General features: G+C 46.0%; 97 protein-coding genes (1 of these 97 only partly in view). 64 read left to right on the forward strand and 33 right to left on the reverse strand.

What is annotated here, in order from left to right; genetic code table 11:
* Nucleotides 1-570: 570 nt before the first annotated feature.
* The 5 genes from FSB84_RS08280 to FSB84_RS31665 form a co-directional block, all read right to left on the reverse strand.
* A complete protein-coding gene (locus FSB84_RS08280) occupies nt 571-1,536 on the reverse strand; it encodes a hypothetical protein (protein ID WP_130542009.1) in 966 nt (321 codons plus the stop codon).
* Nucleotides 1,537-2,165: 629 nt separating this feature from the next.
* Nucleotides 2,166-3,158, reverse strand: a complete 993-nt coding sequence (gene rhuM / locus FSB84_RS08285; RefSeq protein WP_130542008.1) for a RhuM family protein — start codon at nt 3,156-3,158, stop codon at nt 2,166-2,168.
* 444 nt (nt 3,159-3,602) lie between these two features.
* A complete protein-coding gene (locus FSB84_RS08290; protein ID WP_130542007.1) occupies nt 3,603-4,040 on the reverse strand; it encodes a hypothetical protein in 438 nt (145 codons plus the stop codon).
* Between the two features lie 89 nt (nt 4,041-4,129).
* Nucleotides 4,130-4,648, reverse strand: coding sequence for a recombinase family protein (locus FSB84_RS08295; protein ID WP_225980012.1), 519 nt, complete (start codon nt 4,646-4,648; stop codon nt 4,130-4,132).
* The gene (locus FSB84_RS31665; RefSeq protein ID WP_130542005.1) at nt 4,545-4,901 is read right to left on the reverse strand and encodes a recombinase family protein; all 357 of its coding nucleotides are present in this window, start codon (nt 4,899-4,901) and stop codon (nt 4,545-4,547) included. Before FSB84_RS31665 ends, FSB84_RS08295 begins: the two co-directional genes overlap by 104 nt.
* A gap of 563 nt (nt 4,902-5,464) precedes the next feature.
* Between FSB84_RS31665 and FSB84_RS08305 the strand changes: the two genes are divergently transcribed.
* Together FSB84_RS08305 and FSB84_RS08310 are read left to right on the forward strand one after the other, a co-directional pair.
* On the forward strand, nt 5,465-6,415 hold the full coding sequence (locus FSB84_RS08305; RefSeq protein ID WP_225980013.1) for an ABC transporter ATP-binding protein: 951 nt from the start codon (nt 5,465-5,467) through the stop codon (nt 6,413-6,415).
* Nucleotides 6,416-6,417: 2 nt separating this feature from the next.
* Nucleotides 6,418-9,591 (forward strand): M1 family aminopeptidase, encoded by a 3,174-nt coding sequence (locus tag FSB84_RS08310; RefSeq protein ID WP_147122099.1) that lies wholly within the window; start codon nt 6,418-6,420, stop codon nt 9,589-9,591.
* A gap of 245 nt (nt 9,592-9,836) precedes the next feature.
* Here the strand turns inward: FSB84_RS08310 and FSB84_RS08315 are convergent, their stop codons facing one another.
* Nucleotides 9,837-11,465, reverse strand: coding sequence for a hypothetical protein (locus tag FSB84_RS08315; RefSeq protein WP_130542003.1), 1,629 nt, complete (start codon nt 11,463-11,465; stop codon nt 9,837-9,839).
* Between the two features lie 286 nt (nt 11,466-11,751).
* Nucleotides 11,752-12,432: a hypothetical protein gene (locus FSB84_RS08320; RefSeq protein ID WP_130542002.1), complete on the reverse strand. Its 681-nt coding sequence runs from the start codon at nt 12,430-12,432 to the stop codon at nt 11,752-11,754.
* A 544-nt stretch (nt 12,433-12,976) separates the two neighbouring features.
* On the opposite strand from FSB84_RS08320, the gene FSB84_RS08325 reads away from it, so the two are divergent.
* From FSB84_RS08325 to FSB84_RS08335, 3 genes are all read left to right on the forward strand, one after another.
* A complete protein-coding gene (locus tag FSB84_RS08325; RefSeq protein WP_130542001.1) occupies nt 12,977-14,464 on the forward strand; it encodes a S41 family peptidase in 1,488 nt (495 codons plus the stop codon).
* A 514-nt stretch (nt 14,465-14,978) separates the two neighbouring features.
* Complete coding sequence (locus FSB84_RS08330) at nt 14,979-15,374, forward strand: GreA/GreB family elongation factor (RefSeq protein WP_130542000.1); 396 nt, start codon at nt 14,979-14,981, stop codon at nt 15,372-15,374.
* Between the two features lie 584 nt (nt 15,375-15,958).
* Entirely contained in the window at nt 15,959-17,659 is a 1,701-nt protein-coding gene (locus FSB84_RS08335; protein WP_158643817.1) for a trypsin-like peptidase domain-containing protein, read from the forward strand.
* A gap of 177 nt (nt 17,660-17,836) precedes the next feature.
* Here FSB84_RS08335 and FSB84_RS08340 read toward each other — a convergent pair whose 3' ends face one another.
* On the reverse strand, nt 17,837-18,055 hold the full coding sequence (locus tag FSB84_RS08340; RefSeq protein WP_130541998.1) for a hypothetical protein: 219 nt from the start codon (nt 18,053-18,055) through the stop codon (nt 17,837-17,839).
* A gap of 237 nt (nt 18,056-18,292) precedes the next feature.
* On the opposite strand from FSB84_RS08340, the gene FSB84_RS08345 reads away from it, so the two are divergent.
* From FSB84_RS08345 to FSB84_RS08395, 11 genes are all read left to right on the forward strand, one after another.
* Nucleotides 18,293-18,853, forward strand: coding sequence for an RNA polymerase sigma factor (locus tag FSB84_RS08345; RefSeq protein WP_130541997.1), 561 nt, complete (start codon nt 18,293-18,295; stop codon nt 18,851-18,853).
* A 107-nt stretch (nt 18,854-18,960) separates the two neighbouring features.
* Entirely contained in the window at nt 18,961-20,172 is a 1,212-nt protein-coding gene (locus FSB84_RS08350; protein ID WP_130541996.1) for a FecR family protein, read from the forward strand.
* Between the two features lie 154 nt (nt 20,173-20,326).
* On the forward strand, nt 20,327-23,827 hold the full coding sequence (locus FSB84_RS08355) for a TonB-dependent receptor (RefSeq protein ID WP_130541995.1): 3,501 nt from the start codon (nt 20,327-20,329) through the stop codon (nt 23,825-23,827).
* A gap of 23 nt (nt 23,828-23,850) precedes the next feature.
* Entirely contained in the window at nt 23,851-25,593 is a 1,743-nt protein-coding gene (locus tag FSB84_RS08360) for a RagB/SusD family nutrient uptake outer membrane protein (protein ID WP_130541994.1), read from the forward strand.
* 32 nt (nt 25,594-25,625) lie between these two features.
* Nucleotides 25,626-27,647, forward strand: a complete 2,022-nt coding sequence (locus FSB84_RS08365) for a phosphodiester glycosidase family protein (RefSeq protein ID WP_130541993.1) — start codon at nt 25,626-25,628, stop codon at nt 27,645-27,647.
* 8 nt (nt 27,648-27,655) lie between these two features.
* On the forward strand, nt 27,656-28,525 hold the full coding sequence (locus FSB84_RS08370) for an endonuclease/exonuclease/phosphatase family protein (RefSeq protein ID WP_130541992.1): 870 nt from the start codon (nt 27,656-27,658) through the stop codon (nt 28,523-28,525).
* 2 nt (nt 28,526-28,527) lie between these two features.
* Nucleotides 28,528-29,745, forward strand: a complete 1,218-nt coding sequence (locus FSB84_RS08375; RefSeq protein ID WP_130541991.1) for a YdcF family protein — start codon at nt 28,528-28,530, stop codon at nt 29,743-29,745.
* Nucleotides 29,746-29,748: 3 nt separating this feature from the next.
* Complete coding sequence (locus FSB84_RS08380; protein WP_130541990.1) at nt 29,749-30,828, forward strand: SGNH/GDSL hydrolase family protein; 1,080 nt, start codon at nt 29,749-29,751, stop codon at nt 30,826-30,828.
* 125 nt (nt 30,829-30,953) lie between these two features.
* The gene (locus tag FSB84_RS08385) at nt 30,954-33,323 is read left to right on the forward strand and encodes a family 10 glycosylhydrolase (RefSeq protein ID WP_130541989.1); all 2,370 of its coding nucleotides are present in this window, start codon (nt 30,954-30,956) and stop codon (nt 33,321-33,323) included.
* A gap of 179 nt (nt 33,324-33,502) precedes the next feature.
* A complete protein-coding gene (locus tag FSB84_RS08390) occupies nt 33,503-34,633 on the forward strand; it encodes an RtcB family protein (protein WP_130541988.1) in 1,131 nt (376 codons plus the stop codon).
* Between the two features lie 25 nt (nt 34,634-34,658).
* Complete coding sequence (locus FSB84_RS08395) at nt 34,659-35,045, forward strand: hypothetical protein (RefSeq protein ID WP_130541987.1); 387 nt, start codon at nt 34,659-34,661, stop codon at nt 35,043-35,045.
* Nucleotides 35,046-35,371: 326 nt separating this feature from the next.
* Here FSB84_RS08395 and FSB84_RS08400 read toward each other — a convergent pair whose 3' ends face one another.
* From FSB84_RS08400 to FSB84_RS08415, 4 genes are read right to left on the reverse strand one after another with little or no spacing between them, the layout of a single operon-like run.
* On the reverse strand, nt 35,372-36,124 hold the full coding sequence (locus tag FSB84_RS08400; protein ID WP_130541986.1) for a LytR/AlgR family response regulator transcription factor: 753 nt from the start codon (nt 36,122-36,124) through the stop codon (nt 35,372-35,374).
* On the reverse strand, nt 36,105-37,226 hold the full coding sequence (locus tag FSB84_RS08405) for a sensor histidine kinase (protein ID WP_130541985.1): 1,122 nt from the start codon (nt 37,224-37,226) through the stop codon (nt 36,105-36,107). Before FSB84_RS08405 ends, FSB84_RS08400 begins: the two co-directional genes overlap by 20 nt.
* Complete coding sequence (locus FSB84_RS08410; RefSeq protein ID WP_130541984.1) at nt 37,226-38,218, reverse strand: NAD-dependent epimerase/dehydratase family protein; 993 nt, start codon at nt 38,216-38,218, stop codon at nt 37,226-37,228. Before FSB84_RS08410 ends, FSB84_RS08405 begins: the two co-directional genes overlap by 1 nt.
* Before the next feature lie 4 nt (nt 38,219-38,222).
* Nucleotides 38,223-39,014: an SDR family NAD(P)-dependent oxidoreductase gene (locus tag FSB84_RS08415; protein WP_130541983.1), complete on the reverse strand. Its 792-nt coding sequence runs from the start codon at nt 39,012-39,014 to the stop codon at nt 38,223-38,225.
* A 198-nt stretch (nt 39,015-39,212) separates the two neighbouring features.
* Between FSB84_RS08415 and lpdA the strand changes: the two genes are divergently transcribed.
* A complete protein-coding gene (gene lpdA, locus FSB84_RS08420) occupies nt 39,213-40,616 on the forward strand; it encodes a dihydrolipoyl dehydrogenase (RefSeq protein ID WP_130541982.1) in 1,404 nt (467 codons plus the stop codon).
* 64 nt (nt 40,617-40,680) lie between these two features.
* On the opposite strand, the gene FSB84_RS08425 is transcribed toward lpdA, so the two are convergent.
* Nucleotides 40,681-41,256 carry a hypothetical protein gene (locus tag FSB84_RS08425; RefSeq protein ID WP_130541981.1) on the reverse strand — a complete coding sequence of 192 codons (576 nt, stop codon included), beginning with the start codon at nt 41,254-41,256 and terminating at the stop codon, nt 40,681-40,683.
* Between the two features lie 74 nt (nt 41,257-41,330).
* Nucleotides 41,331-42,923 carry a class I SAM-dependent methyltransferase gene (locus FSB84_RS08430; protein ID WP_130541980.1) on the reverse strand — a complete coding sequence of 531 codons (1,593 nt, stop codon included), beginning with the start codon at nt 42,921-42,923 and terminating at the stop codon, nt 41,331-41,333.
* 48 nt (nt 42,924-42,971) lie between these two features.
* Between FSB84_RS08430 and FSB84_RS08435 the strand changes: the two genes are divergently transcribed.
* From FSB84_RS08435 to FSB84_RS08490, 12 genes are all read left to right on the forward strand, one after another.
* A complete protein-coding gene (locus FSB84_RS08435) occupies nt 42,972-43,664 on the forward strand; it encodes an NUDIX hydrolase (RefSeq protein WP_130541979.1) in 693 nt (230 codons plus the stop codon).
* A gap of 286 nt (nt 43,665-43,950) precedes the next feature.
* Entirely contained in the window at nt 43,951-44,838 is an 888-nt protein-coding gene (locus FSB84_RS08440; protein WP_130541978.1) for an NUDIX domain-containing protein, read from the forward strand.
* 17 nt (nt 44,839-44,855) lie between these two features.
* Nucleotides 44,856-46,277, forward strand: coding sequence for a nicotinate phosphoribosyltransferase (locus tag FSB84_RS08445; protein ID WP_130541977.1), 1,422 nt, complete (start codon nt 44,856-44,858; stop codon nt 46,275-46,277).
* 21 nt (nt 46,278-46,298) lie between these two features.
* Nucleotides 46,299-47,135: a TIGR02452 family protein gene (locus tag FSB84_RS08450; RefSeq protein ID WP_130541976.1), complete on the forward strand. Its 837-nt coding sequence runs from the start codon at nt 46,299-46,301 to the stop codon at nt 47,133-47,135.
* Nucleotides 47,132-47,581 carry an ADP-ribosylglycohydrolase family protein gene (locus tag FSB84_RS08455; protein ID WP_130541975.1) on the forward strand — a complete coding sequence of 150 codons (450 nt, stop codon included), beginning with the start codon at nt 47,132-47,134 and terminating at the stop codon, nt 47,579-47,581. Before FSB84_RS08450 ends, FSB84_RS08455 begins: the two co-directional genes overlap by 4 nt.
* A 5-nt stretch (nt 47,582-47,586) precedes the next feature.
* Nucleotides 47,587-48,135, forward strand: a complete 549-nt coding sequence (locus FSB84_RS08460) for an RNA 2'-phosphotransferase (RefSeq protein ID WP_130541974.1) — start codon at nt 47,587-47,589, stop codon at nt 48,133-48,135.
* A gap of 174 nt (nt 48,136-48,309) precedes the next feature.
* Nucleotides 48,310-49,617, forward strand: coding sequence for an SWIM zinc finger family protein (locus tag FSB84_RS08465; RefSeq protein ID WP_130541973.1), 1,308 nt, complete (start codon nt 48,310-48,312; stop codon nt 49,615-49,617).
* A gap of 8 nt (nt 49,618-49,625) precedes the next feature.
* A complete protein-coding gene (locus FSB84_RS08470) occupies nt 49,626-51,113 on the forward strand; it encodes a DUF5691 domain-containing protein (RefSeq protein WP_130541972.1) in 1,488 nt (495 codons plus the stop codon).
* A gap of 10 nt (nt 51,114-51,123) precedes the next feature.
* On the forward strand, nt 51,124-52,206 hold the full coding sequence (locus FSB84_RS08475; protein WP_130541971.1) for an ATP-binding protein: 1,083 nt from the start codon (nt 51,124-51,126) through the stop codon (nt 52,204-52,206).
* Nucleotides 52,207-52,233: 27 nt separating this feature from the next.
* Entirely contained in the window at nt 52,234-54,543 is a 2,310-nt protein-coding gene (locus FSB84_RS08480) for a DUF5682 family protein (RefSeq protein ID WP_130541970.1), read from the forward strand.
* 1 nt (nt 54,544) lies between these two features.
* The gene (locus FSB84_RS08485; protein ID WP_130541969.1) at nt 54,545-55,681 is read left to right on the forward strand and encodes a VWA domain-containing protein; all 1,137 of its coding nucleotides are present in this window, start codon (nt 54,545-54,547) and stop codon (nt 55,679-55,681) included.
* A gap of 105 nt (nt 55,682-55,786) precedes the next feature.
* Nucleotides 55,787-56,221, forward strand: a complete 435-nt coding sequence (locus FSB84_RS08490; protein WP_130541968.1) for a VOC family protein — start codon at nt 55,787-55,789, stop codon at nt 56,219-56,221.
* 91 nt (nt 56,222-56,312) lie between these two features.
* On the opposite strand, the gene FSB84_RS08495 is transcribed toward FSB84_RS08490, so the two are convergent.
* Entirely contained in the window at nt 56,313-57,299 is a 987-nt protein-coding gene (locus FSB84_RS08495; protein WP_130541967.1) for a GlxA family transcriptional regulator, read from the reverse strand.
* 177 nt (nt 57,300-57,476) lie between these two features.
* Between FSB84_RS08495 and FSB84_RS08500 the strand changes: the two genes are divergently transcribed.
* A complete protein-coding gene (locus tag FSB84_RS08500; RefSeq protein WP_130541966.1) occupies nt 57,477-57,902 on the forward strand; it encodes an SRPBCC family protein in 426 nt (141 codons plus the stop codon).
* A 72-nt stretch (nt 57,903-57,974) separates the two neighbouring features.
* Here FSB84_RS08500 and FSB84_RS08505 read toward each other — a convergent pair whose 3' ends face one another.
* Nucleotides 57,975-60,053 carry a family 10 glycosylhydrolase gene (locus FSB84_RS08505; RefSeq protein ID WP_147122102.1) on the reverse strand — a complete coding sequence of 693 codons (2,079 nt, stop codon included), beginning with the start codon at nt 60,051-60,053 and terminating at the stop codon, nt 57,975-57,977.
* Nucleotides 60,054-60,268: 215 nt separating this feature from the next.
* Between FSB84_RS08505 and FSB84_RS08510 the strand changes: the two genes are divergently transcribed.
* From FSB84_RS08510 to FSB84_RS08550, 9 genes are all read left to right on the forward strand, one after another.
* Entirely contained in the window at nt 60,269-61,003 is a 735-nt protein-coding gene (locus FSB84_RS08510; RefSeq protein ID WP_225980014.1) for a FadR/GntR family transcriptional regulator, read from the forward strand.
* A gap of 48 nt (nt 61,004-61,051) precedes the next feature.
* Nucleotides 61,052-62,293 carry an MFS transporter gene (locus FSB84_RS08515; protein WP_130541965.1) on the forward strand — a complete coding sequence of 414 codons (1,242 nt, stop codon included), beginning with the start codon at nt 61,052-61,054 and terminating at the stop codon, nt 62,291-62,293.
* A 29-nt stretch (nt 62,294-62,322) separates the two neighbouring features.
* The gene (locus FSB84_RS08520) at nt 62,323-62,934 is read left to right on the forward strand and encodes a Crp/Fnr family transcriptional regulator (RefSeq protein WP_130541964.1); all 612 of its coding nucleotides are present in this window, start codon (nt 62,323-62,325) and stop codon (nt 62,932-62,934) included.
* Between the two features lie 84 nt (nt 62,935-63,018).
* The gene (locus FSB84_RS08525) at nt 63,019-63,891 is read left to right on the forward strand and encodes a pirin family protein (protein ID WP_130541963.1); all 873 of its coding nucleotides are present in this window, start codon (nt 63,019-63,021) and stop codon (nt 63,889-63,891) included.
* Between the two features lie 27 nt (nt 63,892-63,918).
* On the forward strand, nt 63,919-64,779 hold the full coding sequence (locus tag FSB84_RS08530) for a pirin family protein (RefSeq protein ID WP_130541962.1): 861 nt from the start codon (nt 63,919-63,921) through the stop codon (nt 64,777-64,779).
* Nucleotides 64,780-64,804: 25 nt separating this feature from the next.
* The gene (locus FSB84_RS08535) at nt 64,805-65,113 is read left to right on the forward strand and encodes a GNAT family N-acetyltransferase (protein ID WP_130541961.1); all 309 of its coding nucleotides are present in this window, start codon (nt 64,805-64,807) and stop codon (nt 65,111-65,113) included.
* 39 nt (nt 65,114-65,152) lie between these two features.
* Nucleotides 65,153-65,722 (forward strand): YceI family protein, encoded by a 570-nt coding sequence (locus FSB84_RS08540; protein WP_130541960.1) that lies wholly within the window; start codon nt 65,153-65,155, stop codon nt 65,720-65,722.
* A 9-nt stretch (nt 65,723-65,731) separates the two neighbouring features.
* The gene (locus FSB84_RS08545; RefSeq protein ID WP_130541959.1) at nt 65,732-66,388 is read left to right on the forward strand and encodes a (4Fe-4S)-binding protein; all 657 of its coding nucleotides are present in this window, start codon (nt 65,732-65,734) and stop codon (nt 66,386-66,388) included.
* 268 nt (nt 66,389-66,656) lie between these two features.
* Nucleotides 66,657-67,559 carry a DNA-3-methyladenine glycosylase family protein gene (locus FSB84_RS08550; protein WP_207234273.1) on the forward strand — a complete coding sequence of 301 codons (903 nt, stop codon included), beginning with the start codon at nt 66,657-66,659 and terminating at the stop codon, nt 67,557-67,559.
* Here FSB84_RS08550 and FSB84_RS08555 read toward each other — a convergent pair.
* Nucleotides 67,514-67,792 (reverse strand): Ada metal-binding domain-containing protein, encoded by a 279-nt coding sequence (locus FSB84_RS08555; protein ID WP_130541957.1) that lies wholly within the window; start codon nt 67,790-67,792, stop codon nt 67,514-67,516. The two genes, FSB84_RS08550 and FSB84_RS08555, sit on opposite strands and share 46 nt — an antisense overlap.
* A gap of 387 nt (nt 67,793-68,179) precedes the next feature.
* On the opposite strand from FSB84_RS08555, the gene FSB84_RS08560 reads away from it, so the two are divergent.
* From FSB84_RS08560 to FSB84_RS08630, 15 genes are all read left to right on the forward strand, one after another.
* Nucleotides 68,180-68,875, forward strand: coding sequence for a hypothetical protein (locus FSB84_RS08560; protein WP_130541956.1), 696 nt, complete (start codon nt 68,180-68,182; stop codon nt 68,873-68,875).
* Nucleotides 68,876-68,894: 19 nt separating this feature from the next.
* Entirely contained in the window at nt 68,895-70,007 is a 1,113-nt protein-coding gene (locus tag FSB84_RS08565; RefSeq protein ID WP_130541955.1) for a hypothetical protein, read from the forward strand.
* Nucleotides 70,008-70,032: 25 nt separating this feature from the next.
* Nucleotides 70,033-71,829 carry an OmpA family protein gene (locus tag FSB84_RS08570; RefSeq protein ID WP_130541954.1) on the forward strand — a complete coding sequence of 599 codons (1,797 nt, stop codon included), beginning with the start codon at nt 70,033-70,035 and terminating at the stop codon, nt 71,827-71,829.
* A 133-nt stretch (nt 71,830-71,962) separates the two neighbouring features.
* A complete protein-coding gene (locus FSB84_RS08575) occupies nt 71,963-72,739 on the forward strand; it encodes an ABC transporter permease (protein WP_130541953.1) in 777 nt (258 codons plus the stop codon).
* 9 nt (nt 72,740-72,748) lie between these two features.
* A complete protein-coding gene (locus tag FSB84_RS08580) occupies nt 72,749-73,600 on the forward strand; it encodes an ATP-binding cassette domain-containing protein (protein WP_130541952.1) in 852 nt (283 codons plus the stop codon).
* A 72-nt stretch (nt 73,601-73,672) separates the two neighbouring features.
* A complete protein-coding gene (locus FSB84_RS08585; RefSeq protein ID WP_130541951.1) occupies nt 73,673-74,110 on the forward strand; it encodes a GNAT family N-acetyltransferase in 438 nt (145 codons plus the stop codon).
* 384 nt (nt 74,111-74,494) lie between these two features.
* Nucleotides 74,495-74,821: a HesB/IscA family protein gene (locus tag FSB84_RS08590; protein WP_127128975.1), complete on the forward strand. Its 327-nt coding sequence runs from the start codon at nt 74,495-74,497 to the stop codon at nt 74,819-74,821.
* Nucleotides 74,822-74,858: 37 nt separating this feature from the next.
* Entirely contained in the window at nt 74,859-76,304 is a 1,446-nt protein-coding gene (gene sufB, locus FSB84_RS08595; RefSeq protein WP_130541950.1) for a Fe-S cluster assembly protein SufB, read from the forward strand.
* A gap of 53 nt (nt 76,305-76,357) precedes the next feature.
* Nucleotides 76,358-77,125 carry a Fe-S cluster assembly ATPase SufC gene (gene sufC / locus FSB84_RS08600; protein ID WP_192909905.1) on the forward strand — a complete coding sequence of 256 codons (768 nt, stop codon included), beginning with the start codon at nt 76,358-76,360 and terminating at the stop codon, nt 77,123-77,125.
* Nucleotides 77,126-77,182: 57 nt separating this feature from the next.
* Nucleotides 77,183-78,508: a Fe-S cluster assembly protein SufD gene (gene sufD / locus FSB84_RS08605; RefSeq protein WP_130541948.1), complete on the forward strand. Its 1,326-nt coding sequence runs from the start codon at nt 77,183-77,185 to the stop codon at nt 78,506-78,508.
* A 7-nt stretch (nt 78,509-78,515) separates the two neighbouring features.
* Nucleotides 78,516-79,760, forward strand: coding sequence for a cysteine desulfurase (locus FSB84_RS08610; RefSeq protein ID WP_317132486.1), 1,245 nt, complete (start codon nt 78,516-78,518; stop codon nt 79,758-79,760).
* 15 nt (nt 79,761-79,775) lie between these two features.
* Complete coding sequence (locus FSB84_RS08615; protein ID WP_130541947.1) at nt 79,776-80,198, forward strand: SufE family protein; 423 nt, start codon at nt 79,776-79,778, stop codon at nt 80,196-80,198.
* 11 nt (nt 80,199-80,209) lie between these two features.
* Nucleotides 80,210-80,524 (forward strand): iron-sulfur cluster assembly protein, encoded by a 315-nt coding sequence (locus tag FSB84_RS08620; RefSeq protein WP_130541946.1) that lies wholly within the window; start codon nt 80,210-80,212, stop codon nt 80,522-80,524.
* A 134-nt stretch (nt 80,525-80,658) separates the two neighbouring features.
* Nucleotides 80,659-80,970, forward strand: coding sequence for a helix-turn-helix domain-containing protein (locus FSB84_RS08625; RefSeq protein ID WP_130541945.1), 312 nt, complete (start codon nt 80,659-80,661; stop codon nt 80,968-80,970).
* Nucleotides 80,967-82,232 (forward strand): type II toxin-antitoxin system HipA family toxin, encoded by a 1,266-nt coding sequence (locus FSB84_RS08630; RefSeq protein WP_130541944.1) that lies wholly within the window; start codon nt 80,967-80,969, stop codon nt 82,230-82,232. Before FSB84_RS08625 ends, FSB84_RS08630 begins: the two co-directional genes overlap by 4 nt.
* A 101-nt stretch (nt 82,233-82,333) precedes the next feature.
* Here FSB84_RS08630 and FSB84_RS08635 read toward each other — a convergent pair whose 3' ends face one another.
* The 5 genes from FSB84_RS08635 to FSB84_RS08655 all read right to left on the reverse strand — a co-directional run bounded on the left by FSB84_RS08635 (nt 82,334) and on the right by FSB84_RS08655 (nt 91,797).
* Complete coding sequence (locus FSB84_RS08635; RefSeq protein WP_130541943.1) at nt 82,334-83,686, reverse strand: TolC family protein; 1,353 nt, start codon at nt 83,684-83,686, stop codon at nt 82,334-82,336.
* On the reverse strand, nt 83,683-86,826 hold the full coding sequence (locus tag FSB84_RS08640; RefSeq protein WP_130541942.1) for an efflux RND transporter permease subunit: 3,144 nt from the start codon (nt 86,824-86,826) through the stop codon (nt 83,683-83,685). Before FSB84_RS08640 ends, FSB84_RS08635 begins: the two co-directional genes overlap by 4 nt.
* Before the next feature lie 132 nt (nt 86,827-86,958).
* A complete protein-coding gene (locus FSB84_RS08645; RefSeq protein WP_225980015.1) occupies nt 86,959-88,092 on the reverse strand; it encodes an efflux RND transporter periplasmic adaptor subunit in 1,134 nt (377 codons plus the stop codon).
* 135 nt (nt 88,093-88,227) lie between these two features.
* Nucleotides 88,228-88,503: an ArsR/SmtB family transcription factor gene (locus FSB84_RS08650; protein ID WP_130541941.1), complete on the reverse strand. Its 276-nt coding sequence runs from the start codon at nt 88,501-88,503 to the stop codon at nt 88,228-88,230.
* 225 nt (nt 88,504-88,728) lie between these two features.
* Nucleotides 88,729-91,797, reverse strand: coding sequence for an integrin alpha (locus FSB84_RS08655; RefSeq protein WP_158643819.1), 3,069 nt, complete (start codon nt 91,795-91,797; stop codon nt 88,729-88,731).
* 673 nt (nt 91,798-92,470) lie between these two features.
* Between FSB84_RS08655 and FSB84_RS08660 the strand changes: the two genes are divergently transcribed.
* From FSB84_RS08660 to FSB84_RS08685, 6 genes are all read left to right on the forward strand, one after another.
* Entirely contained in the window at nt 92,471-93,484 is a 1,014-nt protein-coding gene (locus tag FSB84_RS08660) for a helix-turn-helix transcriptional regulator (RefSeq protein WP_158643820.1), read from the forward strand.
* A 634-nt stretch (nt 93,485-94,118) separates the two neighbouring features.
* Nucleotides 94,119-94,808: a response regulator transcription factor gene (locus FSB84_RS08665; protein WP_130541938.1), complete on the forward strand. Its 690-nt coding sequence runs from the start codon at nt 94,119-94,121 to the stop codon at nt 94,806-94,808.
* A 7-nt stretch (nt 94,809-94,815) separates the two neighbouring features.
* Nucleotides 94,816-96,204 carry a sensor histidine kinase gene (locus FSB84_RS08670; protein WP_130541937.1) on the forward strand — a complete coding sequence of 463 codons (1,389 nt, stop codon included), beginning with the start codon at nt 94,816-94,818 and terminating at the stop codon, nt 96,202-96,204.
* A gap of 74 nt (nt 96,205-96,278) precedes the next feature.
* The gene (locus tag FSB84_RS08675; RefSeq protein ID WP_130541936.1) at nt 96,279-96,491 is read left to right on the forward strand and encodes a hypothetical protein; all 213 of its coding nucleotides are present in this window, start codon (nt 96,279-96,281) and stop codon (nt 96,489-96,491) included.
* A gap of 103 nt (nt 96,492-96,594) precedes the next feature.
* Nucleotides 96,595-97,440 (forward strand): universal stress protein, encoded by an 846-nt coding sequence (locus tag FSB84_RS08680; RefSeq protein WP_130541935.1) that lies wholly within the window; start codon nt 96,595-96,597, stop codon nt 97,438-97,440.
* A 217-nt stretch (nt 97,441-97,657) separates the two neighbouring features.
* Nucleotides 97,658-97,957 carry a hypothetical protein gene (locus FSB84_RS08685; RefSeq protein ID WP_130541934.1) on the forward strand — a complete coding sequence of 100 codons (300 nt, stop codon included), beginning with the start codon at nt 97,658-97,660 and terminating at the stop codon, nt 97,955-97,957.
* Between the two features lie 2 nt (nt 97,958-97,959).
* On the opposite strand, the gene FSB84_RS08690 is transcribed toward FSB84_RS08685, so the two are convergent.
* The 11 genes from FSB84_RS08690 to FSB84_RS08735 all read right to left on the reverse strand — a co-directional run bounded on the left by FSB84_RS08690 (nt 97,960) and on the right by FSB84_RS08735 (nt 110,240).
* Nucleotides 97,960-98,649 (reverse strand): SDR family NAD(P)-dependent oxidoreductase, encoded by a 690-nt coding sequence (locus tag FSB84_RS08690; protein WP_130541933.1) that lies wholly within the window; start codon nt 98,647-98,649, stop codon nt 97,960-97,962.
* A gap of 126 nt (nt 98,650-98,775) precedes the next feature.
* On the reverse strand, nt 98,776-99,303 hold the full coding sequence (locus tag FSB84_RS08695; protein ID WP_130541932.1) for a GNAT family N-acetyltransferase: 528 nt from the start codon (nt 99,301-99,303) through the stop codon (nt 98,776-98,778).
* A gap of 24 nt (nt 99,304-99,327) precedes the next feature.
* Nucleotides 99,328-100,791, reverse strand: a complete 1,464-nt coding sequence (locus tag FSB84_RS08700) for a pyridoxal phosphate-dependent decarboxylase family protein (RefSeq protein WP_130541931.1) — start codon at nt 100,789-100,791, stop codon at nt 99,328-99,330.
* 133 nt (nt 100,792-100,924) lie between these two features.
* Nucleotides 100,925-101,095 (reverse strand): hypothetical protein, encoded by a 171-nt coding sequence (locus FSB84_RS30645; protein WP_158643821.1) that lies wholly within the window; start codon nt 101,093-101,095, stop codon nt 100,925-100,927.
* 252 nt (nt 101,096-101,347) lie between these two features.
* On the reverse strand, nt 101,348-103,153 hold the full coding sequence (locus FSB84_RS08705) for an AMP-dependent synthetase/ligase (RefSeq protein WP_130541930.1): 1,806 nt from the start codon (nt 103,151-103,153) through the stop codon (nt 101,348-101,350).
* 107 nt (nt 103,154-103,260) lie between these two features.
* Complete coding sequence (locus FSB84_RS08710) at nt 103,261-104,286, reverse strand: tetratricopeptide repeat protein (RefSeq protein WP_130541929.1); 1,026 nt, start codon at nt 104,284-104,286, stop codon at nt 103,261-103,263.
* Between the two features lie 108 nt (nt 104,287-104,394).
* The gene (locus FSB84_RS08715) at nt 104,395-105,624 is read right to left on the reverse strand and encodes a DUF1015 domain-containing protein (protein WP_130541928.1); all 1,230 of its coding nucleotides are present in this window, start codon (nt 105,622-105,624) and stop codon (nt 104,395-104,397) included.
* Nucleotides 105,625-105,810: 186 nt separating this feature from the next.
* The gene (locus tag FSB84_RS08720; RefSeq protein ID WP_130541927.1) at nt 105,811-107,106 is read right to left on the reverse strand and encodes a hypothetical protein; all 1,296 of its coding nucleotides are present in this window, start codon (nt 107,104-107,106) and stop codon (nt 105,811-105,813) included.
* A gap of 268 nt (nt 107,107-107,374) precedes the next feature.
* Complete coding sequence (gene serC, locus FSB84_RS08725) at nt 107,375-108,451, reverse strand: 3-phosphoserine/phosphohydroxythreonine transaminase (protein WP_130541926.1); 1,077 nt, start codon at nt 108,449-108,451, stop codon at nt 107,375-107,377.
* Between the two features lie 138 nt (nt 108,452-108,589).
* Complete coding sequence (locus FSB84_RS08730; protein ID WP_130541925.1) at nt 108,590-109,534, reverse strand: zinc dependent phospholipase C family protein; 945 nt, start codon at nt 109,532-109,534, stop codon at nt 108,590-108,592.
* 70 nt (nt 109,535-109,604) lie between these two features.
* The gene (locus FSB84_RS08735; protein WP_130541924.1) at nt 109,605-110,240 is read right to left on the reverse strand and encodes a DUF502 domain-containing protein; all 636 of its coding nucleotides are present in this window, start codon (nt 110,238-110,240) and stop codon (nt 109,605-109,607) included.
* Between the two features lie 261 nt (nt 110,241-110,501).
* Here FSB84_RS08735 and FSB84_RS08740 point away from each other — a divergent pair, with 261 nt between their 5' ends.
* The 4 genes in view from FSB84_RS08740 to FSB84_RS08755 are tightly spaced (at most 38 nt apart) and all read left to right on the forward strand, a layout consistent with a single transcriptional unit that may run on beyond the window.
* Nucleotides 110,502-111,140: a TetR/AcrR family transcriptional regulator gene (locus tag FSB84_RS08740; RefSeq protein WP_130541923.1), complete on the forward strand. Its 639-nt coding sequence runs from the start codon at nt 110,502-110,504 to the stop codon at nt 111,138-111,140.
* Nucleotides 111,137-112,552, forward strand: coding sequence for a TolC family protein (locus tag FSB84_RS08745; RefSeq protein ID WP_130541922.1), 1,416 nt, complete (start codon nt 111,137-111,139; stop codon nt 112,550-112,552). The genes FSB84_RS08740 and FSB84_RS08745 overlap by 4 nt, the downstream gene beginning before the upstream one ends.
* Before the next feature lie 38 nt (nt 112,553-112,590).
* A complete protein-coding gene (locus tag FSB84_RS08750; protein WP_225980016.1) occupies nt 112,591-113,772 on the forward strand; it encodes an efflux RND transporter periplasmic adaptor subunit in 1,182 nt (393 codons plus the stop codon).
* Nucleotides 113,773-113,798: 26 nt separating this feature from the next.
* Nucleotides 113,799-115,343, forward strand: the 5' portion of a protein-coding gene (locus tag FSB84_RS08755; RefSeq protein WP_130541920.1) for an efflux RND transporter permease subunit. The gene runs 2,034 nt beyond the window's last position; 1,545 of the gene's 3,579 nt are visible here — the first part of the coding sequence; its start codon is at nt 113,799-113,801; its stop codon lies beyond the right edge, outside the window.

Below are 115,343 nucleotides of genomic sequence, written 5' to 3' on the forward strand. Positions count from 1 at the left end.
AATAACTTCAGCAATTTTTTAGATTGACTATGTCTTAGGCGCTATACAAAAAGAAAAAATATCTTTAATCTTACCCTTAATATTAGAAAATGAAGTTTAGTATTAATCTACTTGAATAGTATGATAAATGTCCTGCCAAACTACCAAACCGAAAAGGTGATTAAAAAAATCTTTTGTCCGATTTTTTTATAGGCTGAAATGTAGGCTGGTGATGTATATGCGGGCAATGGCTTCATTGAGTCGGGAGGTTCGAGTATATGTTCCGTCAAAAGTGAGTTTTCAGGGAAAATTGAAGCAATGAAAGTTCGTTTCGTGAATGTTTTTACGGACGTAGGTTTCGTCAATAACCAAGGGTTTTTCCACTTAATAACTCCTTGATTCCTTGCTCCTGCTCTGGTAGTTCAAATAGCTTTTTCAAATGCCGCAATGATAGGAAGACATTCTGCCTCTTTCTCCTATGCGATACTTCACGTGGTTAATTCAAGTATGAGACTCCTGATCGAAAATGTCAAATAAATAATCGAATGGGTATGCGATTCCACGAATCCTTATTTATGATTTTTTGAAAACCTAATAAACGTGGGCGAGATAACGGCTCACAGTCCAAACATTATCTTCCATGTAAGTATTTTTACATGCTGCATGTATGCCTTGGTCGTCTGTGACCAATATCACCTTGGTACCATTATTTCTTTCCAGGAAAGTTTGATAGCATGCTGATGCCAAGATTTGAATATCGTTGAGAGTATTCCATTTCGGATTTGTGTAATCAGACAGCGCATCAACGCCATCTAGCATTTTCATAAATAAAGTTTGTAGGAGTACCAAAAGTGGTTCAAAGAATGTAAAAAAATCACTTAATGGCCGTTGAAATTTAGGATCAATATTTGTTATATCTAATTTAATCTGGTGAACAGAATGCGCTCTATCTAACATGGAAAGGTTGAATAACATTAGTGCTTTTCCTGACCTAATATCTTTCAAGATTTTGGGTTTTGTTTTTTTATCTTTTTTGAAATGAGTCCAATCTACAATCCCGCCAGTATAGGATTTAATAAAATCTTCGAAATTATCTCTTATTTCCTTTTTATCATGTAGAATCTGACTGCCTATTGCTAGTAAATTTTTCTTTTCTGGACTTATATTGTTGTCAGGATCTTTCGCAATTAATTCTAATGTTGCTAAAATTAGTCTATACGCCCCAAATAGAAGGGATGATTTCTGGAAATAAAATTCACTTAAAATTTCATTCAATGGAGGAATAAAAGAAATGCTGTTATTAGGCCCGCCTGGATTCGATTGTGTATGATGATATTGAAGAATAAGAGCCTTCTTGCAATCCTCAAAATGTGGATCGGTTTCGTCACTAAGATGTCGCATCAATTCCATTGAAACTGTTATACTCAAGAGGCTGGTACAATTGACACTTCTTTCTCTTATTCGCATCTCATTTGCGGTTGGGAGTATTTCTGCTTCTCTTTTTCCGGTCACCAGTTTTCTGTAAGCATTTGTATCAAGAATGAATTGAATGGCCATTTGATGAGCGATTGTTTAATAATTTAGATAAAAGGCTTGAGAGCTAAGATATCTAAAGTAAACGATCCGAAGGTGAATGACTTTGGGGGTCATAAGTAGGCTAATCGACCCATATCATTCAAAAAATGGTTCGAGAACTGTTCCGTCAGGGCTACTAAGTAAATTGAAGGCTTCAAGTGATTGTACTTGAGGCTTTTGTATTTTGAGGTGTTTTCCCTGAGTAATTATAATATTCTGATTCTCAAATTGGATCGGATTCGATTCTTTTCGGCTAGCTCTCCTAGTTATAACCATTGATCAGGTTTAGGTTAAAAACTCTTCGAAATTTTCAGGAGAAGTAATCGTGCTTGCAGTACCGGGATAATTAGTTGTAAAAGTTTCAGGAAAGAGGGGCTTTACATTTTGCCTCATTTGAATTCAAACGCCAGCGAGCTGTCATAATATTTTTGGATTTCAATCCGACTATATTATGATATTGTTGGATTTGCAAGAAAAGACGAGTACTTGATAAAGCACTTATATAACAATATAGGTGATTTTCTATTTCAATGCCCTCTTAGCATCCTCTACTCCATTTGCCACTCAATGGAACGTACATTCGAAACCTATCTTTGATTATACAAATTATATCAATTATATCCATTGATCAGATTGACCACAACCTGCGTCATAATTTCTTTCTCATCCGGCTTACTTTCTGCGATCATAAGGGTTAGCGCCACCAGTGCATTATCAGCTATGCGTTTTGTCCCATCTTGTCGGTAAAGCAATCCGTTTTTTTCAAGGAACCAAACAAAAAGGAAAGCTGCAATACGTTTGTTGCCATCGGAAAAAGAGTGATTCTTGACTACGAAATATAAAAGATTTGCTGCTTTTTCTTCAACACTGGGATAAAGATCAGCTCCGGCAAAGGATTGATAGATTGTTGCAATCGAGCTTTTGAACGATTCATCCTTTTCATTACCGAATAGACTGCTGCCTCCGAATTTATCTTTCAGGCCATGGATAGCGGTTATGGCTTCATCATATGTTGCGACAAAGGATGGTTTCTTGTGCGTCGCTTCTATAGTTAGTGTGCGGTGATCGTATTTATCTAATACGTCAAGCGCATAGGTGTAATCAGTCAACACCTTCAGTAAGCCTGTGGCTTCATCCGATGTTAGGTTTTTTGTTTCCAGCACGTTTCCCAGCAACCGGACAGTTTGCTTCAAAGCGTCGAATTGTTGCGCCTGATCAGCCAGTAGTTTTTCATTAAGGGAATAGCCTTTAACAAGATAATCTTTCAATATGTTATTGGCCCATATGCGGAACTGGGTTCCGCGCAGGGAGTTTACCCGATAGCCAACAGAAATAATCATATCGAGGTTATAGCGGGTGATATTGCGTGTAATCTTCCTTTTTCCCTCTTTTTGAACTTGTGCAATTTTTGCACTAGTTGACAATTCATTTAATTCCAGTGACTTGTAGATATTTTTGATATGCTTGGTAATAGAGGTTCGGTCTGTCTGAAAAAGTTCTGAAAGTTGCTGCTGGTCAAGCCAAACTGTGTCATGATCCAATGATACGTCAATGGATGTCTGCCCATCAGGAGATTGATAAATAATGATATTTCCGTTTTCCATGCGTTTTAATAATAGATAAAGTTAGCTGACTTGTAAACAGGACGAACCAGGAAGAAAATAAAGGCCAAGAACGCTTAAAGTGTCACTCCGGCAGATTGGCGAAATCCTGTAAATCGGGCCAGAATTGGTTAGATATAGGTGCCATCGGCGGTTACTACACGGGATTCTCAGATAAACTGGAAACCCTCATTTTTGTTTCCTTCGGCATTCCGCTCGTTGCTCGTTTCTGCCATAAATCATAAATAATATAAAAGTTTGTTTTTTACAATAGACTTTAAATACACAGTACTTGGTACTTATGGGCGAATATAAATCAATACACTCGTCTATTGGGGTACTTTGAGCAACCCTTTTTTTCAACAAATTAATTCTAAAACTATACTGATAGGAATATCAAATCTGAAAAGTCAAATTCGATTTGGTTCGACTTCCCGCTCCTTGCCTCTACCATACCGGAAAGCAGCAAATGTTGTCTGCTTTCCGGTTTTTTTGTGCGCTGAAATGCAGACTGGTGGTGTAGATCCGCCCGACGGCCTCATTTATTCTTGTGGTTCGATATTGTGTTCCGTCAAAAGTGAGTTTTTCAGGAAATATCGAAACAATGATGATGCGTTTCTCCTCAATGCTGCCACGGACGTAAGTTTTATCAATAGCCATGAGTTTTTCCACGCCTCTTTTTAACAACCCTTCGATTCCTCGCTCCTGCTCTGGTAGTTCAAATAGCTTCTTTTCTAATGCGGCAACGATAGGAAGGCATTCAGCTTTTGTTACTTTTTGGTCTTCCGGATCGAGCTTTTCTTCAGACACAATTTTGCGGGTATTGCTGATACGGTGATTGAGTTCGTCGATCTGCTTTATGATTTGTCTTCGACCTGATCCCATCTCTTTTATTTGCTCTTGATATGCTTCGTAAATGACGGCGGCAATTAAGTCAGCATATGCAGGATGAGGTTTTAACTTCTTCAGTGTTTCTACAAATAGCTCATTTGCTTCAGGAGCCTTGTACCTGGCTCCGCATTTGGAAGTACAGTGGTAATAGTAGTATACGTCTGCTCTTCCTTTCGAGCCGCTGCTGTGCGTTTATTTCTTTTTCGGCCACTGATCATATCCCGCACTTCATCAAATAAGGATTCGGAAATAATCGGCTCGTGCTGGCCTTCCACAATCAGGGGTTCTTCTTCTTTGAATTTCGGTATCAGAATTTTCCCACAATACACGGGGCTCCTGATTGCATTCCAGAAATTGCTTCGACTGCATTTCAGCCCTTTCTTGGTAGCTTCTTTGCGAATCTGATCTGCAACAAACTGACCTTTCGCTATTTCTTCAAAAGCCCAACGAATAATAGAGGCAGCAGGCTCTTTCGGTGTAATAAACTTGCGTCCATCTTCAGTTGATTTGTTGATATAACCTATGGGAGCTGACGCCATCCATCGTCCTTCTTTTCTGGCTCTGCGCATTTTCGACTTCAGGTGCAGCCAGATAAAAGGCAAGCATCATCTTGTTTTCTGGGATGGAAAGATCAAGCAGTTGCTCTTCTGCTTGTGGCTCTATACCCAATCGTCGGAGTGTACTGATCATCGGGTAAGCGTCACCGGTATTGCGGCTGAACCTGTCCCATTTGTTAAATAGGATAATATCTGTTTTTCCTTTGTGTTGGCGTTGGTCGGATAAGAGTTTGCTCCACTCAGGCCGGTTGAATGTTTTTGCCGAATGATCCTCATATACAACAGTTGATTCGAGCAACCAATGCTTTGGACTATTAGTAGTTACTTATTTTAAATATTTTTTAAAGGAGGCTTTTCAATCTGTAAAAGTATTTGGGAAAATCTCTCTTTCATGTGTAGCCTTAAGCGCAACACTCCGCCGACTTTGTAACAATTCCCGGCAATGTTTCCATGTTGCAGGTACCAAAATGAAACCAAGCAAACCCAGTCGAATTACCTTGATGATCAGCCATCTCAAAAAATGACCACTCAACAGTTTAATGAACCAAACAAGGTATTATATATTGCAAGGTATAGTGCTTAAACTATATCTTTGTTATGCATGTGAATGGGTAAAGGGCCTTTAAAGGGATAAAAAACCATACTATCAAAAACAAAATGATTTCTGTCGTGGCTCCACAAAAAAAGAAAGCCCCTGTTTGTGTCTCACGAACAGGAATCATAAGATATAATGGCTTAAGGACATGGGTGAGGATAATATTGAATACGCGCTAAAATCGTACATAAAAATTGGTGAGGTTTTTTTGTGACAAAGGCGAGATCGATGTATATGCCTTTGTGGTTATGCCCAATCATGTACACTTGATTTGGAAAACAAATGGGACACGAGCCAGTGCGACCGGAGTGCATAGAATTCTATTGCCTAAAACCTTTGCTATGAATAAATTACTGATCAAAAATCTAAACAAGACCTACTCCAATGGAGTAAAAGCCATCAACAACATTTCATTGGAAATAAGCAGTGGTTTGTTTGGATTGCTGGGGCCCAACGGTGCAGGGAAATCATCGCTCATGCGCACTATAGTTGGACTGCAACATGCCGATAGCGGCGAGATCATTTTCAACAACGTAAATGTTGTGGATGATCCTCTCTTCCTTAAAAAACAGTTGGGTTTTTTACCGCAAGACTTTGGTGTGTATCCTAAAATAGCTGCATATGACCTGCTGAACCACCTAGCTATTTTGAAAGGAGTTACCGACTCCCACGAAAGAAAGGAACAAATATTATCGCTACTGCAAAAAGTGAATCTATATGCTTATCGAAAAAAAGAAGTACATACTTTTTCAGGTGGCATGAAACAAAGATTTGGAGTTGCCCAGACATTATTGGGCAATCCGAAGATTATTATTGTAGATGAACCCACGGCAGGACTTGACCCCGAAGAGCGCAACAGGTTTAACAGTCTGCTCAGTGAACTGGGAGAAGACATCATCATCATTCTTTCCACACATCTGGTGGAAGATGTTCGCAATTTGTGCTCGCAAATGGCTATCATTAATAACGGGTCTGTTTTGAAACAAGGTAATCCTAATGATCTTATTGCAGGCCTTCAAGGGCGCATCGGACGAAAGCAAATAAAAAAGCAGGAGCTTGACGGTTATAAAAGAGATTACTGGGTAATATCCTCACAGTTCATAACAGGCAATCTAAATATTCATATCATGGCCGATATGATGCCTGCTGGGTTCCAGCCTATATACCCCACCCTGGAAGATGTGTATTTCTCTATACTTAACCAGAATTCAAATTAAATATGACAGCCTTATTCTTATTCGATATAAAGCGTTTCTTCAAAAGATGGAGCACCTATGTATTACTGACATTGATAGTTGCATTGGGCGTAGTGATAGGAAAAGATGCACATTTTACAATAAGCGAAAGTGTTTATCAAAATTCACCTTACCAAATTTCTTTTATCACCGCGCTCTTCAGTTTATCAGCTATATTATTTTCAACCATTTTGGTAGCCCAGCATGCAAACAAAGAGCTGGACCATAATTTTCAGCAGATATTTTTCAGCACACCAATCAGGAAAAATCAATTTATTGGAGCAAGATTTGCATCATTGTTAACAATCAGCTTTTTCCTCACCGTTTTATTTACAGGAAGCTTTTTGTTTGGCCATCAATTATCGGCATCCAACCTAAAGAGTGAGTCTGTTTCATGGCTCTATTACATACAACCTGTTCTTTTGTTTACTTTCATCAACACGCTTCTTATAACGGCTGTGTTAAGCTTTGTCGGATGGATCTCAAAAAACAAACTGATCATATACGTGAGCGGACTATTGCTGTACATGATATATACGGTCACTCTCATTTATTCAGGTTCACCATTAATTGCAGGGGCGCTGCCGCAATCAGAACAATCCAGGTTAATCAGTGCTGTTGTAGATCCATTTGGGATGTCCGCATACTTTTATCAAACATCATCCTGGACAGTTGAACAAAGAAACACACAACTGATTTCGATAAAGGGATTATTTGCCTTGAATAGAATGATTGTTGTACTCGTCTCTTTATTGTTTCTTTTTTTAAGTGTCAGAAAATTTAGTTTTTCAAAAAGACAATCAAGGACCCCATCCAAATCAAAAGAAAACACACACGAGAATAATTTGAGCTTCAGCTACAAACGCACGCCTACACAACATAATGCCCAGGCACAAGCAAAATCCTTGCTTTCTTTTTCTAAAATACATTTAACCTATATTGTAAAAAGCATTCCATTTATATTGGCTTTATTGTGTGTCCTTTTTACGGTAGGAATGGAAATGTATGCTGCAATTGAAAAGGGCCTCAGAATTCCACAGCAATATGTGAGCTCAGGATTAATGACCAATACCATTATTCAGCATTTTTATGAATTAGGTTTGATAATCGTATTGTATTATGCATTTGATATTTTTTGGCGAAGCAACTCTGTACGTTTTGACCTGATTGAAAACAGTACCGCCAATACTTCAACCGCTTATTTTTCAAAGTGGATATCATTAACAGCGGTAGCATTAATTTTTACCATTGCATTAATTTTTGAAGGAATTGTATTCCAATTATTATACAACTATCCGGCCATTGAATGGAAAGTGTATGGGAACCTGCTTCTCTTTATCACGTTGCCATTGATTTTAATGAGCGGGTTTCTATTATTGATTAAGAAAATAATCAACCGGAAGTATGTAGGACTGGGTGTTGCAATATTATTCGTTTTAATAATGGCAACATCCATTGGTAAAAATTTTATCACACATCCCCTGGCGAAAATACTCCACGTCGTTCAGGTGAAGTACAGTGATATGAATGGATTTGGTATATATGGTTCTGCGTATTTAAAAGGAATATTCTTTGAGCTTTGTTGTCTGGTAGCATTACTCTGCATCTACAACCTGGTAAAGAAAACCAATAGAAGCTGGCAGGTATGGATGTTGTTGATCGGAGCTGTCTCTATATCTTCTTATACCGGCATAAAATTATTGGATGGATATAAGCCAAAAAGCGAAACAGCCGGTTTAACAGCACAGGCAAATTATGAAACGCAGTATCGTAAATACAGCAACCGTCCTCAACCAACTGTTACCAGCATAATTACAACTGTAGATTTGTTTCCGGAAGAAAACGCTTACCATATAAAAGGCAGCTACACACTTGAAAACAAAACCAATTCAAACATCGACAGCATCCTGGTAAATTTTGCCAATGATTTTAAAATTGAAAGTGCAGCGCTCCAAATTGCTGATGAAATAATTAGAGTCAAAGATCAGTACCAGGTGCTTGCACTTCAGAAAGCGTTAATGCCAAATCAAAAGGCAACCTTTCATTTCAATATTTCCTACCAGTGGAAGGCGGTGAACGGCCATCAATCATTTAATGCCATTGTTGAAAATGGTTCCTTTATACGCATTAGCCGATACTATCCTCATTTTGGATATGTACTGGAAAATGAAATTGAAGATGACGCAATCAGAAAAAAATACAAACTGGGTGCCATGTCGGCTACCACAAGATTTGACGCACCAAAGACTGCTAATGATGATTTCATTACACTTGATATGACGATCTCTACATCAGGCAATCAAACGGCCCTTGGCATTGGAGAGTTAACCAAAAACTGGAAACAACAAAACAGGAATTATTTTCAGTACAAAACCAATGATCTTATTCCGTTTCGGTTTGGTATATCTTCTGCTCAATACGCGGTAAAAAAAGAAAACTATAAAGGCAAAAGTATTGAGATCTATTTTCACCCAACACATGCAGAGAATGTAGATCATCTCATGAATAATGCACGGTTAACCATGGATTATTGCGAAACAAATTTTGCAAACTATCCATTTGAAACCATCCGGTTTGCAGAAGTATCGGGCTTTACCAGTGGCTTTGCAGCTACGGCTTATCCTACTACCATCTACATGACAGAAAACATGGTTTTTCACTCCAATATTAAAGCCGATAAGCAACAGGATGTGATCAATGAATTAGCTGGGCATGAATTAGCTCATTTGTGGTGGGGCAATAATCAAATAAATCCAGACGACAGAGATGGATCGGCCATGCTTACCGAAACATTGGCCATGTACACCGAAATGATGTTGCTCAAAAAAATGCATGGCAAAGAAAAAATGTTGGATCGCATTAAAATGCACCTCGATATTTATTCCTTCAGCAAAGGTTTTTCAATAGAACAGCCATTGTATAAGGTTCAGGCAGGAGAAACTCATATATCCTATTCAAAAGGAGCCGTGGTGATGTATCTTTTAAGTGAATTAATAGGTGAGCAAAAAATAAATGAGGTGCTGAGAAGTTTTATTGAGAAACATAAATTCCCGTATCCAAAACCTGTTTCAACAGATTTCTTAACGGAGCTATACCGTTTAACGAACCCCTCAGTTCATCCTAAAATAGATACATTATTTAAAAAATTGAGCCGCTAAGTGTGGAAGTGCCTTTAATAGCGGAAAATTCTTTCAGGCAATAGTGTGTTTTGTTCGGTTTTACCGAATAGTTGCTGGGAAATTTAGAAATCGCCACACCGGTATTTGCTTTGTAAGACAGCTCTTCAACTGTCAAGAAATCCTTGATAGTAGAACCAAATCAGACCTGAAATAGTTCGAGAACTGCTCAGTCGGGGCTACATTTGATAGCAAAGCACTTATATAACAATAGAGGTGCTTTGCTATTATTTAAACAGGGCATTAAAGTCTTTCGCCTTTGCAGACGTTGTTTCAAAAAAGCAACTCTGATCGTTTTGTCCGGGGCTTCCTTCCCGCACCGTATTTTGAGTATGTTTCAGACACAGCGCATTGGCATTATTGCCCTGCCAGTATTCAAGAGAAAAAGGGTAAGTTATTTTTTCAAGTTTTCTTGTCGTCGTCTTCAATCGTTTTATCCTTGTTTCCAACACTTCCCTTACATGCTCTGCACTCATGCCGTTATTTATTTTACCTACACTCCATTCTTCATTGGTGCCTTTTAAAGGTGTAATGATAAGTTGGTTGCCATTTACAGCATAAGTACCAGTTTCGTATTGCAGTACATTTACGGGGTTGGTTGCAAGTGCGGATGCAGCAGTATAAGCAAAATGGTAAGTTCCATCTGCATTGAATTTATATTGATATAACCAGAAACCTCCGGTATGGAAACCGCTCATGCTTCCATAGGCGGCTCCATGTTTTTCCAGCGACTGAGCTTCCCATATTTTGCCGGCAAGGGGAGAATTAACTGTATTAGCAGATGCGGTGGCTGTTTTGTTTACAGCGCCTTCTTTAAATCCGGGCGGAGTAACTATTGCAGGGTTGTTATTGCTATTGCAGGGCTTAAAGGACCATCCGTTAGGATAATCGGGAATGCTGCTAAACGAACCCTCTCTTTCCGTTGATTTTACTGCTTGCAGAATTAAATTGGTTTCGTTGACGCCTGAGAAATAACGAAGCGTAAATACATAGATAACTTTCTCTAATTTTCGGTTACTTGTTTTTAGCTGTTTCCCCCATTTATCGGGATGCGTTTTATCCTTGCTCCACTCTTCATTGGCGCCGCTTAGCGGCGAAATGGTCAACTGATCACCACTCACATGATAGGTGCCGCTTTCATACTGAAACAATAAAGTATGTATAGAGGAAGAAAAGAATTTGTGGCGGTATGTATATGTTCCATCTTCTTTAAAATTGTATTGTTTGGTGGAATACCCAGGGGATAAACTACCATACTGACTTTCAGAAACAGAGTAGCTCCAGTTGCCTGCAATGGCCTTGTTTGCGACAGAGGAATTTTCGTTAGCTGTTGTGTTGGATGCAACTTTCGCTAATGCTAATGAATTTGTAAATGCCAGCAATTCATTTTGGTATTTATCTGTATTGCTCATCAATACCACGCTCGCCATTTGCCCGCCGCCGGTTGCTGTTATCAATGTAGCCAATCCTTTTTGTGCACCATTGGTATAGTGGGCAGTCCCCGAAATGATCTCCCATCCATTTTCTTTTGCGGGTTTCAGCATGATCGGTTCAGTATTTACCTGCACAGATCCTTTTATCAATTTATCCCAATTCATCTTAAAATTTTCATTCGCATCAGCATTTGATGCGATGGCGTTGGTAATAATGGCTATAGCATAAGCGTGAGTTTTATTGTCAATAACTGATAGTTGCACGCCACCTTCTTTTTGCTGTTGTTGCCAACCCTTTGGAGCAGTGTAGCTAACCATGTCAATACTTTGTTTTTGCGAATTGCCGCTTAAACTCATTAATAGAATTGAATATAAAGCCAGTAATTTTTTTATCAGTGGCATTGCTAATGGTTTATGATACATACACTTCTTTTTTGAATGACTTTTCAGCGTTACGGTAAAAGTTTGCGCCAGCATCTACGCTGCCCTTTGCTCCCCTGTCAGATACCTGCGGGCTGCCGTTGGGCGATGTGCTGATGGTGATGTATTCTTTTGAAGATGCACCCACCGCCGATTGCTAACATATTGCCTACCCAGAACGGAATCCCTGTTCATTTGCTGCATCAGCACAAAGTGATGATGCAGCAAATGACAGAAATATCATAAATAAGTATAGGACTGTTTTTTCATCCGGCTGCTTTTTGGGTAATCACTTGTTGTAATAAGTATAAGCCGTGGTGTCAGTTTGAACTAACGTATTACCTGGCTGGGTATACATATTAAGTATTCTCTTAGTTACTAATCCTATATCATCTGTCTGGTATTGGTATTCCATCGTTTGCCTGATGGCGTTATTGTTGAGTTTGTCGTAGTAAGTAGTCTTTTGCAGTAAATTCTTCGAGGGCTTTCCATAAAAAGATGCAGGCAACCCTCCTCCGTAAAAAACCGCACGATAGGGCAGATTGGCGATATACTCATACACCACAGAATCTAATGCGTAAGGAATGCCGGGGCTTATTGGTATGCGTTCAGAAATATAATATGTAGTTGCATTGTTTGTATAATAGTATTTGGCTTTATTGATATAGCCGGAAAAGTAGTTAGCTGCATTGGACAACATACCATCGGTTTGGTAATTGTATTTAGCAGATTGTGTAACCGTACCGTTGTTCGAACTCCAACTGCTATCTATATATCCTGCAGCATTCAGTTTATCGTATGTTTTTTGGTTTGATAGAGTACCGTTGGTATACAGAGCAGATGTATAAATGCCATTACTGAGCGTGTGCGTAAAGCTATGTACACTTCCCATAGAGGTACGCCGGGTATACCGATAGGTACTGCCTTCATATATGTAGCTTGTTGTATCGGAAGATAGGCTTGAAGACATACCGCTGTAGTTTCTTAATGAATGCGTGGCCGTTTTAATTTTGTATTGGCTATAGTCCGTAACAGGGGGCTGGGTATCTTCCTTTTTACAGGCAAAAAGTACTATGCTTGTGAAAGCGAAAAGAAATATTTTTTTCATGTTCAAGTCTTATAGAGTAAAAATGGGGGGTAATTTGGAGGGGGACAATCATAGAAAACCATGATTTTTCGGATACCGGCCTCGAAAAATCATTAAAAAGAATGATGGGGACCTTTTGAAATACGCACTTTGGTACCTGTTTTGAAAAGCTGCTCCTCAACTGTCAAGAAATCCTTGACAGTTGATATTAGATAGTTGAACCAGATCAGGTCTGAAAACGTTCGAGAACCGTTCATCGGGCCTACAAGTAAGACAAACCCGCTTTAAAACTTAGCGGGTTTGAGCCTTTACACACTTTGCCGGGTTATGTAACATTTATTAAACTTCTGCGTATAGATCATACGCGCTCAAGACCATTTTGAGTTGTCGTATAATCATTGATAGTTTTTTGCATATAAAATCGAATATGTTCACCAGACGCTTACTAACCTTCTGCCTTCTATTTATCGGAACAGGGTTTGCCTATGGCCAGGACTGCACCTGTAGCACAGCTTTCCAATGGATGAAAAAGACTTTTGAGGAGAATGATGCGGGATTTACATACATACTTTCAATAAAAGGACGGGCCGCATATGATTATCATAATCTAAAAATCCAGGAAAAAGTCAATGTAGCAAGAAGCAGGGAAGAATGCCGGCTTGTACTGCAGGAGTGGTTGCGTTTTTTTAGAAAAGGGCATGTTTACATAAAAGCACTTGAAACCGAAAAGGGAAACGAAACCCCGGCTCCTGCTCAACAATTAGATACGCTTTCTATCAAGAATCAATTTAAAGAATGGCCACGATTACAAATAGATCTTCCTGAATTTGAAAAATACCTGAGTAATAAGAAAACTCAGGACTTTGAGGGTATTTGGGATTTCCCTCCTTATAAAATTGCTATTAAAAAAACAGAAAATGGATATAAGGGTGTTCTAATAAATAAAGTTTCTCCTTATTGGGAATCAGGACAGATAAAACTGGAAATAATAAGAGAAGGTAATGAGTTAAAAGGGGTAGGTTACATGCGTGATCATTCCAAAGCTAAAAGCGATCAACTAGAAAGTATCGGTCAGAATTATTTACAAGTTGCCGGCTTTTGGTTGAAGCGGCTGGCGCCGGTTCTTCCTACGGAAACAGAAGTCCAGGACTATTTAACATCACTGAATACCAAAAGCCCATTTATAAAACAGTTGGACAAAAACACACTGTATTTCAGAATCCCTTCATTTGATCCGAGCCAGAAAAAGGTAATTGACAGTGTGCTGAACGCGAACGATAAAATCCTGTCAACTATGCCAAACCTTATTATCGATATTCGGGGTAATGGAGGTGGTAGCGATTTTAGCTTTAGTAATATCATACCCTATTTAAAAACGAATCCAATATCAACTGTTGGAGTTGAATACCTGAGTACATCGATGAATAATAAAAGGATGTTGGATTTTCTTAATAAACCAGAATACAAAACTTTTTTTTCTAATGAACAAAAGGAATGGATAAAGAAATCATACGATACTTTACAGAAGCATTTGGGAGAATTTGTCTATTTGAACGAACCTATAAAAGGTAAAGAAGCGGAGGAATCTTTCACAAAAAAAGTATACCCCAGGCAAGTGGGTATAATAATAGATGGCGATGTAGGCAGCACAGCTGAACAATTTGTGCTGGCGGCTAAACAAAGCAAAAAAGTAAAATTTTTTGGAACTCCTACTTTTGGGGCACTTGATATTTCAAATATGTACTCTATAAAAGATCCCTGCAACGAATATGAGTTAGGGTATTGTCTTTCTCGCAGTAAGCGAATCCCGCAATATATCTTAGATGATCGTGGTTTGCAGCCGGATTATTTTATTAGCAATGAAGTTCCGGGGTTTAAATGGGTCACATATGTGAAGCAAATTTTGGAACAGTAGCTGTACGTCCAAATGGTCAAAAAGCTGCATGAAATTGTCTCTGCTCATTGGCAGGCTGTTTTCGAATTCTTCGGCAGCTTTTTTACTAAGGTTGCTGAGAATCTGTTTGCGGCTATTTTTCTCGAATTTGTCGGGCATGATAAATACTTTATTGTTCTTGCCTTGAATCTATAATGTCAATTTACACAAGTTTTGCGGACGTCTTAATCAACTCTTGGATTGAAAATTTAGCACTTTCTTCCAAATGACCAATTTAAGTTTTCATATATTCGTGAAAATGTGTAACCACAAATTAAATAACCATTTGTTGGCTTCCGGGTTTCTTCAACTTACCGGAGTTACACCCTTTGCAGGTAAACGACTCTTCGCTTTCTCAAATCCAAAAGACTTTAATAAGTAATCCCCGGTCTCATTTGCATTCCGGGGGGTATAAATTCTGATTTCGTTGCAAAACGAAACCGATATGCTATCTGCCGTATCAATTATCTTTTATACAACTTATTAAACATCTATAATGAGCAATAACTTCATTCTCTTACAGGAAGATTTTCAACTGTTAACCTCAGCTCTCAATACTGATAAACATTATTTAGAACTTTCAGATGCAGAGAAAAATAAAATAAAAGACAAGCTGGCCAACGCCCAACAGGTAAGCGCTATAGACTTCCCGAACAATGTATCTCGCTTGTACGATGTTATTACCTTACGAAACATCAAGACCCGGCAAAATCTGCAATTCAAACTGGTTCCACCTGCTGAAAGGGATAACTGGTCCGGAAAAATATCAGCTCTTTCTCCACTTGGTATCGCTTTGCTTGGAGTTATACAAGGACAAAGCGTTTCCTGGCAGGCTGGTAATAAGACGAATTATTACACGGTAATGGAAGTTCGCAATGCTGTATTTATTTAGAGATGGTTATTTCAAAAATAATCCCCGAAACCAACGGTTTTGGGGATTATTCAATTATGAGCAGTTAGCAGTTTTATGGTTGTCCAGGTCTCATTTATTCCTTCCTGTATGATTTGGATATAGCAATTGAACCTCGTCGCTCTGTATTATTGTTGAAGTATTGATTTCCATGGCAGACAATTTACCATGAAATCCTGCACCTGTATCCATGTTAATAACATTGCATGCTTTCATTGGTATATCATAGTCATAAATTAACGTTGGCGTATGGCCTATATAGATCTCTTTGAATAATCTTAGTTTTCTTGGAAATAGCGCGTGACGAGCGGGGGGCTGGTCCAGGCAGAACTACAAGTAATTCCTTTATTACTGCGCAAGCAGCTATGAAACCTAGAATTTTTAAGAAAATGTTCTTCCTTTTTTTCGGAACTAGTTTGTACATGATAAGTAATGGTTAGTAATCTTCACATTGCTAATCAAAATTGCGAAGGATCACAAATGAGGAAAAATTTAGAAATATCCCACCCTTCCCTTCACCCTAACCCGCCCTTTCTTTGTCAGTATTGCACCACAACATGCAATCAATGAACATTTTCACCTCTCAAAAGTTCCGCGCCTGCCTGATCGGATTGGGTTTACTCCTCAATACCAGCCTGGCTTTCACCCAGCAACTCGACTACAAATCCCTTCAATCCTCCATCCAGGCCGTTGTCAAAAAAGTTTCCGGCGCCACCGTTGCCGTATCTGACTATGATACCCTTAAAAACCGCGTAAGCGGGCTAACCTTCAGCGCTGTTGTTGTCAGCAAAGATGGAATCATCCTCACAGCCGCTCATGCTGCCAAACCTCATCAGATTTACCAGGTAGCATTCCCCGATGGCAAAAAGGTATTAGCCATCGGCCTCGGAAGCAATAACGTTAACGATGCTGCTATCATCAAAATAATGTCTCCGGGTAACTGGCCATACGCCGAAATGGGATGGTCGGGAAATCTGCTTCCTTTTCAGCCCTGCATCAGCATGGGCTATCCGCAAAATATGAAGCAAAGCGGACATCCATTAGTACGATTCGGTTATATCAACGAAAGTGATATCAACCCGGGATTCCTTTGCAACACTGCCCTGATGGAACCAGGCGATTCCGGCGGACCTTTATTCGATCTGAATGGACGCGTGATCGGTATTCACAGCAGGATCGTTCAATCATTGGATGCGAATTTTGAAGTTCCCGTGGATATCTTCCGTAAGAACTGGGACAAACTGCTCGTGCAGCAAACATATATTTACCCGGACTCAAGCGATCAAAAAAAACTGGATAACCTCTCGCAAAACACAAGCAAGCCAATTCCCGCGCTGGAAAACATGCCTGAAAACTTCACGACAGTTTTATCGAAAATTGCACCAGCCGCTATAAACATTGCCAGCCAATTGAAGGGCGATGAATCCTCTGCCCTGGGGGCGCTTGTTGCCTTGCCAAACGCAGCATCCAAAAACAAATCGTACATCATCAGCAAAAGCTCTATCGTAGGCAACGATTCAATATTTGTTTCCATCAAAGAGGAATCTCTTCCCGCAACTGCCATTGCACGGGATTCCTTAAAAGACCTTGTACTCCTGGAAGTTGCTGCTGACCTTAAAAATGGAATCGATATCCTTGCGGGCTCCTACAGCAATGATATGTATAAAGATGCCGGTACATTCCTCCTGTCTCCTGGCACAAACTACGGCTCCAACAGGGTTAGTATTTTGAGCTCACCAACAATCGGTTTCATTCCCGCCGGCTGGAAATCATACCTGGGAGTGAGTTCGATAGAAAAGAACAATACACTCCTGATAAACCAGATCGATGCATTCGGTCCCGCTAAATCTGCAAAACTTAAACCCGGCGATAAGATCGAAAGCATCGATGGCGTGAAAGTAACTACCTGTTCAGATTTTGAATGGCTGGTATCAACCATCCGTCCTTCAACCACCATTCAGTTCAAAGGAAAAAGACGTTGGTTTGGCTACACGAAAAAAATAACGCTGAAACAGAAAGCATTCTCTCAACCCAGCCCTCAGCATATGGCGGAACAATTTGAAGGAGGAAAAAGCGAACGCAAAGATGGATTCAAAAAAGCGTTTAGTCATGATGCAAGATTATATCCCTCAGAATGCGGAGGTCCTGTATTCGACGGTGAAGGAAATTTTATGGGCATCAATATTGCGCGCATATCCAGAACAACTTCTCTCGCCATTCCTGCTGAAGAAGTGAGGCTGTTTTTGAAAGAGGCGCTGAAAAAATAAGCACAAACAAAAAACTATAAAGCGAGGGCTGACCATAACGGTCAGCCCTTTGTGCTTTTGGAACGTAAACACCCGCACACCCTCAGCGAGTGAAAACTCCCGACAGTTACCTTGACTTGATGTCTCAAAGAAAAATGGAATTCTGTAAAGTTATTATCCCCTAAAAACGTGATTTCTCTACCATTCGATCTCCCACTGACTGGCGTCATTCACAAAGTAATTGAGGCCATTGCTCATATGGTGCAGCTCCTTTCCATCTTTCCGGAAGGAGGTTTTGAGCTCATATACGCGAACGCCATTATTGTCGCGCGTGAGGTAGTTGATCAGTGCGGGTAATGTGGGTGGCAGGTCATGGAGCCACTGTCCATCTTCCTCTTTAACGAATGCCTGGCTCATACATAATCATTTACTATAATAGTATAAAAATGATGCCGCAAGCGGAAAAGAGCCAATTCGTCAGACTTTGTTGAATAATCCCATGCAGCATTTTATTTGAAATATTTATCTTTATTACCGCCGATGCAATGGTGCTGTCCCTTCCGTGTCCATATTAATAAATGATCAACATTGCTTCCGGCTTCCGCAATTCAATTACCAAATAACTAATTTCGGCACCTTCAATCAACTCTATCAGTGTTAAAGCCTCTGGAAAATACAGGCCTGCTCAATGCAATAGCGCAAAACGATGAACGCGCTTTCAGAGCTGTTTTTGATCAATACCATCAACAGCTGGCTGCCTTTGTTTTTTCCATTACAAGATCCAGAGAGCTTACGGAAGAGATCATCCAGGATGTGTTCCTCAAGATCTGGGAAGAAAGGAATTCACTTCCTGAACTGAAAAGTTTCACAGCCTATCTTTTTATCGTTACCCGGAACCATACCCTCAATGCAATCAGAAAGATCAGCCAGGTGAGAAAGAAACAGGAAGCCGTCAATCGGCATCTCATCCAGACTGAAGAGGAAGAAATTCCCGTCGAGAATTATTATGCCCTGCTCGACAATGCCGTTGATCAGCTCCCGATGCAACAAAAAAGAGTCTTCCTTCTCAGGCAGCAGGGACTTAAGAATGCAGATATCGCCTACCAGATGAATATCTCCGTTCATTCCGTTAAAAAGTACCAGCAGTGGGCATTACAGGCTATTGCCAGGCTGATCAAAACAGGCGCTTTCCTGCTTATTTCAATATTTTTTTGATTTTTCCTTTTTTCCATATCTCCCTTTTTACACTTTTTGTGTCTTTAATCATAGAAGACCGGGAGTGCTGTATGCTTCACCAGTAACAGTTAACCTGCTTATCTAATATGGCCATATCAAGAATAGACATACTCATAGAGCGTTTCAGGAACGGATCGATCGGCGAAGAAGAACATGCTGAGCTCCTGCATCTTCTTTCAATGGAAGAACATGCCGCTATTGCCAGGAAATTCTTCAGGGAAGTAATGGACCAGCAACCGGCAAACGCCTCTTTCTTCAACACAGGAGAAAGTAATCTGCTCTTTGGATCTGTTCAGCAAAAGATACAGGAACGTAAGCCAGTCTTACGCAGGCTTCCCTGGTTGAAATGGACTGCCGCCGCTGCAGCAGCCTGCCTACTGGTCATTGCAGGTTACCAGTATTTCAATAAAACAGGAAATGGATCCAAAGAAACTGAACTGGCTGCTCAGCAAACTGTGAAACCGGATTTCCTGCCCGGCAAAAAGAACAAGGCCGTGCTGATCCTTGCTGACAACTCACAGATCGTGCTGGACTCCACCAATGCCGGCATACTCGGAAAACAAGGCTCGTCCATGATCAGGAAAGCTGAGAATGGAGAGATCATTTACGAAACGGGAATGGACCCAAACCAATCATCCGGCCCCGTTTATAATATCCTCGAAATACCCGTTGGTGGAGAATATTCTCTCGTGCTGTCTGATGGAAGCAAGGTTTGGCTGAATGCCGCATCCAGACTGAAATTTCCAGTAAAGTTCACAGGCGATTCACGCGAAGTGGAAGTAAGTGGCGAAGCATATTTCGAGATCGCAAAGAACAAATCAAAACCTTTCCGCGTCCGCTTCAATAACTCAACAGTGGAAGTATTGGGCACACATTTCAATGTAAGCGCCTATGAAAACGATCATGTGCAGGCCGTAACACTCCTTGAAGGATCAGTGAAAGTGCTCAACCCATTGAGCCAGGTAATGATCAAGCCAGGTGAACAGGCAAGGCTTTCAACTTCCAGCACCATCAGTGTGAAGCAGGTGGATGCTGAAGAAGCAGTAGCCTGGAAGAACGGTTACTTCTCCTTTGCAGATGAAGACATCAAAAGCATCATGAAAAAACTCGCCCGCTGGTATGGCTTCTCAGCCGAATACCACGGCAATGTGGATGGTGAACGTTTTGGTGGTATGATCTCGAGATTCAAAAATATTTCTGAAGTGCTCAGTATGTTCGAGAGAACAGGAACTATACAATTCAAACTGATACAGGGTGATGCTTCCGGAAAAGGAAGAAAGATCATCATAACAAAATAAGCCTTATTCTACTCCAGGTATTTCAATAAAGTTTACTGAACAGATATTGGCATTCCCATTTAAAACCCCAAAACTAAAGAGGTATATGAGGTTTTATACAGACTCTCTATGTATAAACAATTCCGCAGGCAAAAAAAACAAGCACAACAATGCAATGCTGAAGATCTCAGCTGTTTTCGCTTTTCTATTTTTCAGCCTTGCCGGAAATGCACAGCGTGTAACGCTCAACGAACGCAATAAGCCCATCACAACAGTGTTCCGGGAAATCCGGAAGCAAACAGGTCTGGATTTCATTTACAATGTGAAAGACCTGAAGAGAACAAACAATGTAACCATTGTAGTGAACAATGAAGAACTCAGTGTTGCACTGAAGCAATTGTTTGCAGGTTCCGGTCTCAGTTTCGAGATCCGGGATAAAAGCATTGCTATCAGGGAAATTGAAAAGAAGCCCGTTGAACAGGAGCAGGTACAGGTACAAGCGCCGGTACAAATCGCCATACGCGGACGCGTACAGGACAGTAAAGCTGTGCCGCTTATCGGCGCAACAGTAAGAGCCAAAGCGGCTAACCGTTCTGTTGTTACAAACGATGAAGGCGAATTCGTGCTGCCCAATATCGATCCAAAAGATGTGATCGTAATTTCTTACACAGGCTATACTACCAGGGAATTCCCGGCCAGCTACAAATTTGCTGAGCCTATCGTACTCACAGAGCGCATGCAGAACATGAACGAGGTAGTAGTGGTGGGTTATGGCACACAAAAGAAAGTAAATCTTACCGGAGCTGTAAGCCAGGTAAGTGGCGATGATCTCAAACAACGCGCTACGCCAAATATCATCACTTCATTGCAAGGCATGCTGCCTGGTTTGAATATACAGTCGAATAATGGAAACCCTGTAGATATTCCCGAGATCAACGTGAGAGGATTCAACTCCATCAACGGAGGATCGCCATTGGTACTGGTAGACGGATTCCAGGGAAACATCAATCGTATCAACCCAGCTGATGTAGAAAGTATTACTGTGCTCAAAGACGCAGCTTCTTCTGCTATCTACGGAGCCCGCGGAGCTTTCGGCGTAATACTCATCACCACCAAAAAAGGGAAACAGGGGAAAATAGAGATCGATTACTCCAACAATTTTGGATTTACCAGACCCGCATCTCGTACAGATTATATTACTGATCCCTACACTTATGGTAAAACTGTTGATGCCGCTCTCTACGGATACAATGGCACCAACTATACAGGCTATTCTGATGAAGATTACGAAAGGATCAAACAGGTAATGAACGGAACGCTTGAGCCATTCAAAGAGAAACAAGCCAACAACACTTACAAATTCTTCTACAATACAAACTGGTATGATTTCCTGTTCAGGAAAACACAGTTCTCGCAAAACCATAATATCTCTGTCTCCGGGGGCACCGACAAACTGCAGGGATATGTTTCCGGCAGGATCTACAATACGCAAAGCATACAGAATATAGATGACGCCGAAATGAAACTGGTGAATCTGAGAGGAAGTGTGAAAGCAAAACCTGCAGAGTGGCTTGAGCTGTCGTACAATTCCATGATCAGCACCAGCAAAGACCAGGAGTTCGGTGGCGGCAGGGCTGGCTTTGGTGGATTGTGGACCAATACAACCTGGTACTACCTGTTCCCCTTCCATCCTATAACTGTTGATGGCATTCCTTTCGATTTTTCTGGAAGCGGTGCACAGGGACCACTGCTGGAGCGTTCGAACTTTTACAAGCGTCATACCGAGCAATACGTGAATATGCTCAGCACAAAGATCACGCCGCTGAAAGATCTTCAGTTCAATATCGATTACAGCAGCACCGTCAATCATGCCGCCAGTTCCACCAGGTTAAACCAATACACCTATCTGACCGGCGACAGGATCATTTCAACTGTGGGTGGTGTAAACAGGCTCACTGAAGCCAGAAGCAGAAGCTATCTCAAAGCACTCAACGTGTACGGAACTTATAATTACAGCCTGGCTAAAAAACACAATTTCAAATTGATGCTGGGATATAACCAGGAGGAATTCAATGATGATGTTGTGAATGCCGCACAGAATGGACTGCTGGCCGCCAATCTCTCCAACCTGAATCTCGGAACGGAGATGTACCTGGCGGATGGTGAAGCAGAAGTCTGGGCGATCCAGGGATATTTCGGCCGCTTCAATTATGATTTCAAGAACAAATACCTGCTGGAAGTAAATGCGCGTTACGATGGTTCTTCCAAATTCCCTGAACATAGCCGCTGGGGCTTCTTCCCATCGGTGTCGGGCGGCTGGTATGTGAGCAAGGAGAAATTCTATCAACCATTGAAAGATGTGATGAGTTCACTCAAACTAAGAGTGTCTTACGGGCAACTCGGAAACCAAAGTATCGCCAACAATACCTTTTCTCAATTGCTTTCCCCCAAACAGACTAGCTGGTTGATCAATGGTGCAAGGGCCAACTATGTTGATGCCCCATTACCATTGCCTAAAGTAGTGAGCTGGGAAAACTCACGCACTATTGATTTCGGTGCAGACCTCGGTTTCCTGAATGATCGTCTGACCGTTTCCTTCGACTGGTATGAAAAGATCGTTGAGCGTATGTATCTGCCCGGAGAGCCACTTCCTGCTGTATTTGGCGCTGCCGAGCCTAAAGAGAATATCGCCACCCTCCGCAATCGCGGTTTTGAACTGAGTCTCACCTACAACAATACTTTCAATGTAGCAGGCAGCGATCTGAGATTCCGCGCTACTGCCAGCGTTTACAATTTCGAAGGTGTGATCACAAAATATCCCAATCCCAACGGACTCATGAACACATACTGGGAAGGACAAAAGCTCGGGACCATTTACGGCTACAGGATCGGCGGCCAGTTCCAGAGCGATGAGGAAGCTCAAAAATATCAGAACAGCTTCACCAATCCTTCCACAAGTCTGGGACAGGTCTACAACTATGAATTGAACATCGTTCAGAATACCCAATGGAAAGGGCTTCGCGCAGGCGATATCAAATACCTGGATCTGAATGGCGATGGCGCTATCAACAAGGGAAAGAATACACTTGCTGATCACGGCGACCTGGATGCCATCGGCAATGCCATGCCACAATTCCCCTTCGGTTTCAATATAGCCGCCGAATGGAAAAACTTTGATCTGTTCATTGCAGGCGCCGGTATTGCACGTCAGGACTGGTACGCAACAGGAAATATCTACTGGGGATCTTATGAAAGGCCCTATCTCTCCTTCATACGGAAAGACCTTATCAGCAATGCCTGGAGCCCTGAAACTCCCGGCAATACCTACCCGCAGATCAACAGGGGATATGCTTCGCTCGGCAGCTTACGTTCACTCGGTGAAGTGAATGATTACTACCTCATCAATGTTGGCTACCTGCGGATCAAGAACCTTTCTGTGGGTTACACGCTTCCGGAAAGACTGACCAGGAAAGCGCAGATCCAAAAGCTAAGGGTTTATTTCAGCGGAGAGAATCTTTTCACCTGGCGTTTTGGTAACCTCACCAAATACATCGACCCTGAAATGGCTGGATCTGGTATCAACTATTCCGCTCCAGGGGCTGCTGTATCCCGCTCTCGCGCTGAAGATTATCCGATCGGTAAGATCTTTTCCGCCGGCATCAATATCACTCTGTAACCATCGATTCAAACGCACCTGAAATGAAGAAGCTCAATTATATACTCATTGTTTATGTGGCGCTCCTGTCTGCATCCTGTAACAAGAACATGCTGGACACAACTTCAAAGGATCAGATAGATGCCAACAACTTTTTCAATAACGCAACCGACCTCCAGGTATACACGAACGGCTTCTATGAGATCTTTCCTACTTACCTGATTTGGACGGATGATGCTACTACGGATAATATGATCCCCCTCAACGTGGCTGATCGTGTGAAAGGGGCCAGGATCGTTCCGGCTTCCAATGCCGGTACAAACTGGACCTGGGGTTCGCTTCGCTCCATCAACTACTTCCTGGAGAACTATCAGAAATGCCCGGACGAAGCAGCCAAACTCAAGTACGGCGGCATCGCGAAATTCTTCAGAGCATATTTCTATTTCGATAAAGTGAAAATGTATGGAGATGTGCCCTGGTATGGAAAAGTACTAGAAGCAAATGACCCGGAGCTGTATAAAGCCAGGGACTCCCGCAAACTGGTGATGGACTCCGTACTGGATGATATCAATTTTGCAGTAGCGAATATTCCCAAAGAGGTCCAGCTCACCAGCATTACAAAGTACACAGCGCTTATGCTGAAAGCACGCATCTGCCTGTTTGAAGGAACATTCAGGAAATATCATGCCCTCGGTGATCATGAGAAATTCCTGAACGAAGCAGCTTCAGCAGCGGAAGAGATGATCACACTCGGCGCTTATAAACTGTATACTGCAGGCGGCGCAAATAGTTGCTACCGCGATCTCTTTGCACGCAATGACCAGGACGTTACAGAAACCATTCTGGCAAGGGATTACAACCCAACCTTCGGTCGCCATGGCCTCAGCTATCTCATGACGGCTCCCACTGCCGGCGTATACGGAATCTGCAAAGATGCGATCGATAGCTACCTGATGAAAGATGGCTCCCGCTTCACTGATCAGCCAGGTTACAAAACAATGGGCTTCTACGAAGAAATGCAGAACCGCGATCCCCGTCTCACACAAACCACGCCAGGCCCCAACTGGACGGCTTATAAAGAAACAAGTCCTGAACCGGTGAACATCAATATCTCTACCACGGGATACAGACTGGTGAAAGCACTGGCCACCAAAGACCAATGGGCTTCCAACAACTCTTTCAATGATATCATCTTCTTCAGGTATGCGGAAGCGTTATTGATCTTCGCTGAAGCGAAGGCAGAACTGGGAACACTTACACAGGCCGACCTTGACAAGTCCATCAATAAACTTCGTGAGCGTGTAGGCATGCCTTTCCTCGATCTCGTTACTGCCAATGGCAATCCCGATCCTTATCTGGAAGCCATGTATCCCAACGTGGATCAAGGTTCCAACAAAGGCGTTATCCTGGAGATCAGAAGGGAAAGAAGGATCGAAATGTTCAACGAAGGACTGCGCTGGGATGATCTCATGCGCTGGAAAGAAGGAAAGAAACTGGAAAAACCAATGATCGGCATGTACTTCCCCAGCCTCGGCTCATTCGATTTCAATAACGATGGAAAAACAGATGTATACCTGCACAATGGCAATGCAGGTGGCGCGCCTCCCGGCACCAGCAGCATCGTGAATGTAAATCAGAAACGTCTGACCGACGGCACTTCTGGAAACTTCAATCCGATGTACAGCACACCCTGCAAATTCGACGAAACAAAAGACTATTACTATCCGATACCCCTTCAGGAAATCACACTCAATCCGAAATTAGATCAGAACCCGAATTGGAAATAACTCACCATATTCCTCATCCTTAATGAATCAAAATGAAAAAGATTGTTTCCCTGGGCATGCTATTAACAATAGCATGCTCAACTGCATGGGCCCAGTACACGCTCGATTCCACCAGACGGATGTCGCCGGGCGTTGTCTACAGGCATTATAAAACCACCAGCCCTGCGCAGAAGCTCTATGTAATGGAGATCGATCTGGATGAACCTACGGTTAGATTGCAAGCCGTGAAGGCAACGGATACCATCAACGGTGATCCGCAAACGGTGCCTGCCATGTATGCTGATCACGAAAGCATCAGGTATCATGAAGTAACAGCCGGCATCAATTCTGATTTTTTCACCAGCGGTGGACCGAAGTACAATCCGCGTCACATGATGATCGGCGATGGAGAGATCCTCTGGGATACCATGCTGAACAGAACTGTATTCGGTATCACAGAAGCCAATGTTCCTTTCCTGGCAAAATTGAATGAGAGCTACACACTCACGGCTGGCGGCTCTTCTATTACTATCAACAGCATCAACAGGCCGGCTACGGGAGATCAGCTGGTTTTGTACAATCGTTTTAAAGGTCCTTCTACCAAAACAACGGCTATGGGCAGAACAGAAATAAGAGTTGTTCCAGTGGGCGGCATCAATGCCTGGAAAGCCAATGCCACCGTGCCTTGTACCGTACTGGCCAAATCAAGTGCAGGGAACATGACCTACACTGCAGGACAGGCAGTACTTTCCGGAACAGGCGCTGCCAAAACTTTTCTCGACAATATCAGTGTTGGTCAAACGGTGGACCTCAACCTGCAGGTGATCACTGCCCCTTCCGGTATCACCAATATCAAACAGCTCACAGGTGGCTGGACCAGACTCGTTCTCGATGGCGCCAACTGCGTCACCACCAGTGTAGCCGATGAAGGCGGGCCTGTCCCCACCGACCTGGCTCCAAGAACGGCTATCGGTTACAATCAGACGAAAGACAAGATCTACCTGGTTGTGAACGATGGAAGGAATGCGGGAGTAAGTGAAGGCATGACCCTCACACAATTTGCAGACTTCATGCTATACATAGGCTGCTACCAGGCACTCAACCTCGATGGCGGCGGCTCTTCCATTATCATGGGAAATGATATTGTACGAAATGACCCCTCCGATGCTGCCGGCCCCAGGGCCGTAGGCAGCGCACTGCTGGCCTATCTCACAACCCTCACACTCGATATGTTTGAGAACACCCTGGGCCATTTCAATCGCGAACCAACATACAGTCCTACAACAGTGGGAGTTGCCACAACCTCCGTGGTCACAAATGCACTCACTGCACATAGCGGAACGCATTCACTTATTGTAAAGCTCTACGACAACACAACATCTTCTGCTGCCTGGAAAGTAAGGCTCTTATCCGGCACAGGCTCACCTTCCAATAATCGAAGCTTCCTGAATACCGGAACCATCAGCTTCTATCTGAAAACCAATACCGCCAACACCAACGCGAAAGTTCGGTTATGGATAGATGATAATGATGGAACAGAACTCAGTCCCACACTGGATATCATCAACGATAACCAATGGCATAAATATGTCTGGAGCCTGAGCAGTTACGCTGGAACCTCCACCGATGGCGGCAATGGCGTGATCAACAGCACAACCGCTACACTGGACGCCATCGAATTCTCACAACCCAATACCAGCACTACCTGGTTCATCTTTGTAGATGATCTGATGATGGATCCGCTTTCCACTGAAGGTACGCAAGTGAATGGCATTGCAAAACCAGTTGATCCATTGGTGACATTGACAGCGCAGGCGAATGAAGAGAAAAAAGAGAAAACAGGACTGACGGTTTATCCCAATCCGGCCAAAGGACGGTTCGAGATCAGGTTCAAAAAGAATGAAGTACAAAATTTTGAATTGCTGGTGGTGGACAATGCCGGTAGGACTGTTCACAAGAAAGCCTATACCGGTGGGTCACAATCTATCAACCTTTCATCTTTATCACCCGGGATCTACTATTGTTATGTAAGCTCCGGCCCAATCGCTGAAACATTCAAGATCCTTATCAATTGACAATAACCATGAACTGTAAGCGCTCAATAATCCTTGCCCTGATCTTCTTTTCCCATTTGCCTGCACTTTTTGCTCAGCAGCCTTCTCTTCGGGTGATCACCTATAATATTTTCGAAGGGATGAAGCTGGATACAGCCGCAGGCAAACCTTCATTTGTTGCCTGGATAAAGAAGATGGATCCCGATGTACTGGCGTTACAGGAAGTGACCAATTTTACACAGGCATCATTGGAAAAACTGGCGGAGCAATATGGACATCGCTATGCTGTATTGTTGATCGAAGGCGAGAAGTTCCCGGTTGCCATCACTTCCAAATATCCGATCCTGCATGTGCAGAAAGTCAGTGATAATATGGATCGTGGCTTTATAACAGCCAGCATTCAGGGATACAATATCGTTTCCGTTCACCTTACCCCATTCGATTATCGCAAAAGGGCACAAGAGATAGATCTGTTGATGGCGCATATCAAAGCACAGCCTGTGCAACAGAAATGGATAGTGATGGGGGACTTCAATACTTTGTCGCCGGTTGATTCTGCAAATTACAGCGATGGACGAATGATCGCTAATTACCAGGCTTATGAAAAAAAGTATGCGCCCATCTTAAAACTGGCAGATGGAAAGATCGATTACTCCGTCATTGAAAAAGTACACAAAGCAGGATTCACGGATGTGTTGCACAAAATGCATCCGGGTTTTGTAAAAACAGTACATCCGAAAAGATTTGAACCGAAAACAGGAAGCGATGTGTCTTCACGGATCGATTTTATATTTATTAGTAAGGATCTGCTGAAGAAACTGGCTACAGCCCGTGTGTTGACAGATGATTTTACGGATAACTATTCAGATCATTATCCTGTTTTGTTTGAATTGAAATAACAATGAAATACCAGCTTATCAGGATTTGTTTTTGCTGGCTCTTGCTGGCAACGGTTAGTGTACAGCTTGCTGCACAATCGAAGAAAGAAAGTCTTTTACAGAGGAAGAATTTTTTCATGCTTTACCTGTTGGAACAGGAAGGCGTTCGCCCGGTTGGTCAGACCTTTGAGATTTTGCGCAGCAGATTGCAGCAGGATGCGCAACAGGCACTGATCAACTGCCAGGATGCCGCCTGTTTCGGCAGGGCGCTTTCGATCACTGAAAGTGAAATTGAATCAGTCGGAAATGAACTGGTGCAATTGACACTCAGTAATGCAGCCTGGAAAAAACTGGTTGGACAGTTGCGGACTTCAGGAGCCTACAATCTTTTTGCAGCAGATGCGGATACAGGATTGGTACGCAAAGCCTGGCGCGCAGATGCGCAGGGAGTGAACTATGCGCTGGGCACTTATGTGGAAGGCAAAACACCTTTGTATCCAAAGATCGATAGTATCAGTTTCGATAAAAATGATCAGGAATTCAGGAATGAGATAGCAGCCAAACTGCAAAAGCAGTTATCCCAAAAGAAGACAACTTTCTATTCTCTTCCTCTTCAACTGGCATTGGATGCACTGCAATTGAATGGCCGCGATGAAGCTATCCGATACGAGCCATTGACCAAAAAGGAAAATGCTGCGGCTTACAAGAAAGCTGCAAAGATCAACTGGCAATCCTACAAATACAGCATGATCCTGGTGCCGGGCCTCGGTCCCGAACAACCGGGTGTAAAGCTGGATCCCAACGGCGCCAAACGCTGCGACAGTGCCGCTGTCCGCTATCATGCAGGACTGGCGCCATTCCTGGTGGTTTCCGGAGGCCATGTGCATCCCAACAAAACGCCTTACTGTGAAGCCATCGAAATGAAAAAATACATGGTGGAAGTGCTGAAGATCCCTGCATCTGCAATTATCATTGAGCCGCATGCAAGACATACCACTACCAATCTGCGTAACGCCAACAGGCTGGTGTTCCTGTTCAAAATGCCATCTGACAAACCGGTGTTGATCGTATCTGATGCCTCTCAGACAAAATATATTAATGGAAATATGAAATTGAGGATCCAGAAAGAACTCGGCTATCTTCCTTTTCAATCCATCAAACAATTAAGTTCCACAGAAACGGAGTACCTTCCATCTGTCAACTCATTACAGATTAATCCGATCGATCCGCTCGACCCATAGTTTATGAAAAGATTACTTCTTGTCTGCCTGATTGTAGTAACTGCTTTCGCATCCTTTGCGCAAGACAGCATCCGTTTTACCAGTGCCGCATCTCTGATGATGATCGGCAAGGCAAAACCAACTGATTCCATCTTTCAGAGAATTGATTCCGTTGAAACGAAAGACATGCCTAAAGCTGTACAGGCGCTGGCAAAGAACAGCGCTGGTATTGCCATTCTTTTCGAAACCAACTCCACTATTATCCGTGCAAAATGGAAACTGGAAAGCGAAAAGTTTTACAGTAATATGCCGCCGATCAGTCATAGCGGACTGGACCTGTACTGTCTGAAAAATGGAAAATGGCAATATGTGATGGTGGGCAAACCTGCAAAAGGAACAGCCGATCAGGACCAGGTGATCATTCAAAATATGGACAGCTCAATGAAGCAGTTCATGCTTTACCTGCCTTTGTATAACACAGTAAATGATCTGCAGATTGGTGTACAGGAAAATGCAGAGATCAGGAAACCCGCGCAGCCCGGCATCAATACAACAAAAAGAGTGGTAATGTATGGTTCCAGTATTTTGCAGGGAGCATCTGCCAGCAGACCCGGTATGGCCTATCCTGCCATCCTGCAAAGGAAGACAGGCTACGATGTGATCAATCTCGGTTTCAGCGGAAATGCAAAAATGGAAATTGAACTGGCTCAGTATCTGGCTTCAGTTCCCGCCGATCTGTACATTCTGGATTGCATCCCCAATCCTTCGCCCGAACAGATCAAAGAAAGATCTTACAACTTCATCAAATACCTGCGTCAGCAAAAACCAAATGTACCCATCATCCTCATCGAAACAGTTTTCAGGGAAAATGGAAACTGGGATCAGAAGGTGGGTAAAACAGTAAGCGGCCAGCTGGAAGAGATCAGGAAAACTTATGATCGATTGAAGAAAGAAGGCATCGACAATTTCTATTATCTCACTACTGATAAGCTGATCGGTAATGATCATGAAGCCACCATCGATGGCGTGCACCTGACAGACCTCGGGTTTTCGCGCATGGCCGATGCAGTGCTGCCACTGATCAGGAAAGCAATGAAGAAATAATTCTCTGTGATTTTCACTTGATAATAGTTTTGAATGCGTATTTCTGCCGGTTTTTTTCTTTTCCACAACCAGTAAACCCGCGCGTATTTGCAGTATTTTAGGCATAAACCTGCAAATCGACGCTTATGAGAAAAACTCTACTAAGTCTTCTATTCCTTAGTGTGAGCATCCTGGTTAACGCGCAGTCGCCCAAACGCGAGATGCGCGGTGCCTGGATCGCTACCTATTCTAACATTGACTGGCCAAACCGCACTCAAACGCCTGCACAGCAGCGGGCCGCTTTCCTCACCATTCTGGAACATCACAAAGCAACGGGCATGAACACGCTGTATATCCAGGTGCGCAGCCAATGTGATGCCATGTATCCAAGTTCAATCGAACCCTGGTCTGCCGATCTTACCGGCACACAGGGTAATGCGCCTTCAACGCCATGGGACCCCATGCAGTTCATGATCGAGGAATGCCATAAACGCGGAATTGAATTCCACGCATGGATCAATCCCTATCGCGCAGTAGGCAACAGCAACAACCTCCCGGGCTTTGCCGCCAACCATGTTGCCAAACAACATCCTGAATGGTTGCTCAGTCAGGGTACGCTTCGTGTGCTGGATCCTGGCCTGCAAGCTGTTCGTGAATACATTCTTAGTGTGATCGCGGATATTGTAGACCGTTATGATGTAGATGGTATTCACTTCGACGATTATTTTTATCCGCCAGCAGCTCCGGCCGGCACTACGCCTTACAATGATGATGCTTCTTTTGCACTCGATCCGCGGGGCTTCACTGTTCGTGGCGACTGGCGCCGTGATAATGTGAACCTGCTCATCCAAAAAGTGTACGACACCATAAAAACACTCAAACCCTGGGTGAAATTTGGTGTATCGCCTTCGGGTATCTATCGCAACAGTACCAATCCGGAGATCGGAACGCCCACCAGTGGCCTCGAACACTACACAACTCTTTTCGCCGATACCAAAAAATGGTTACAGGAAGGATGGGTTGATTATATCGCACCACAGGTATACTGGTATATCGGACAGCCAGGCGCCAACTATGCAGCCATTGTTCCCTGGTGGAATAACCAGGCGAATGGTCGTCATATCTATATCGGCATGGCGGGCTACAAAGTGAATGATCCCGCACAGGGCGTCAACTGGGCCAACCCCAGCATGATCCCCAATGAAATGCGACTGAACAGGCAGCATCCCAACGTTGCCGGTCAGGCCATCTACAATACCAGCAGCCTGAGAAGCGCCACCAAACTGAGTTTCAGGGATTCGCTGCGGCTGGATTTTTATCTGTACCCCGCATTGCTTCCCAGAATGCCGTGGAGGGATGATATTGCTCCTGCATCTCCATCATCTTTACAGGTATTGAAGTTCAGAACGGATTCGGTTGTACTTCGCTGGCAGCAATCCATCGCAACCAGTGAACTGGACAAAGCGAAAAGATTTGTAGTCTATCGTTCCACAATAGCCGAAGTGGATACCACCAATCCAGCCAATATCATCGCTATCACCAATACCGATGTTCCAGGTTATACCGATACCACGGGAGAAGAGGCAACAACCTATTATTATGCCATCACTTCCCTGGACCGTTTTCATAATGAGAGTGCCGTATCCAACAAGGCATCTAACCTGCCTCCGGCGATCTCCTGTCCGGAAGCCCAAACCATTTACACCGATGCCAATTGCAATATCGTAGTTCCGGATTACACAAGCCTTGCGTTGGTGAATGGTACGCCTGTTACTCCAGACATCACCATAACGCAGGTTCCGGCAGCGGGCACTGTGGTGAATGGAATGAATAACCTGGTGGTTTCACTAGAAGCAAAGGATGAAGCGAATAATGGAACGAGCTGCCAGTTTGATGTGTTGGTGAAAGACAGCATCGCACCTGTGATCAGCAATGCAATGGCAAGCGAAACCCAGCTCTGGCCTGCAACACAGCAAATGAGAAATGTAGCTATCGATTATGATGTTGCTGACAATTGCTCGGGCGTTACTACCTCCTTGACTGTAACCAGCAGCGAACCAGTAACCGGCGGCGCTTATGGAAATACTGCGCCTGACTGGGTAATAGTGAACAATCATATGGTTCAGTTACGTGCAGAGCGCGGTCTCTTCAGTAACGGACGCGTATATATGATCACCATTACTGCCACCGATAGTACCGGCAATACCAGCCAACGTCAGTTGCAGGTGAAAGTGCCGAAACTTCCGGATAATCCTTTCCCTGAAACACTCCTGGTGGTGAAGGCTCTTCCAAATCCGACACCTAACCAGTTCCATGTGATCACGGTAAGTACATCGTCACAACCGATCAGTTACAAAGTGACGGATATGACAGGTAAAGTGATCGAGACCAGATCTAACCTGCCTGCTAATGGAATGTTCTACATCGGCTCCAATTATGCGCCGGGTATGTACTTCCTGCAGGTGAAACAGGGTCAGCATAGCGAAGTGCTGAAATTGGTGAAGATCTCCAGATAAGCAAACAATTACCAGCCCAATAAGGCCATCCGGTTTCCGGGTGGCCTTTTCGTTTGCGTGAAATCAAACTTCCTTCTATCTTTGCAGTCCCGAATACTTTCGGCTGCTGACATCTTGTTGGGCCAGATGTTCCTACCAGAGGCCCCGAACTAATCTTTTTTATAGTAAAATTAAAGAACATGGTACCTATTGGGTTCTATTGTGATCCTGATGGCATCGAGCAAAATGCCATGGATCAATTACAGCAGTATGCGAAACGGGAACATATCACGGCTATCCGTGCTTTTACCGATATACATTATTGCGCTGAAAAAGCCCTGCCAGTGGGCGTAGCATTTAAAACAAACGATCACGTATATCCGCTGATCACCGGAAAAGACATAGGATGTGGTGTGATGTATCTCAGGATCGGAAAGGAAAACTGGATAAAGCCTTTCGATAAAAATGAACATTTCCGTGCGCTTGAATTTACGCATCAGAAAATGACGGATGATGGTCTTGGTGGCGGCAATCATTTCCTCAGTATCGAAGAGGATGATAATGCAGTGTACATTATTTGTCATACCGGCACGCGCGACAGAGGCATTGCGCTTTATCAGCAATGCCTGCAACTGACCCGGGATTATTCCAGGGAATCAGGCCGGCAGGTGGAATATGTGCACAAGGATTTCCTGCAACAGGAGTTCATCAGTTATTACAATGCCACATTGCAGTTCGGTTATGAACGAAGGAAGGATTTTTGTATTAAAACCCTGATCTTTCTTCAAAACGCGAATTATGTGACGGCGGATAAACAAGCGATCCGGAAAGATTACCTGCTTGCGCGTTACAACCAGTTACCGGATAATGGCAAGTTATATGGAACGCCTTATCGCCTGGAGGATTCCATCCACAATCATATCCGGTTCAACGGAAATGAAATTCTGCACAGGAAAGGCAGTACAGAATTGATGGCTTCAAAAACAGTGGTTGTGCCATTTTCTATGTCAAGAGGCAGCTTGCTGGTGCAGGCGGCTAATGGCCAGGAAGCGGCTGCGGCATTACATTCCTGTGCGCATGGGGCAGGCAGGCGCTTGAGCCGTTTCGATGCAATGAAATATTGGAAAACTGTACTGAAGGAAAAGCAAAGGAAACAGTACAGGGAACAGTTCAGCGAATTGTTGAACAGGTCCGGTGATTTTCCGCATGGTTATATCCAGGAATTTGATTTCGCTTATAAAGACGCTTCAGATCTTCTGGCATATCAACCCTATCTTAAAAAAGTGACGCAAACCAGACCTGTGGTAACCATCAAATTCACAGAGATCTGATACCCGATTTATAGAAACCGCCTTGTTGAAGGGCGGTTTCTTGTTCTCCGGGCGTTTTACTATTTTCAATCAACTGGCCAGAACAAAACAAGCCCGGCAATGCCGTTGTGGGTATTCCTGGCATCACCTCTATAAAGCAAATTTTCAAATCAATTCTTCGTTCAACATCATTAGAAGAGGATGTTGCATTACCGGAGAAATCCTTTCAGGCAATATTGCTATTGGGATGCGAGCTGATCTAACAGCAATCGGGCTAACTGTCAGACCGATCATTTCCGATTTTGGTTTTCTTAGAAATAGTGAATCCAAAACAGAAGATACCGGCCTTGTACTATTTGATTTGCCGGCATTTGAAGAGAGCTATCTCAAGGCGAATGCGCCTTTCCATACCCCCATCCCTATCATGTTGTAAGTACTTCAGTGTAGTAATTCCTCTATAGCTATTTCGTAGTTCGTCTATGAAAAATAATGTTCATATAAAATATATTTGAGTAACCTATGCATTACGCAATTTATGCAATTGAACAACCGATGATAAACTCAGGTCAGGGCTTTGATTATTCCATGTGTGATAGCACTCCAATCCGTACTCTTTGCCAGCGGAACAGTTGGATCGGATCCCGTCTTTCGATACAACCGGGTTTACAGGATTTGTAAAGATTGCCCATGAAGGCACCGTTACAAATTCTGTAACCAACCGTTGGATATCCAACATTGAAAAAATTATTGAAATAGTTCTCAGACCTTCCCTTCCAACCAGTTCTTGAAATCGGCTACACGCTCCCTGCTGATGATCACATCATCGGGTGCAGGCGGATTCAACTGAACCAACAGCCTGCTATTATAGTAGGCTGTCATTTTTTTTATGGCATCGATGTGAATGATGAACTGACGGTTCACGCGGAAAAAGGAATTTTTGTCGAGGAGATTTTCCACCTGGTCCAGTGAATAATCCAGTGGATATTCCTGTTTGCTTAAAGTAGTGGCCACAGTGAGCCCCCGGGCGGAGTGCAGCCAGGCAATATCTTTCGCTTTGATATAGATCAGTTGGTTATTGAGCCTGCTGATGAAACGGGTGGTATCCCTTTTGAAAAATGCCTCGGCCAGTTTATTGATATCAACCTGTTGACTGACCGGCCGGAACAGCCTGAATTTCTTCAGGGCATTGTCGAGCGCTGATAACTCTATTGGCTTTACCAGGTAATCAACACTGTTGACCTTGAATGCCTGCAAGGCAAAATTATCATAAGCGGTAGTGAAGATGATGGGCGTGCTCACATTCGGGCCGGTGAAAAGCTCGAAGCAGTTGCCGTCCGACAATTGAATGTCCATCAGCATGAGATCTATATCATGCGCACCGGCAAACCATTTGCGGCCATCAGCAACGGATTCCACCACTGCTTCCACGATAATGGTGGGATCGCATTTTCCAAGCAGCTGGGTCAGTCGTTCCGCATTATGATGTTCGTCCTCAAATATGATCACTTTCATGATTGAAAATTATGGGAATTTTCACTACGAATTTCTCTTCGCCTGCATCCACATCAATGGACCGGCCGCAGACCAGTTCATATCTTTTCTGAATATTCTCCAGCCCGATGCCGTGTGAATATTCAGGCGTTATTTTTTTGCGGATGGTATTGCTCACAAACAGGAATCCGTCTTCACTCCTGATGGTCACTTCCAGGGGTTCACTGGCTGAAAAGCGGTTGTGCTTGATGGCATTCTCCACCAGCATTTGCAGTGTGGCAGGTGGCACTTGTCCATTGATCCTTGAATGATCATCGATCTGTTCCTGGAAAATGATACTGCCCTGCCGGCGGATCCCGATCAGGAACAAATAAGACTGCAGGAAGTTGAGTTCCGTTTGTACAGGCACCAGGTTGTCGAGTTTCTTATCGAGGATATAACGAAAAGTGTTGGCGAGCTGTGTGATATAATCAGCGGCCAGGTCGGGATCTTTGTAAACGAGATTGGTGAGCACACTGAGTGAGTTGAAAAAGAAATGTGGGTCGATCTGGTTCTTCAGCGCATCGTATTTGGCCTGGATATTTTCACGCATCAGTCTTTCGGCCTTGATCTGGTATTCTTTCCAGCTCTTGTAATAAAAGATGAAACCATTGAAGGTAATGATGATCAGGTAGAACATGAAGATCCCCACGATCATATTATAGCTCAGTGAAGTGAAACTGAGCCAGGCTTCGTACCTGTTAAAAAGGAGAATATCTGCGCCGGCATAAACAAATCCGAAACCCAGTGAGATCAATCCTCCATAAAGGAGCAGTACTGCGGAGAGTGTGAGGATCCGCTTTCCTGCGGGATAGCCGTGCATTGTACGTTCCAGGCGGCTTGCCAGCCAGGAGGCGCCGCCCCAGGCCAGTAATCCGTACAGTACATACGCGAGACTGAACATGTTCGAGCGTACGGAAAAAATACCGATGTCCTCAATAAAGGAAAGATCGAAGGATTTGAAAATATTGCTGAAGAGGTACAGGATCAGTATCCTTCCTCCATATCGAAGTGCTTTACTGTTGAACATTTTTTCACTTCCGGCAAAATCTCCGGAATCATCCTTCATTACTTTCTTTCTCATCAGCAATAATTGTTTTTTCTGAACCAGTCGAGTGTATGACTAACGGCTACCACCATGGGGGTTACAGGCAACATCAATTCCCGCTGCGCTTTCCTGGACGAATAATAATTGTTCAGGCAAAGCATATAGGCATTGGCATAGTTCAGTTTTCCATTTTTGCCTGTTAGTCTTTGCCGGATGCTTCCGATGATACCGGCGGCTTTCAAAGCAAAAACAGGAATTCTGAACATCCATTTCGGTTCATCTGCCAGCTTATTCACCATCCGGAAGAATTCGCCGTAGCTGAGATTATGTCCGGCCAGCAAATAACATTCGCCGGTTCTGCCCATATCGATGGCATTGATGATGCCATTGCACACATCCTCTATATATACGAAGTTCTTGCCTCCGGGTGGATAGAACAGGATCTTTTTATTCAGCCCGTACAATAACAGTTTACCGGAACTGGGCTTCCTGTCTTCAGGCCCTATCATAAAGGTAGGATTCACAATTACAGCAGGGAGCTGCTTTTTCTGTACCTGTTCCAGCACGTATTGCTGCGCCAGGTATTTGCTGTTGATATATCCTGATCCTGCATGGAAAAGTGTAAAACCGTTCAGCTCTGTGCCTGGCTTTTCTTTTGTGCCGGGGCCCATGGTATTGGCTGTGCTTACAAAGATGAGTTTGGAAATGTTCTTTTCCAGGCATGCTTCGCAGATATATTGTGTGCCGGTGAAGTTGATGCGTTCGTAGGTTTCAAACCCGATGCCCCATTGATCTGTAATGGCAGCAGAATGGATCACAATATCGCAGCCGATCACTGCATCCAGCACATCTTTTTTATTATCGATATTCCCATACCAGATCTCGCAGGGCACATCAGTGATGCCGGTAAGATTGGCATTCATTCTCACTAAGACCCGCACATCATATTGTATGCGACAAAGTTGCCTGGCGAGGTTGGCGCCGAGAAATCCATTCGCTCCGGTTATCAGTACTTTCTTTCTTTTCATAAAATCAGGTGGCAGACCACTGCATTTCTTTTTTTACTTCTTTGGATACCAGTCTTAACCTGAATCCCAGTGGAAGGAACCACATCAGGAATTGGTTGAGTTTGTTCATCATACCGGGAATGATCACGGGATATCGTGATAATGTTTTTTTCACGGCTATGCGTGCGATATCTGAAGTGGATAGCAATCCCATCTTCCCCTTCATTCCCTGGTGAATGATGCGTCTGCTGGTATTGCTGTTGGTCATGATCGGACCGGGATAGAGCACGCTGACTGATAATCCGGTTCCTGCGAACTCTTCCCGCAATCCAAGTGAAAAAGAAGAGATGAATGCTTTGGAAGCAGGGTAGACTGTTTTATAGGCGATAGGTGTGAAAGCTGCCATGCTGCTCACGTTCAGGATATAACTGCTGGGTTGTTTGAGCAGGTGCGGTATCAACAGTCGAGTCAGTAATGAAGTGCTTCTCACGTTGAGTTGAATGATATCGTCGATCCTCTCCAGTGGTGTGTCTGTGAGAGCGGAAGTTCCGCCGATGCCGGCATTGCTGATCAGGAAATCGATATTGAATTGATCCGTAACAGTACTGGCATATAACTGCAATGCATCAGTGTCTCTCAGATCAAATTCATAGCACTGCACTTTAATGCCGTATTCGGTTTTCAGTTCAGCGGCCAGGCTTTCAAGATTGCTGCCAGGCAGGGAGAACAAAACAAGATTCTTCCTTCTCCTCGCGCACTCCACGGCAAACGCCCTGCCTAATCCCGAGCCTGCTCCTGTGATCAATGTGTAAGTCATGGTACGTGTTTGTTGACATCCCAAAATTGATGGATGAGGAGGAGTCCGCCTTCAATTTTCTCATGAGTTGTTGAATAATTCCCATCAATTGTCAGGGCCTGACCGGCTTAACTTTTACTTAACGGTTGGAAGTTTTTTACCGGGTGGCAATAATTCAGTACCTTTTTGAACATTTTTATCCAATAATCATCATTTTTTATGGCAACAGATTTTGACCTTGTGGTAATCGGATCAGGCCCCGGCGGCTATACAGCTGCTATCAGGGCCTCACAGCTTGGATTTAAAACAGCGATAGTTGAAAAATATCCCGTTCTCGGAGGTACCTGTACCAACGTGGGGTGTATCCCTTCGAAAGCGATGCTGGACAGCTCGGAAAATTTTGACATCATCAACCACAAAGTAGGTAAGCAGGGCATAGAGGTGAGCGGTGCGAAAGTCAATTTCCCCCAGCTCACAGAAAGGAACAGGAATGTGGTGAAACAGAATAACGACGGCCTGAACTTCCTGATGAGAAAAAACAAGATCCAGGTACTGACAGGCGTGGCCAGTTTTGTTGACAATACCAAAATCAATATCACCAACGGTTCAGAACAACCGAAATCGGTGACCAGCAAATACTTCATCATCGCCACCGGTTCCAAACCATCTTCCATCCCCGGCGTGAATATCGACAAAGAACGAATCATCACATCCACTGAAGCGCTTTACCTGAAGGAACAGCCGAAGGAAATGGTGATCATCGGCGGAGGAGTAATTGGTGTGGAACTGGCTTCAGCCTATCATCGTATTGGCACAAAGATCACCATCATCGAGTATGCTGACAGCCTGATCCCAACAATGGACAAGGAACTTGGCAAGGAGTTGCAGAAGCTCCTCACAAAAGGCGGCATCAATGTGCTGGTGAATTCTCCGGTGAAATCCGCAGAGAACACAGGTTCCGGCGTGAAAGTGAAATTTGCTGACGCGAACAAGAACGAACAGGAGATCAATGCCGATTATTGCCTGGTTGCAGTAGGCCGCCGCGCTTACACTACAGGACTGGGACTGGAGAACACGAAAGTGCAGGTAGAGAAAGGACTGGTGGTAGTGAACGATCAATTGCAGACAGCAGTTGAAAATATCTATGCCATTGGCGATGTGGTCCGCGGCCCCATGCTGGCGCACAAAGCAGAGGACGAAGGCGTGGCCGTAGTTGATGGCATTGCCGGAAAACCGCATAAGATCAATTACCTCCGCATTCCTGGTGTAGTGTACACCTGGCCTGAAGTTGCAGGAGTTGGTTACACCGAAGAACAACTGAAAGCTGAAGGGATCGAGTACCGTAAAGGAAAATTCCCCTTCATGGCAAGCGGCCGTGCACGCGCATCAGACGATACTGATGGATTTGTAAAAGTACTCAGCGATCCCAAATATGGCGAAGTATTGGGTGTTCATATCATTGGCGCGAGAGCTGCTGACCTGATTGCGCAGGCTGTACTGGCTATGGAGTTTGAACTTACCGATAATGAGCTCTGCAAGATCTCTTACGCTCACCCAACTTTCTCCGAAGCGTTGAAAGATGCCTACCTGATCTCATCAGGCCGCGGAGCGATCAATATTTAATTCCATTTTTCCACAATAGAAAAGAGAAGCCCCTCGAAAGGCTTCTCTTTTTTTACGGCTATCCTTATCGTAATAGAGCGCGAAACTTTTCATAAGCTGCCAGCAGCTCTTCATGAGACATCAGTTCAAGACTGTCGAAAAACAGATGTTTCTCTTTGAGTTGATAATAGTGCACTTTACGCCTGTTCACCGTATCCTTCATTACATAGAAATGATGTTGCATATTCACATATGCATAGTTTTTGTAGGTGTCTATTTTCGACTGTGTGAGTTTTTTATCTGCAATGATCTTGTGGTGGATCTTCACTTCCACGGGCATCGTACAGGTATTGCAGGTATAACTGCTTTTGATGGAATAGTATTTGCCCTGCTGCGATAATTCTCCTTTTTTACTTTTCCAGGATTGAGTGGATGGATGATACAGGAGCGTATCTGAATGGAGTTCGCGGGGGAATTTTTCCATATGGATGAAATCTGCATAAGCGCTGTCGTTGCTGATCTTCAGGAAGAGGAGATCCCATCCGTTACCGCCGCGATAAAACCCGGCCGGCAGCTTTGAGTTCCCGGGAAATTTTGTGGCTTTGAAATAACAGCCTGCCAGCATTGGAATAAAACATAAAACAAGAATGAGTCTTTTCATCGTATCTGATTGTACAGAACGCTCAGCGCTCCGGTATACCAGATGCGGGTTTCCGGATGATTACATAAAGGACTTTACGGTTTCACTCCGATCAGGAACATGGTGGTGACCGGCCAGGGCTCAGGTACCAACTGATTGTTCTTTACAGTGAAAAGGGCTGTCTTGCCAACCCACCTGTTTTCCACGATCCAGTCATTGGTGAATGCTACCGACGATGGGTGGATCTTGAAACCAGCATTTTGCATTTCATTTTTCCATTCGTCGAAATCCCAGAAGCAGAAGGTTTCGTGCATTTCACTCTGCCAGTTATCCGTATAGTCCTTGCGGCTGAGGAATTCGGCAGCATCTCCAAGAGAAAGACGGATATATCTTTTCTGTTCAAAAATTGTTTCTGCATAAGACAGCTTATAGCCTTCCTGTTTCCTGAAATCCTTTGCGAAGCGAAGGAAGCGTGCATAGGTAGACAATTGCTGCAGGTATTCCGATAAAGAGGATTTGCTTTCCAGGATGCGATGCGGATCAGCGTTGCTGCCATCTTCATCATTCAACCAGAGATATACTTCCTGGTGTTTGTTGTAAGGCGCCACCACATCGCGGTTGATCCAAACGCCGCCATGTACAAGTTCCTCAAAGCGGTTGCGAATGAACTGGAGCAGGTCCTGACGGCTGCCATAAGATTCTATTTCATGTGTGAGGCTGCTTGTATGGATCGTGTTCATGGAGCTGCGATCGAAGGCGAGTCCGGTCACGGCGTTTTTCTTGGAAAAGAAGACAAATGGATTATTGAATTCTCCATTGATCTTCCGCTGCTGACAAAGTTCATAGAGATAACGTGATACTTCGATACCATAGAAATCGGATTCCCTGAATCGTTCATCTTTACAGGCGAGTTTGATCCAGCTCCCTACTGCACAACCAATATCGCCGATACGGCCAGGCTGAATGAAATTGGCAGTGTCCTGGTATTTCATTTCTGCAATATCATCCATCTGGCGTACATACACGTTGTAGTCGCGGGTTTCAGTGAGGTCGCCATCATTGCTGATCATGGCATCGCGGAAAAGCAGCTGCACTTTTTCTGCGATCCTGTATTTCTGCCACACGTTGAATGAGGCAGGGTGCATGTATTCCTGCACGAAAGGTTCCTGTTGCCAGTTCTCGCTTGTGGAAATTTTTTCCACCACATCCCAGGGCATAGCCATATGATGATGCCATGTTTCGATATTGTCCAGCTCTGCCGGCAGAATAGTGAAACCGAGATGATGGTACATGTTCAGCACATTGGTGGAACAAACTACCACGGTGTTTTCGGGAGTACAATCGATTTGTCCTTCACTTTCATGTTTGATGCGTTTGATGGTATAGTCGGCGAAGTTGGGAAGATTGCCTACATCATCGATGCCGTATATATATGTGGGGATGCCGAGATCATTGCCAAATGCTTCGATGGAAATGGCCCTGAGATAGAATGGCAGCGGGTTCCGGCGTGTATTGGAATGGTTGGACGAAGTAACTGCAAACAGCACTGCGTCTATTTTTTCATTTTTTTCCACCGGTTTGCCAAAGACATCCGTAAAACTCTGCAGGCCTTTGCTGATGATATCCTGAAGGTATTTGAACTGAAACTTCGTCAACAATTGATGGCGTCCGGGAATGAGCAGGTACATGGGAACAATTTGCAATAAAGATAGTGGATTCGGTATATTGCAGCCGATATGACCAGGTCCGGTTCTGATATTAAAGTTGCGGTGGATGCCATCGTTTTCGGTTACTCCAAGCAGGAAGGTGTTTCTATTCTGCTGATCCAGCGGAAATATCCTCCGTTCAAAAATGCCTGGGCTATCCCGGGTGGATTCCTGTTACCGGATGAAACGCTGGAAGATGCGGTGAGAAGGGAGTTGCGTGAAGAAACAGGCATTGAAGTGAATTATCTGGAACAGCTGTATACGTTCGGAGCGCCCAATCGCGATCCGAGGCAACGGATCATTTCCATCGCTTACATGGCATTGGTGAAAAGCAGTTTGTTCCAGCAATTGAAAGCCAGTACCGATGCAGAGAATGCGCAATGGTTCAATTTCAGGGAACTGCCGCCACTGGCCTTCGATCATAAAGCTATTCTCGATACAGCTATCGAGAGGATCCGTACCAAGATCCGCTACCAGCCAATCGGCTTTGAACTGCTTGACAAAAAATTCCCCTTTGCAGATCTTGAAAAATTGTACATCGCACTTTTAGGAAGGGATATCGACAGAAGGAATTTCTCCAAAAAAATGCTGGCCCTCGGCATTTTAGATGAAACCAATGAATACGCCAAACCAGAAGGAAAGGGCCGTCCCAGCAAGATGTACCAGTTCAATAAGAAACGTTACCAGCAATTAGAAAGAGAAGGGATCCATTTCGAGATCTAATGTAAACATCTACAGGCAGGAAAAACAAGACTCACGGCGTACGTGGAGTGCTGATGGGTTCCGTTGTGTGCCGCCAGTTGCCCGCCTCCGGGAGTGACCAATACTGTTCGCCTCCGGCGAACAAGCCGGGTGCTGCACCAGACTGTGTCGCCTCCGGCGATATAACAAAAGCAACTCACCGGGAGGTGCGATCAACCTGATTTCGATCTTATTTTGCGTTCATTTAACGCAAAATAAATTTGCTCGAATCAAAATCCTTTCTAAATTTGCGTATAAATAACGCAAAATGAAAACGACAGGCGTAATCGTAGCAAGGTTCCAGACACCCTATCTCCATGAAGGACACAAATACCTCATTGATGAGATCAAATCCAAACACAACAAAGTGGTGGTAGTGCTCGGCGTTTCTCCTGTGAAGGGAAGTCGTCGCAATCCCTTCGATTTTTATACCCGCGAAAAATTACTCAAACAATATGCTCAGGAGCTGGTTGTGCTGCCACTCAGCGACAACTCTTCCGATACAGTTTGGAGCCAGCAACTGGATAAACTTCTGGTCTCAGCCTTTCCCATGGAAATGTTCATGCTCTATGGAAGCCGTGGCAGTTTCATCCCATACTACTCAGGCACATTGCCTGTTCAGGCGTTGCCAGAGTTCGGTGATCATTCCGCCACAGTGATCAGGGATGAGAATGCGGACAAAGTGCTCGACTCCGCTGATTTTCGGTTAGGCATCAACTATGCATATCATACCACCTATCCCCAAGTTTATGCTACCGTGGATATTGCTGTGATCAATGAAGCAACCAGAGAAGTGCTGTTGGGAAAGAAACCCAATGCCGCTGAATGGCGCTTCCCCGGAGGATTTTCAGATCCTGAGGACGAGAGTTTTGAAATAGCGGCCCGCCGGGAGTTATCGGAGGAATGTGGCGATATCGAAGTGCAGGGCATGCAATACATCGGATCCGCCCGCATCAACGACTGGCGCTATAAAAATGAAACAGATAAAATTATCAGTCTCTTTTTCAAAACGAAATTCATATTCGGCACCCCAAAAGCATCTGATGATCTCGCAGCGCTTTCCTGGTTCCCGCTCAGCGAGCTGCGAACCATGAAGGAACAAAACAAGATCACTCCCGAACACCATGTGCTGATCGATCTGCTGCTAAATAAATAAACCTTTAAACTGATGTTATGAAAACGAATGAAAACATTTTGCTACTCGCAGACGCTTACAAATATTCCCACCATAAACTGTATTATCCCGGTACTTCCACCATTTACTCTTATATGGAAAGCCGTGGCGGACAATTCAACGAAACTGTTTTTTACGGCCTGCAGTATTTTCTCAAGCACTATCTCGAAGGTGCAGTGATCACAAAAGAGAAGATCGATGAAGCCGCAGCCTTTTTGCCACAGGTATTCGGAAGGAATGATGTGTTCGATCGCAGCAAATTCGATCAGATCCTCAACAAATACGGAGGGCGCCTGCCGGTCCGGATCAAAGCGGTTCCCGAAGGATCAGTGATTCCTGTGAACAATGTGATGATGACTATCGAGAACACAGATCCTGATTGTTTCTGGCTCAGTAATTTCCTGGAAACATTACTCATGCAGGTTTGGTACCCCAGTACGGTAGCTACCCTGAGCAGGGAGATCAGGAAGATCGTAGACTCCTATTATAAGGATACTGCTTCTTCCGCTGCGCAAGCTGGAATTGACTTTGTTCTGAACGATTTCGGTTTCCGGGGCGTTAGCTCCGTGGAGAGCGCTGGCCTTGGCGGATCTGCACACCTGCTCAACTTTCGCGGCAGCGATACCATCATCGGAAGTGTACTCGCAAAGAATTATTATGAAGCTCAACAAGTATACGGCGTTTCCGTTCCTGCTACCGAGCACTCCGTTTGTACATTACTGGGAGAAGAAGGGGAACTGGAAGTGTTCAGGCATGTGCTAAAGTCTTTTCCCACCGGGATCGTAGCCTGTGTGTCTGATTCATTTGATATTTTCAGGGCATGCAGCGAGTACTGGGGCGAAGAGTTGAAAGAAATGATATTGAGCCGCGACGGTGTGCTGGTGATCCGTCCTGATTCCGGTGACCCTGTTTTTACGCTGCTGAAAGTATTCGCCATACTGATGAATAAATTCGGTTACACTATCAACGACAAAGGCTACAAAGTATTACCTCCCCAGGTGCGTGTGTTGCAGGGCGATGGCGTGAATATCGATATGATACGGTTCATCTATGGCGCACTCAAGGTGAATGGTATCAGTGCCGAGAACCTGGTACTCGGAATGGGAGGCGCCCTCTTGCAAAAAGTGGACAGGGATACACAGAAATTCGCTTTCAAATGCAGCTATGCAGAAGTGAGCGGAAAACCTGTAGATGTTCAGAAAAGCCCTGTGGAGCTGGATTCCCATGGACAACTGGTACAATCATTCAAAAAATCGAAAGCAGGAAAGTTGAAACTGATCCGGAAAAATGATCAATACCAAACAGTACGCCAGGAATCAGAACCTGCATTTGAAGACAAACTCCTCACTGTTTTTGAAAATGGTGAATTGACTAACACCAACAACTTTGAAGCTGTCCGTTCAAGAGCAGCATTGAAATAGATTGTTGCAAAAAATGAAAAAATGAACCAACAACAACGCGTGGCAATCGCGAACCATACACTGGAGATCCTGGAAGCTGGCTCATATCTCAATAAAGCAGGCAATAAGGTTGATCTGAGTATTCCCCTTCAATTTGCCGTGACCAACACAAGATTGTTTACCCCGGATGAACTGTCGCTCCTTGCTGAAAATATTCCGGCAGCCCGTATTGAAACGCAGTTTGAAGTGATGAATGAGACTACCTGCGATGCAGCCAGAAGATTGGTGTACGAAGGAGAAACGGATCCGCTAAGCCTCAATTTCGCTTCTGCAAAAAATCCCGGCGGTGGATTTCTTGGAGGTGCGCTGGCGCAGGAAGAATGTATTGCGCGGGCATCGGGCTTATATCCCTGTCTGCAGAAAGCCCCGGAATATTACAACTATCATCGCAATAAGAATACTACCCTGCTGTATTCAGATCATATGATCTATTCCCCGAAAGTACCCTTGATCAAGGATGAAGAAGGCGAATTACTGGAAGAGATTATTTGTACTTCTGTGATTACCTCCGCGGCAGTCAATGCCGGAGCGGTGGCGGACAATGAAAGGAGTAGTCTGAATATGATCCTGCCTGCAATGGAAACACGGATAGATAAACTACTGGCGCTTTGCGTGCATTACGAACATGAGGTTTTGATCCTCGGCGCCTGGGGATGCGGCGTGTTCCGTAATGAGCCGGAAGAGATTGCAAGGCTATTTGAAGAAGCATTAGCCGGCAAATACAAAGGGCAGTTCAGACGGGTGGTGTTTGCTGTGAAGACGAATAAGGAGGCGGTGATCGAACCGTTCAGGAAGCGGTTTGCAAAAAGAATCATATGACAATTGAACAAGTAAAAGGTGCTTTGTTTGGCGTGGCCATCGGTGATGCACTCGGCGTGCCCGCAGAATTCAAGCCCCGCTCATTCATGGAACTGAATCCGGTGGCGGATTTTGAAGGATTCAAAACGCATAATCAGCCTCCGGGAACTTTTTCCGATGATATCAATACCTGCCCTCCTGAAAAAATTATCTCATCCGGTTATGTATTGCATACCCTCTTTGCATCTGTATGGAGCTTTATGACAACGGACAATTATAAAGATGCCGTCCTGAAAGCCGTCAACCTCGGCAATGATACTGATACGACGGGCGCTATCACAGGAGGACTGGCAGGACTTTATTACGGAATCGGCAATATTCCGGAAAAATGGAAAAATGAAATCGCTGGAACAGCAGATATCGATGAATTGTCGCAAAAGCTGTTCAATATGCGAAGTAAAAATTAGAACAAGTGGAAAAGAATCTGAAACAGATCAGCAAATTCATGAGCCTGGTGCTTAGGCATAAACCGGAAACGATCGGACTGCACCTGGATGAACAGGGTTGGGCAGCAGTAGATGAACTGATCGAAAAAATGAATGAAAAGGGCGCGGGTGTTGATAAGGCAATCATCCGCCAAATAGTAGACACCAACGATAAAAAGCGATTTGCTTTCAATGAGGACCAGTCCAGGATTCGCGCCAGCCAGGGACATAGCATTGATGTAGACCTCGGACTGGAACCGGTAACGCCTCCTGATATTTTGTATCATGGTACAGCAGTGAGGTTCCTCGAAGCCATCCTCCAGGATGGGCTGTTGAAACAAAACCGCCAGCATGTGCACCTCACCGCATTGAAAGAAACCGCCATCGCTGTTGGCAGCAGGCATGGGAAACCGGTAGTACTGGAAGTGAATGCATCAGAAATGACGAAAGCCGGATATGAATTTTATCTGTCAGCCAATAATGTATGGTTGGTGGAGATAGTGCTGCCAGAATACATTTCAGTATCCGGACATTGATCAAATAAGATCAGCTTTTAAACCGGCAGTTATTAATTACTGCCGGTTTTTTAATCTGTAATCCTCTAATAAATCATTTACAAAAAGGTTTCTCAGCAGACAGCTTTGATAATTGAAAACTCCATAAATTACAGCCTGTACATTTTTCCATTAATCATTTCTCAATAGTTGACCTTGAGCCTTAACCTGACTGAAGAACAGATCCTGAACCTTGCTCCTGATGCAGGTTCCGTGAAATCGGGCAAGGAGCTTGCCAATCCCTCTAAATGGGTAAGCAAGGGCGCAAATGACAGAGCCCTCTGGGGCGAATGCCAGGGCAGCGGCAGCAAACCTTACCAAACGCAGGTAGACCTCGCCAATATCGCTTTCAAGTGCAGTTGCCCCAGCAGGAAATTTCCCTGCAAACATGGCCTCGGATTATTACTGCATTACGCACGTCAATCATCTTCCTTTACAGTAACCGATGAACCTGAATGGGTAAGCTCCTGGTTATCTAAACGGGAAGAAAAACAGGAAAAACAAACGGAGAAAAAGGATAAACCCGTTGATGAAGCAGCTCAGACCAAACGCCTCCAGGCCCGTGAACAAAAAGTGAATGATGGAATAGAGGATCTTCGCTTATGGATCAGCGATATCATCCGGAATGGAATCATCAGCATGCCTGAAAAAGGCGCAGCCTGGTTTGAGCAAATGGCTAAAAGGATGGTAGATGCCCAGGCATCCGGGCTCGCCAACCAGGTTCGTAATCTCAGTGATAGTCCTTTCTACTCCGAAGGATGGCAGTCCGGTTTTATGGACCAGCTTCTGCAACTCTACCTTCTCATTGAAGGATACAGGAACAGCGAAACTCAGGACCCCACACTGTTGCAGGATATCCGAACTGGTATCGGTTTCACGCAGAAACAGGAAGAGTTGAAAGAACAGCCAGGTATTACAGACGATTGGCTGGTACTGGCCAAACAGTCTACAGAACGTGATAATATCACCACTGAAAGATGCTGGCTCTATGGAACCAACACCAATCAATATGCGCTGATATTGCAGTTCATTGCACGCGGGCAATTAGCTCAATCAATACTCACGCCCGGCATGTTCGTAAATGCAGAACTGGTGTTCTACCCTTCAGTATTATCAATGCGGGCGCTTATCAAACAACAGAACAGCACCAGTTCCCACAAAACATACCAGGGATTGAACAACTGGAAGGAAGTAGCAATAGCGGAAACAACTGCTTTTGCCCTACTCCCTTTCCGTTCCGAGAGACCATACCTTGTACGGCAACTCAAACCAGTCCGGCATAAAGACGAGTGGTGGCTGCAAGATTCCAATGGTGAAATCATGCTGTTGAAGGAATCACATCGCTATATCTGGAAATTATTATCCATCAGCGGCGGCACACCGCTGGATGCAGCCCTGCTCGGTAAAGAAGATAAATACAAAGTAGTAGGGATCTGGAATAACGGAGAATACATCATTCTATAAATCAGTACATGGAGCATTGGAATCAAATAGTGACCGCTGCCATGATGGGCACGGATAAAAGTCCGCTCAGTGCTGCAGGACTTCCCGATGAGTTGTCCGGAGCCGCAGGCATGATCATCGAAAACAAATCCATCAGTAAGGAGGAGCAGTTCCTGCAACTGGCTGCACTGCTGATGAATTTCCGGCAGAGCGGTGTTTCCGCTCTGCCTGATCCGGGAATAGCCGCAGAAGTGGCGCCGGTGGAAACCCTGTCCTGGTGCAGTATCCAGGCTATGCAGGTGTTAAAGGATATAGTGGGCGAAGATCTGGATACACTTATTCATTACTGGCTGATCCGCTGTGCAGAAAAACAACAACTCATACATCCTTCCTTAATTCCAGCCATGCTGGAGCAGGCCCTATACAATAAAAAATGGCAACCACTGGTTGCTGCCTGCTGTGGGAAAAGAGGCGAATGGTTGAGCCGCTTCAATCCCGCCTGGAAATTTTCAGCCAATCAAACCGTGGATGATGCCTGGCAAACCGGTACGCCTGAACAAAGGAAACAGGTACTGCGTGAACAACGGGCAAGTAATCCGCAACAGGCCATCACTATGTTGCAGGCCGTATGGCCGCAGGAAGATGCAGGAACCAGGCAGGGCTTCCTGGAATTGCTGGATGAAAATATCAGCGAAACAGATTTGCCTTTTCTCGAATTACAATTCACAGAAAAAAGTAAAAAAGTAAAAGCAGAAGCAGTTCGTTTGATGTTGCTGATCCCATCCAGCAGCATCATAAAAAAATATGAGAACACGCTAAAGAAGCTCGTCATATTGCAAAAAGAAAAAACCTTGCTGGGAATGAGCAGCAGGCTCAAACTGCAATATGCGCCCACTGACTCCATAAAACAGGAAATAACCGAACTGGCGCTGGAATCAAAGTCTGGCCAACCAGGCTATTCCAATGAAGAATGGATCTACTATCAACTGATCAAAGCCGTACAGCCAGCATTCTGGGAACAATATCTTCAGCAACCGGGTGAAAAGATCATTGAGCTGTTCCAGGCAGATGAGCTTGGAAAGAAAATGATCCCTGCCCTGGTGCTCTCTGCAGTTGCGAATAAAGACAAGCGCTGGGGCGAACTGCTTTTCACGAATGCTGCAATAGTGTACACGGAAGTGTTGCCACTGATCCCGCAGCAGAAAAGAGAAGAGTACATGTTGCAGTATTTTGAAAAACTCCCGGATGAAATGACAGATATGGCATTTCAAAGTGAAAAAACCTGGAGTTTGCCATTAGCCATGAAGGTGCTGACCCAGTTTGCCACTAACCCTTACCGTTACCAAAAGAACATGCTGCTGAAACATGTAATGCTCATCCCGGATGAAGTAACCGGAATGTTGAGCAGCATTCGACCACAAGAAGATTACAAAGGGACTATGTGGCAGAACACTTCACATTTTCTCAGACGCATCCTGGAATACAAAAAAGAAATCATTCAGGCATTCAACGCATAAAACAAACCATATGTCAACCATCTTACGTCAGCATGCAGAAAATTTATTTGCACAGGAGCTGGAAGAACTGAAGAAGCAGGACGGTGATCAGAAGCCCGTCAACTGGGTATTGAGCCCCCGGGCTGTAGTCACTTATCTTGTTGGTGGAAAATTGAAAAATGGATTTGAAGTTTCTCCCAAATACATCGGCAACAAACGACTGATGGAAATTGCTGTTGCTACCCTCACTACAGACCGCGCTCTGCTTTTGTACGGATTGCCCGGAACTGCCAAGAGCTGGGTGAGTGAGCATCTTGCCGCGGCGATCTCTGGCAACTCCACGCTGATTGTTCAGGGAACGGCAGGTACTGGCGAAGAAGCGATCCGCTACGGTTGGAACTATGCAAGACTCTTATCAGAAGGCCCAACAGAAAAGGCGTTGGTGGAAACACCCATCATGCGTGCCATGAAGGATGGAAAGATCGCGCGCATCGAAGAGCTGACGAGGATCGGAGCCGATGTGCAGGATGCTTTGATCACGATCCTTTCTGAAAAAACATTGCCCGTGCCTGAGCTCAATATCGAAGTGCAGGCCGTGCAGGGATTCAATATCATCGCTACTGCCAACAACCGCGACAAAGGCGTGAACGAGCTCAGCTCGGCCCTCAAGCGGCGCTTCAATACCGTAATCCTTCCAGTGCCTGATTCCATGGAAGAGGAGATCGATATTGTGAAAAGAAGAGTGGAAAGTTTCGAGAAAGTGATGCAGTTGCCTGCGGAACCACCGGCATTGCAGGAGATCCGCCGCATCGTTACCATCTTCAGAGAACTCCGCAGTGGTCTTACGCTCGATGGAAAAACTAAAGTGAAAATGCCTTCCGGCACACTCAGCACCGCTGAAGCCATCTCTGTAGTGAACAATGGTCTCAGCATGGCTGCCTACTTCGGAGATGGTCAGCTGAAAGCCCATGATCTTGCAGCAGGCATTATCGGTGCTGTGGTGAAAGATCCCGTGCAGGACAGGATCGTATGGAACGAATACCTGGAAACAGTGCTCAAAACAAGAGACGACTGGAAAGATATTTATCGCGCCTGCCGCGATCTCGGCGCTTAATGGTTTTGATCAACTCAAGCAATTCAAATGGCCATTCATATTCTTGGAATAAGACATCATGGTCCGGGCTCGGCAAGGAATGTGAAACAATTCCTGGAGCAGATCAAACCGGATATTGTGCTGGTGGAAGGCCCGCCGGAAGCCGATGGCATTCTGCAATGGGTCACGGACAAAGAATTGGTGCTACCTGTAGCCATCCTCTGCTTTCAACCGGAGAACCCGCAGCAGGCGGTGTTCTATCCCTTCGCTGAATTCTCTCCCGAGTGGCAGGCGATTCAATATGCAAGGAAGAACAATATCCATGTTCGTTTCATTGACCTGCCCATTTCGCACAAATTTGCCTTGGATGCTGCAAAAGAAGCCACCACACCAGCGCCTGCCGATGATGCAGATAATACCAGTCAGCTGAATTCCGATCAGGATGAAGCACAACAACCATTATCCCCAACCGGAGAAGAATTCACTGAATCCATCGATCCCAAAAATCTCCGCCGTGACCCTATCCATGAGCTGGCGCTTGCAGCCGGTTATGATGACGGTGAGAAATGGTGGGAGCATATGGTGGAATACAGGAAAGATACCAGCGCGATCTTTGAAGCGGTAGAGGAAATGATGGGAGCGCTTCGCGAAGCATATCCCAATGCGGACGACAACATGGAACAACTGCGCGAAGCGCATATGCGCAAAGTGATCCGGCAGGCTGAAAAAGAGATGTTCGGAAATATCGCAGTGATCTGCGGTGCCTGGCACGCACCGGCATTGAAGGATATGCCGAAAGCAAAAGAAGACATTGACCTGCTCAAAGGATTGCCAAAAGTAAAAGTGGAATGCACCTGGATCCCCTGGACCTATAACCGTCTCAGCTTTGCTTCTGGTTATGGCGCCGGGATCCGGAGCCCGGGATGGTATGAACATATCTGGCATCATCCGCATGACGATGGCACCCGCTGGATGGCCCGTGTGGCAAAGCTTTTCAGGGAGCAACAGATGGACACATCCGTGGCGCATGTGATGGAAGCCGTGCGGCTTTCGCAATCGCTCGCTGCGCTCCGTAATCTGCCCAAAGCCGGATTGGAAGAATTGAATGAGGCCACGCTCAGCGTGCTTTGCATGGGTGAGAACATCCTGCTTTCACTCGTGAATGATCAACTCATCATTTCAGATCGCATCGGCAATGTGCCCACCGAAATTCCTAAGCCACCGCTTCAGCTCGATATCGAGCGCTTACAGAAAAAACTCAGACTGCCTGCAACTGCAGAACAGAAAGAATATACACTCGATCTCCGCAAAGAAACTGACCTGCAACGAAGCATCTTTCTTCACAGGCTCAGGTTACTAAAATTGAAATGGGGAAATCAATCCTCCGTTTCCGGAAAAGGAACCTTCAAGGAATTGTGGACGCTGCAATGGGACCCGGCATTCAGTATCGATATCATCGAAAAAGGAACCTGGGGCAATACCGTTGAAGAAGCAGCCGCAAAATTCGTGATGCAGGAAGCAGCAATGTCCGATGAATTGCGTGTTGTTTGTTCACTGCTGGAAAAATCGATCCCGGCCAATCTTCCCGCAGCTGTAGAAGCCCTGATCAATGGCATCAATAACCTGGCAGCCACCAGCGATGATGTGGTACAACTGATGGAAGTGATCCCGGCACTGGTGAATGTTAGTCGTTATGGCAACGTCCGCAATACAGACACCACACTGGTGATGGGCATTGTAGACAGCATGATCACAAGGATCTGCATCAGCCTGCCCGCTGCCTGCGTTTCCGTGGATGAAGATGCAGCAGAACATTTGCTGGAACTATTCCGGAAGATGACGGAAGCCGTGAACCTGTTGCAGGATGAAGCGCTTACGGATCAATGGCAGCAAACCCTGAAGCTCATTGCCGGCAGCAGTTCCACCGCTCCTGTGATTAGCGGTTATGCCACCCGGTTATTGTCGGACTACCGGCAATTACAGGGTGATGATCTGGTGAAAAGATTTTACCAGTCGATGTCCCCGGCCTTGCCGCCCGCCACCGCTGCTGCCTGGCTGGAAGGTTTTCTGAAAGGAATCGGCACCATCCTGTTATTGGATGAAGGCCTCTGGAGCGTTGTGAACAGTTGGCTGGACCAATTGCCGGAAGATGTATTCATGCAGGTGCTGCCCTTGCTGAGAAGGACCTTCGCTCATTTCTCGCAGCCTGAAAGACGCAAGCTCGGCGAGAAAGCAAAACATGGCGGCACTGGTATCAAATCCCGTCAAACCATTACGGAGCTTGATATAGAAAGAGCTGTTCAGGGCATTCCTGTAGTGATGAAACTTTTCAATTATCCAATTCAAATCCCGCAATGATATGAGTGAGCACAATCTTCGCAAATGGCGACTGATCCTCGGCGGTGACCAAAACGATGGCACAGGTATGAGCCTGGGGCAACAGGATCTCCGCATCGATAAAACACTCGAAGCATTGTATGACAGCGATCGTCGTGGCGGGCTCGGCGCATCCTCGCCCAATGTGAGCCGCTGGCTGGGCGATATCCGCAGCTTCTTTCCGAACACCGTGGTGCAGGTGATGCAGAAAGACGCGCTCAAACGCCTCGACCTCACCCAGATGCTCACAGAAAAAGAAATGCTGGAAAACGTGGATGCCGATGTTCATCTCGTGGCAACACTTATGACCCTCAGCAGGGTGATACCAGAAAAAACAAAAGACACGGCGCGGATGGTGGTGCGCAAAGTAGTAGATGAACTAATGAAGAAACTGGCACAGCCCATGCAGCAGGCTATAACGGGAAGCCTCAACCGATCCATCCGGAACAGGAGGCCACGCCACAACGAGATCAACTGGCCTGCAACCATTCAGAAGAATCTCAAACATTATCAACCTGAATACAAGACCATCATTCCGGAAACAAGGATTGGCTATGGAAGAAAAACATCCTCACTGAAAGATGTGGTGCTCTGCCTGGACCAGTCGGGCTCCATGGGCACTTCCGTAGTGTATTCCGGCATCTTCGGCGCGGTGATGGCAAGTATCCCTGCCATCAAAACAAAGATGGTGGTGTTCGATACGGCAGTAGCCGATCTCACGGAAGAGCTGAATGACCCGGTGGAACTGCTGTTTGGCGTTCAGCTTGGTGGTGGCACCGATATCAACCTCGCACTCACCTATTGTCAACAGATCATTACCCGGCCCTCCGATACAGTACTGGTGCTGATCACAGACCTGTACGAAGGCGGCGATCCTGCAGGCATGCGCAAACGTGCGGCCGAGCTGGTGGGGGCTGGTGTGCAGGTGATCGTACTGCTGGCGCTCAATGATGACGGAGCTCCTGGTTACGATCATGGTGAAGCGAAATTCTTCTCCGGCCTTGGCGTGCCTGTTTTTGCCTGCACACCTGATAAGTTCCCGGATATGATGGCGGCCGCCCTCACCAAGCAGGACCTTAATGCCTGGGCTGCAAAAGAAGACCTGGTGCTGAAAAAATAATGAATGAAGCACTGACGTCTTTTACCCTCTTTTTGTCGGATTCGTACAAGTTGGGAGAGTAAAAGAGAGTGTATGTTTGTGCTATCAAATTAAAAATACAGAATCATGGTACAACAAATCTTCGTGAACCTACCGGTGAAAGACCTGAACAAGACAAAGGAATTCTTTGCAAATCTTGGTTTCACCTTCAATGAACAATTCACCAATGAAGCTGCTGCCTGCATGATTCTTGGTGAGAATATCTATGCGATGCTGCTGGTGGAGCCTTTCTTCCAGAGCTTTCTCAATAAAGAAGTAGGTGATCCCGCCAAATCTGCTCAGGGCATCTATGCGTTGGCGGTAGGCAGTCGAGCTGAAGTGGATCAACTCGCGGACAAGGCCCTTGCCACCGGCGGCACTTTTACCAAAGAACCGCAGGACCATGGCTGGATGTATGGCCGCAGTTTTGCTGACATCAACGGCCACCAATGGGAAGTGCTGTACATGGACGAGTCCGCGATTCCGGAAGATGTTGCCAATTCAGAGTCTCAGAATAACTAGGAGAGATTATCAACACCCTGATACAACTTCGCAACATAAAAAGAGGATGTCTCCAAATTGAAGACATCCTCTTTGTTTATACTCAGTTGAATTAGTTCTCAGACAATGTTAGCCTGTTGTACTTCTGCCTGTACTGAACAGGCGACAGTCCCGTAATGCGCTTGAAAGTTGACCTGAATGCTTTTGAATCGGTATAGCCTACTTTATACATCACTTCATTCACGTTATCCCGGGAAGATTCGAGATTTTGTTTGGCGGCTTCCACGCGAACGCGTTGAATATATTCCACTACAGTATTGCTGGTGGCTTTCTTGAAACGGCGTTCCAGGTTGCGGCGGCTCAATGCCAGCATGGTTGCCAGTTGATCAACAGAAATTTTCTCCTGCACATTCTTCTCGATGAAATCCTGTGCGCGATGGATGGTATCGTCTTCATGCGTTTTTTGTCCTTTGAACATCATGAATGGCGATTGACTGTTCCTGTCGATATCGATCTGGAATGTTTTGGAACAAACAACTGCAATCTCCCTGCCTGCATATTTCTCGATGAGATAGAGCAGCAGATTGAGATAAGAGAAGGCGCCACCGCTGGAGTAGATACCATTCTCATCTGTAAGGATCCTGTCTTCCACCAGGTCCACTTCAGGGAAGGCTTTACGGAAAGCATCTGCTGCGATCCAGTGTGTGGATACTTTCCTGCCATTCACCAGCCCTGTTGATGCAAGCAGAAAAGCGCCAATACATAAACTGGCTACTTCTGCTCCCTGGCTGTGTTGACGAATGATCCAGGGAATGAAATCCTGGTTCTTTTCTATAGCTTTCGCCACGTCGCCTTCCAGTGCAGGAATGATAATGAGGTCTGTTTTGGGAATGTCTTTAATAAGTTGATCCGCTTTGATGGTGTACAGGCCATCATACACAGGAATATCTTTCGTGAGCCCCACCAGTTCAACTTTGAACATGGGTGGTTTGCCAAGCTGGCCCATCACCATTGTGTTGACTTCTGAAAACACCTGCCGGGGACCTTCGATGCTGCCCAGCAGCGCACCCTGTGGTACAAGGATTGATATATGTTTCATGTCTTAAAATTAACGGAAAATCTGTCGCTAAATGCCCCGCCGGGTGCAAAGAATACTGAAGTCAGATATTAAGGCGACGAGACCGGAACCCATGACCGTAAAATAAAATTTTGTGTAACCGAACGGTTTCCTATAATTTCGAAGCTCATCTGCATTCCTAACTTTTAAATACGATTTATGGCCAGTCAACCAGTAATAGTTGAAAGAGTGTACCAGGCGCCAGCCAGCCGCGTCTGGAAAGCGATCACCAATGAAGACGATATGCGTAAATGGTATTTCGATGTTTCAGGTTTCAAGCCCGAAGTGGGTTATGAATTTGAATTCACCGGAGGCACTGAAACCGAGCAGTGGCGCCATCTCTGCAAAGTGCTGGAAGTTGTGCCCGGCAAATTGCTGAAGCATTCCTGGCGATATGACGGATATCCGGGCAACAGTTTCGTTACCTGGGAATTATTTGATGAAGGCGATACCACCAGGGTGCGGCTCACACATGAGGGATTGGAAACTTTCCCATCAGAAGTGGCAGGATTCAATATCAACAACTTCAAAGAGGGTTGGAACGATATCCTGGAAAATATGCTGCGCAAGTATGTTCAGGAATAAATAAGAAAGATATCATTCAAAGAAAAGAGACCATTTCAAAGTTGAAACGGTCTCTTTTTGTTTTATCGAATTTCATTTTTCTATTTTCAGGTAAGCCAGTACTTTGGCTTTGAGTGATCCGTCCTGCAGGTGCTGATAAAGGTTCTTTCCGGGGCAATCGGTTTTGGAGGAATAATCTTTATGCGACGCGATAGTGTCCGGAGAGATATTGTATTTCCTGGCAGTGTAGGCAATCATCTTCGCAAGCGCTTCCAGTTGCCTGGCAGGAATCGGTTGTTCATTCAGGTTACCCAGGCAGGTGATGAGCAAATGGCCGGTTGGATCATACTCGGTAGCTGTTTCGCCAACGGTGTTCACATCCCTTCCTTCATAAATGGTGCCGTCGGGCGCAATGAGGAAATGATAGGGAATGTCAGCCCAGTTGCGGTCTGGTCCCATGCCCCAGGTCTGTACATTCTTGATATGCTTTGCTGCATCTTTGGTGGAGTCGAATAATGTGCCTTCGTGGTGGATAGTAATGCGAACAGGTGTATGTGTTTTGAATGGTTTGGGCGCCGCAGCATTCCAGCCGGAACGGGCTGTGATCTTCAATGCCATCAGTTTCACACTGGCCGGAATATTGGTGACGGGCACCAGCTCCAATTTACTTTCATTACCCATACGTGTAACCGAAGTAACAGCGATATTGGTGAGAATTGGTTTGCTTTTTTCATCCAGCATCAATGGGATGCGAATGGAGGTTATGCCCTGGTTCAGGATCAGGTAATCCAGTTTTCGAATGCCATATTGGAAATACACTACAGAACGGAAGATATTTTTGGCGTCGGCATGTTTCCAGCTGATCTGAAGCGAGTCGCCGATGATGCTATGTGTAACAGTGGGCGCTGCCGGAATTTTATCATCGAGCCAGGGGCTTGCCGGCGCCAGTGCATTCCTTTTGTAAGGGCCGTCGAGGATTCCCTGTGCCAGTGCCGGATTGCGGATCAGCGACGAAATATTCCAATGTATAGTGCCGGGAGCTACCGCGTCCATGCCGCGGGTGATCATGATCTGGTTCTGTATCTCGCGAGTATTGGCTGCGCTGGTATCGCGGCCTACGCTCATGCCGGGCCAGAGATGCCGCTGGTGCTGGTTTTCACGCGCCCACCATCCGAGTAAGACAGGAAAGCTCAGGCCAGGACGGGTGATAGTCCAGTAGAGTTGTGGCGAAAAATAATCCACCCAGCCTTTAGTCCACCAAAGCCTGGCATCTGCATACAATTGTTCATACTGATCAAAACCTTCTGCTGATGCCGGATAACCGGGGCGATACATTCCGAAGGGGCTCAATCCGAACTTCACATTCTTCTTTGTGGATTTGATCTCCTTGTACAGATTTTCGATGAAACTGTTCACGGCATCTCTTCGCCAGTCGCCGCGCGATAATTTCCCGCCGCCGTTCACATAAGCCTGCCAGCTTTCATTATCGGGGAAGTCTTCAAACTTATTGTAGTCGGGATATGGATAGAAGTAGTCGTCGAAATGAATGCCATCGATATCATATCTTTTCACGATGTCCATCACTACAGCAGTGCTGTGATCTTTGGTTCCTTGTTTGGCAGGATCGAACCACCAGTAATTGCCGTCTTTCAGTTTCAGCACCAGTTCCGGTTTTCTTTTTACGATGGAACTGTCTGTGACCGGTCCGCCCACTGTATGATGTGCACGATATGGATTCAGCCATACATGCAGTTCCATACCGCGTTTATGAGATTCATCGATCCAGAATTGAAGAGGATCGTAATAGGGGCTGGGCGCTTTTCCCTGTTCACCCGAGAGATAATAGCTCCAGGGTTCGAGATTGCTTTGATAAAGTGCATCAGCCTGCGGACGCGCCTGGAAAATCACTGCATTGAAATTGTGAGCCTGCAGGAAATCGAGCAGTTTGATGGCTTCCGCCTGTTGTTCGGCAGTGCTAAGGCCGCGTTTGGAAGGCCAGTCGATATTCGCAACGGTGGCCACCCAGGCGGCGCGGAATTCGCGTTGCGCAGGCTGGTAAGGTGTACGGGTTTCACTGACTGCGTTGTTCGTAGTAGATTTCTTTGTGCCGCTGCATGCTTGCAGCAATGAGATCAAAGCAATGGCGACAATGCATGTTAGCCTGTTGAACATAGGGAGAAATGTGGCGGTGATAAAATGATTAAGTTTTAAAAATAAAGAAAGAAGCAGGAAGAAAGGAGAATGATGACAGCTTTACTGCATTTTAATATGATTTCTCCGTGATGCTGCAATCGGCAGTAATTTTTGAAGCGATATTTCTAACTCCGTGTTGCACAAACCTGCAAGGTGCATCAGTCGCATCTGAAAATATTTACATCAGACTTTTTATGCAACTCAAAAAGCAGGCATTTGCAAATTCCCGATCATTCCCTACCTTTGGGTCATCAGATGATATGATGAACTCCAGTCAACCTTTAAAACGACAGTCCCTCGCCGATGAAGTGGCGGGCCGCATGGAGCAGCAGATCACCCGTGGCGCCTATAAGCCCGGCGATCAGTTGCCTACCGAGCCCGAGCTCATGCAACATTTCGGAGTTGGCAGGTCCAGCATCCGCGAAGCGGTGAAGATCCTCGTCAACAGGGGCATGGTGAAAGTGCAACAGGGAGTAGGGATGTTCATCATTACCACAGAACCGAAAGAATCACTTTCCAACAAGCTCATGGGAGCGCATTACCAGGACCTCAATGAAGTGCGTCTCCTGCTGGAAGTGAAGATTGCCGAGAAAGCCGCTATTCATCGCAACGCCAAAGATCTTTCAAAGATGAAGGCGTTTTTGAAAGATCGCGCCCGCTTTGCCAAAGAGAAGAATATGGAAGAAACCATCCAGGCGGACATCAATTTCCATACGGCCATTGCTGAAGCCTCCGGTAATCCTATTCTGATCGATCTCTATAAAACGATTGCCACACATATGAAACAATCATTCATGGACAGGTACAAGGATACCTCCAGGTTCCTTTCATCCCAGGACCTCCATGAAGGATTGCTGGAAAGCATTACTGAAAAAGACCCTGCGCGGGCGTTGATCATGGCAACAAAGATCAGTACCCACAGCAAGTAAAATTTTTTATTGATAGTCGTCAGATGATCTGATTTTTAAAAGGCAATTATGCAAACCACTACGCTCACACAGGAAGAAAAACAAACAGCCCAGAAACTGGCAGAAGGAACGGTGTTTTCTGTATTGATCGCACTCAGTATAACGCACCTGCTCAATGATACCTTGCAATCATTGATCCCTGCGATGTACCCGCTTTTGAGGGATTCATTACATCTCGATTTCTCACAGATCGGATTGATAACGCTTACCTTTCAGATGTCGGCCTCCCTGTTGCAGCCGGTGGTAGGATTTGTTACAGATAAAAAACCGCAGCCTTTTTCGCTGGCCATCGGTATGAGTTTTACATTGCTGGGACTTATTTCCCTGTCGATGGCTCACACCTTTGGAATGGTACTGGTATCGGTAGCACTGGTGGGTATCGGTTCTGCCATCTTTCATCCGGAAGCTTCCAGGCTGGCATATATGGCGGCGGGTGGCCGTCACGGTATGGCACAATCGCTTTTCCAGGTAGGCGGTAATGCGGGCAGTTCGCTCGGCCCTTTGCTGGCTGCGGCCATTATCGTACCACTCGGACAGTTCCATGTGATCTGGTTTTCCCTTGCGGCCTTGCTGGCCATATTCATCATGCTGCGGATCAGCACCTGGTATAAACAGAACACACATCGTATCAAACCAAAGAAGAGCCGGGCTAACGGCATGCCACATGTGCAATTGTCGCAGGGCAAAGTGATCTTCTCGGTGGTGATCCTGCTGGTACTGATCTTCTCGAAGTATTTTTACATGACCAGTCTCACCAGCTACTATACATTCTACCTGATCGATAAATTCCATATTTCTGTGCAGAGCGCTCAGATCCATCTTTTCATATTCCTGTTTTCCATTGCTGCCGGTACTTTCATCGGCGGACCTTTGGGCGATCGTATAGGAAGAAAATATGTGATCTGGATCTCGATCCTGGGCTGTGCGCCCTTCACTTTGCTGATGCCACATGCCAACCTTTTCTGGACCTCCATACTGAGTGTGTTCATTGGTGTTATCCTCAGCTCTGCTTTCTCCGCCATCCTGGTGTATGCGCAGGAACTGATGCCGGGTAAAGTGGGAATGATTGCCGGTCTCTTCTTCGGATTTGCTTTCGGTATGGCTGGTGTTGGATCTGCCCTGCTTGGAAAACTTGCAGATGCTACCAGTATCAGTTATGTGTATGATGTGTGTGCCTGGTTACCGCTGATCGGTATCCTCACAGCCTTCCTCCCCAATATCGAAGGCACCAGGAAACGTACAAAAGCATAAGCGATAAAGGGATTTCTTACCTTTAGCACATGTACGAGATCCTGTTGAAGAATATAACCCGGAGGATTGCGCTCACCAATGAAGAAATCGAGCTCTTCACCGGTTTGCTGACCACCAAAAAATTAAAACGCAGGCAATTCCTTGTTCAGGAAGGAGAGTTCAACAAATACTCTGCCTTTGTAACAAGTGGTTGCCTGCGATCTTATACAGTAGACAAGAATGGATTCGAGCATGTGCTGCAGTTTGCACCGCAGGACTGGTGGATTGCAGATATTGCCAGTTTCCTGCACAATCTTCCCGGCACGCTTTTCATCGATGCCATCTGGGAGAGTGAAGTGATCCTCATCCAGCGCTCAGGTATTGAAAAGCTCTATCAAACAATCCCCCAATTTGAACGTTACTTCAGGATACTGGCCGAGAATGCGCTGGTCACCTACCAGCGCAGGCTGATGGATAATCTCAGCCTCACTGCCCGCGAGCGCTATGACCATTTTTGTGGCAGTTATCCTTCACTCATCGAAACCCTTCCCCAGAAACAGGTGGCTGCCTATATCGGCGTTACCCCTGAATTCCTGAGCAAGATGCTGAATTCGGGAACAGGCCGTAAAGGAAGTTCCGGTAAAGAGCTTAATGCAGATTAAGTTTTTTTCTTAACCTGCATTATTGGATCACACCTTCACGCAGAAGTATTTTTGCTTCATCATTACAACAGTAAGGAAGCAAATATGAAAAAAGTAATAGAAAATATTTTTGCAAAACCAGAAGCAGCCGGAATGGTGGGCGATGGTTTCAGGGTATACAATTATTTTCCCGGCGCCAGGAATTTCCTGCCGCAGAAGATCAGTCCTTTCCTGATGCTCGACTTCAATGCTGAAGTAGACTTCAGTCCTTCAGAAACCGTACGTGGCGTGGGTGTTCACCCTCACAAAGGTTTTGAAACGGTTACCATCGCTTACAAGGGAGCGGTAGCGCATGCAGACAGTGCCGGCAATTCCGGCGTGATCTATCCCGGGGATGTTCAATGGATGACAGCCGGCGGCGGCATCCTGCACAAAGAATATCACGAAGAAGAGTATTCCAAAAAAGGTGGCCCATTCGAAATGGTACAGCTTTGGGTGAACCTTCCCAAAAAATTCAAACAAACGCCTGCCAAATACCAGGCCATCACCGATGCAGATACAGGAAAGGCAATACTGGCGGACGATAGCGGCTATGTGCGCGTGATCGCGGGCGACTTCAATGGAGTGAAAGGCCCGGCCTTTACTTTCACACCCATCAACATGTTGGATATTCGCCTGAATAAAAGTGGTAACTTAACAACCTCGATCCCTGCATCTCACAATACAGCGATCCTGGTGGTGAATGGACAGGTGGAAGTGAACGGATTGCAAGCCCCCGAACACAGCTTTGTGCTTTTCCGTAACGAAGGAGAAGAGATTTCCCTCAAAGCCCATGAGAACAGTGTGCTGCTGCTGCTCAGCGGTGAACCCATCAAAGAACCCGTAGCCAGTTATGGTCCTTTTGTAATGAACACACAGGAAGAATTGCTGGAAGCCATCCAGGAATTCAACACAGGAAAATTCGGAACACTCGAATAATATTTTTTAAACGATAGCATTCAGGTTATGATAAAATCCATCGGACATATCCTTTTAGGAAGGGAAAAACAGATCACCAAAGAAGAGACGGTAATACAGCCCCTTCCACATAAGGATTTCAGGTTTGCGAATCCATTCATCGTGATCCATCACATGCGCCCGGAGCAGATTGCTCCCGGCTCAGCTGCGAGGATCCATCCTCATCCGCACAGAGGATTTGCCCCCGTTACTTTCATGCTGCAGGGCGAAGGATTCCATAAAGACAATGCAGGGCACGATGGCATCATCAGTGCAGGCGGCTCCCAGTGGATGTTTGCCGGCAAAGGATTATTGCACAGTGAAGGCCCTACAGACAAAATACTGAAGAACGGCGGAACGCAGGAGCTGGTGCAGATCTGGGTGAATGTGCCTAAAGCACACAAGTGGGATGAGCCCTGGTACCAGCAGGCCACCAAAGAGGAAATGCCCGATGTATTGAAGCAGGAAGGAACAGCACTGAAGCTGGTGAGTGGTAATTACGATAATCAGAAAGGCCCGCTGGATAAAAGTTTCACACCCGTGATCAGTGTGATGGGAACCATCAAAAAAGGAACCAGTGTTCGCTTCCCGGCTAATCCCGGTTACTGGACACTGTTATATATCGCCAACGGAGCCTTAACTTTCAACGATAAAGAGAAAGTGGAGGAGCATCACCTGGTGATCTTCGAAAAAGAAAATGATGAATTTGTGGTGCATGCCGATGAAGACAGTACCATCATTTTCCTTTCCGCAGAGCCCATCGATGAGCCGGTGGCGGCCAAAGACAATTTCGTGATGAATACAGCCGAAGAAGTAGAACAGGCAATAGTCGACTATCAGAACGGCGTTTTCGGTACCTTGAGTTATTAATCCATTAATCCATTAATCAATAATCATGCAAGAGCAATACAAAGCCCTACCACTGGTAAACAACAAAGAGCAACAACGTTTTGAACTGGAGGTAGACGGATATACCGCCTTCATCGAATACAAGGAATCCGGTAAGCAGGTGATCCTGATCCATACCGAAGTGCCGGAAGAGCTGGAGGGTAAGGGCGTAGGTACAGCCATTGTGGAAAAGACCCTGGAACATATCGAGAGCAACCAGCAAACATTGGTGCCGCTCTGTCCATTCGTGATCGCTTTCCTGAAAAGGCATCCGGATTGGAACCGCCTGTTGTCCGATTCAGTGAAAAAAGATTAGTCGGTAAATACTATTTCTTCATCACTAAAATGAACAGTCATGAAAAAGCATTTCCTGTTTTGGGCCCTGCTGTTGAGTGTATGCACAGGATTCGCCCAGGTTTGGAAGAGCGATCCAGCACACTCCAAACTATCTTTCTCTACCGTTCACATGGGCATTTCCGATGTTTCCGGCAGGTTCAACAAGTTTGAAGCTACCATCAATGCTGCCAAAAAAGATTTCAGCGATGCGTCGGTTGAACTGAAAGTGGATGTGAATTCCATCAATACGGATGTGGAGCAGCGCGACAATCACCTGAAGAGCGCAGATTTCTTTGATGTGGCGCAATTTCCCGACATGAGTTTCAAAAGCAATGGCATTACCCGCATCGAAGGAAACAAATACCGGCTCACCGGCGACCTCACCTTACATGGGGTAACCAAACCCGTTAGTATGGTGATGGAGTATAGGGGAACAGTTCAGAACCCGCAATCCAAAAAGGATATAGCAGGTTTCCAGGTAACAGGTACTATCCGCAGATCTGATTTTGGCATCGGCAGCAAATTCCCTGCGGCAATGCTTAGCGACGAGGTGCAGATCAGAGCCGACGGAGAGTTCTCTCAACCTTAAATACCAACTATGCAATATAAACTCGACAAACCAATCCATGGTGCTATCGGTACAGACAAATACCAGGTGACCATCGAATGGAGAAATGGAACATTTGTTGCAGATGAACCTGTAAGTTCCGGAGGAAAGGATACAGGACCTGATCCATACACCCTCCTGCTTTCATCCCTCGCCACCTGCACGCTGGTGACCCTGCGTATGTATATCGACAGAAAAGGATGGGATGTGCCGGGCATCACTGTGAATGCAAATATGTTCCAGGCAAAGAAGGATGATGTGATCACTCATGTGTTCGACAGGGATATCCAGTTCAGCGGTGAATTGACGCCGGAACAGAAAGACAGGCTACTGGAAATTGCAGCCGCCTGCCCGGTGTCAAAGATCCTGGAAGGCAATGTGAAGGTGCGCAACTTCTTATTCCGGGATGAAGACACGGAGAAGAAATTGAATTATACGAACGGGGATGTTACTGTTGTATGGAAGCCGGAGTTCTGCAAACATTCAGGCCGTTGCGTTACACAGCTGCCGCTGGTGTTCAACCTGCAGCAGAGGCCCTGGGTGAATATGAGTGGCGCAGATTCTGAAAGGATTCTCGAGCAGGTGAAGCGATGCCCAACCGGTGCGCTGACTGCATTCCATAATAACGATGAAGAGGCGAAAGCCTGATCCGTACTCTATTGCATAAAAATCGAGCGGGCTACATCCGGGTAGCCCGCTCTTTTTTGATCGACCTGCTTAGTAGAGAACCGTGATGCAAAATCTGGTAATTAGGTCTAAGGATTAGGTAAACGGCAATTTAATGCCTCTGCCGGATTGACGAAACCGTGTTTTCCCCGGCGGGCATACCGTGTTTTAACCCTTGATCGATAGAGAAACCGCAAGAAACCGGATGAACAACTATAGTCCCTTGCGTACATTTGTTTTTATGTGTGCAATGATCCAGATTGTAAAACCCGCAATTTTCAGTTTCCGGGAATGTTTATGGTTTCTCGACAGAGGTTATGATGATTGTCTTTTCCGCATCAGTGACGGAACTGTTACCAAACTGATCCAGCTGGGAACTGAACCTGTTCTCTTCCGCATCCGGGAAGCCGGCGATCACCTGCAGGTGGAAATATTGAAGGGAAAACTTTCTGAAGAGCAGGTTCCACAGCTTCGCGACTATATCATAGAATGGTTCGATATGCATCAGGATCTTGGTCCATTTTACACACTGTTACAGAAAGACAAGATGCTGCAGTACATGCCGAAGGATTTTGAAGGACTTCGCCTGATCAGTATCGCTGATCTTTTTGAAGCACTTTGCTGGAGCATCATCGGGCAGCAGATCAATCTTACGTTCGCTTACAAATTGAAAAGAAGATTGGTGGAAGCCTATGGAACTGCTATCGAACATGATGGGCATGTTTATCATCTTTTTCCTTCTCCCCATATCCTGGCATCGCTTTCCGTGGAAGATCTGCGGCCCATGCAATATTCGCAGAGTAAAGCCAAATACCTCATCGGCATTGCCCAGGCTTTTGCCAGTAATCAATTGAATAAGGAAATGCTGTTGGCCTTGCCTGATTTCCATTCCAAACAACAGGCGCTTACTGCTCATAAAGGTATCGGGATCTGGACGGCCAATTATGCTTTGATGAAAACGCTGCGGCTTGCTGAAGCAATACCATACGGTGATGTGGGGTTGCTCAAGGCACTGGAAACGCATAATATTATTAAGGAACGAACCGAATCGGAAAAGATAAACCGCTTCTTCAAAAAATACAAAGGATGGGAAACCTACCTGGTGTTTTATCTCTGGCGGAGTTTGGCCGCGCCTGCTTTCCATAAAAAATAAGCTTCGCGCATACAATGCCCGCAGGGGCGAAAGCCAGCTTCCATGGCTGCTTTTTCTGAAACGAAGAAAACCCTGTTCTCTGTTTTCATCTTTTTACCACTGTTGCATTGCAGTGTGCCGTATATTTTCAGTTTCTTATTACCTGCCATCGTTACCAATCCCTTACCGATCAGTATTTTCAACTGCCTGCTACGCGTGAAGACGGTCTTGCCTAATAGTTGATGAGAGATCATGAAACAAAGCTCTGCAATTATATATTATGGAACCACCCGTTACTTGCTGATTCTGACCCTGATCTGCATAAAGGAAATTTACCGCTGAAATATTTTAACAATCGTGTGTAATATTTGAAATACATTCTCTACTGATGATTGTATAGAATATGAAATGTATGACACGCTTAATAACTGAAGGAATGGAAGGAACAAAGGAACTGTTGAGTTTCTTTCCTGCTGCGGCATCCGCTCTTTCAGATGGATATGCTCCACGCAATTACTGCAAACGCCTATAGCATCTTTCAAGATTCCCGCTATTTAATGTTTCCATGTATAATCAGCTTTGATTGGTATTGGCATCCGTATGCCCTCCATTGATCCTATTCACTCTAAATACCTAAGAACATGCTCAAAAACTGGAAGAGTCTGTTTGTAAAAACAGACGGGGATTCTTCTGCCCGGGAAGATCCACCGGGCTACTCATTCCCTGTAACGGATAATAACGTTATAGAACAGCCGAAAAAAGAGATCATACCCGATCCTCCATTGAGATCAGCATCCACCGATGTTGTACAGGAAGTGATTGAAACGTACGAAGCAGGCCTGGATGCCATCAACATGCCGGGATACGACTTCTATGAGTTCTATCGCGCGGTGAGCGCAGGCGGTGCTGGTTCGCCACAAACTTATCAGATGGCTTATCAAATGGCGAAAGCATTTGATAAAAGCGTGTCTGCCAGAAAACTGTTGCAGGATGCCGAATTCTACATCAGCAAGATCAATGAAGTGCACGGTCAGTATGTATCGCAGGGACAGCAAAAATTAAATGCGCTTCGCGATCAACGGCAGGCTGAGCAGCGATCGCTTCAACAGGAAGCCGATCATGCTGCACAACGGATCCAGCAGTTGAAAGCTGAATTGCAGCAACTGGAAACACTGATCCGAGAGAAACAGCAGGCACTGGCCTCCATCGATAACAACTCGCGGCCACAGGAAAATTCCATCCGCGAAAAACTACAGGCCAACGACCTGGCAAAAAAAGCAAGCATCGAAAAGCTGACTGCCATCAAAAACGGCATTCAGCAATACATCAAAGAATAACTATCAAACCAACCAAACCATGGCAATGGAATCAAACAAAGTGATGGAACTGCCCATTCTAAAACACTTTGATCAAAATCAGATCTCACTGAATCCTAAAAACTGGCGCAAGGGCGAAAAGGGCATCGCCACCATTGTTGGCCTTGTGTTACTCGCAACGGCAGCCTGGGGATTGTATGTGTACATACTTCCTATCGTGTTCACCTGGGTAGGACAAGTGCTCGGCGCAATGGCCGCGGCTGTGCTGGTGATCGCATTTTTCATCATGCTGCCGGTGATGGTGAAAGCACTGAAACGTATTTCGAGAAGCATGCATAAAGCTTTGATCAAACACGATCCTTTCAGTGAACTGGAAGAACAAAAAATGAAGATGGTGCAGAACCGTGTTCATTTCAAGGAAGCGAAAGCAAAGATCAAGGCCATCAAATCCAATATGGAAGGCGAAAGCATCAAAGCGGAAAAAGAGGCAAAAGAATACCAGGAAAAAGTACTGGTGCTCCAGACAAGGGCCGAAGGCACCAAATCAAAAATGCATGAACTGGAGCAGAAGGTCGGTGCTGATCAGGCACGCGAATCAGATGCATACGTGGAACTGCAAACCGGCCTGATGAAAACACTTAGCGAAGCGCAACGTGTAAGCCATATGCTCAACCAGAGTACCGGCCTCGTTAGAAAATATGGAAGCCGTGCTCATGTGATCGGAAAGTTGGACAGGAAGCTGAACATGGTGGACACCGCCATGGAGATAAAGATCATGGACTTTGAAGTGAGTATCGATATGCTGAAGAAAGAATATGCTTTCGCCAATGCAGCACGCGAAGCCACTGAACAAGCCAAATCTGCGATGGGCTTCACCAAGGGATGGGAACTGGATTACGCACTCGATGTTGTGACCAATACCATCGCTCTCGACCTGGCAGTAACAAAGGAAAACCTGATAGACCTTGATTCGCTCACCAGTCAGTATGCATACGACAGTGATGAACTGTACACCAAACTCGACAAGCTGGCCGATCAGATCAAAACAGACAATTACCAGGTTCCTGAATCTAAAAAATACAGCAACCCGAATTATAAGCTCGATGCAGACGACAAGCTGGAGAGTAAGGGATTCGGAGACATATTCAACTAACTAAACCACTAAAAAATTATCAATCATGAAATGGTCTAATCTCACATTTTTCTCGAAAGCCCTTATCGTTCTCGTTATTGCTGGCGCAGTGGGCAGCGCTGTGTATTTTCTCTCTCCCGGTCTGCGCGTGGACGAATCCAAAAAACTGGATAAGCTCGCGCTGAACGACCAGGATGTGAACAACATCACAACCTCTGCGGAGCTTCCGCTGCCACAACTGGACCAGGCAGGCGATGTTGCCAACAAGCCGCTGGTGCGTATCGGCGGCTATGCATGGAACGCACAATCCGGTATCATTGTAGCCAACGGTGGCGCCAAAACCAGCAAAGGATCACTCATGGAAAAGAATGGCGTAAGACTGGAGCTGGTGCGTCAGGACTGGCTCTCCGAGTTGCGCAACCTTCACATGAAATTTGTAGATGAATTCGATAAAGGCAATAACAATCCTTCCGAAGGTGTGGCCGGTATCATGATCATGGGTGATGGCGTTCCTTTCTATATCAGCTCTGCCCAACAGGCGCTCGACGATAAATACGGAAAAGGGAAATACCAGTTGCAGGCTATTGCGGCTATTGGTCTCAGTTATGGTGAAGACAAACTGATCGGGCCGCCCAGCTGGAAAATGAACCCGCAATCCATGAAAGGCGCACTGGTATCGGCCGTGATAGGTGATGGCGACTGGGTTACTACCGTGAACTATGCATTCGCGAATGGACTTAAAGTAAATCCCGATCCCAGCACCTATGATGCAGAAGCAGTGAACTTTCTTGCCTCCGCCAATGATGACTATATCGAATCCGCGAAAGAGCTGATCAAAAGCCAGCAGGAAGGCTGGACCATTCCACTCAAAGAAGTGAAAAATGGAAAGCTCACTGGTAAAACCATCAACAAGAAAGTAGATGGCTGCGCCACCTGGACACCCGGCGATAAAATGGTGTTCGATAAGCTTACAGGATTTACTGACGTGGTATCCACCAGAGAATTCAATAACCAGATGGCTACTACAGTGATCGTACTGCGCCAGTGGGCAGAGAACAATAAGGAAACGATCGGAAAGATCCTTCGCTCCGCCTACACGGCCACCAATCAGATGAAGCAGTACGATAGCTGGAGAAAGAGAGCATCAGAAGCCGCCGCCAAAACCTTCGGTATCGAAACGCCGGATTACTGGTACGCGATGTTCAAAGGACAAAAAGGAGAAAAGAATGGAATCAGCTACAATATGGGTGGTTCCCGTGTGTTCAACCTGGCGGATGCAAACCAGTACTATGGCATTTCGGATGGTACTAACCGTTATAAAGCGGTATATGACCAGGTGAGCCGTTATCTGAAAGAGCTGAACCCCGCCGGCTTCAATCAGAATGTGAAGCGTGTAGTGCCTTACGAAGAAGCGGTGAACACATCATTCCTGAAAGAAATAAAGGATATTGATGCAGGCGCTTCCTATACCACGGACTACTCGCAGAAAGCCACCAATGTGGTTGCTTCAGCAGAGTGGAGGATCAACTTCGACGTAGGCAGGGCAAGTATCCGTCCTGAAGGAGAAGATGTACTGGAGCAGATCTACAACCTGTTGATCCAGGCAGAGGATTCCAAACTGGAACTGATCGGACACACAGACAATACCGGTACAAAGGAGGGCAACTATTCATTGTCTGCCGCCCGTGCCGAATCCGTGAAGAACTACTTGGTAAAGAAAGGAATCCCGGCAGACCGCTTCCAGAAAGTGGATGGTAAAGGTCAGGACGAACCGATCGAAGACAACAGTACTGCATCCGGTAAAGCTAAAAACAGACGGGTAGTGATCACACTGCTCAAATAATAAAGATTGTTCTTAGGCTGGGTAACAGAGGGAAGTTGTTCAGGAAGCTTCAGTTTCGTAGCCATGATTGTCTGTTCTTCCTGCTGCTGAAATCTGTGCCCGGCCTAATCTTAACCAACTTAACCTGATAAAAATGAAAATAGCAAACTGGTTCAGGCCGTTTGAAAAGATAAACCCGCAACAGCAGTTGATCATCGGCGTTAGCTGGATCGCATTGGTCACCGGCTGGTGGTTCATCAGCTCATCCGGAACCAAACATCTCTTTCCCACGCCATCGCAGGTATGGGATGGATTCAAATCTTTGTACAGTGAGGGATTGATCGTCCATATCGGCAGTTCACTGGCGCTTTGCCTGAAAGCAACTTTCATATCTGTTGTCATTTCCCTGTTACTGGTTTATTTCTCGCCGTTACCGGCTTTAAGGCCGCTGGCAGTTACTTTGAGCAGGTTCCGTTACCTGCCATTGACGGGCATCACCTTTTACATGGCGATCCTGGTCAGCAATGCAAGAACGATGCAGGTGAGCGTGCTCTTCATATTCATGAGTCTTTATTTCATCACTTCACTTCTGGCAGTGGTGAAAGATATTCCACCGGAAGAGATCGATCATGCGCGCAGTCTGAAATGCAGCAGGTGGGAAGTATTGCTGGAAGTGGTGATCAAGGGACGATTCGATTATGTGATCGATGTGCTGCGCCAGAACCTGGCCATTACCTGGATGATGCTGGTAACAGTGGAATCCATTTTGGTAGCTGCCGGTGGGTTGGGTGTACTGATCAAGAACAGCGATAAGTTCATGAACCATGGCCGAATCGTGGCCCTGCAAATGGTGATCCTGCTGGTTGGCCTGTTGCTGGACTGGGTATTGCGCAGGACCCGCAAATCTGTTTTCAAATATTCCACTTTTTAATGATCAGTCATGACCTCTTTCACATACGAACAAAAACAAACGATACTCCAGGTGGAAAACCTGAGCGTTGCCTGCAATGGAAAAATTATTATTCAGGACATCAATTTCACTGAGCGAGACACGGTGCGGCCAGACAGGCAGCAGGGACAGATCATTGCTTTTCTCGGCAGGTCAGGCCGCGGCAAGTCGACGCTCTTCCGCGCCCTCACCGGGCTGGAGTCTCCCACTACCGGGCAGGTTCTTATCCCTGACCTTGCCAAAGAAGTGACTAACGGAAACCAACCGGCGAAAAAAGTGACTGAAGGGGATGTTGGCTTCGTGGATCAGAAATATACGCTGTTCCGCCACAAGACTGTTTTTCAGTCCCTGCTCTTTGCTATGCGGCGATCAACATTATCGCTCGCCGAAAAAAAAGAAAAAGTATTGCAGCATCTCAGCGACTGGGGACTTACACAGGTGAAGGACCAGTACCCTGTATTCCTCTCCGGTGGCCAGCGTCAGCGGACAGCCATCCTGGAGCAATTGCTCAGCTCGGGTTACTATATGGTGCTGGACGAACCTTTTTCGGGACTGGATGTGGGCAATATCGAAAGTGTGAAACGGGCGTTTCAATGGGTGAATGCCAGTCATGAATTGCATACCATTATTTTCAGTACGCATGATATTGAATTAGCGGTTGAGCTGGCGGATAGCATTTACGTTCTTGGATACCCGAAAGATGAAAAAGGAAAGCTTGGCACTGCCGGCACATTGCTGAAGCATTTCGATTTGAAATCGATGGGATTGGCCTGGCAGGAGGATTTCGGGAACCATCACCTGGAATGCGTGAAGATGATCAGGGAAACGATGCTGGCATCTTAGCGCACTGTGTCCAGTCGCTTGCCTTCCCGGCGAGTGACTGGCTACACCCCGCAAAATCCGTAACTTCAGTACATGGAAATCCGGCAAGCAACAGCCAAAGACGTGGAAGCCATTTACGCTTTCATCTGCGATCTCGAAGAAACCACCTTCGATTTTGAAATTTTCACTCAACTCTATCTTCAGAATATTGCCGGGGAGAATAATATTTACCTGGTAGCCGAAGAAACTACCAGATCCAAAGTCATCGGCTTCATCTCTACCCATGGCCAGATTCTACTTCACCACCTGGGAATGGTCTACGAGATCCAGGAGATGTTCGTGGACCAGGAATTCCGGAGTCATGGTATCGGTCAGCAACTGATCGAAGCGCTTGAGCTGCGCTTACGGGATCGGGAATGCCACTGTCTGGAAGTTACATCCAATGCCAAACGGACTGCCGCACATGAGTTCTATATCCGTAACGGATTCATACAATCGCATGTAAAACTCACAAAAGAAAGGCAGGTCTAAAGCATCGCTCAAAACACTATCCGGCGAAAATTCGACTGACTGCCAGGTGCTTACGATTCCTTCTATTCATTTTTCTCCCCTTATTTACCTTTTTGCGCCAGATGCCTGCGCCATATCTTTCTGATATAACGCCCACTTTCCTGCCTGAACTGCCAGAAACCTTGAATTTCCGCTCCAAAGCCCAGATTTCTGGCGTACTTTTGTGGGCTAAAATCCGCCAGGCTGCTCCGGCAGTTTCGAGATCGGAAAAATTTTAGGCGGAATGTTTGCTTGGCATTGGAAATCAGGAAGATACCGCATTATGGACAATTCCTCCCAAGGGAACCAAACCCTCCTGGTATTGTTATATATGCACACCATTCCTAAACAGACAATCAAAATAACATGATCACGATATCTGAAAACGCGAAAAAATATATCCATCAGCTGATGGAAAAAGAAGGACAGTCCACAGACAGTTTTGTGCGTGTGGGCGTGAAAGGCGGCGGTTGCTCCGGTCTGGCTTACGAAATGAAGTTCGATCAGGAGATGCGCGAGAACGACCAGGTATTTGAAGACAAAGGTGTGAAACTGGTAGTGGAAATGAAAAGCCTGCTCTACCTGTACGGCACTGAATTGGATTACTCCGGAGGCCTCAATGGAAAAGGTCTCTTCTTCAATAATCCCAACGCATCAAGGACCTGCGCCTGTGGCGAAAGCTTTGCTGTTTAATTACAGCACCCGAAAAACTTAGACCCGAACAAAAATTATGAGCACAGATTTAGATATTTTAAAAGATGTATCCACGGAAGAGTACAAATATGGCTTTACCACGGACATCGAAATGGAAATTGCACCCGCAGGGTTGAATGAGGATACCGTGCGCTTCATTTCGCAGAAGAAAAACGAACCGGAATGGATGCTGGAATATCGACTCAAAGCACTCCGTCATTTTCTGAAACTGGAGATGCCCACCTGGCAGAACTTTAAACTGCCAACGATAGACTTCCAGGCAATATCTTACTACGCTGCCCCCAAGAAAAAGGCAACACTGAACAGTCTCGATGAAGTGGACCCTGAACTGCTGGCCACTTTCGAGAAACTGGGCATTCCCCTCTCCGAGCAAAAATTATTGAGCGGTGTGGCCGTGGATGCTGTATTCGACAGCGTATCCGTTGCTACTACCTTCAAGGGTAAACTGAAAGAAATGGGAGTGATCTTCTGTTCTTTCAGTGAAGCTGTTCAGGAACATCCTGAACTGGTTCAGAAATACCTCGGCAGTGTAGTGCCCTACACCGATAATATCTTCTCTGCACTCAATGCTGCAGTGGTGTCCGACGGTTCATTCGTATACATCCCCAAAGGTGTGCGCTGCCCCATGGAACTGAGTACTTACTTCCGTATCAATGCTCAGAATACCGGACAGTTCGAGAGAACCCTCATCATTGCCGATGAAGGCAGCTACGTAAGCTATCTTGAAGGTTGTACCGCTCCCATGCGCGACGAAAACCAACTGCACGCTGCAGTAGTGGAACTGATCGCCATGGAAAATGCAGAGATCAAATACTCTACCGTCCAAAACTGGTATCCCGGCGATAAAGACGGTAAAGGTGGTATCTACAACTTCGTTACCAAACGCGGTATCTGCAAAGGTGATAATTCAAAGATCAGCTGGACGCAGGTGGAAACCGGATCCAGCATCACCTGGAAATATCCCAGCGTGATCCTCAAGGGTGATAACTCAACAGGTGAATTCTACTCTGTTGCCCTCACCAAGAATAAACAGATCGCAGACACTGGTACCAAAATGTATCATATCGGAAAGAACACCCGCAGCCGCATCATCTCCAAAGGTATCTCTGCCGGACAAGGACAGAATAGCTATCGCGGACTGGTGCAGGTGGGCAATGGCGCTGAAAACGCACGCAACTTCACACAGTGTGATTCACTGCTGATCGGAGACGAATGCGGAGCTCACACTTTCCCATACATCGAGTCTAAGAACAATACCGCGATGATCGAGCACGAAGCCACTACCTCCAAGATCGGGGAAGACCAGATCTTCTACCTGAACCAAAGAGGTATCGATACAGAAAAAGCAGTGGCGCTTATCGTGAATGGTTATGCGAAAGAAGTACTCAACCAGTTGCCGATGGAGTTTGCTGTGGAAGCACAGAAACTGCTGGCGATCTCGCTCGAAGGCAGCGTAGGATAACACACAACATTAAAAACACACCCGAGACACAATAAAACTCAATAACAGCAATCATGTTAAGTATAAAAAATCTGAAGGCTTCTGTAGATGGCAAGGAGATTTTGAAAGGACTGGACCTGGAAGTAAAAGCAGGCGAAGTGCACGCTATCATGGGACCTAACGGTTCCGGAAAAAGTACCCTGGCTTCAGTACTGGCTGGAAAAGATAACTATGAAGTTACCGGTGGTCAGGTAACCTTCGAAGGCAAAGACCTTCTGGATCTTTCACCCGAAGACCGCGCAAGGTCCGGTTTGTTCCTCGCTTTCCAATACCCCGTAGAAATTCCCGGTGTTTCCAACATCAACTTCCTGAAAACCGCTATGAACGAAATGCGGGCTTACAATAATCTTCCTCCCATCGAAGCAAAGGAATTCCTGCGCATGATGAAGGAAAAACAAAAACTGGTTGAATTTGATTCCGCTCTCGCCAACCGCTCCCTCAATGAAGGTTTCTCCGGTGGTGAAAAGAAAAGGAACGAGATCTTCCAACTGGCTATGCTGGAACCCAAACTGTCCATCCTCGATGAAACAGATTCCGGCCTGGATATCGATGCCCTCCGTATTGTTTCCCGCGGTGTGAACAAACTCCGTTCAGGAAAGAATGCATTCGTCCTGATCACCCACTATCAGCGTCTCCTCGAGTATATCGTACCTGATTATGTACACGTACTCTGGAACGGACAGATCGTGAAATCCGGTACCAAAGAACTGGCGCTGGAACTGGAAGAAAAAGGATACGATTGGTTGAAAGAAGATGCAGCTGCTGCACCCAGCTTTCACTAATCAGAGCGGTAATCAGATAAAATTGTAACGCAGCAACGCTGCCGCTAAACAATCGGAATGGAAAATACGGCCACACAAATCATCAATTCTCTATACGACCAGTGCATCGCAGACTTCGAACTGCGCAGCAGCACTACTGCTGAGCCCGCAGAACTGACTGCACTGCGTCAGAAAGCTTTTCAAAATTTCAAAAAAGCAGGATTCCCCTCCAATAAAGTGGAAGACTGGAAATATGTAAACCTTGCACCTTTTCTGAAAGAATCATTCGCTACTTCTACTGAAGAAGAATTAGTAGAAGTTTCTGATGAACTGATCAACAACTCTTCTATTCCTCATCTCGATGTTTGGAAGATCGTTCTTGTAAATGGTGTGTTCAGAAAGGATCTCTCCGATGTAGTGAATCAGGAAGGTGTGTTTGTTCTTCCCATCGCTGAGGCAATCTCCAGACCTGCGTTCCAGAAACATTTCGGTGCATACACCGATCTTTCCAAGAATCACTTCGCAGCTGTGAACACCGCACTGTTCCAGCACGGACTGTATGTTGAAGTAAAGAACAACGCTGTAGTGGACAAACCTCTGCACGTGATCCATATCAATACTGCTGATGAGCCGCTGTTTGTTCAGCCTCGTCATCTGTATATTACAGGTACTTCTGCAAACGCAAGCATCATCGAAAGCTTCGTGATCAGCGGTACCAAAGCAAATGTGTTTGTGAACAATGTTGCAGAGATCTTTGTAGGCGCCAATGCCAACCTGCATCATTATTATATCCAGGGCGGCAACGAAAAGAACCGCTACGTTCATCACACAGAAGTATACCAGCAGGCAGACAGTGTGTACAATAACTACAAGGCCAGCTTCCCCGGCACCAGCCTTCTCCGCAATAACCTCAACATTGCGCTCGATGGAGAAAACGTGGAAAGCCACCTGTACGGATTATACCTCTCAGGAGGCCGTCAACTGGTAGACAATCATACCATCGTTGACCACCGCAAGCCGCATTGTCAGAGCAATGAGCTGTACAAAGGTGTGATGAAGGATGAATCCACAGGCGTTTTCAATGGTAAGATCTTTGTTCGCAAAGACGCACAGAAAACAAATGCCTTCCAGCAGAACAACAATCTCATGCTCGGAAAGAAAGCCGTAGTGGATTCCAAACCTCAGCTGGAGATCTTTGCAGACGATGTGAAATGCTCTCACGGTTCAACCGTAGGTCAGTTCAACAATGATGCATTGTTCTACCTGAAGAGTCGTGGTATCGGTGACGAGAAAGCCCGCGCACTCCTCATTCACGCATTTGCTTTTGACGTAACAGAAAAGATCCCGCTTCCCGAAGTGCAGGATCATATCAATCACCTGATCGAAGAAGGTCTGAAAGCTTAATTGAATCATGAACGCTACTTCCTCCATATTGCTGGACGTTGAAAAGATCAGAAAAGATTTTCCGATCCTTTCACTCACAGTGAACGGTAAGCCATTGGTGTACCTGGATAATGCGGCTACATCACAGAAACCCAATTCTGTGATCAAAGCCATCGAACATTATTACACACATCAGAACAGCAATATCCATCGCGGAGTCCACTTCCTCAGCCAGCGCGCCACGGAAGCGTATGAAGTGAGCAGGAAGAAAGTAGCCAAATTCATCAATGCCGCCCATGACCACGAGTGTCTTTTTACCAAAGGCACTACCGATGGTATCAATCTGGTGGCTTTCAGCTACGGCAAACAATTCGTAAAACCTGGTGATACCATCATCATCTCGGCGATGGAGCACCATTCCAATATCGTTCCCTGGCAGATCCTTTGCGAAGACCGCGGAGCCAATCTGAAAGTGATCCCCATCAATGAGAAAGGTGAATTACTGATAGAGGAATACAAGAAGTTATTGAACGAAGACAATAACGTGAAGCTGGTTTCAGTTTGCTGGATCTCCAATTCGCTCGGAACTGTGAACCCTGTTAAGGAGATCATTGCGCTGGCACACGAAAAAGGAATTCCCGTACTGCTGGACGCTGCACAAGCGGTGCAACATGTTGCTGTAGATGTGCAGGATCTCGATGTTGACTTCCTTGCTTTCTCCGGACATAAACTGTACGGCCCTACCGGCAGCGGCATTCTCTACGGAAAAGAGAAATGGCTGAACCAGATGCCTCCCTACCAGGGCGGCGGTGACATGATCAAACATGTTACATTCGCAAAAACGACCTACAACGAACTGCCCTTCAAGTTTGAGGCAGGCACTCCCAATATTGAAGCCGGCATCTGCATCAGTGCAGGCCTCGATTATCTGAATGAGCTCGGCATCGAAGCGGTAGCGCAGTATGAGCATGAACTGCTCGAATACGTGACTGCAAAACTGCAGGAGATCCCGGGTCTTCGTGTCATCGGCACGGCTGATCAGAAAGCCAGTGTGGTTTCTTTCATCGTGGAAGGAACACACCCTTCAGACATCGGCGTACTGCTGGATAAAATGGGAATCGCTGTGAGAACAGGACATCACTGTACACAGCCTCTCATGGAATTCTTCGGGATACCCGGAACAGTAAGGGCCAGCCTTGCATTCTGCAATACTAAACAGGAAATGGACCAGCTGGTGGATGGCGTGAAACGCGCAGTTGCCATGCTGGTGTAATTCTACAGAGCCAATATGACCATCAACGAAATACAGGACGAACTGATAGAAGATTTCTCACTTTTTACAGACTGGATGGAGAAATATGAATACATCATCCAACTGGGAAAAGAGTTGCCACTCATCGATGAGCAATACAAAACGGATGATAATCTAATTCGTGGTTGCCAGAGCCGTGTGTGGCTCCATGCAGATTACAAAGATGGGAAAGTGATCTTCACTGCTGACAGTGATGCCATCATCACCAAAGGTCTGGTGAGCATGGTAGTGAAAGTGCTAAGTGATCATACTCCAGCTGAGATCGCGAATGCGGAATTGTATTTCGTGGATAAGGTAGGGCTTCGTGAACACCTCTCCGTTACCCGCAGCAACGGCCTGCTCTCCATGATCAAGCAAATGAAATTGTATGCAGTGGCCCTGCAGACACAAGCAAAGTAAAATCCTCCGCTATGCTGAACAAGGTGAAAATAGAAATGGATATTTACGAAAAGCTCAGAACGGTTTTTGACCCGGAGATACCGGTGAATATCGTGGAGCTGGGACTGATCTATTCTGTAACTATTAACGATGATGGTTACGTGAATTTGAGCATGACCCTCACCGCGCCTGCCTGTCCGGTTGCCGGCGAGATCATCCGTGAAGTGGATGAGAAGATCAGGGAAGTGGAAGGAGTGAAAGATGCGAATGTGATGCTGACTTTCGACCCACCCTGGAACAGGGATATGATGAGCGAGGAAGCGAAGCTGGAGCTTGGGTTTTTGTAAATAAATAAACGAATTCAGAAAAATGACCGATTTATCGGTCATTTTTTGTTTAAATAGCCCGATAAATCAATATTGGTTTATTGGGTGTATGATTTATCAGTCATTTTGTTATAATTTTGAATGAAATTTCGGACATGTCAAAAAAGGAGCTGAATGTGGGACCTTCAACGGAGGACCTGTTGAAGGAAGTTGGCCACAACCTGAAATTAGCCAGGTACCGAAGGGGCTTATCTGCTTCACAGGTAGCAGACAGGGCCGGGATTTCCAGGTCAACTTTGCAATTGATCGAAAGTGGAGAATCTAACATGTCGCTCGTTAGTCTTATCAGTATTTTACATGCTCTCAGATTGGATATAGTCGATTTTTTCCGGGGCGATGATCCTCTGGGAAGGAAGCTGCAGGATATCCAATTGTTGTCTGGTAAGACAAAGAAAAATAAGAAATGAAAACGCAATCAGGAAATAGGGAGATACTGGTTTACGCGGACTGGAGAGATCTGAAAAAGCCCATGCAGATGGGCAGTCTTCATGTTGACCAGTTACGGGGAAAAGAAGTATTTTCTTTTTCTTACTCAACAGATTGGTTGGAAAACAGTGTGGCTTTATTGCTCGATCCCGATCTGGGTTTTTATGATGGGCCCCAATATAACAGTAAGGGGAAGCCGAATTTTGGACTTTTTCTTGACTCCAGCCCGGACAGATGGGGACGGGTACTGATGCAGCGTAGAGAGCAGCTTAAGGCGATGAAAGAAAAACGAAAACCTGTAACACTACTCGAGAGTGATTATTTATTAGGAGTATCTGATCAATACAGAATGGGCGCATTACGATTTAAATTGTCGGAGGATGGCCCGTTTCAAAATGAAGATATTGCCCTGGCTGCGCCACCTGTAGCATCTTTAAGGACTCTGGAGGAAGCCAGTTTGCATTTAGAAGACGATAATGCCATTTCCGATCCGGCATTTGCTCAGTGGCTTAATATGCTGATCTCTCCCGGTTCTTCTTTGGGAGGAGCCAGACCCAAAGCAAGTGTGATTGATCCAAAGGGACAGTTGTGGATTGCAAAGTTTCCCAGCAAAAGAGATGACAGGAATATCGGTGGATGGGAATGGGTTGTGAATGAGCTTGCCCGGAAAGCAGGTCTCAATGTGGCGGAAGGACAAATTAAAAAGTTGACGAAAGAGCATCATACCTATCTTTCAAAACGATTCGACCGTGTGGGAGACTCAAGGACCCATTTTGCCAGCGCCATGACATTACTTGGGCGCAATGATGGAGCAGATGCTGCTGCGGGCGCATCCTACCTGGAGATAATGGATTTCCTTGCTTCAAATGGAGGGAACGCTACTGCAGATATGAGAGAGCTCTGGATGCGGATTGTTTTCAATATTTGTATCAGCAATTCCGATGACCATTTACGGAATCATGGATTCCTGCTGACTGCAAAAGGATGGATACTGTCGCCCGCCTATGATATCAACCCTGTTCCATTTTCGAATGGCCTCTCATTGAATATTGATCGCTATAGTAATTTGTTAGACCTGGAACTTGCTTTGGAAGTAGCAGAAAAATTCCGTGTAAGTCATAAGGATGCTAAATCACTTATTTCGAAAATGAAGAAAGTGGTTGCTGCATGGCAGAAAACTGCTTCTGGGATAGGGATCCCGCGCAATGAAATTGCTGCCATGCAGCCGGCATTTGCTGTTTGATCCAACAAAAAGCCTCACCCTTTCAGGTGAGGCGAAACACAACCTCTATACTGAGACACAACCATATATGAACACAAACTTTCGTTCCTAATCCTTCTCTTCTACTTTGCCAATCCCTCATTACCTCTCGTTCTCGCCAGATCGATCTCTGCACTGAGGTATTCAAATACTGCTTCCAGATAATTTAATTGTGCTGTGGTCAAAGCCAGTTCTGCATCGGTCAGTTCCAATCTTGAGGTTACTCCTTTCGCGTACCTGTACGCTACAATATCATAACTCAGCAATGCGGTCTCTTTAACTTTCAATTGTGTCTGCATCCTGTCATGTGTCTCTTTCAGGTTAGCGATCACTTGTTTTACTGTGGTCTTCAGCGACTGTTGTGCTTCTGTGATCCGGATCCCGGATTGTTGTTGTGCCAGTTCAGCCTGTTTGATCTTTGCCTGGTTACTGAATCCTGTGAACAGGGGCAGCACCACCTGCGCTCCTGCAAAGGAAGCGGATGGCCAGTAGGCATTCGCGAAATCGAATTTGCGGGCCTGGCTCTGGAGCTGGTATTGTCCAACGATACTAACAACCGGCAATCTCGCGGCTTTTGCCAGTGAGGCCTGTTGCTCACTTACCTGTTGTTGCAGGGCAAGCGCCTGCAGGTCCGGACGCTGGCGAAGCGCTTCTTCATATAAACTGTTCTCATCAGGAATAGCTTCGGTCGACCTCACAGCCAGGGAATCTGTAAGTGATATAGTGGCAAGCGAGTCCAGCCCCATCAGTGTGATGAGTTGTTGTTTTCCTACTTCTATCGCGTAATTGAGTTTAAGGATATCGGGTTGTAAATTCTGCACTGCGGTGAAGGCGCGCAGGGTGTCTACGCGAAGGCCACGGCCTTGCGCCAGTAATGATCTTGAATCGGCTAATGCCTTTTCATTACGTTGAAGGCTCTCATGCTGCAGTTTCAATCGCTCAGCCAGAACCAGTATACCGAGATAGGTCTGCTGAACATCAGCAGCTATATCAATTGATGATTGCCGGTAGTAAGCCCTGCTCATATTCTCCTGTAGCTGTGCAGCTCTGCGTGATGGCGCTGCTACCGGATTGTACACCGGATAGCTTGCGCTCAATGTTCCGGAGAACTGATCGCGGCCACCGATCCTGGAATAAGGGATCTTACTATTACTGCCATTCTCACCAAATCCGAAGAACGCGGGTAATGCAAAATAATGAGTGTAAGCTGCTCCCAGTTGGGCGGCAGGCAGCGAAAGACTTTTCGCTACCCGCACCTGCTCACCGGCGATAGAAATATCCAGGGCATTTGCTTTCAATGTTCTGTTATGTTGCGATGCCAGCAGCACTGCATCCTGCAGACTGAGACTTCTTGCCTGCTGTGCCGTGCTCACAAAGGAGCTACCGGCAATCAGCAAAGACAGGAATATATAGCGGGGAAAGGATTGTAATCTCATGATAAAACTGTGTTGTGTTGAAGAGTGGGAGCCACAGGTGAAACTGCAGTTCCATTCGTGTTGTTTTGTACGGGTTTGGTTTTGCGGCTGAAGTAACTGTAAACAGCAGGGATCACGAAGAGGGTGAGTACACCTGCGAATACGAGCCCGCCTACCACCACAATACCCAGTGATGCACGGCTACCGGATGAATTTCCTAAACTCAAGGCAATGGGCAGGGCGCCGAAGATCATTGCGAGCGTTGTCATCAGGATGGGCCTGAAGCGGGACGCGGCGGCGGATATAACGGCATCGCGCACACTCAATCCTTCCTGCTTCCGGTGATTCGCGAATTCCACAATCAGGATACCGTTCTTGGTGATCAACCCTATCAGCATGATCATCCCGATCTGGCTGAAGATATTGATGGAACTATCGCTCACCCAAAGGCTCAGCAACGCGCCGGTAACCGCCATCGGAACAGTAAGAAGGATGATGAATGGATCGATCAGGCTCTCGAACTGTGCTGCCAGTACCAGGTAGATCAGGATGATGGCGAAGATGAATGCAAATACAAGACTGGAACTGCTCTCCTTGTAATCGCGGCTCTGACCGGCGAGTGAAGTCCTGAAACCCGCAGGCAGATTGTCTTTCGCGATCTTGTCCATTTCTTCCAAAGCCTCTCCCATACTAACTCCGGGAGCAGGTGTGGCCTGGATGGTCACACTATAGCTTTGGTTGTAGCGGTAGATGGCAGGCGGGCTGATCCCTTCTTTCAAACTCACCAGGTTATCCAGCGGCACCATTTCATCGTTGGACGATTTCAGGAAAAGTGAACGGAGATTTTCAGGCGTTGATCGCTCTGATCTTTCCAGTTGTCCGATCACTTCATACTGACGGTCGTTGTAAATGAAGTAGCCATAACGTCTACCACTGAGCGCCAGTTGCAGTGTACGGCCGATCTCCTGTGTGGAGATGCCCAGTTGTGCAGCACGCTGACGATCGATGGAAATGCTGATCTCGGGTCTGTTCACTTTGAAGTCAGGATTCACGAAAGAGAGCTTCTTGCTGCCGTAAGCTGCGCCGGTAAGTTTCGGCATCACGTCTATCAGGCTCTTCAGGTCCGGCGCCTGCACTACATATTCGATCGGTTGATTGGAAGCGAATCCTCCGATAGTGGGGATCTGGATCGGGATCACGATCACATTCCTGAACCGTCCACTCGCAGCTACCAGTTTATCGTATACCTGTTGTTGCGTCATACCGCTCTTCCTTTTGTGCGGGTCTTCAAGGAATACCCATTGGAAGCCACTGTTGGGAGGTAGAACGAGGTTTCCGCTACCGGCGGCCACTGAAGCATAGGTCACATTGTTATTGAGGTCAGGAATGGAATCGGCTACATAGTTGCTGATCTCTTTCATGGATTCTTCCATGCTCTCGAAAGATGTCCCTTCCGGTGCAATCACCGCTAATCCAACCAGGGAGCGGTCTTCCAGCGGAGCGAGCTCAGAGGGAAGCTTGGGTGCCAGCAGGTAGGCGATACCGAAAGAGAACAACAGCAATGCAAATCCTAACCAACGGAATCGCATGAATCCGCGTAGCAGGTTCTCATATCCGTTGTTCAGCTTCACGAAGAAAGGTTCTGTTTTGCGATAGAGCCAGTTGTGATGTGCGCCGGCTTTCAGGAGATATGCGCTCATCATGGGCGACAAGGTCAATGCAACAAAAGCGGAGATCAGTACAGAACCTGCTACCACCACCACAAATTCTTTGAACAGTTTACCGGTGATACCACCTAAGAACATGATCGGCAGGAATACAGCGGCGAGCGTAACGGTAGTGGAGATAACGGCAAAGTAAATTTCGTTTGACCCTTTCCGTGCTGCTTCCACAGGACCCATGCCCTGCTCCACTTTCGAGTAGATATTTTCAAGTACCACGATGGCATCGTCCACTACCAACCCAATCGCTAATACAAGACCTAGCAAGGTGAGTACGTTGATGGAGTAATCCGCCAGGTACATGATGAAGAAGGCGGAGATGATTGATACAGGGATCGCTACCAGCGGGATCAGCGTACTGCGCCAGTCGCGCAGGAAGATGAAGATGATGATGGTAACAAGTCCGAATGCGAGTATCAAAGTCTCTTCCACTTCATCGAGTGAGTTCTTTACAGGAACGGTGAAATCTTTACCAAGCCTGATATTGTAATCCTTCGGAGCAGATTTGATAATGTCTTCGAAACGTTTGTTGAATTCATCCACGATGGCGAGGGAGTTGGCGCCACGTTGTGGCTGCACACCTGTGCCCACGCCATAGCGGGCTTGTTGTCCTTCCGCCACGATCATCGCTGTGCGTTCGTTCTGCGAGCTCATGATGGCTTGTCCTACATCGCGGAAGCGAACGATAGCTCCATTTTTTTCACTGATGATCATGTTATTGAAATCCTCTTCGGTCACCAGTCGCCCCAGCGTGCGGAGGGTCATTTCTGTTTGTTGTCCTTCGATCCGTCCACTTGGAAGATCTACGTTCTCACGCTGCAGCGCATTCTGAATATCTGCAGGAGAAAGGCCATAGGATGAAAGTTTAACGGGGTCCATTCTCAGGCGCATGGCGCGTCTGCGGCCGGCATAGGTATCTACCAAGCGCACACCGGGAATGGATTGCAGGCGTTCTTTGATATTGATGGTTACAAAGTCTGTAATGTCTTCAAGACTTTTGGTATCACTCTGTACGGTAAGGAAAACGAGGAAGTCCGGCGGACCAGCTTTCTCCACGATGGTAGGCTCGATATCTGTGGGCAACTGCTGACGTGATTTAGAAACCTTATCGCGCACGTCATTGGCTGCGGCTTCGAGATCGGCATTCATATTGAATTCCACGGTGATGATGCTCACCTGTTCACGGCTCACAGAAGAGAGGGCGCGGATGCCGTTGGCTTCGGCGATCGCTTCTTCCAGTGGTTTGGTCACCTGCGAGGCGATGATATCGGCGCTGGCGCCGGGATACACCGTGGTAACGGTTACGATGGGCGAATCTGTTACAGGATACTCACGTGTACCGAGGAACGTGTAGCCCACTATGCCAAATAAGATCAAAAGGACTGACATCACCCCCGCCAGTACCGGCCTGGAGATGCTCATTTGTGAAATGGCGCTCATATATTTATTTGTAAATGGTCAATAGAAGGGCAGTGCAGTGGAATACACTGCCCGTTTAGTTGTTGTGCGATAAAAAATTTATGCTGAGAAGGGACGGAGATAAAAACTAAAACCTTTGAAGCGAAGAGCGGACTATTTGATGTTCACGATGCGCACATCAGCATTGGGACTCAGGCGGAGCTGGTTACTGACTATAACGGTGTCGCCTATGTGAATTCCACTGGTGATCTGTACATTGTTGGCATCACGTTGTCCTACCACTACAGGGGTCAATGCTGCTTTTCCACTTTTCAGCAGGAAAACGGAATATCCTTGTGAAGAAGGCATCAGGCTCTGGCTGGGGATCTGCAGTGCGTCTCCGGATGTGCGCAGTGCTATGGCCAGCCTGGCGCTTTGTCCTACTACCAGTTTATTCTTCGGGTTGGGTGCAAGCGCCCTCACCATCAGGGTTCTGGTAGACTGATCAACAAAGGATTCCTTGGAGGTCACGGTTGCTTTGTATTCGGTACTGTCACCTTCCACTGTAAAGGTTTGCGCTTTTCCTGGAGTAACCAATGTGGCATATTTTTCAGGAACAGAGAATTCCACTTTCAACTGCGCATCGTCCACAATGGTAGTGAGTGGAGCGCTGGGGCTGACCAGTGCACCGGGATACGTGCGGATGATACCGATCCGTCCACTGAAAGGTGCGCGGATCCTGGTTTTGTCTATAGTGGTCTGCAAGGCACGGATCTCTGCTTTCAACACGGCCAGATTGGTGGCTGCCTGGTCATAGTCCTGTTGCGAAGCGGCATCGTGTGCAATCAGGTCTTTCATGCGACCTTCATTGAGGGCGGCAAGTTTTTCCTGTTGACGGAGCCTTTCCAGTTGTGCCTGGAGGTCTGCATCATCCAGTTGGAAGAGCAAAGTGCCTTTGGCAACAATATTTCCTTCTCTAACGGGAACGCTCACCACCTTTTTGGTCAGCTCGCTGGAGATGGCTACTTCCTGGTTGGCGGCCAGGGTGCCGGTGATCTCGAGGAGCTGTTTCACTTCTCCTGGTGTTACCACATGCGCATCTGCGGGAATGCCGGGTGCGGCAGCGATGGCTGTACTGGCGGAAGGCGCCGGTTCATTGGCACGGCTGGCACAGGCATGCAGGAAGATCATCAGGGGAAGGCTCAGTATGAGTAAAAGGCTGGTGGCAATCGGAGTTGATTTCATAGCCGGTGCGGAGGATGTCCGGAGCCGGTGATCGATAGGTCTGGTCGGTAATAAGCGGTTCATAACTCTCAGTTTAAATAGATGTATCGAAATGTTTCGATGTATTAACTTTAAAAAAAATCCCGGGGTTGGGATTGAATCGGACTGCAAACCTATCGAAACATTTCGATATGTCGATAATTTTTTTGAAAAAAATTTTTACACCTTGAGGGCTACCAGGAAGTGTACGTACTGGTCGATCACTTTATTGTTCATGGTATATTTCACATTACGGCCTTCTTTTTCCGATATGATCAGCTCTGCCTCAGTGAGTTGTTTGAGGTGATGGGAGATAGACGGCTGTGTAAGGTCTATAATTTCGTTAATATCTGAACAGTACAGACAACTTTGCTTCTTGTGGAGGGATTTCAGTATCTGAAGTCTGTTGGGATCAGCCAGCGCTTTAGAGATTTTCTCTACTTTTTTAAGTTCCATAGCAATCTGTTTACAACATGATAATTCGTTGGTTTCAAAGGGTTGTTTCAGCAGGTGGTCCCGATCTTCATACAAAGGTTATTGGCAAAATTACATTTTTATGAACAAACCAAAAAGGGTACAGATGAACTGTACCCTTTGCCTGTGTGTGAATAGAACCCTGAACGTATTCCCCCTAAACCCAACTTGAGGAACGAGGTTTGTGATTAACCGAGCGTAACAAACCTATTGGACGATAACCCTGCTTGTACCAATCTTTTGATGATTCCTGTCATAAACAGTCAACCAGTAAATGCCTGGCGCAGCATGGCCGCGTTCAAAGAATTCGATCTGGTCTGCCTGTTGGATATTGATATTTTTCATCAGGTGCAATTGTCCGGCAATATTCCTCAGCTCAGCTACATAGCTGCCTTTTGGAAGTCCGCTGAAAATTGCCCTGATATTGCCTTTCACGGGATTTGGCGCAATGCTGATACTACTGTTGGGCAGTGCACCGGTTCTTGCTGCCACGATATTGGAATATTTGAAACTGCCATCTTTGTCAACGATCCTGAGTCGATAGAAATTCATTCCATCGAATGGATGTTTATCGCTGAAACGATAGGTGTTGCTCACCTGCTGATTATCCCAGGGGAACACCATCCCGATATTATTCCAGTTAGCTCCGTCTGCACTTTTTTCAACTTCATAAAAATTCAGGTTAAGTTCTTCGCGCACTTCCCAGCTCACTTCCACGGCTGTGTTTTTTAATGCAGCTTTAATTGAAACGATGGAAACGGGGAGTGTTGTTGATTGTGGATCGAAGCTGTATGCCTTGCCAAGTCCATTGCTGCCGGCGGCGAAATTCAAAGTGGTGCCCAGCGTGCTGTTGAGGTTGAGCAGGCTGCTGCTGAAGTCCAGTGCACTGAGCGGAGAACCGATTACCAGCCTGGAAGAGCCGTTAGGCACAGAGCTCAGCGGAGCGGCTTTGCCGGCAGTGAGGGCTGCTTTGGCAGGATCGGTGATCTTCTGCACTGCAGTTACACTGTAACCGAAAAGCGCTGTGGCGTTAACGCTGAGGAATTCATCGCCATAGGTGGCAGACACTTCAAAACCGGGTTTGGTGTTGAAGGTCCCGTTCTCATTTCCGTAGTAGACATAAGTAGACCCTCCCACAAGATTGGTCTGCAACATACCGAGATTAACGCCGGATGATAATGGCTCTCCCACCACAATGTCCGCATAACCATCACCGTTCATATCATAAGCATTGTCGATAGCGGTACCGAAGAGCAGGCTGAGCTGCAATGTACCGCTGAACAAGCCCTGCAGCAGGTTGGAGGGCCTGGGCGATTCCAGTACCTGGTCCGCATTCGCCATGACTCCTTTGAAACCGGAAGCTTTTTGTTTGAAGAAGTGTACGTTACCGGTTTTGATATTGAGAGAAAGTGCGTTTGAGAGAAGTCCACCTAACGGTGCACCCACCACGATGTTTCCATTTCTTTTTCCATCTATACCGCGCATGCCTTTCACTTTCATTCCAAAGAAGTTGGCGGCATTGCTGAGCAGGCCGGTTGAGGCAGCTTCCAGTCTTGTGCCAATGCTGCTGTTGATGCCGGTCTTGTTTGTCTTACCGTAATATACATACGCAGTTCCTCCCAGGATCTGTCCATTCAGGATATTGGTAAGGCTGGAGATGTTCACGCCTGCGGGGGCGCCTACCACTACATCCGGAGCGCCATCGTTATTGAAATCGCCCACGCCGTCCACGCTGAATCCGAACATCAGTCCACTGATGCCGCTGAGCAGCGGAACGTTGAGGATGCCCAAGAGATTGAAACTTGGGGGATCCAGTTGCACGATGCTGGAAAATTTGTTACTGTTCTTATCGGTGAGGAAAACGAATGCACCGCCGGTAGTAGTGGAAAGCAGGATGAGATCTACTTTCACAAAAGCGGGAGTACCTACGATGATGTCTTGTTTTCCATCATTGTTAAGATCTTCCGTTACAGCCACTGAAAATCCGAAGAGTGCATTTGCCTTGATGCTGATGCCGGTAACATGACTGGCATTCATATTCAGTGTAAGGAAATTGGTGGGATTGGTTGCCGCCTGGTTACCGCCTGGAAAAACATATACTTTTCCAACAGTGCCATCGATATTTCCGAGCAAGCCAAGTGATAGTTCCAGGTGATCGAGAGGCGCACCAACAACAATATCGTTAATGCCATCGCCTGTTACATCTCCTGCATCGATGCTCAGACCGAAGAGTGCGCCGGCCACGGCAGTATTCGGTTGCAATGTTTTGGCAGGCGTTTCGGACAGGCCGGTGGGCGTACCATAATACACGAACACAGCGCCAACGCTGGCAAGTGAATTACCATTGAGTACACCGATCAGTCCGGGTGCAGATACGGCCACATCTCCATAGCCATCATTGTTTACATCGCCCACTCCACAAACTGCATAACCATACAATGAGCTGAGGATCTGCGGCCCCGTAAGACCGAGTCCTGCGAGAAGTCCATTTGTATTGGTTTTCCAGTCAGCTGCCTTATTGATGGGATCGATGGTAACAGGATATTGTGCGCCGCTGTCATCCACTTCCAGCGTAAGGATATTGCCTTTCAGCTTCATGGCAGCAGGAAGTGATTTGTACTGATTGTCCCACACTTTGAGATCTTCATACAACAATACAGTTTGTTGCAGACTATCTTTTGTCTGGAACTGCAGCCGGTTATTTTGCAGAACCGGTTTCAGATTACCGTCGATGGCTATGCGAATTTGTATTTTTCCTTTGCCCGATGGTTTTTGCCGGATGACAAAATTCTGACGAAGCCCTGCGTTGTTATTGGTGTATTGTACTTCTATATTATTATAGGAGTAGCGGAGCATGTCTTTGTCTGTGTGAGGTGTACAGTAAGACCCCGGGGTCCAGAAAGAATTTTTTCTGTATGCGCCGAGAATATTGAAGTGCATTTTCCAGCCAACCTCCTGGTATTGCTCCTGCACCTGTTGAACGGTGTATCCTTTTGGGGAAATATCAAATGCCAGGCGGTTGGCGGAGTTGGCAACGCGGAAATGTTTTTGTTGAGCAGATGGATAGAATTTGTTTTCAAGTTGCTGAATGTGGTCAGCTATCTGTGCATACCAGTTGGCGCTGGCGGATGCAGGAAGCTGGTGCTTTGAAGAGCTAAGCTCAGGAATGCCATTGGCATTGAGCTGGGTACGTGACCAGGTTGACTGGGCATAGTTTGGATCAATGGTAAGGAACGGACTAACAAGCAATACAGTGTAAAATTTCCAGAGTTTCATAGACGGTAATTTGGTGATTGACAGGATTGTCTTTAAAAGGTGAATACTGTCAGAGCCTTGCAATACTGATCTTTCATCTCTGCCGTTCGGGCAATAAAGTAGCTGTTGCATAGGTTGAGACCTGTGCAGACGCAAGCGAATTCCTTCTTTCGAAAAAAAAGTTGCAAACAGACTAGTACAATGATGTCGCTTACTTGTTACTTAATTGAAGGGACATGCAGAGAGTCATGGATATTGAATGGATGGAGTAGTTGCTATTGGTTCTTTCTAAAGAATTGGATAATGAACAAGAAATAATCAGTGATCATTTCTGCGGTTAAAATTAATCACGAGTATTGTTTTGAGATGCCTGTAAGGATTCATAAAATACCCGTATAAGTTCAATAAACACTTAGGGTTTCTATTTAGTCGAAATAATTATTGAGAAAGATCAACAACTAGTTGCACGACAAAAAAGTTTATCTAATTTTAGAGCTAACGATCTGGTATAATCGTTAACTCTCCACCCAAACCTTCATCCTTAGTTAATTCACTCTGGTTTTCCTGATTGTAGCCAATTAGTAAGTCTGATGTTGCCGAACATGTTGCTGATAAGTATCATTTTATATGATACTAACTGTCAGCAATAGGGTATGTATGCAATAAAAAAATGCCAATGTCAACCCGAACCAGTATGAGAAACTATAGAATCAAATTTCCTGCGATTGATCATGATCAAGAGTTTGAGCAACTGAGCCACGAAATGAATGGAGAGGTAGTGGCTGAGGACCTGTTGAGGGTATCCGGTCGCCTGGCTCGTGGTATCGTGCAAAGGTGGCAACCTGAGCCGGCCTTTTCACTTCGTGCCTGGAATCTGCTTTTCCATCAGCCGGTGGAGTTTTATAAGCCCGGAACGGAAGGGGCTGATAAAACCTATACCATCATTTTTATTCTTACGCCTGAACATTGCACCTGGCAACAGATTGGTGCGCACCGTCAATACTCCAGGCCTAATACACGCAGTACACTGCTGATTGCAGACAGTGTTCCGATGGACCTGGAGATCACGCCACATTTCCCTGCTCAATGGATAGATGTAAATGTTTCTGCCTTCTGGCTGGCACAACAGTTCCAGAAAGCAAATCTTCCATTGGAATCACTCTGGGAGAAATTAAGCGCTGATAATAAACCTCTGGTATTGATAGAACCTGCTACTGCCACAGATAATGTAACAGTAAACGCATTGTTCGAAGCGGCCATCAACCAGAGCAGTGATCCGCAATTGATCAGGACCATCACTATCAAATTGATCAATAGTTTTCTGTTGCATGCATTGCGTCACCGGGTGCAGGGAATTCCTGCCACGCAGGATGCTCACTTTGAAAAGATCATGGAAGCGGAAGCTATCTTAAAAGCGCATTTGCAAAAAACGCTTCCCAATCTCAATGCCATTGCACAACAGGTGGCGCTGAGCGAATCCACTTTGAAGCGTCACTTCAAGAATATTTTCGGCAAGAGCGTATATGAATATTATCTCGACAAAAAGATGCAACTGGCCAAGAACCTGCTGTTGGAAAAACCATTGACTGTGAATGAAGCTGCTGTGATGCTGGGATATGAGAAGGTGAGCAACTTTATCGATATTTTTAAAAAGCATCACGGGATCTCTCCCGGCAGTGTAAAAAAGAAAGGGTTTCAGAGCTTATAGGAATGAAATAAACACAATTGTTTTAAAGCTTGTGTAGTTAAATAGCGGCATCCTTCAACAGGAAAAAAAAATGATCCGCCTGATTGCCTGCAATGGATTTTTCTCTAATTTTATAGGACAGTCCCTTCAGGTATCACCACACAACCAACGGGTTTTTAGCAGCTCCACACGTAAGCACATGAGTAGCTCTTCAATTGAATGAGCAATGTCTACTTCCTTTTCTGGTTAATTCTGATAGTGAAAATGATTATTGAAAAACCACAAAAACCAACAACCCCAGACTTTTTTAAACCGATAGAAGTCTCCGTACACTGAGCTTGATTGAGTGACACTATCCGGCAATGAACTACCCGGCCGCATGGATGCGGCAAGGTTAATTCTCTTATGAAAAGCCATCCCAATCTGCTACCCTACTGAATACTATTTCTGTCTGTACGACCAGCATGTGCATCTCTATGTACATTTTTTTCTTCTTCCTGCCGGCCTCCTCTTCCGGCCAGGGTTCACTGACTTCCCCATTTTACCAGGGTAATAATCTGCGTTTTAATTCACTTTTAATACGATATTTACAGCTCCGGCTGTATATAAGCCTGTTTATTTCTGATTTTTGCCGGCATAAGTCATAACTATGAATATGGATGAAGTCAAAATCTTGCTCGTAGAAGACGAAAAGAAGATTGCGGAAGCCCTCAGAAAAGGCCTGATGGAGCAACAGTACCATGTGGAAGTCGCCTACGATGGATTGATCGGTAAAAAGATGGTGGAAAGCTATAAGTTCGATCTCGTGATCCTGGACATCAACCTGCCAGGCATGAACGGTTATGAACTTTGCAAGGAGATCCGCAAACGCGATGAAAGGATCCCGGTAGTAATGCTTACCGCCCTCAGCGCCACAGACGATAAGATCGAAGGCTTCGATGCCGGCGCCGATGATTATATCGTAAAACCCTTCGATTTCAAAGAACTGCTCGTTCGCATCCGCGCACTCCTCAAACGCATCTACCAGAACGTCCCCTCAGGCAATATGCTCAAAGTGGCCGACCTGGTGATGAACCTCGACAGTAAGGAAGTGACGCGCGCAGACAGGCCCATCTCCCTCACAGCCAAAGAATTTCAATTGCTGGAATACCTGGTCCGCAATAAGAACCGCGTTGTGAGCCGCGCAGACATCGCACTCAATGTGTGGGATATCGATTTCGATACCAAAACCAATGTGATTGATGTGTACGTGAACTTCCTGCGTAAGAAGCTCGACAGGGATTTCGATTCCAAACTCATCCATACACAGGTAGGCATGGGCTATATCCTGAAAGAAAATTCCTGATTGCTGATTGAAGATCAAGTATAAAATAACCGCCCTCTTTGCATTACTGGCTACTGCCATCATGTTATTAAGCAGTGTGAGTGTTTATTACTTCACTTCCAGCGACCGCGCCGAAGCATTCAAGAGGCGCCTGAAAGGCCGCGCCAACAACAATGCACAGATCTATTCCATCTTCGGAGACAGTAGTATCAAATTACTGGCGCAGATAGATTCGGGTTCTGTAAGCACACTACCCCGCAAGAGCGTGGTGATCTTCGATTACCTGGAAAACCAGTTGTACACTTTCAATGCAACAGGTGAAACCACTCCGGAAGTTGACAAGACTGTGCTGGAGAGGGCCCGCATGGATGAGGATGTTTATTTCAAAGTGAAAGGACGTGAAGCCATCGCCTTCCATCATACAGATGCACGCAATCGCATTGTAATTGTTGTTGCTGCCTATGATGAAGACGGGTGGGCAAGGCTGGTGCAACTCCGGCATATCCTCTTTCTCGGGCTCCTGATCGGGATTGCCATTGCGCTGATCGGCGGATGGGTTTTCTCGGTACAACTGGTCAGGCCGTTATCCATGATCATACAGGAAGTAAAAGATATTTCTTCGCAAAACCTTTCTCACAGGCTGGAAGCCGGAAGCGGCCATGATGAACTTCATCAACTGGCCAATACTTTCAACGAGCTGTTGAACCGTCTGCAGGAATCCTTCATGATACAACGCAGATTTATCTCCAATGCATCGCATGAATTGAGCACTCCGCTCACTTCCATCTCCAGTCAACTGGAAGTTACCCTGCACAAGGACCGCAATATCGAAGAATACAAACAGGTGATGCTGAGTATCCGCGAAGACGTAAAGCAGATGCAGCAACTCACCAAAAGCCTGCTGGAAATTGCAAAGACGGGCTCACAGGGGACCATCGAACTGGTTGAAGTACGCATCGATGAAGTGATGTTCAAAGTAATGGGGGATGTACAAAAGATCAGTCCGGATTACAAAGTGGAATTGCATTTTGAAGATATCCCTGAAGACGACAGAGAGTTCCTTGTGTTCGGCAACAGCGATCTGTTGTACAGCGCCATCAAGAACTTTGTGGAGAATGGATGTAAGTATTCGCAGGATCATACTTCATGGGTTGATCTCAGTTTTCAGAGCGGGCAGATCATCATTCGCGTGAAGAATCAGGGTGATGTGATTGCTGAAGAAGAGATCGAACATATCTTCCAACCCTTTTACCGTACCAATTCTGCCGCTACCCGTACGAAGGGATTTGGCCTGGGGCTGGCGCTGGCCAAAAGGATCATCGGATTGCACAAAGGAGCTATCAATGTGCAGAGTGATATCGTTGCCGGCACCGTCTTCACCATCGTTTTACCCAGTATCAAAGCTTTCTCACGTTGATTTAATTCCTTTTTAATGCTGGTTTAATGCGCGTTTAAGGGGTTTAGATCACATTTGTCGACTTATAAAATGGCATGAACTACCGATTGCTAATTCAGTGGATCCCTCTTTGTTGTATTATCGCTCTGTTGGTAGCTGGCGCAATGCTCAAACAAAAGAACGTTGAGCTTGCTTCAAAGCAGAAGCGATTGATGCTTCAAAATGATTCCATCCTCTCCGTAAATATTGCGCTGGAAAAACAGCTTGCAAAACTTCAAAAGTCGCTTGACAGTCTGCGTCCTCATTAGGGTGAAACCCTTACTGCGTCTTACTTTAATAGGCTTTTAATACACACTTAACTGGGTTTTAATTACTTAAGCATAGCTTTATTTAAAGGGGAAGTCCGATAGCATGAATAAGCTGTTCAATAATATCCTGGTTCCTGTTGAATTCAGTAAACAAAGCAGCCAGGTGATCAGTCAGGCGGTAATGATCGCCAATCACTTCAGGTGTGATCTGCACCTGGTGTATGTGGAGCATAATAGTATGGCGGATGCAGAGAAGCATCTGGTACAGGCGCTCACGGAAGGTGAGCTGGCCGATTATGAAGTGGAGATGATGGAACTCAAGGCAGCTTTCCAGCCACAATTGGAAGATGGCCTGCAGCTCATAACGGCTATGCGCAGGGGCAGCAGGGAACAGCATGTTACTTCTTACGCTTTACAGCACGCAATAGACCTCATAATCGTAGAAAAGCCGCGAAGCATTCTTCCCATGCGGTTTTCAAGATCTTTCAATATCAACAGGATCTCCAAGAAGACCGGCTGCCCGGTACTGACCGTAAAAGGAACGGCCAGGCTGGAAGCGATCAAAAATATCGTGTTGCCGGTGGATGCACATCTTCCATTGAGAAAAGTGATGTTTGCCAGTTACCTGGCCAGGCATTTCAATGCAAGGATCCACCTGATCGCATTGAGTGAGCCCGGAGAGGAAGACAATGTAGAGAACAAAGTATACCTCTATAAAACTTACCAGTTACTGCGCGAGAACACCAATCTCACAGTGGAATGTCATACCGTGCATGGCGGCAATATTGCTGATACCACATTGGAGTATGCCCGCCAGATCAACGCAGACCTGATAGTGGTGAATCCCGGCAAGGAAATGCTGTTGAGCGGGTTTGTGAACAGGCTGTTTGCCCGCCTCCTCTTCAATGAAAGCAGGATCCCGGTAATGACTGTAGCGCCCGCCCGTTAATCCGTCATTTGTTTGAATACGCATACGATCCGTACCCTTACTTTCTTTCCTGGTTACGATAATTTAATCCGCTTCCGTTACGGAAATCCAGGAGTATTGTCGTAACTTTTACGTCCTCCCAAATACATACCGTCATTCAGTGTAGGCTATCCGTCTGTATGGACCAACGATTGATTGCTTAGGCATTGTTTTCTGCAAATCCTAAAATGGAGCGATCATGAAAACGCATGAATATCCTTACGTGAACAAACGGAAAAAGACAATCCGTTTTGTGGTGCACAACAGTTGCGCCGACCATATTGCACTCTGCGGCAGTTTCAATCACTGGGAACATGATAAACTATTGCTGAAGCACGACAAAAAAGGGCAATGGTATATCGAGATCCCCATGCTGCCCGAGGGGAAATATCATTACAAATTCTTTATCGACGACAGGATGTGGATGGAAGACATCGAGAATATGCACCGTGAGCCCGATGGTGTTTCGGGATGGAACAGTGTATTGATGATCGGTTGATCCTATGCGTTATTGTACATCTTGTAAACAGGCTCGCGGATGGCATCGCCTTTATCAGAGCAGATGAAATCCAGCAGGTCAGCTATTTGCTCCGGCTTCACCCATTTGCTGGTGTCTGCATCAGGCATGTCTTTTCGGTTGACAGCTGTATCGATGGTACTTGGGGCCACAACGGATGTAACCACATTGGTTCCTTTGGCGGTTTCATTGAGAAGCTCGGCCAGTTTGAAAAGCATGTTCTTGGTGATGGCATAGGCCAGTACATTCTTTCCTGCGGTGGCATTGAGTGCAGGTTTGGAACCGATCAGCACGATTCGGCCATAACCCTGCTGCATCATATGATTGAAGAGCGGCCTTGCCGCATAATAAGCTGTTTCGAAATTGATGGAGAACATTTCCTTGATGGCCTGGCCATCTGTTGTATCGATATTCCCCATGGCAAATCCTCCTGCCAGTAACAAAGCGCCATCTATCTTCTTGTGCTTACTGATCATCGTATCAACAAAAGCGCTGGTTTCCGTTTCATCAGCCAGGTTCAGCGCATGGTACTCATACATGGGGTGATCGGTAACGAAGCGGGACTTGCTGTCGTGCCCTGTTGCAATCACGCGGTAGTTTGCCGAGAGAAACTTTTTTACTACCGCGGATCCCAGTCCTCCATTTGCTCCTGTGATAATGATGGTCTTTGCCATAGCATATACTTTTGTTAGCGCTACAAATGTACTGTTATTAATTCCCCGGCATTCTTTTTGAATAAAAAAAGGACCCTACGTGGAAACGTCCGGTCCTTTCCAACATGAGTTTCATGTGGATCCTTTTTAAAACACAGCGTTCTGTTCCTGCCGGGGGCTTTCACCATCCCGGGAAGAGCGGGCGCTGTTATTGATCAACAGCTCCATTTTGATATCAGATCTGATGTAATCGTTATCAGGTTCCAGAGGAACTTCCACAAAACCAAGTTTGCGGTACAATGACAAGGCTGGCAGTAAACCTGTATTTGAATACAGTATCACTTTATGGGCTCCGAGCCTAGCTGCTTCTTCGATAACGGCTTTTCCGAGAATGGCTCCGATCCCTTTCCCCTGGGAATTTTCACTCACGGCCATCTTGATCATCTCGTAATCGGTGTCGTTGATTTTTTTCAAACCAACCACTCCAACGGCTGTGTTGTTCTCCAGTGCAATCAGGATAGAGCCTCCTGGTTTGATCACTGTTTCATCCGGGTTCAACAGCACATAATCGTCTGCAGGTTCAATGCGGAAATATTTTTCGATCCAGGCCCTGTTCAGATAATCGAAATCCTTACGGTATTTCGGTTCATACGAAACTACAGTTATGGGTTGCATTTTGTTTAGTTTATTCGTTAAATTTTAGAGTGAAAACCCGCCTCCTATGTGTATTACAGCTTTCACTAATTGATCAAGATCAGATGAGCGTGTACGATGATTGGTGATGGCTACCCTGATCACATATTTCCCGTTGAGGAAAGTATAAGTAGGTGCGGCAATTCCCTTTTCATGCAATTGCATCAGGATCTCTTTGTTGAGAAGATTGAGTTGTTCAGTATCTGTGGTATCGCCAACATACCTGAAGCAAACGATGTTGAGCGATGGTTCCAGCAATAGTTCAAGCGAGGGTTCCTGTTTTATCAAACCGGCCAGGTATTGCGCCTGTCGTATGTTCTGGCGGACGAGCTGCCGGTATTTCTGCATACCGTTCTCTTTCATTACCATCCATACCTTCAGGGCCTTGAAGCCTCTCGATAATTCCATGCCGTAATTGCTGAAAGGGTCCGGGCCGGAAGAAAGACCGCGTTCATGATTCGCCAGGTAGCTGACTGCAATCGCAAATGCTTCGCGATGTGCTGCTGCGTCTTTGATCAGTACGCAGGCCACTTCATAGTTTACGTATAGCCATTTGTGATAGTCGAAGGCTAAGCTGTCCGCCAGTTCGATCCCCTGCAAACGTTGTTGAAACTCGGGTAATATTTTCGGGATAGCCCCGAAAGCGCCGTCCACATGGAACCAGCAGTTATAGGCTTTGGCAATAGCAGAGAGTTCGGTGAGTGGATCGATTGCGCCTGTGTTGACGGTTCCGGCATTGCCGATAATGCAGAATGGAGTGTACCCCGATGCTTTATCGGCGATGATCATTTGCTCTAGTACTTTGAGATCGATGCAATAGTTTTCGTCAACCGGTACTTTCCTGAAGTTGTCGCTTCCGATACCGATCACTTCAATGCCTTTGCTAACGCAGTTATGCGTTTCTGCAGAACCATACACGATCAATTGGGAGGGCATGGACTGCAATCCTTTCTGACGGATGTTGTTGTTGAAATGATTTCTTGCCACGATCATCGCTGTGATATTGGCGAGGGAGCCACCACTCAACAGGATGCCGCTGGCCGTGGCTGGAAAGCCCATCATTTCTTTTGCCCAGTTGATCACCTGACGCTCTACATACATGGGCATATGTTCTCCAATGCTCACATTGGCATTCATGCCGCTCGCCAACATATCGGCCAGCATGCCGGTAATGGTGCCGCCGCCCTGTACCCAACCCCAGAAGCGGGGATGGATATTGTTGGTGTTGAAGGGAAGCACCTGCGTAAAAAAATCTTCGTACACATCGGCTGCTTCCTGCGGAAGCTCCGGCAATGGTTGCTGCATACTGGCAACTGCATATGATGATGGTTTTTTCCAGGCCGGCCTTTGTGCGGCTGATTGAATATAATCGATCATATCATTCAGCATCTGATGACCCAGTGCGCGGATGGAATTCCAGTCCTGCGGATCAAGCGTGGATTCTTCGGGGAGAATGGTTTCTGTTTTCATACACACCGTTTTGGAGTCCCGGGAGGGGAGTAGAAAAGGTTATTGACAGGAACAAAGTTCCAATCAATTTTCGATTGAAAACAGATTCAGTTTTAGAAAAAGTAACTGTATCAGATATGATGCCAGATAAGGATTAATTCATTACTATCCTGTTGGCATCCGGTGATGCAACAATGATACAATCCTGTATTGATGCGCTGTTGAACATCTCCGGTATGGAAGGATCGGGTTGTTGAAAGCTTTTGCCGGCAATGGTAAAGCCCATATTGGCAAACACCAGTAATAGCAGCAGTAGTGATTTCATACCCGGGAGTTGATTGATTTATGAATGAGTGTGCCTGTAAAAATGCGATAGAATACAGGGATTGGCAACTGAACTTCGCTCAACTGTGGCAATAACGTTCTGAGGCGTCAGTGTTTTCAAATGAGGCTGCCGGTAATAAAGGAGACTTTGATATCAGTGCAGGGGACATACCATTTTCAAATCAAAGAGGCTGCTCGATTCTTAATGAGCAGCCTCTTTGATTTGAGAACCTGATGAGACAGGAGATATTTCTTATTCTTCAGTATGTGCCACCGCATTGAGATAGATGCGATCGATAGCATCCTGGTATTTTTCCATGATCACTTTTCTTTTGATGCTGAGCTTGGGCGTTAATTCTCCGGTGTTGATGCTCCACTCGTTCGACAGCAGTTCAAATTTTTTCACCTGCTCAACATGGTTGAAGAATTTATTGAAATTCTCGATGAGGTCTTTGTACAACTGTATCACTTTGGGATGACGGATCAGTTTGTTGTTGTCCATTTCTTCCAGGCCTTCCTTGCGGGCCCAGTCCTTAAGATTGGAGAAAGAAGGAACGATGAGCGCTCCTACGAATTTTCTTTCGGGGCCTACCACCATTACCTGTTCCACGAACCTGGACTCTTTGAGTTTGTTTTCGATGGGCAGCGGCGCTACATATTTTCCGCCGCTGGTTTTGAAAAGTTCTTTTTTGCGGTCGGTGATCTTGAGGTATTTGTTGTTTATCATCTGTCCGATATCGCCGGTATGGTACCAGCCGTCGGTGATGGATTCAGCGGTGAGATCGGGGCGCTTGTAATAGCCCATCATGATATTGGGGCCTTTGCAAAGGATCTCTCCGTCTTCCGCGATCTTCACTTCCACGCCGTCGATAAGCGGGCCAACGGTGCCGAACATACGATCCTGCACTTCATAGCGGTTCACGCTGATCACAGGAGAGGTTTCTGTAAGACCATATCCTTCCATGATAGGAATGCCGGCGGCGGTGAAGATGCGGATCAGTCGAACCTGTGCGGCCGCGCCACCGGTAACGATACAGCGCAGTTGTCCGCCCAGCGCTTCACGCCATTTGCTGAAGATAAGTTTATTGGCGAGTGCCAGCTGCATATTGTACACCATGCCCTGGTTCTTGTTGATCTCGAATTTTGTAGCCAGGCTATGCGCCCAGAAGAACAGATTTCTTTTAACGCCGGTAAGATCTGCTCCTTTTGACATGATCTTTTCGTAGACTTTTTCCAGGAGCCTCGGAACGGTGGTGAACATATGAGGTTTCACTTCGCGCAGGTTATCTGCGATGGTGTCCATGCTTTCCGCATAGTAGATTGCCACGCCACGGAAGAGGTAGAGATAAGTGACCATCCTCTCGAACACGTGGTTCAGCGGTAGGAAGCTCAAAGACCGCATATTATCGCCGGGCGGGAAGCAGGGCATACAGGCGATCACATTGCTCAGGATATTCCTGTGCGAGAGCATCACGCCTTTGGGAGTGCCGGTTGTCCCGGAAGTATAGATAATGGTAGCAAGATCTTCGTATTGGATAGTGTCTGCGATCTTTTGAACACGGGCCAGGTTGGCGGAGTCGGAAAGACTGAGCAGTTCGGTCCAGTTGCGGCTGCCGCTCACATCTTCGATGGTGAAGATGAACTGAAGTGTAGGCACCCTGTCTTTTATGGCGGCCACTTTATGATAGAGCTCTTCATCATTCACGAAGATGATCTTCACTTTGGCGTCGTTGAGAATGAACTCGAGATCTATAACGTTGATGGTTGGGTAAACGGGAGTAAGTACAGCTCCGATCTGTTGAACGGCCAGGTCGATCATCATCCATTCAGGTCTGTTCTTTGCGATGAGCGCCACCTTGTCTTTGCCTTCAACAGTATTATCGCCGGGACCGATACCCAGGGAAAGCAGGCCTGCGCTGAGCTGGTCCACAATATCTTTCACTTCTCTTGTGCTGAAACTTTTCCAGCTGCCGTTGATCTTTGCTGAGAGCATATCGGCAATTGGTTTTCGTTCCAGGTGATAATTCAGGCAATCGAAAAGGCGTCTGGGTTCGGTCATACAATCGTTTTTTTACGGTGAATCAACTATCAAATTACCACTTCTGCAGCAATAAAAAAAGCTATTCCGGGCCGGGGGCCGCAGAATAGCTATCAATTGATTGTTAATTATTTGGAAGCAGTCTGATAATACTGCCCGGTGGCCGGTAATTTAAAAACACGGTTTCTTTGGAAATTGTTGAACTGGTTGGCTTCTTCTGCATGAAGTTTTGTCCAGTTCTCGTAAGCTCCCAAATTGGCCGCTGCTCCGAAGATCCACTGGTTATATGCTTCAAACATTCCTCCTTTCAGCAATTGCTGCTGATAATCGAAAAGGCGGAAAGGATGTCCTGTAGCATTTTTTGCAAACCAGTCCACAATGAATTTGGTGCGGATGGCGGAAAGCGATTCGGGTGTAATGCCATTGCTGGCGATATAACCTGACTGGGACTGGATGGTTTCCAGGAAGAGGCGAACAAAGTTGTTCTTCATATCCTGTCCCTTGGTAAGGTTACCATCGGTGAACAGTTTCTTATAGCTGTCCAGCAAAATGGTTTTTATTTCCGGTGTTCTTTTGGAATAGCTTTCGAGGTTTACGAAGATCTCTCCGTAAATGGTACTCCATACTTTATCCTGTGTGAAATAATAGTATTTGGCAGCGTTGTAATAATTACCGGAATGATTGGGATCTGACTCGATCCCTTTTTCCCATTGTTTGATGGATTCCTTAAAGTCTTTTTTGCTCCAGAGCATTTCTCCGTATTCGCTATAAAGAACTCCTTCATTAGGATATTTCTTCAGTGCAGTGCGATACATTTTTTCACAGTCCTTTCTTTCTTCCAGGGCTTTGTAAACAAGGCCAAGGATCTGGAACGACTGCACATCTGCGTCTTCACGTTCGGCAAGCGGTTTGGCAACACCCATTGCATGTGCGTAATCACGCTGAAGGTAGTAGGCAAATGCAAGGTCTTTCTGCAATTCAAAGTTACTGGCGTCTTTTTGCAAAGCGCGGTTCAGGATGAGAATGGCATTGGGATAATCTCCCTGCCTTACAAATCCTTTAGCGGTTTCCAGCGCCGCCTTGCTATCTGTATCCTGGGCAGAAGCGATTCCTGCTGATAACAAGATGCTGGCGGCAAATAATAACTTTTTCATATCTGTCAAAGATAAGTGATTGAAGTTTATGAACGGCCAGGGCTAAATCGGGTCAGTTGAATAATAGGAATTGATTAACAGGGTCTTGCTATGTGCGTGCCTGTTATATCAATCGATCAGGTGCGTCAGTAATCCGTCTCTGAGCTTGGGTTCAAACCAGGTGCTCTTTGGAGGCATTACATTGCCACTGTCTGCAATATCGAACAATTGCTGGATAGTTACCGGGTGCAAACTGAATGCCACAACCATTTCTCCGGAGTTCACCCTTTTTTCCAGTTCGCCGAGCCCGCGGATACCACCAACGAAATCGATGCGTTTGTCTGTGCGCTGGTCCTTGATGCCGAGGATGGGATCGAGCAGGTTATTGGAGAGAATGGTTACGTCCAGTACGCCGATCGGGTCTTCCGAGTAGGTTCCGGGTTTGGAGCTGAGCTTGTACCATTGACCACTGATATACATGCCGAACTCATGAAGATTGGCGGGCGCCAATGCTTTGTTGATTTTTTCGATGGTAAAGGCTGCTTCCAGTTTTTTCAGGAAGTCTGCTTCGCTGAGGCCGTTAAGGTCTTTCACCACGCGGTTGTAATCCATGATGTACAACTGGTTGGAGGGAAAGAGTGTGGTGAGGAAAATATCTGCACCGGCTTTGGCATCGGCGCCGAGTGCTTTGCGCACTTTGGCGGCGGAGGCAGCACGGTGGTGGCCATCTGCGATATAGGTGGCGGGCACTAATTTCAGGAACAGGTCAGAGATGGAGCGGATAGTATAATCATCATCGATAGTCCAGATAGTATGGCTGATCTCGTCATCTGCTGTGAACAGGTAGGTGGGATGATTGGTAGCCTTCCATTCTTCGATGAGTTTATCCAGTTCCGTCACATTGCGATAAGCGAGGAATACATTACCGGTTTGCGCGCCGGTTGTTTTGATATGGTTGATACGGTCCTGTTCTTTTTCAGGACGAGTGAACTCATGTTTTTTGATGAGGTCTTTTTCATAGTCATCCACAGAGCTGCCACAAACGAGACCGGTTTGGCTACGGCCATTCATTACCAGCTGGTAAATGTAGTAGCAGGGTTTTTCCTCGCGGAAGAGTGTGCCGCGGCGGATGAAGTCCTGCAGGTTTTCTTTCGCCTTGTCGTACACAGCCTGCGTATGAATGTCAACGTTATCCGGCAGATCGATTTCGGATTTGGTGATATGCAGAAAAGAATCGGGATGTCCGTTGGCTTCAATTCTGGCTTCCTGGCTATTGAGCACATCATAGGGTCTGGATGCAACTTCTTTTGCCAGTTCTGCGGCAGGTCTTAACGCTCTGAAAGGTGAAATGGTAACCATAATAGCTGATTATATGTATGATCTTTTAATACAGGTTTACGTGATAGCAGCCGGTCAGGTCCCTTGCGGGGCTTGAGCGGTATTAGCGTGAACAAAATAAAAGGCTTTGGAAGGATTTACCAAAAGCCTTTTATTGGAGAGTGGAACTATCGGTATGTTATCAGGTGAGCGACTGGTTCCACCTGCCTATTTACGCACCGGCATGGTATACGCTACAGAAGTTTTGCAGTCGTAAATAGTAAAGCCATTGGAGAGTCCGCATCCATTGTTGAGACCGCCCTGGTTGAAGGCGAAAAAACTGCTTCGTTTCCAGCCCAGTTGACGGATGATATCGTCTTTTGTTTTTACGGTGAACTCATAGTTCAGCGGTTCGATAGTAAGTGATTTGAGTTTGGCCTGGATGGAGCCGGAAAGTGTGCGGCTACCCTCATTGTCTTCTTCATAAATTGCGAACACTTGTTCGGGGTTGTCGGGTTCCCAGTTGGAATCCCAGATACTGTTCACTTCTTTCCATCTTTTCTTACGGATGTCTTTGCGGGAGCAATTGACGGAAATTACATTTTGCGGACTGGTGATCTGGCCATTGGAATTCTGCTGCAGGTAGCCGTCAGCCCTGACGAATCTCAGTTCAGAGCCGCCGCCATTGCCGCTGAAGCTGATCAGGTGATCATACTGTTTGCTGCACATCACAGATCCAATCATTACCATGGTGATGGTGGGTGAAGCAGCCGGAGGAGCAGGTGTTGCAACCTGGCCTCCCGATTGTGCGATATGTACAGCACGTTTTTCGCAATAATCATCATTCACCAGAACAGGGATATAACAATTGTAACTGCCGCAGTTCAGTGGTTCGAGGCCCGGGGCTTCATTGGCATCCCTGTCGGCAGCAACGAGGGTTGTGCGAAGCCAGGTTTGTTCATCGTTCTGAAATAGGGCTCTGTAATTTTCAGAGTAAGGAAAGTATATAGCAGGAGCTTCTTCGTCTCCACCTGTTTCAGGATCGATGTTCACCGAAGTATTCACACGCATCAGGGAAGGCTGTTCCTGAGATGGCCAGTTACTGCCGGTTTTGTATCCTGCTTTTTCCAGGTATCGCATCAGCAGGGGAAAGCTGTCTTTATTGATGATGCGGTCGAATTGTTGCTGGAACCTGCCTTTGGCAGTATTGAACTTTTTGAAGGCGTCCAGGGTATACAGTGGGCTGGAACCCGGCGCCAGCAATGCTTTGAGCAAAACGCGTTCATCTTCATAATAGCCGCTCCAGATAGCGGCCAGCACTTCGCGGAATGCCTGCTCGTCCTGGTAGATATGGCGGAGCATGTTTGCGAATTCGGTATGCAGGGCTGCTTTTTCTTTTTCCTGTTCTGTACGGGGGAAGGTAGTGTTTCCGGAAAGGCGGTCAATTCTATCTTTTTTACAACTGAGCATTGTGATGCAGAGGATACAGAAGAGAAGGCTCGCAAGGTTTGCGGATCGATTCATACGGATTCAATTTAATGGTTTAAAAAAACGGATGTGATCACTATCCGGATGCAAACTTACGGGGAGGTTCATTCGAAAAATTACTTCAACACATCTCCGGTTCTTATATCGCTTTATGATGTATTGTAGTTGTATAAGTTGTAAAGAACGGCAGGTCTGTGTGCCGGAGGAAGTACATGGGCTGCAGAGTAATTGAAGTGGTGCAAAAAAAGACTGCCCCAATCCGGAGCAGTCTTTCTAAAATATTTATCGGCCTTTAAAATTCTTCTTATCCATTCTTCTTTGCAAAATCCTTCATCAGCTCTGTAATAGCCTGTACACCTGCCAAAGGCATGGCATTGTACATGGATATCCTGAATCCACCGGAGAGCCTGTGCCCTTTCACGCCTACCATTCCATTGTTCTTGCAGATATCCAGGAACGCTTTTTCCAGTTCAGGATTATCGATGGTGAATGTGGCATTCATCTTACTCCTGTCTTCTTTAGGAACAGATCCTTTGAAGAGTGGCAATGAATCCAGTGTGCTGTACATGAGATCGGCTTTTTCATCATTGAGCTTTTCAATAGCAGGGATGCCACCGAGCTCTTTCAGCCAGCGCAACGTAAGCATGCAAACATAGATGGCAAAAACAGGAGGCGTATTGAGCATGGAGCCATTCTCGATATGCTGGCGATAGTCCATCATGCCCGGGATCTTTCGGTCCACTTTTCCAAGGATATCCTTGTTCACGATCACCATGTTCACACCGGCAGCACCTATGTTCTTTTGTGCGCCTGCATAAATGAGATCGAATTTATTGAAATCCATCACGCGGCTGAGAATATCACTGCTCATATCGCAGACCAGCGGAACGCCTGAGTTGTAGAATTGTGTGAAATCGTGCCACTGCGTTCCTTCGATGGTATTGTTGGATGTGAGGTGCAGGTATTTGGCTGTTTTCGGGACCTGGATATTTTTAGAAAGCTCACGGAAACTGGAAGGCTTTCCATTGTACACCACTTCCACATGTCCGAAGGTGCCTGCTTCTTTAATGGCCTTGGTGGCAAACACGCCGGTATCTGTGTAAGCCGCCATTTCGTTCTCATTGAGCAGGTTCATGGGGATCTGGAAGAATTGTGTGGAAGCGCCGCCGTGGAGGAACAGTACTTCGTGCTGATCATCCAGTTTCATCAGTTCTTTTACATGGGCGATGGCTTCGTCCAGCACAGCCTGGAACAAGGGAGTGCGGTGGCCGATTTCCAGGATCGATAAACCGGTGTTGTTGAAATCGAGGATTGCCTTGCTGGCTTGTTCGAATACTTCTTTGGGTAATACGCTGGGGCCAGAATTGAAATTATAGATCATGATCTTCTCTTCTATTGTTGATTACTATACTAATCTTATGGAATATCAAAATTATTCAATTCATGGCATACAGGAGCGCATAATTTAAGCGAACAGGCGTAAGTGTTTGCTGAAATGTAGTCTGGATAAGGGCTGGCGCTAATAATTCCTTTCTTCGTGCATCCATAATTTATTCAGCAGTTGAACGGTCTTCTTTCTTTCTGAATTGCCTGAATCCTTCATCAGCTGTTGAAGGTCCGGCTGGCCGGCATTCACCCAGGCGGTGTACCAGCTGGCTGCAACTGCCTGAATGGATTGCTTCAGTCTTCTTTCCGTCATACCATTCATGGCAAGGTGATAAGCCGCTGCAAATTCAACGGTGTATTGCCTCTGGAGTTTTCCGTTCCGTTCTGAAAATGCGTATCGTGCATCCGGCGGGAACCGGACTGAGAGAGTACGCCCGGTCTGTAATACGGTATCTGCTGCGGCGCCGCTTTCCAGTACCCGTTCCCAGAAGAAAGCTGCAGGATCGGGTAGGTAGAAAGCCCGCAATGTGAAGAGCTGCCATTGTTCTTCTGCCAGCAGTTCCGGCAGTGCAGATTCCCACAGCGCATGGATGCCGCGTTGATTGGTTTGTTGTCCATCGTAGTTGCTGCAGGCGTGAAGAGGAACATGGGCATCGCCAATATAATGCCCGATGTCTGCCGACAATTTCAGGATGGCATCGGTCCTCTTCTCTTTGAATGCCCTGGTGAGCCTTTGCTGCATGGTCTGCAGCCACCAGGGAACGATGCCATGTGCCTGGAGCGTATCTTCAGAATACTTCTCCACTGCAGCTTTCCAGTAGCGGGGCAGGCTGTTGGTCTGGTAATGGTCAAGATCGATAAAATGTTTAGGCCCTTCACCAGGCAGGATATAACGGCGCCGGTCAGGGTCTGTTGCATGATCGCGCAGGTAATGGATATGTGATTTGAAAAAGACGATCATCTCCGGGGGAAGCAGGAACACGGCCTGGAAATTGATGAGCCTATGGGCATAAAAGCCCCAGGAGAATGCTTTGAGCCCAATAAGCACAAAGCAAGAGAGGAGGAAAGGTTTTCTCATGTGTAGGTACATTTTCGGTTATCCCGGAACGATAGCACCGGGGAAAAACGAACTATGTACGAAAAGAAAACTATGCCGGATTTTCTTCGTCGATCTCTGTTACGCCACCGGAGATTGCGAATTTCATTGCGTCTGTGGAGCTGATATCGGTGAGGACCTTCACCCTGTCTGCCTTTACGAAGTACAGCCTGCCGGTGAGCGCATAAGATTGCGGCACATAAACCGCAACATATTCGGTGAGACCGAACTCATGCAACTCTTCGCGGGTGATGAAACCGATCTGCCATACATCGTTGCCTTCGATGCTGACGAGAACAGATTTATCGAACTTCCTTTTATTTCCTGCAAATGCTTCAAAGAAATCTTTGATAGTGGAATAGATCAGCTTGATGCCCGGCGTTCTTTCCAAAACCTTATCGAAAAGCTCCACCAGTTTGCCGATGATGTAAGAAGAAGAGATATAACCCACAAAGATCACAACCAGCAACACCAGCACGAAGCCAAGACCTGGTATATTGATCGCTTTTCCTTCCGCATCTGTGCCAAGGAATCCCGGGAAGAATTTTCCGATGATGCCGGGCAGGATGCCATCGATAAAATTGAAGAGGGCGCTAACCGCATACACCGTAATGGCGATGGGCGCCAGGATGATCAGTCCCTGCAAAAAATATTGAAAGATCTTTTTCAGTACCTGCTTCACTGTCATACGATGGGAAGATTTGTGTTCAAAAGTACTACCCCCATCCTTACCGCCGAAATAGTTCCTGAAACCCCTTACTGCTCAGTGTTTCAACATTCAGAACGGCCCGGTTCTTGTGCAATTTTAAGGAAGCAGTCCCGCTGCTGTCGTGTTTGCCCCCATACCTTCCTTTCATCGCATCGGTTAGAAAAAATCATCCAAAAAGCTAAAAAAAACTGGCTGGAAACTTGAACTACTTTCAAAGTTTCCATAGTTTTGTTGCCGATTATGAGCTCAACAGACACACAAACCAGGGAAAGGATCCGGCAGAAAGCCGATGATCTCTTCATGCAACTGGGCACGCGCAACGTGAGTATGGATGATATTGCGCGGGAGCTCGGCATGAGCAAAAAAACCATCTACCAGTATTATTCAGATAAGGATGAGCTGGTAAATGCCGTGCTGGACTTCACGCTCTCCAAAATGAAAAGGGAATGCGATGAATGCTATGCGGGAGCCAAAGACGCGGTGCATGAATTGTTCCTCACCATGGACCTGCTGGCTGAACAGTTCCGGAACATGAATCCCATTATCCTGCACGACCTGGAGAAGAACCATTCGGATGCATTCAAAAAATTCCTGAATTACAAACACGAGTATCTCTTCACTGTAGTTCGGGAGAACATGAAACGCGGCATCAGTGAAGGTTTATTCAGGGAAGATCTCAATACAGACGTGATCAGCAGGTTCAGGCTTGAATCCATGATGATGCCTTTCAATACGCAGGTGTTCCCTACTTCGAAATACAATTTCGTGGAAGTGGTGCAGCTGATACTGGAGCATTATGTATTTGGAATTGCCAGCACCCAAGGGCATGCCCTGATCATGAAATACAAAGAAGAAAGAAAAAAAAGCAAACCAATATGAACCCTTATCAGGTAGCAAGGCGAAGTTCAACAACGCTGATCATGTTCCTGGCAGGTTTTGCCCTTCCATCAACCCTGATGGCGCAGAACCGTCATGAGATGTCGGTACAGCAATGTGTGGAATATGCCAGCAAGAACAGTGTAACTGTAAAGAATGCACTGGTTGATATTCAGATCCAGCAGCAGACCAATAAAGAGATCACTGCGCAGGCATTACCCAATGTTTCGGGAAATATCGAAACCATTCATTATCCCAAGGTACCGGTACAATCATTTCCCAACTTCATTGCCCAGGGCACTTACGGTGTACTGGTAGCGGAAGGTGTGCGCAAAGGCAATGGCGATCCCATCACTGCGCCGGAGGACTTCGGATTGATTGCTGCGCCATTCGGTACCAAATGGAATGCGTCTGCAGGCGTAAGCCTGAATCAGATCCTTTTCGATGGCCAGGTATTCATCGGACTGCAGGCCAGGGAAACCAGCATACAGTGGGCTACCAGGAACGCTGAAGTAACAATGGAACTCATCAAGGCCAATGTTTACAAAGTTTACTGGCAGATAGTTATCGGAAGGAAACAAATGGAAACTTTCGATGCCAATATCGAGCGGCTCGATAAAACACTCAGCGATACCCGCGCCATTTATCAGCAGGGCCTGGTAGAAAAACTGGATGTAGACAAACTGGAAGTATCCATCACCAATCTCCGCACAGAAAAAATGAAAGTGGAGAACAGCCTGAAGATCGGATTGATGGGGCTGAAATTCCTGATCGGAATGCCTTCCAAAGATGAACTGGTACTTACAGATACGCTGTCTGAAGAAAAGTTGAAAGAAAATATCCTCGACGATAGCTACAAATACGAAGACCGCAAAGAATTCCAGTACCTGCAATTGGGCAAGAAGCTGAATGAGTTCAATGTAAAACGTTATCAGCTCAGCAGGATCCCTACTGTTTCCGCTTTCGGCACTTTCAGTAAGAATGCCATGCGCGACAAGTTCAATTTCTTTAATGATGGAGAATGGTTCACTACCGCCTTTGTGGGAGTAAGGATCTCAGTTCCCATCTTTGAAGGCTTCGCCAAGAATGCAAGGGTTGCCAAAGCGAGGTTGGAACTTCAGAAAACGCAGAACCAGGAAGAACTGCTGAAACTGAATATCGATAATGAAGTAGACACAGCGAGGATCAAGATCGGAAATGCATTGCTGACAATGGAAAGCCAGAAGAAAAATATGGAGCTGGCGGAAAGCATCTTCAACCAGGCGAAACTGAAATATGATCAGGGCCTTGGATCCAACCTGGAGATCACCAATGCACAAACAGAACTGAAGAATGCGCAAGTGAATTATTACGCAGCACTCTTCGATGCAGTGATCGCAAGGATCGACTATCTCCGCGCCATCGGTAAACTCTAAAAACAAACACAACTTCCATTACCAGATAAATGACTAATATGAATACGATACTTAAACTAAGCGCCGGTGTAGTGATGCTTTCGCTCGCAGCCTGCGGCGCTTCAGTGAACGACAATATCAGCAAGAAAAAAGAGGAGCTCACAAAGCTCAAGTCTGAACAGCAGGCCCTGAGCAGCCAGCTTACTACAGTTTCAGATAAGATCATCAAACTGGAAGATGAACTGAGCAAGCTCGACTCCAGTTTTTCGAAACCTGAGAAAACAAAGCTGGTGGCGGTTTCCAGCCTGTCTACTTCCCGCTTCACGCACTTTATCGACCTGAAAGGAAGGATCGATGCAGTGAACGTTGTTTTTGTAACGCCACGTGGCGTGGGTGGGCAGATCAAGGCCATCTATGTGAAAGAAGGCGACAATGTAAGAAAAGGACAATTGCTGGTGAAGCTGGATGATGTGGCTTACCGCCAACAGGTAGAACAGGCGAAGATCCAGCTCAGCACCGCCAAAACTTACTATGATCGCAGGAAGAATCTCTGGGATCAAAAGATAGGCGCGGAGATAGACCTGATCAATGCCAAAGCACAGATGGACAATGCCGCCAAAGTAGTGGAGCAGGCCGAGAACCAGCTGGATATGGCCAACGTATATGCCGAAATGAGCGGAGTGGTGGATATGGTGAATATCCGCGTGGGTGAAGTGCTTTCACCTGCTTCTGCAGCACAGTTCGGTATCCGTATCGTGAATGTGAACGATCTGAAAGTAGTAGCTGATGTACCGGAAAATTACCAGAACAAGATCGGTGTGGGCAGCAATGTACTCGTTTCATTACCCGAGTCAAACAATGATACGCTCCGCACCAAAGTGAGTGTTGCCAGCAAGCTCATCAATATGGATACAAGAACTTTCAATATCGAAGCGCGCATCCCAACGGGAAAAACTGTAAGGGCCAATCAGCTCGCTATTGTTCGCATCCAGGATTATACAACGCCTGATGCCATCACTATTCCCGTAAGCACCCTGCAAAGCGATGAGAACGGTAAATTCGTAATGGTGGCCATCAATCAGAATGGCAAACTCACTGCCGTGAAACGCGCAGTGACTGTAGGTGAATTGTATGGAGACAAGCTCGAAATAAAAACCGGTCTCCAGGCTGGTGATCAACTGATCACAGAAGGATTCCAGGGGCTCTACGACGGACAGCTCATCATCACGAACGTAAAGTAAGTTCAGCAGATCATTAAATCAACCTTATGAGTGTTTTAGAAAACCTTACAGGGAAATTCAAAGAGTTCAAGCCTACCACCTGGAGTATCAAGAATAAAACCTCGATATACCTCCTCATGCTCCTTGTGAGTACCATGGGTGTGTACCAGTTTGTGACCCTCCCTAAAGAACAGTTCCCGGATATCGTGATACCTACCATCTATGTACAAACGATATATGTAGGTAACTCACCCAAAGACATAGAAAACCTGGTAAGCCAGCCGATCGAAAAACAGATCAAAGGCATTACCGGCGCCAAGATCAATAAAGTGACCAGCACTTCCGTTCAGGATTATTCTGCCATCATGGTGGAATTTGATACGGATGTGAAAACGGATATCGCACTGCGGAAAGTGAAGGATGCGGTAGACAAGGCCAAACCCGATCTGCCGACAGACCTTACCGAAGAACCTTCTGTAATGGAAGTGAGCTTCTCCGATCAGCCCATCATGTATGTGAACGTGAGCGGCAACTTCGATGTGGTGCGTCTCAAGAAATATGCAGATGACCTGAAAGACAGACTGGAAGAGCTTTCCCAGCTTAACCGCGTTGACCTGGTAGGCGCTCCCGAGCGCGAGTTCCAGATCAATGTAGACAATTACCGGATGGCCAGCGCCAATGTTTCTTTTGATGATATCGAAACTGCTATCAAGCGCGAGAACATGGATATCTCCGGCGGTCTCCTGGAAGCAGGCAATACCAAACGGAACCTGCAACTGAAAGGACAATTCAAAACAACTTTCGATATCGAGAAAGTAGTGATCCGCAATTCAAAAGGCGGGTCCATCTACCTGAAAGACATCGCCCAGATCAAAGACACTATCAAGGAGCGCGAGAGCTATGCGCGTCTCGATGGAAAGAATGTGATCACCCTCAACATCATCAAGCGCGCCGGGGAAAACCTCATCGAAACTTCTGATGCTGTAAAAGTTGTTGTGGACCAGATGAAGGCAGAGAACTTTCCGAAGAATCTCGACGTGGTTGTAACGGGCGATCAGAGCAAAACCACCAGAACATCTTTCAACGAACTGGTGAATACCATCGTGATCGGCTTCCTGCTGGTATTGATCATCCTGATGTTCTTCATGGGTGTAACCAACGCCTTCTTCGTGGCGTTGTCTGTGCCGCTGAGTATGTTTGTGGCCTTCATGTTCCTGCCTGCGGCGGATCTGATTGTGGGCACGCATGTAACCCTGAACTTCATCGTGTTGTTTGCATTGCTGTTCGGACTGGGTATCATAGTGGACGATGCCATTGTGGTGATTGAGAATACACACCGGATCTTTGTGCAGGCAGGCGGTAAACTGAGTTCCGAGAAATCCGCCATGATGGCGGCGGGTGAAGTATTCGTGCCCGTACTGGCCGGTACACTCACTACGCTGGCGCCCTTTGTGCCATTGTTGTTCTGGCCGGGTATCATCGGTAAGTTCATGATCTACCTCCCAACGATGCTGATCTTCACTTTAACGGCATCATTGATTGTGGCCTTCATCATGAACCCCGTATTTGCAGTGGATTTCATGAACCATGCA

This window comes from Pseudobacter ginsenosidimutans (assembly GCF_007970185.1).
Lineage (GTDB): Bacteria > Bacteroidota > Bacteroidia > Chitinophagales > Chitinophagaceae > Pseudobacter > Pseudobacter ginsenosidimutans.

Coding starts and splice junctions, on each gene's coding strand:
- FSB84_RS08280 (WP_130542009.1), bottom strand. CDS start 1,536: ATGGCCATTCAATTCATTCTTGATACAAATGCTTACAGAAAACTGGTG.
- rhuM (WP_130542008.1), bottom strand. CDS start 3,158: ATGGAAAACGGAAATATCATTATTTATCAATCTCCTGATGGGCAGACA.
- FSB84_RS08290 (WP_130542007.1), bottom strand. CDS start 4,040: ATGGGATCAGGTCGAAGACAAATCATAAAGCAGATCGACGAACTCAAT.
- FSB84_RS08310 (WP_147122099.1), top strand. CDS start 6,418: ATGACAGCCTTATTCTTATTCGATATAAAGCGTTTCTTCAAAAGATGG.
- FSB84_RS08315 (WP_130542003.1), bottom strand. CDS start 11,465: ATGTATCATAAACCATTAGCAATGCCACTGATAAAAAAATTACTGGCT.
- FSB84_RS08320 (WP_130542002.1), bottom strand. CDS start 12,432: ATGTCTTCAAGCCTATCTTCCGATACAACAAGCTACATATATGAAGGC.
- FSB84_RS08325 (WP_130542001.1), top strand. CDS start 12,977: ATGTTCACCAGACGCTTACTAACCTTCTGCCTTCTATTTATCGGAACA.
- FSB84_RS08330 (WP_130542000.1), top strand. CDS start 14,979: ATGAGCAATAACTTCATTCTCTTACAGGAAGATTTTCAACTGTTAACC.
- FSB84_RS08335 (WP_158643817.1), top strand. CDS start 15,959: ATGAACATTTTCACCTCTCAAAAGTTCCGCGCCTGCCTGATCGGATTG.
- FSB84_RS08340 (WP_130541998.1), bottom strand. CDS start 18,055: ATGAGCCAGGCATTCGTTAAAGAGGAAGATGGACAGTGGCTCCATGAC.
- FSB84_RS08350 (WP_130541996.1), top strand. CDS start 18,961: ATGGCCATATCAAGAATAGACATACTCATAGAGCGTTTCAGGAACGGA.
- FSB84_RS08355 (WP_130541995.1), top strand. CDS start 20,327: ATGCTGAAGATCTCAGCTGTTTTCGCTTTTCTATTTTTCAGCCTTGCC.
- FSB84_RS08360 (WP_130541994.1), top strand. CDS start 23,851: ATGAAGAAGCTCAATTATATACTCATTGTTTATGTGGCGCTCCTGTCT.
- FSB84_RS08365 (WP_130541993.1), top strand. CDS start 25,626: ATGAAAAAGATTGTTTCCCTGGGCATGCTATTAACAATAGCATGCTCA.
- FSB84_RS08370 (WP_130541992.1), top strand. CDS start 27,656: ATGAACTGTAAGCGCTCAATAATCCTTGCCCTGATCTTCTTTTCCCAT.
- FSB84_RS08375 (WP_130541991.1), top strand. CDS start 28,528: ATGAAATACCAGCTTATCAGGATTTGTTTTTGCTGGCTCTTGCTGGCA.
- FSB84_RS08380 (WP_130541990.1), top strand. CDS start 29,749: ATGAAAAGATTACTTCTTGTCTGCCTGATTGTAGTAACTGCTTTCGCA.
- FSB84_RS08385 (WP_130541989.1), top strand. CDS start 30,954: ATGAGAAAAACTCTACTAAGTCTTCTATTCCTTAGTGTGAGCATCCTG.
- FSB84_RS08390 (WP_130541988.1), top strand. CDS start 33,503: ATGGTACCTATTGGGTTCTATTGTGATCCTGATGGCATCGAGCAAAAT.
- FSB84_RS08400 (WP_130541986.1), bottom strand. CDS start 36,124: ATGAAAGTGATCATATTTGAGGACGAACATCATAATGCGGAACGACTG.
- FSB84_RS08405 (WP_130541985.1), bottom strand. CDS start 37,226: ATGAGAAAGAAAGTAATGAAGGATGATTCCGGAGATTTTGCCGGAAGT.
- FSB84_RS08410 (WP_130541984.1), bottom strand. CDS start 38,218: ATGAAAAGAAAGAAAGTACTGATAACCGGAGCGAATGGATTTCTCGGC.
- FSB84_RS08415 (WP_130541983.1), bottom strand. CDS start 39,014: ATGACTTACACATTGATCACAGGAGCAGGCTCGGGATTAGGCAGGGCG.
- lpdA (WP_130541982.1), top strand. CDS start 39,213: ATGGCAACAGATTTTGACCTTGTGGTAATCGGATCAGGCCCCGGCGGC.
- FSB84_RS08425 (WP_130541981.1), bottom strand. CDS start 41,256: ATGAAAAGACTCATTCTTGTTTTATGTTTTATTCCAATGCTGGCAGGC.
- FSB84_RS08430 (WP_130541980.1), bottom strand. CDS start 42,923: ATGTACCTGCTCATTCCCGGACGCCATCAATTGTTGACGAAGTTTCAG.
- FSB84_RS08435 (WP_130541979.1), top strand. CDS start 42,972: ATGACCAGGTCCGGTTCTGATATTAAAGTTGCGGTGGATGCCATCGTT.
- FSB84_RS08440 (WP_130541978.1), top strand. CDS start 43,951: ATGAAAACGACAGGCGTAATCGTAGCAAGGTTCCAGACACCCTATCTC.
- FSB84_RS08445 (WP_130541977.1), top strand. CDS start 44,856: ATGAAAACGAATGAAAACATTTTGCTACTCGCAGACGCTTACAAATAT.
- FSB84_RS08450 (WP_130541976.1), top strand. CDS start 46,299: ATGAACCAACAACAACGCGTGGCAATCGCGAACCATACACTGGAGATC.
- FSB84_RS08455 (WP_130541975.1), top strand. CDS start 47,132: ATGACAATTGAACAAGTAAAAGGTGCTTTGTTTGGCGTGGCCATCGGT.
- FSB84_RS08470 (WP_130541972.1), top strand. CDS start 49,626: ATGGAGCATTGGAATCAAATAGTGACCGCTGCCATGATGGGCACGGAT.
- FSB84_RS08475 (WP_130541971.1), top strand. CDS start 51,124: ATGTCAACCATCTTACGTCAGCATGCAGAAAATTTATTTGCACAGGAG.
- FSB84_RS08480 (WP_130541970.1), top strand. CDS start 52,234: ATGGCCATTCATATTCTTGGAATAAGACATCATGGTCCGGGCTCGGCA.
- FSB84_RS08485 (WP_130541969.1), top strand. CDS start 54,545: ATGAGTGAGCACAATCTTCGCAAATGGCGACTGATCCTCGGCGGTGAC.
- FSB84_RS08490 (WP_130541968.1), top strand. CDS start 55,787: ATGGTACAACAAATCTTCGTGAACCTACCGGTGAAAGACCTGAACAAG.
- FSB84_RS08495 (WP_130541967.1), bottom strand. CDS start 57,299: ATGAAACATATATCAATCCTTGTACCACAGGGTGCGCTGCTGGGCAGC.
- FSB84_RS08500 (WP_130541966.1), top strand. CDS start 57,477: ATGGCCAGTCAACCAGTAATAGTTGAAAGAGTGTACCAGGCGCCAGCC.
- FSB84_RS08505 (WP_147122102.1), bottom strand. CDS start 60,053: ATGTTCAACAGGCTAACATGCATTGTCGCCATTGCTTTGATCTCATTG.
- FSB84_RS08510 (WP_225980014.1), top strand. CDS start 60,269: ATGCAACTCAAAAAGCAGGCATTTGCAAATTCCCGATCATTCCCTACC.
- FSB84_RS08515 (WP_130541965.1), top strand. CDS start 61,052: ATGCAAACCACTACGCTCACACAGGAAGAAAAACAAACAGCCCAGAAA.
- FSB84_RS08520 (WP_130541964.1), top strand. CDS start 62,323: ATGTACGAGATCCTGTTGAAGAATATAACCCGGAGGATTGCGCTCACC.
- FSB84_RS08525 (WP_130541963.1), top strand. CDS start 63,019: ATGAAAAAAGTAATAGAAAATATTTTTGCAAAACCAGAAGCAGCCGGA.
- FSB84_RS08530 (WP_130541962.1), top strand. CDS start 63,919: ATGATAAAATCCATCGGACATATCCTTTTAGGAAGGGAAAAACAGATC.
- FSB84_RS08535 (WP_130541961.1), top strand. CDS start 64,805: ATGCAAGAGCAATACAAAGCCCTACCACTGGTAAACAACAAAGAGCAA.
- FSB84_RS08540 (WP_130541960.1), top strand. CDS start 65,153: ATGAAAAAGCATTTCCTGTTTTGGGCCCTGCTGTTGAGTGTATGCACA.
- FSB84_RS08545 (WP_130541959.1), top strand. CDS start 65,732: ATGCAATATAAACTCGACAAACCAATCCATGGTGCTATCGGTACAGAC.
- FSB84_RS08550 (WP_207234273.1), top strand. CDS start 66,657: ATGATCCAGATTGTAAAACCCGCAATTTTCAGTTTCCGGGAATGTTTA.
- FSB84_RS08555 (WP_130541957.1), bottom strand. CDS start 67,792: ATGATCTCTCATCAACTATTAGGCAAGACCGTCTTCACGCGTAGCAGG.
- FSB84_RS08560 (WP_130541956.1), top strand. CDS start 68,180: ATGCTCAAAAACTGGAAGAGTCTGTTTGTAAAAACAGACGGGGATTCT.
- FSB84_RS08565 (WP_130541955.1), top strand. CDS start 68,895: ATGGCAATGGAATCAAACAAAGTGATGGAACTGCCCATTCTAAAACAC.
- FSB84_RS08570 (WP_130541954.1), top strand. CDS start 70,033: ATGAAATGGTCTAATCTCACATTTTTCTCGAAAGCCCTTATCGTTCTC.
- FSB84_RS08575 (WP_130541953.1), top strand. CDS start 71,963: ATGAAAATAGCAAACTGGTTCAGGCCGTTTGAAAAGATAAACCCGCAA.
- FSB84_RS08580 (WP_130541952.1), top strand. CDS start 72,749: ATGACCTCTTTCACATACGAACAAAAACAAACGATACTCCAGGTGGAA.
- FSB84_RS08585 (WP_130541951.1), top strand. CDS start 73,673: ATGGAAATCCGGCAAGCAACAGCCAAAGACGTGGAAGCCATTTACGCT.
- FSB84_RS08590 (WP_127128975.1), top strand. CDS start 74,495: ATGATCACGATATCTGAAAACGCGAAAAAATATATCCATCAGCTGATG.
- sufB (WP_130541950.1), top strand. CDS start 74,859: ATGAGCACAGATTTAGATATTTTAAAAGATGTATCCACGGAAGAGTAC.
- sufC (WP_192909905.1), top strand. CDS start 76,358: ATGTTAAGTATAAAAAATCTGAAGGCTTCTGTAGATGGCAAGGAGATT.
- sufD (WP_130541948.1), top strand. CDS start 77,183: ATGGAAAATACGGCCACACAAATCATCAATTCTCTATACGACCAGTGC.
- FSB84_RS08610 (WP_317132486.1), top strand. CDS start 78,516: ATGAACGCTACTTCCTCCATATTGCTGGACGTTGAAAAGATCAGAAAA.
- FSB84_RS08615 (WP_130541947.1), top strand. CDS start 79,776: ATGACCATCAACGAAATACAGGACGAACTGATAGAAGATTTCTCACTT.
- FSB84_RS08620 (WP_130541946.1), top strand. CDS start 80,210: ATGCTGAACAAGGTGAAAATAGAAATGGATATTTACGAAAAGCTCAGA.
- FSB84_RS08625 (WP_130541945.1), top strand. CDS start 80,659: ATGTCAAAAAAGGAGCTGAATGTGGGACCTTCAACGGAGGACCTGTTG.
- FSB84_RS08630 (WP_130541944.1), top strand. CDS start 80,967: ATGAAAACGCAATCAGGAAATAGGGAGATACTGGTTTACGCGGACTGG.
- FSB84_RS08635 (WP_130541943.1), bottom strand. CDS start 83,686: ATGAGATTACAATCCTTTCCCCGCTATATATTCCTGTCTTTGCTGATT.
- FSB84_RS08640 (WP_130541942.1), bottom strand. CDS start 86,826: ATGAGCGCCATTTCACAAATGAGCATCTCCAGGCCGGTACTGGCGGGG.
- FSB84_RS08645 (WP_225980015.1), bottom strand. CDS start 88,092: ATGAACCGCTTATTACCGACCAGACCTATCGATCACCGGCTCCGGACA.
- FSB84_RS08650 (WP_130541941.1), bottom strand. CDS start 88,503: ATGGAACTTAAAAAAGTAGAGAAAATCTCTAAAGCGCTGGCTGATCCC.
- FSB84_RS08655 (WP_158643819.1), bottom strand. CDS start 91,797: ATGAAACTCTGGAAATTTTACACTGTATTGCTTGTTAGTCCGTTCCTT.
- FSB84_RS08660 (WP_158643820.1), top strand. CDS start 92,471: ATGAGAAACTATAGAATCAAATTTCCTGCGATTGATCATGATCAAGAG.
- FSB84_RS08665 (WP_130541938.1), top strand. CDS start 94,119: ATGGATGAAGTCAAAATCTTGCTCGTAGAAGACGAAAAGAAGATTGCG.
- FSB84_RS08675 (WP_130541936.1), top strand. CDS start 96,279: ATGAACTACCGATTGCTAATTCAGTGGATCCCTCTTTGTTGTATTATC.
- FSB84_RS08680 (WP_130541935.1), top strand. CDS start 96,595: ATGAATAAGCTGTTCAATAATATCCTGGTTCCTGTTGAATTCAGTAAA.
- FSB84_RS08685 (WP_130541934.1), top strand. CDS start 97,658: ATGAAAACGCATGAATATCCTTACGTGAACAAACGGAAAAAGACAATC.
- FSB84_RS08690 (WP_130541933.1), bottom strand. CDS start 98,649: ATGGCAAAGACCATCATTATCACAGGAGCAAATGGAGGACTGGGATCC.
- FSB84_RS08695 (WP_130541932.1), bottom strand. CDS start 99,303: ATGCAACCCATAACTGTAGTTTCGTATGAACCGAAATACCGTAAGGAT.
- FSB84_RS08700 (WP_130541931.1), bottom strand. CDS start 100,791: ATGAAAACAGAAACCATTCTCCCCGAAGAATCCACGCTTGATCCGCAG.
- FSB84_RS30645 (WP_158643821.1), bottom strand. CDS start 101,095: ATGAAATCACTACTGCTGCTATTACTGGTGTTTGCCAATATGGGCTTT.
- FSB84_RS08705 (WP_130541930.1), bottom strand. CDS start 103,153: ATGACCGAACCCAGACGCCTTTTCGATTGCCTGAATTATCACCTGGAA.
- FSB84_RS08710 (WP_130541929.1), bottom strand. CDS start 104,286: ATGAAAAAGTTATTATTTGCCGCCAGCATCTTGTTATCAGCAGGAATC.
- FSB84_RS08715 (WP_130541928.1), bottom strand. CDS start 105,624: ATGGTTACCATTTCACCTTTCAGAGCGTTAAGACCTGCCGCAGAACTG.
- FSB84_RS08720 (WP_130541927.1), bottom strand. CDS start 107,106: ATGAATCGATCCGCAAACCTTGCGAGCCTTCTCTTCTGTATCCTCTGC.
- serC (WP_130541926.1), bottom strand. CDS start 108,451: ATGATCTATAATTTCAATTCTGGCCCCAGCGTATTACCCAAAGAAGTA.
- FSB84_RS08730 (WP_130541925.1), bottom strand. CDS start 109,534: ATGAGAAAACCTTTCCTCCTCTCTTGCTTTGTGCTTATTGGGCTCAAA.
- FSB84_RS08735 (WP_130541924.1), bottom strand. CDS start 110,240: ATGACAGTGAAGCAGGTACTGAAAAAGATCTTTCAATATTTTTTGCAG.
- FSB84_RS08740 (WP_130541923.1), top strand. CDS start 110,502: ATGAGCTCAACAGACACACAAACCAGGGAAAGGATCCGGCAGAAAGCC.
- FSB84_RS08745 (WP_130541922.1), top strand. CDS start 111,137: ATGAACCCTTATCAGGTAGCAAGGCGAAGTTCAACAACGCTGATCATG.
- FSB84_RS08750 (WP_225980016.1), top strand. CDS start 112,591: ATGAATACGATACTTAAACTAAGCGCCGGTGTAGTGATGCTTTCGCTC.